Origin of the sequence: Hoeflea sp. BAL378 (genome assembly GCF_000759435.1) — a bacterium.
Classification (GTDB): domain Bacteria; phylum Pseudomonadota; class Alphaproteobacteria; order Rhizobiales; family Rhizobiaceae; genus Hoeflea.
In genome coordinates this window covers 1-112087 of record NZ_JRJG01000016.1, presented here as the reverse complement: position 1 = coordinate 112087, position 112087 = coordinate 1, and the positions used below count along the sequence as shown (strand labels likewise).

Genomic DNA, 112087 nt, shown 5'->3' with positions numbered 1-112087 from the left:
CCGGCCGGCAAGCACGCTTGCGGCGATGTCGTGCAGCACGCCATAGCGGCAATCGATGGCGTAGTTGAGCCGGAACAGGAGCGCCTCGGTGTTGTTGCGCGCCGCCTCCCATTCGATGGCGCGCTCGCGGCCGACGCAGCTGTTGGCGTACTCGCCGAGCGGCGTGAGGGGATAGTCCTCCGTGGCGCCGCCCGAGGTGATCGGCACGAACGGATAGACGCATCCCGTCGAGAACGCCACCAGCCGGCGGTCCACCAGGCTGCCGGCCACCTGGGCGGGCAGCAGCGTGTTGGTGGCCCAGGTGAGCGACGGCGTTCCCGAGGCGCCGAACTTGAACCCGGCGATGAACAGCACGTTCTTGATCGCCGGCAGTGCCGCAACCGCGTCCCTGTCGAGCAGATCCGCCTTGATGGTCTCGATTCCCTGCGCCTCGAAACGCTCGACCAGCGTTGGGTCCGAGAAACGGGCCACCGCCACCACGCGCTTGCCCGGGGCCGCCCGCTTTGCCATCCGGGTCAGCGTCGGGCCGATCTTGCCGGTCGCGCCGAGCACCATGATGTCGCCGTCCAGCCCGGCAAGATCGGCGATGACGTCGGCATCGGGCCGCGACAGTCTCTCCTCCAGGGCCTCGACATCGGCGAATCCGCCCTGCGCGCCCTGTGCCCCGTTGTCCTGATGCATCCCTCGACCTCGCCCATATCGGTATCAACCATATGGTTGATATTCAAGCCAGAGAACGGCCCTGTCAAGGGGAAGGAGCGACCAGGGAACGATTTCGAATGGCATTGAGGGCGAAGTCGACGATGTGCGCGCGCCGCTCGTCCATTGCCGCCTTGCTGTCGAGCGGGCGGCTGAAGGCGAAGCCGAGCGTGTGGATGTTGGCGAAGTAGAAGAACGACATGCCGGCGATCGACAGATAGACGTGCAGGGGGTCGAGGCCGCGCCGGAAGACGCCGTCCGCCACGCCGCGGTCGAGGGTCTGCTCGATCAGGTCGATGATCGGCTTGTTGACGGCCTGCACTGTCTTCGCGTCGCCCAGATGCCGGCCGTAGTGAATGTTCTCATCCACGAGGATGCGCACAAATCCGGGGGTTTCCCTGAGATAATCGAAGCTGAACTCGACAAGCTTCCGCATCGCTTCCTCCGCCGGCAACGAGCCGAGTTGCAGTGCCGCCTCCTGCTCGCGGATTTCGTGGTACACCTGCTCCAGCACCGCGGTGTACAGCCCGTCCTTGTTGCCGAAGTAATGGTAGACGAGCTGCTTGTTGATGCCTGCGCGCAGGGCGATGTCGTCCACGCGCGCGCCTTCCAGCCCGCCCGCCATGAAAGCCTCGCGGGCCGCAGCCAGCAGTTTCTGTCGCGTGGTTTCGTTCGTGTCTCGTCTCGGTCTGCGTGTTTTCTCGGCGTCGGGCATTTTTCAACCAATCAGTTGGTTACTGTTGACTTCGTTTCTAACCTACCGCATGCTCAGCGACAACCATGCGCGGGCAATCGGGCCGGCGCAATCGGGGATGGCCGGTGTTGCCTGGGGTCGAAAACAGCAGTCCAACAGAGTTGAGAGCGATGTTTCGAATGCGCTGGCGCATGGTGGAGCATAACGCGATCTGGCTGCTTCTCGGCTCCGGCGCCCTGGCGGCGGCAATGTTCGTGCCGGCGTTCCGCGATCCCGAGAACCTCGCCAATGTGATGCGGCAGGCCGCCGTCCTGGGCGTTCTGGCGATCGGCCAGACCTTCGTCATCACGGCCGGGATGATCGATCTCAGTATTGGCCAGATCGCAGGACTGGTGGTGGTGCTGAGTTCCGCGATGATAAATGGCGACACGGCGATGACGCTTCCGGTGGTGGTGCTGATGCTATGTGTCGGCGCAGGCATCGGCCTCGTCAATGGCATCCTGCTCAACACGCTGCGGCTGCATCCGCTGATCCTGACCCTGGGCATGATGTCGGTGATCCAGGGGGCGATTTTCACCTATACCGACCGGAGCATCGGCCGCACCTCCGAGCTTCTGACGACGCTTGCCAATGGAAGCTTCCTCGGGATACCCCTGTCGGCCATCGCGGTGGCCTTGCTGGTGGGCGCCGGTCACCTGGCGCTGACCCGGACGCGCTTCGGCTATCACCTGGTCGCGGCGGGCGGAAGCCCGGAAAGCGCGCGCCGGGCGGGCATCAGCCTTTCGCGCATCCGCCTGGCCGTCTTTGTGATTTCCGGGGTCACCGCCGCGCTGGCCGGGCTGTTGCTGGCAGGCCGGCTAGGCACCGGATACCCGCTGGCGGGCAACGGGCTGGAACTCGACGCGATCGTCGCCGTGGTGCTCGGCGGCACGGCGCTGTCGGGCGGACGGGGCAGCGTGATCCGATCGATCGGCGGGGTGCTGCTGCTTGCCTGCATTTCCAACCTGCTCAACCTGCTCGAAGTGTCGGCCTACCTGCAGATGTTCATCAAGGGCCTGATCGTGATCCTGGCCATTTTGATCAATCAACCGCGAAAGGGCGAGGCATGACCGGGTCTCGAATTGCGGGAGCGCTCTCGGAGCTTCGGCTCGACCGGCATGCGGTGTTCCTCGTGCTGATCGCCATCTATCTGGCAGCGCTCACGGTCTCCCCGGCTTTCGCCGATCCGGCCTATCTCTTCAACATTATCCGCCAAGTCACGCCCGTCGGCATCGCCGCCATCGGCGTCACTCTGGTCATGGTGCTGGGGGGCGTCGACCTCTCGATCGGCGCGGTCATCTCGCTGACCGCCGTCCTGTGCGCCTCGGTCATGGGCGGCGATGCCGCCAACCTGCCGCTGGCTGTCGGGGCGGCCTGTGCGGCCGGTCTGCTGGTGGGCCTCGCAAACGGCGTGCTGATCGCCTTCAGCCGGGTGTCTCCCTTCATCCTCACCCTGGGGATGGGGGTCGCGGTCATGGGCTTGACCCAACTCTACACCGGGGGCACCGCCAAGGGCATCGTATCGCCGGGCTTCCGCGAATTCTTCAACTTCCGCCTGGCCGGATCGGTGCCTGTTCTGACGCTGGCCCTGCTGGTCTTGGTCTGCGTGGGTCTGGCCATAGAAAAGACCACCGTCTTCGGGCGCCGGCTGTTCCTGATCGGCTCCAATCGGCGCACTGCGGTGCTCTCCGGTCTGCCGGTCCGCGCCGTCACCGTTGCGGCCTACATGCTGTCCGGCCTGTTCGGTGCGCTGGCGGGGATCGCCCTGCTGGCGCGATCGGGGGTCTCCGGCACCTCGGCCGGGCAGGGGCTGGAGTTCCAGGTGTTGGCCGCAGTGGTTCTGGGCGGCACGACCTTCGAGGGAGGCCGCGGCGGCATCGCCGGAACGCTGGCCGGCGTCTTTGTCCTCGTCATCGCCTTCAATCTCGTCAATATCGGCGGGCTGCCCTACCACATGCAACTCGTCTTCATGGGACTGATCATCATTCTCGCCTCGGCGCTCTACGGGCGTCTGAGCGAGCGCAATGGCTGAACATAACAAAGAAAGGGAATGAAATGACCATAACAAGACGCCTTGTCCTCGCACTTGCGGGCATCTCCGCTGCCGCACTCATGACCACCCCGGTCTTCGCTGACCAGGCTGCCGACGCCGCCAGGACTGCCAGCGCGGCCGAGATGGTCGACACCGCCTCATTCAAGAAGGAGGGCCCGCTGAAGGTCGGAGTCTCGGCCGGCTATCTGGCCAATTCCTGGGTCGTGTTCGCTCTACAGCACATGCGCTGGGAAGCTTCCCTCCATCCGGAGGTCCAAGACCTGATCGTCACCGACGCGTCATTCAATCCGGCCAAGCAGGTGTCCGACATCGAGGATCTGCTGCGCCAGGACATTGATCTCCTCATCTACTGGCCGGTCGATGATGCCTCCGTCGAGGATGTGCTCAAGCGCGCGGTGGAGGCCGGTGTTCCCACGGTGCAGGCGGGCGGCGGCTTCAGCGTCTCTGAGGGCACGGTCGCCAATGCCTATATCAGCCAGTACAAGCTGGGCGAGATGGTGGCGCGGCAACTGATGGAAGATATCGGCGGCAAGGGGAAGATCGTCGCCATGCTGCCCATCGCCGGCACCACGGCCGCCGTCGAACAGCTCGATGCGCTTGAAGCCGTGCTCGCGGAGTTTCCCGAGGTCGAACTGTTGAGCGTGGAGTATGGCGACTGGAACCGCGCCAAGGCCAAGCAGATCACCGAGAACCTGCTGCAGCGCTTCCCGTCCATCACCGGCGTCTATTCGCCGGCGGGGCAGATGTCTCTCGGCATGGCCGAGGCCTTTGACGAGGCCGGCCGGTCCGCCGAGGTCACCTTCTCGCCCGGCGACGAATACAATGGCTGGCTGAAATGGGTGGCCGCCAACGGGCAGGGCGGCGCGGTCACCTTTCCCACGCGCGCGGGACAGGTTGCCTTGCAGGTCGGTCTCGAGATCCTGAAGGGCAACCCGGTGCCGCGCGGCACTGCGGTCCCGTCGGAATATGTCGCGTCCGCCGATATCGGCAGCCTGGTGAGCCCCGATGCGCCGGACGACTGGTGGGCGAGCGACCTACCCGACGCGTTTCTGCCCCAGCAATAAGAAGGACGCCGCCATGCCCCTGATCGAGGTGTCGAACCTCTCCAAGCGGTATTCCGGCGTGGCGGCGCTCCGGGATGTGACGTTCTCCGCCGAGTCCGGCGAGATCCATGCGATTATCGGCGCCAATGGCGCCGGTAAGTCGACTCTCATGAACCTGCTCTCCGGCGTCACGCAGCCAAGTGGCGGCACCATCTCCCTGGACGGGAAGGCGGTGCGGTTTTCCAGTCCCCAGGCGGCGCAGGCGGCGGGCATCGCGACGGTCTATCAGGAGTTCAGCCTGGTGCCGCAATTGTCGGTCGCCCGCAACATCTTCCTCGGTCGGGAGCCGCGCTCCCGTTTCGGCCTGTTGGATCGCGCGCGGCTTGCGGCCGACACGCGCGACCTGCTCGAGAGATATTCGATCGCGCTCGATCCTGCCCAGGAGGTCGGCAGCCTGAGCGTGGCGGAGCAGCAGATGGTCGAGATTGCGCGGGCGCTGACCTATGCGTCGCGTGTCCTCATCCTGGACGAACCCACCGCTGTTCTTTCGCTGACCGAACAGGAAAATCTCTTCTCCATCATGCGACGGCTGCGCGACAGCGGCCTCCTCATCCTGTTCGTCTCGCACCGCCTTGAAGAGGTGAGACGCATCTCCGATCGCATGACCGTATTCCGCGACGGCCGCAACATGGACACCCGGCCCACGCCGGGCATGACGATCGCCGACGTCGTCCAGCTCATGATCGGGCGCACGCAGTCCGTGCCACCGGCGCCGCACCTCGTCCCCCCTGACGCCGAGCGCTACACCATCGACTACGCCACCGGCCAGGGCGTGCAGCGCATCGACATCCGGCGGGGAGAAATCCTCGGGATCGCCGGCCTCGTCGGGGCCGGACGGACCACGTTCGCCCGGGCGCTGGCCGGCAACCCCGTTCCCGGCGCCAGCGTAGTCGCACAGGTCAACGGCGCGGCCCTGGCCCTTGGCACGCCGCAGGAGGCCATCCGTTCGGGCATCGTCTATCTCACCGAGGACAGAAAGCGCGATGGCATCTTCGCCGGCCTCGACCTGGTCGCGAACACCACTGCATCGGCCTTGTCGGACCTCGCCTGGCGCGGAATCCGTAATCGCCGTACCGAACGAGTTCGTTCGCGCGCCATGCTCGAACGTCTGCAACTCGTGGCCGCCAGCCTGGATCTGCCGATCGGCAAGCTCTCCGGCGGCAACCAGCAGAAGGTGGTGCTGGCGCGTGCCTTGCTAACCCGGCCGCAATTACTGATCTGCGACGAGCCCACGCGCGGCGTCGATGTGGGCGCAAAGGCGGAGATTTACGATCTCTTGTGCGGCATAGCGGCGGAGGGCGCCGCGATCCTAGTGATTTCCTCAGAAACCGAGGAACTGCTGGCGCTCAGCCATCGAATCCTGACCATGCACAACCGGCGCTTCGTGGCCGAAATGCCGGTCGACCAGGCCAATGAAAACGACATCCTCTTGGCAGCATCCGGCGGCACGCCGGCAAAGGAGTTCTCATGACTGCATCCCCATCCCGGACCCCGCGCGTGGCCGTCGCCCAGTTCCATTGCGTCCCCGACAATGTGGCGCGCAATCTCACGCGTATTGAGGGGCTGATCAGCGCCTCGGCCGCCGACGGAGCCGATCTCGTCATCCTGCACGAAACCGCGACGACCGGCTACTTCATCGCCGACAAGCTCGACCGTCTGGCCGAGACCGAAGATGGTCCCTCCGCCACGGCCATTGCCGGCTTTGCGAGGGCGAACGCGATCCATGTCGCCATCGGCATGGCCCTTGGCGAGGGGGATAAGGTCTACGATGCCCAGTTGCTGTTGGGGTCGGACGGAACTCGGCTCGCCACCTACAAGAAGGTGCATCTGTTTTCCGCCGAACGCGACTGGTATGCTTGTGGAGAGGAACCGATGGTCATCGACACCAGCATCGGCCGCATCGGCATGAGCATCTGCTATGACCTGATGTTCCCCGAATATATTCGCAAGCTGGCGGACATGGGCGCGGACCTGGTGATCAACAGCACCAACTGGATCTCCGATCATTTCCAGCGCGAGACCTGGGGCTGGACCGGATCCGCGGTTGAATCGCTCGCCCGCACCAGGGCGCTGGAAAACGGCGTGTGGCTTGCGATGGCAAACGCCATCGGCCCCGAACAGGGGTTCGAGTCGCTCGGCCATTCCTGCGTGGTTGCCCCGTCGGGCAAGCTGCTTGCGTCGGCGGGCATGGCGCAAGGCATCGCGGCGGCGACACTGGACTACGACAGCACCGATCTCACCCGCTGGCGCGCCATCGCAACCTACCGGTCGGACCGGCGGCCTGAAGTCTACTGAGGCCGGCGGCTACCTGGAATGCGATTTTTAGCTGGCAATTGCGCCTTGCTAAATACATTGAAAACGACGACCTGGTGGTCGAGGTCGATGCCATAAAGTATCAATGCATGCCTACTACGGGTCGAGATTGTGGGGGGTCAAAGTCCAATAACGGTCATGATACTCATTCCTTACGCCGCCAGTAGGCGCATACAATACTTTGTTTTCATACGTCTGCAAAACTCGGAATTTCTCTTTCAATTTCTCATCATAATTATAGATACTCTGGCTGACACTTTCACGCCCTTCGTTCTTGTGTGTTACCGTCTCGACCGACTTTCCGTCGACGAAACCCAGGGTCGTCCAATCATCCATGTGTGTGGTGAATGCCCTGCGGTGGTCATGAGTACCCTTGAAAGTGGTCGGCAATGGCCCACCCTTTTTGCGCGCTTCAATGATGGCATTTTTGATGGCTGAATAGCTGAGATGACCGTGCGAGCGGTCAGTGGATTTTCCCTTGTCTGGACGAAGCGGCGGGAAAAGGTGGACGTTCTCGTCGACGATCAGTTCTTCATCCGTCAGCATCTCATGGACGGTGTAGCTGGCAACGTCAGGCAGGGGCAGCAGACGATAGGCCCCCTGCTTGTCAGGGCCGAGCGCCCAAACATAGCGCCACGGTCGCCCTGGCGTCCTCACGAACTCACTCTTGTGTGCGCTTACGACTGTCTCGATGCGCTGACCGGTCAGAAGCTGCAAGCGGATCGCATTCACGATGCTGGGATGGCATTCGTAATTTGCCGTGAGCCACTTGAATGCGAAATTGTGCAGCTCCAACGGGCTGGCAAGGATGGGCGTGAAGGTGGCTTTAGCTCGGGTATCTGCAGCGTCCTTCTTCGGTCGCTTGGGTACAGGCACCATCAGGGAAACGTTCATCACCAACTGCGAATTTTTAAAGACTTCTGGAGAAGTCGCCCACTTAAAGCAACTCCGGATTGTGGCATGGGTCAGCCTCATCTGATTCCAGTGTGAGCCTTTTCCTTTGGCTTTCCCGCGGTCTTGGATCGACAAAAGCACGGCGGAGATATCGCTTGGGGTGATGGACTTGATCGGCATGCCGCACAGGTTTTTGAAATCTCCAGCGATGACGCCTTCCTCGTACGCCCCGATTGCCTTGCGGTATCCGTCATAGGTCGCTTTGCTGAGTGTATCCTTGGCGTACTCGAGATACCGATCCCGCATCGTCTCCCACGTCCACTCGCCAGCCGCGACGCCTGCACGCTCGACGGACTTCTGGATGTCTACTCCGCCCGACTCGATGAATGCCTTCACGAGGATTTTGGGATCGCGATCCTCGGCCACTTCAATCTTCAAGCGCTTCACAAGAGTACGGAGCTTTGCCAGTTCATCCACTTCGATTGTGCCGAGGCGGCAGAGGCTCAGCTTACCATCCCGCTTTGCCCATAACCATTGGCATGCGCCATCGCGCACACGGAGCATAAGCCCAGGCGTGTCCTGGTCGCGGTACTCAGCGGTCTCGCGCCGTTTGGCTGCGGCTCGAGCCAGATTGAGTGTGTGACCGTCTACGGTTAGCTTGACCATCCAGTGTTCCCTTGACATCGATCAGGGTCACAATAGGGTCACATGACAGAATAGCAATCCACGATCAAACGAATCCCAGAATGAGCCACCCTTTAACGCACAGACCCATAAAAATTATTTAATTCAACGTCTTGACCATACAATGCCGTACTAAAGTTAGTTATCTGATAACCGAGAAATACCCCAGCAAGGGCAGGGCCGCTGACTCTTAATCAGCGGGTCCACGGTTCGAGCCCGTGCGCGCCCACCATCTTTTTTCAAAGGCTTGTGACCTGATCGCTCCGCGCGTTCGCCCCTGCGGCGGCGGCGCTTGGGCGTCGCAGGCCGGCGCGGCCGGGACGGTTACGGCGATTTCGCCGGCGTGAAGCCCAGATGGATGTCGGCGGAAAACACGGTGCCTGCGTCGAACGTGTAGGCATAGGTTCCTTCGAGCTGCATCACCATGCCCCTGATGATCCGCGCGCCCATCCCGGTGGGTGCGGTCGCGGCGTCGAAGCCGGGGCCGTTGTCGGCGATGACGAGGCGGGCGGTGTCGTCGGTCAGGCGCTTGAGGCTGATCGACAGCGTCGCGTCCTTCCGGCCGAACGCCGCGTGCTTGAGGGCGTTGGTCACCACCTCGTTGATCAGCAGCGCCAGCGGCGTCGCCCGTTCGTGGCTGACGGTGACCGGATCGATGTCGAGGGTCCGCGCCGCCTTGGAGCCATAGGCCCTGAACAGCGATTCGGTGATCGAGGTGATGAAGGCGGGCGCATCGAGCGCCGCATAGGCGTCGTGGTTGTACATGTGCTCGTGCACGGTGGCCATGGCGTTGAAGCGAAGCTGGATGTCGGTCTTCACGTCTTCGGGCAGGTTCTGCATGCGCACCAGCGACTGCATCGACTGCATGTTGTTCTTGACCCGGTGGTGGATCTCGCGAAACAGCATCGTGTTGGTTGACAGCGCCGATTTCAGTTCCTCGTGGCGGCGGCCATCGCGCTGCAGCAGCCTGATGATCCAGACCGCGCTCAGCGCCAGGGCGAGAATCGTCGGAATGATGATCGCCAGGAAGGTGCGGACGCCACGCCAGAACCGGCCCATTGTTTCGGCGGTACCCACCGACGCCAGGGCGATGAGGTCCGTGCCCGGCACGGTCCGGTAGCCGACCACCCGTTGCACGCCGTCGGCGGGCGAGGTGTTGGTGTAGACGCCGGAGTCGGCCTGCGGCAGAAGCTCGGTGAACAGCTTGTAGTTGCTCAGATCCAGCGGCCCCTCCGCCGGAGGGTGGCGGGCGACCAGCATCCCGTCGGAGCGCAGGATGCTGATGGCCGATCCCGATCCGAGGTCGAGCGAGGCGAACAGTTCATCCAGAAGGTCGACGCCGAACGAAATCACCGCCACGCCGAGGAACTCGCCATTGCGCTCGAGCCGCCGGCTGAAGGTGAAGATCTGGCTGCCGTCCAAACGGCTGATCAGCAGCGAGGAGGTGTAGAAGTGCTGGCCCGAGGCCGGGACCGAGAAGTAGTCCCGGTCGCGGATGTCGATGTCCTTGAACGCGGCATCGGTGGTGTAGAGCGTCTCCCCGTCGGCGCGGATGATGTAGGCCTTGGCGCTGGCGGGCAGTCCCTCGAGCGCGTCGCGAACGCTCAACAGCGTCGAAGCGTCATTGGGCAGGGCGTTGCGCCCGAGCGCCGAATCCATCCGCCGCAGCGCCTGGGCCGCAACCTCGACGATCCATCCCGTGTTGATCTGCACCGCCTTGGCGGCCGCGATCGCGGAGGCCTCGGTCCGCTTGCCGGCCTCGTTGATGCCCTGATAGATCAGCGAGCCGACGATGGCCGAATACACGAGCAGCGTCACGATGATGAATGCAATCGCCGCTTTCGATGAACTGGCAATGGCTTTGCTGACCATTGGGCATCCTTGTCTAAGCCAGGAACTGATCCATAGCGGGAATGGTTCTGATATGCCAGAGTGGTTCGGCCCCGCCGGCATGACTGTCCCGGTTTTAAGTCACCGCGCGTTTCGGACCGGTTAACCCGGGGCCGGGAAAGGGCGAATCGCCGGCCGGGATGGCGGCCGCGGGATTAACCACACCCCTCCATCGCTCATTGACCCGGGCCGTCTCTGACGCCAAACATGGGCCAGGGGAATCATCTTCGGGACAGGCCATGAGCGCGGATTTCAACGATCGTGACGAAACGCCGGACCGCCGCGCGCTGGTCTGGCTCTACCCGGTTCTGGCCGGCTTTGTCGCGATCCTGGCGGTGTTGCAGATGCTGCCGCTGGTCCTGCCGATCGGGCCGATGTACTGGGACGTGCTGATCTATTACGACGCCATCGGCCGCATCGCGGAGGGCCAGTGGCCGGCGATCGATTTCTTCGTGCCCGTAGGGCCGCTCGAATATTTCCTGGCGGCTTTCTCCAACTGGCTGTTTCCCGATGCGCAGCCGGTGCTGATGACCCAGTGGATCTGGCTGCCGGTGACGGTGCCGGTGATGGCGCTGATCCTGTGGGACACGGCGCGCCGCGGCCCGCGGGTGGCGCTGTGGCTGCTGGTGCCGTTCCTTCTCTACACGGCGCTGCCGTTCAACGTGATCGATTTCTATCCCTATCCGGGAACCGACGCCTTCGGCATCTACAACCGCCACGGCGCTATCCTGATCTACCTGGTGGCCGCGACCGTGCTGTTCGTGCGCGGCCCGGTGATCCAGACCCTCTGCCTGAGCCTGCTCCTGCTGGCGCTGGCCTTCTGCAAGATCACCGCCTTCATCGCCGCGGGCCCGATCCTGCTGTTCGGGCTGATGCTGGGCCGCATCTCGCTTGGCGCCGCGCTCGCGACAGCGCTGATCTGCATCGGCGTCACCGGATTGGTCGAACTGTCGACGGGGCTGGTCATGGCCTATGTGCAGGACATAATCCTGCTCGCCTCGCAGAACACCGGCGCCATCCTGCCGCGCTTCCTGACGGCGGCGTCGCAGCATTTCAACGTGCTCGGCGCCGGCGGGATCCTCGCCATCGTGCTGCTGATGGCGGCGCTGTCCGGACACGAGGCCGCGGAAGGGCGGGCGTCCGGCAACCGGCTCGCCCGGGCGATCGACGCGCCATGGTTCTGGGTCGGCCTGCTGCTCGTCTGCGGGCTGTTCTTCGAGACGCAGAATACCGGCGGCCAGGCGTTCCTTCTGGTCTGGCCGGCGCTCTTGATGATCCTGATGCGGCCGCTTGGCCTCTATGGCCGCTTCGGGCCGCTGATCCTGGTGCTGATCGGCTTCACCGCGCTGCCCAATGTCTCCACCATGATGCACAAGGCAGCGCGCATGGCGGCGGTGGCGCCGGGCTATGTCGAGCTCGATGCGCCGGACCTCGGGCCGATCGGCCGGGTTTCGGCCAAGGACGTGTTCGTCGAGCAGGCGGAGCGGATGCGCGGCATCTACATCTCGCACCGGCCGACCTTCGAGGCGATCGCCGAGACCGAGGCCCTGCCGTCCTTCATCATGTTCTCCGAGCCCGACTACCAGTATCTGCTGCTCAAGGAAATGCAGGACGCCACCGTGGCGATCAGGGCGCTGGAGGCCAGGACCGGACGGACCTTCGAGCGGGTGTTCAACCTCGATTTCGCCAATCCGTTTCCCTACATCCTCGGCATCAAGGGCGCCGAGCGCGTCGCCATCGGCGCCGACCCGAGCCGCGCCTTGCCCGAGCTCGACGCCGAGACGCGGCAGGCCGTCGCCCGGACCGATCTGGTGCTGGCGCCCGTCTGTCCGTTCCATCATGCGCGCAAGCAGTTGTTCGAGCACTATAAATCGGCGCTCGGCGGCCATGAGAAGATCACGCTCACGCCCTGTTTCGACGCCTATGTGCTGCCGCCCGCGCCCTGAGGCGGAATGTCCGCGGCAATCCGGTGGACGCGGGCATTTGCCATCTTGACGGTCGCAGCGCAGCACAGGACAGTGGCGGCCTGAAGCCAATCCAAACGTCCGGAGTATGTGATGGTCATCGATCCGCCCTATCTGATTTTCCTTGGCGATGTGCCCGACTCGCTGGCCGCAAAGACCGGCCTGGGGATCGTCGACTGGCGGCCGGAATGGTGCATCGGCCAGCTCCGTCTCGAAGGCTGCCAGGCGGATGCGGGCATTCCCGATCTCAGCATCGACGAGGCGGCTGCCAAGGGTGTCAAGACCATGGTGGTGGGCGCCGCCAATGCCGGCGGGGTGCTGCCGGCGCACTGGATTGCCTCGATCGTGGCGGCGCTCGACGCCGGGCTTTCGGTCGCCACCGGGCTGCATGTCCGCCTCGCGTCGATCCCCGAGATCCGCGACGCCGCCGCACGGAGCGGGGCGAAGCTGCATGACGTCCGCTTCTCCGACCAGCGCTTCGACACCGGCAAGGGCACCAAACGCCCGGGCCTGCGTTGCCTGACGGTCGGCACCGACTGTTCGGTGGGCAAGAAATACACGGCACTCGCGCTCGAGCGCGAGATGCGGGCGCGGGGCTGGGACGCCGATTTCCGCGCCACCGGCCAGACCGGCGTGTTCATCTCCGGCCGGGGCGCCGCGATCGACGCGGTGGCGGCGGATTTCATTTCCGGCGCCGTCGAATGGATCGCGCCGGCGGCCGAGCCCGGCCACTGGGACCTGGTCGAGGGCCAGGGCTCGCTGTTCCACCCGAGCTTCGCCGGCGTCTCGCTCGGCCTGCTGCACGGCGCCCAGGCCGATGCCTTCGTCGTCTGCCACGAGCCGACGCGGACGACGATGCGCGGAGTCAAGCATCCGCTGCCGAGCATCCGCGAGGTCATCGACATGACCATTGCCTGCGGACGGCTCACCAATCCCGCCATCACCTGCACCGGCGTCTCGGTCAACACCCAGAAGCTCGGCGAAGCCGAAGCCAAGGCCCTGCTAGAAGGGCTGGAAGCGGAGTACGGCGTGCCCGCCACCGACCCGATCCGCTTCGGCGTCTCCGCGCTGGTCGACCGGCTGGAGACAATCCGCCCGAAGGCGTGACTATTCCTAAAGTAGGACTTGCAACGGGGAGAAAGACGCATAAAGTAAACGAGCGTTCATTTAATTGATGGACCGAAACGGAGACCGGCTGCTGAGAGGACAGGAGCCGGGACATCCGGGAAAAGTGCCGGAAGAACCGGCGCGATACGGCCGGGGAACGGCCAACTGCGTGGAGGGAGACCACGCGTCCGGACATTGAGGGATGTGCGGACAGGGAGGAGAGTGGAGGGAATGGAAGCCACAGGCGTCACCGCCGGCGGCAAGCCGGTTACGTTTCCGCAATATCTGCTTTTGAACGCCAAGCGCTTCGCGACGCGGCCGGCGATGCGGTTCAAGGACTACGGCATCTGGCAGAGCTGGAGCTGGTCCGAGCAGCGCGACGAGATCCGCGACCTGGCGCTCGGGCTCAAGGCCATGGGCCTGTCGGAGGGCGACCGGATCGCCATCGTCGGCTCCAACCGGCCGCGGCTCTACTGGGCCTTCTGCGCGGCGCAGTCGCTCAAGGCCATCCCGGTTCCGGTCTATGCCGACTCGGTGGCCGAGGAGATGGCGCATGTGCTCAACAATGCCGGCGTCCGCTTCGCCATCGTCCAGGACCAGGAACAGGTCGACAAGCTGCAGTCGATGGCGGCCGAAATCCCGCAACTGACCGACATCATCTTCGACGAGCCCCGGGGCCTGCGCGACTACGAGCGCACCCATCTTCACGATTTCGCCGCCGTCCAGGAGATCGGCCGCGAGGCGGCGCGGAGCAACCCGTCGGCCGTCGCCGACTGGGAAGCGACAATCCGCGCCTCCGACGGCAGCGAGATCTCGACCATCCTCTACACCTCGGGCACCACCGGCCGCTCCAAGGGCGTGATGCTGACGGCGCGGGCCTCGACCAAGGCCGCCGAGGACACCGCCCGCTTCGACAACATGAGCGAGTTCGACGAGGTGCTCGCCTATCTGCCGCTGGCTTGGGTTGGTGACCATTATCTCAATTACGCGCAGGGCTATGTGGTGGGCCTGTGCATGAGCTGCCCGGAAAGCCCGGAGACGGTGGCGCAGAACCTGCGCGAGATCGGGCCGAGCTTCTATTTCGCCCCGCCCAGGGTGTTCGAGGGCCTGCTCACCAGCGTGATGATCCGCATGGAGGATGCAAGCCGCTGGAAGAAATGGCTGTTCCACCATTATCTCGGCGTGGCCAAGGCCCATGGCGAGAAGATCCTCGAGGGACGGCCGGTGCCGCTGTCGGGCCGGATCTCCTACTGGATCGGCGACAAGCTGATCTACGGACCGCTGCGCAACGTGCTCGGCTTCACCCGCATCCGCACCGCCTATACCGCGGGCGAGGCGATCGGGCCGGACCTGTTCTCGTTCTTCCGCTCGCTCGGCATCAACCTCAAGCAGCTCTACGGCCAGACCGAGGCGTTCCTCTATGTCACCTGCCAGAAGGACGGCGACGTGCGCCCCGACACGGTGGGCAAGGCCGCGCCCGATGTCGACATCCGCATCACCGAGAGCGGCGAGGTGCAGTTCCGCTCGCCCGGCATGTTCGCGGGCTATTACGGCGACGCGGAGAAGACCCGCGAGACCATGACCGAGGACGGCTGGGTGATGACCGGCGACGCCGGCATCTTCGACGCCCAGGGCCATCTCAAGATCATCGACCGGGCCAAGGATGTCGGCCGGCTCACCTCGGGCGCGCTCTACGCGCCCAAATATATCGAGAACAAGCTCAAGTTCTTCCCCAACATCAAGGAGGCGGTGGCCTTCGGCGACGGGCGCGATTTTGTGGGCGTGTTCCTGAACATCGACCTCACCGCGGTCGGCAACTGGGCCGAGCGCAACAACATCTCCTATGCCTCCTACCAGGAGCTCGCGGGCCTGCCGCAGGTCTACGACATGATGGCTGGCCATATCGACCAGGTGAACCGGGATCTCGCCGCCGAGCCGATGATGGCCGGCGCGCAGATCCGGCGTTTCCTGGTGCTGCACAAGGAACTCGACGCCGACGACGGCGAGCTGACCCGCACCCAGAAGGTGCGCCGCGGCTTCATCGCCGAGCGCTTCGGGCCGCTGATCGACGCGCTCTACAACGGCGCCGCCGAGCAGTTCATCGAGACCGACATGACCTTCGAGGACGGCCGCAAGGGCGTGATCCGCGCCACCGTCAAGCTCAGGGACGCGAAGGTCTATCCCGCCGCCGCACCGGTGCAGGAGGCCGCCGAATGAACGTCCGCGTCAAGCATGTCGAACTGCACGCCGGCGAGGACGGGCTCAATCCCGGCGACGTCATGCTCAAGCTCGAGAACGTCTCGCTGGCGTTTGGCGGGGTGAAGGCGATCACCGACATTTCCTTCGACATTCTGAAGGGGGAAATCCGCGCCATCATCGGCCCGAACGGCGCCGGCAAGACCTCGATGCTCAACGTCATCAACGGCTTCTATCATCCCCAGCAGGGGGTAATCACCTTCCGCGGCCAGGCCCGCTCGCGCATGCAGCCCTACGAGGCGGCGGCGTCGGGCATCGCCCGCACCTTCCAGAACGTGGCGCTGTTCAAGGGCATGTCGACGCTCGACAACATCATGTCGGGGCGGACGCTGAAGATGCACCGGAACTTCTTCTGGCAGGTGCTCAACATCGGCCCGGCGCGCAACGAGGAGATCGAGCACCGGCTCAAGGTCGAGGAGATCATCGATTTCCTGGAGATCCAGCACATCCGCAAGACGCCGGTGGGCAAGCTGCCCTACGGGCTGCAGAAGCGCGTCGAACTCGGCAGGGCGCTGGCGATGGAGCCGGACCTGCTTCTCCTCGACGAGCCGATGGCCGGGATGAACCTCGAGGAGAAGGAGGACATGAGCCGCTTCATCCTCGACGTGAACAGCCAGATGGGCACGACGATTGCGCTGATCGAGCACGACATGGGCGTGGTGATGGATATTTCCGACCGGGTGGTGGTGCTCGACTACGGGCGCAAGATCGGCGACGGCACGCCCGATGAGGTGAAGAACAACCAGGACGTCATCGACGCCTATCTGGGAGTGTCGCACTGATGGACGTTCTCTATTCCGTACTGGTCGATCCCTTTGTGCAGATGGCCGAGATGCCGGACTTCTTGCTGCAGGTGCTGTGGGAAGGCTTTGTCGCCGGCGTGCTCTATGCGCTGATCGCCCTCGGCTTCGTGCTGATCTACAAGGCTTCGGGCGTGTTCAACTTCGCGCAAGGCATCATGGTGGTGTTCGCGGGGCTCACGCTGGTGGGCCTGCACGAAAAGGGGGTGCCGGCCTATCTGGCGCTGATCCTGACCATCGGCGTGATGGGGCTGCTGGCGCTCGCCGTCGAGCGCTTCGTGATGCGGCCGCTGGTCAACCAGCCCGACATCATCCTTCTGATGTCCACCATCGGGCTCACCTATTTCCTGGTCGGCTTCGGCGAGTTCGTCTTCGGCGGCGAGCCCAAGCAGATGATCACCGAGGAACTGGGGCTGCCGACCGGGTCGTCGGCCTTCGAGATCGGCGACGGCGGGCTGCTGATTCTCCAGCACATCGACATCGCCGCCGCCGTGATCGCGCTCATCATGGTGGGCGTGCTGGCGGTGTTCTTCAACAAGACCCGCATCGGCCGGGCGCTCAGGGCGGTGGCGGACGACCACCAGGCGGCGCTGTCGGTGGGGATCTCGCTCAACCAGATCTGGGCCATCGTCTGGTTCGCCGCCGGAATCGTGGCGCTGACGACGGGGATCATGTGGGGCGCGCGCTCGGACGTGTCGTTTGCGCTCGAGATCATCGCCTTCAAGGCGCTGCCCGTTCTCATCCTCGGCGGCTTCACCTCGATCCCCGGCGCCATCGTCGGCGGCCTGATCATCGGCGTGGGCGAAAAGATCGGTGAAATTTACTGGGGTCCGCTGGTCGGCGGCGGAATTGAAAGCTGGCTCGCCTACATGATTGCCCTTATCTTCCTCCTGTTCAGGCCGCAGGGCCTGTTCGGAGAACGCATTATCGAAAGGGTATAGTGATGCACAAGAGCCGACTTTCCGCCATCGTCATCGACGTCCATGCAGGCCATATCGAGCAGGCCGCCGGCTTCTGGTCGCAGCTCCTGGGCGAGCCCTCGCAGGTGGACGGAGATGGCCAGCGGGCCACGATCCTCGCCGCTGACAAGGGTGTTACACTGGTCATCGAGGCGGTCGCCGACGAGGCCCGGATCCATTTCGACATCGAGACCAACGACCTAGCCGCCGAAATCCACCGCATCGAGGCGCTGGGCGGCCGCAAGATCACTGTGGTCGACCATTCGGTGATCATGGAAGCGCCGACCGGCCACCGGTTCCGCCTGACCGGCCCGAGTTCGCATCAACTGCCGTCGGGCGGCAAAGTCTGGGGTGAGGATTAATGCTCTATCGCGAATCGGGACAGTACAAGACCAGCTACATCGCCGACCAGGCGATCTTCCCGATCCGCGAGGACCGCATCGGGATGGCCATCATCGGGGCGATCGCCCTTGCCATTCCGTTTTTCGCGAGCGACTTCTTTCTCAACGCCATCATGACGCCGTTCCTGATCCTGGCGCTGGCGGCGATCGGGCTCAACATCCTGACCGGCTATGCCGGGCAGTTGTCGCTGGGCTCAGGCGCCTTCATGGGCGTGGGCGCCTATAGCTGCTACAAGCTCACCTCGATCTTCCCGGATGTGAACATCATCATCCTGGTGATGATCTCCGGGCTGTTCTCTGCCGGCATCGGCGTGATCTTCGGGCTGCCGTCGCTCAGGATCAAGGGCCTCTACCTGGCGGTGACGACGCTTGCGGCGCAGTTCTTCCTCGAATGGTGCTTCATCCGCATTCCCTGGCTCTACAACTACAATGCCTCGGGCGCGATCGAGGTGCCCGAGCGGCGCGGCTTCGGCGACATCATCCTGACCGGCCCGTCGGCCCCGGCGATGACCCAGTATTTCGTGGTCCTCGGCATCGTCGTGGTGGTCACGCTCGCGGTCAAGAACATCGTGCGCGGGCGCATCGGCCGGCAGTGGATGATGATCCGCGACATGGACATCGCCGCCGAGCTGATGGGCGTCAGGCCGCTCACCGCCAAGCTCTCGGCCTTCGCGGTGTCGTCCTATCTGTGCGGCGTCGCCGGCGCCATGTTCATCTTCTTCTATCTGGGCGCGGCCGAACCCTCTGCGTTCTCGATCACGCTGTCGTTCCAGATCCTGTTCATGGTCATTCTCGGCGGGCTCGGCAGCCTGGTCGGCTCGTTCTTCGGCGCGGCCTTCATCTGGGGCCTGCCGATCGTGCTGCGCGCCGGTTTTCCGGCGCTGGGGATCGGCATCGGCGCCGAGACCGTGTTTCACATCGCCACCATGATCGTGGGGGCGCTGATCATCGTCTTTCTCATTGTCGAGCCGCACGGGCTCGCGCGCCTGTGGTCGCTCGGCAAGGAGAAACTGCGCGTCTGGCCGTTTCCTTACGGCTGAAGGGATGGTGCCTGGCGGGCCGCTTGAGGAGGCGGCGCGCAAGGGATCTATAAGCGGCATCGTCCGGGCACGGGACCCGTCCGGACCACACTGTCGGGAGGAACCGGGTCCCCGGACTGGCGCGGATTTCGCGCCCAATGGGAGGAATACCATGCGACTGAAACGTCTGATTGCCGGGACCATACTGGCCGGCACCCTGGCGGGCGCAGCGCTGCCGGCTTTTGCCGAGGAGCTCTTCGTGCCGCTGTTCAGCTACCGCACCGGCCCCTATGCCGGGTCGGGCATCCCGATCGCCAACGGCATGCATGACTATCTGACCATGCTCAACGAGCGTGACGGCGGCATCAACGGCGTCAAGCTCCGGATCGAGGAATGCGAAACCGGCTACGACACCCAGAAGGGCGTGGAGTGCTACGAGCAGGTCAAGGGCGACGGCGCGCTGGTCATCAGCCCCTATTCGACCGGCATCACGCTGCAGGTGATCCCCAAGGCGTCGGTCGACAAGATCCCGGTTCTGTCGATGGCCTACGGACTTTCGGCTGCGGCGGTGGGCGACACCTTCCCGTGGGTGTTCAATCCGCCGGACACCTATTGGGACGGCGCCTCGGCGATCATCACCGACATCGCCAGCCGCGAGGGCGGCAAGGAGAACCTGAAGGGCAAGAAGATCGGCTACATCTTCCTCGACGCCGGCTACGGCCGTGAGGCGATCCCGCTGCTCGAGCAGATGTCGAGCGACATGGGCTTCGAACTGCTGCAGTACCCGGTTCCCGGCAAGGAAATGCAGAACCAGTCGTCGCAGTGGCTCAACATCCGCCGCGACAAGCCCGACTACATGATCATGTGGGGCTGGGGCGCGATGAACCCGACCGCCGTCAAGGAAGCCACCAAGATCCGCTATCCCATGGACAAGTTCTATGGCGTGTGGTGGTCGGGCGGCAATGACGACGCGGCCGCCGGCGGCGAAGACGCCAAGGGCTACCGCACGCTCAACTTCCACGGCGTCGGCGCCGACTATCCGGTCATCGCCGACATCAAGAAGCATGTCGTGGATGCCGGCAAGAGCCAGGTCGACCCGGCCAAGTTCGCCGACAACCTCTACAACCGCGGCGTCTACAACTCGATGCTGATCGCCGAAGGCATCCGCAGGGCGCAGGAGCTCTCGGGCAAGACGGTGATCGACGCCACCGACATGCGCAACGGGCTCGAAAACCTCGACATCACCGAGGAACGGCTCAAGGAAATGGGCATGGAGGGCTTCGCCCTGCCGATGAAGCTGTCGTGCTCGGACCATTCCGGCCACCACAAGGTCTATGTGGTGGAATGGGACGGCAAGGACTGGAAGAAGGCCGGCGACTGGTTCTCCCCGGACGTCGAGATGGTGAGGCCGCTCCTGGAGAAGGCCGCCGCGGAATATGTGGCGAGCAACGCCCCGTGGCCCGAGCGGACCGAAGCCTGCATGAGCAACTGACGGCGTGACCAACGCCGCCGCGCGGGGGACCTGCCCCGCGCGGCGGACTGCCGCCCCGGGAGCCCGGGGCCAATTCCGACCGGAGAGGGTCCAGACCATGTCCGCTACGGCATCCACCGATGCGCCGACGCCGCCCACCATCCTGGCGGTCAACAATATCGAGGTGATCTACGATCACGTCATCCTGGTGCTCAAGGGCGTGTCGCTGACGGTGCCGGAGGGCGGCATCGTCGCGCTGCTCGGCGCCAATGGCGCGGGCAAGTCCACCACCCTGAAGGCGATCTCCAACCTGTTGCGCTCCGAGCGCGGCGAGGTCACCAAGGGATCGATCGAATTCGAAGGCGCCCGCATCGAGGCGCAGACCGCCAACGAGCTGGTCAGGCGCGGCTGCATCCAGGTGATGGAGGGCCGGCACTGCTTCGGCCATCTCACCGTCGAGGAGAACCTGCTCACCGGCGCCTTCACCCGCCGCGACGGCAATGCGGCGATCAAGCGCGACATCGAGATGGTCTACGACTATTTCCCGCGGCTGAGGGAGCGGCGCACGAGCCAGGCCGGCTACACCTCGGGCGGCGAACAGCAGATGACGGCGATCGGCCGGGCGCTGATGAGCCGGCCGAAGATGATCCTGCTCGACGAGCCGTCGATGGGGCTCGCACCGCAATTGCAGGAGGAGATCTTCGAGATCATCAAGAAGCTCAACGAGCAGGAGGGCGTCTCCTTCCTGCTGGCCGAGCAGAACACCAACATCGCGCTGAGATATGCCACCTATGGCTATATCCTCGAATCGGGCCGCATCGTCATGGACGGGGTGGCGAAGGATCTGCGCGAGAACGAGGACGTCAAGGAATTCTATCTCGGCGTGGGCGGCGAGGGGCGGCGCTCGTTCAAGAACGTCAAGCACTACAAGCGCCGCAAGCGCTGGCTGGCCTGATTCCCGGCGAGAGGCGAGCCCCGGCGCGGTGGCCTGCGAGGGTCTTGCCTGACAGGGCGGAAGGCTGTAGAAATAAACGAACGTTCATTTAATTCAATTGTGTGAGCCATGGCGCGACGGACGGGATCATCAGGGGCGGAAACGGCGGAAAAGCTGCGCAATGCCGCCCTCGAACTGTTCGCGCGCTCGGGCTACGCGGCGGTGTCGATGCGGGCGATCGCCGCGGAGACCGGCGTCCAGGCGGGCGCGATCTACAATCATTTCCCCACCAAGCAGCATCTGTTGCACGAGCTTCTGGTGGTGCACATGGAAACCCTGCTCAAGGCCTGGGCGGAGGCCGAGCAGCCGGGCCTGTCCGCGCCCGCAGCACTCGAGCATTTCGTCCGCTTCCACATCCGCTATCACCTCGACCGGTCGCGCGAGGTGTTCATCTCCTACATGGAGCTCAGAAGCCTCGAGGACGAGAATTTCAGCGTCATCGAGCGCCTGCGCCGCAGCTACGAGAAAGTGCCCTACGCCATCCTCGACCGCGGCGCCGCCGACGGCTCGTTCGAGATCCTCGACCCCCAGGTCACCACCATGGCGATCATCGCCATGCTCACCGGCATGACCACCTGGTACCGCGAGAACGGGCGGCTGTCGCTCGACGAGATCGAGGCGGTCTATGTCCGCCTGGTCAAGCGCCTGGTGGGGCAGAAGAAGGAAGACTGAGATGTTCACGACAGGCATGAATTTCGGCCACGGCGAAGAGATCGATGCGCTCAGGGACATGGTCGCCCGCTTCGCCCGCGACCGCATCGCCCCGGTGGCCGCAGAGACCGACCGGGAGAACCAGTTCCCGATGCATCTGTGGCAGGAGATGGGCGCGCTCGGCCTGCTCGGCATGACGGCCGACCCGGACTTCGGCGGCACCGGCATGAGCTATCTTGCGCATGTGGTGGCGATGGAGGAGATCAGCCGCGCCTCGGCCTCGGTCGGCCTGTCCTACGGCGCGCATTCCAATCTCTGCGTCAACCAGATCAACCGCTGGGGCTCCGAGGCGCAGAAGCGGCGTTACCTGCCCAAACTCTGTTCGGGCGAAAATGTCGGCGCGCTGGCGATGAGCGAGCCGGGCGCGGGCTCAGACGTGGTCTCGATGAAGCTCAGGGCCGAGAAGCGCAACGACCGCTACGTGCTCAACGGCAACAAGATGTGGATCACCAACGGGCCAGACGCCGACACGCTGGTGGTCTATGCCAAGACCGATCCGGAGGCCAAGTCGCGCGGCATCACCGCCTTCCTGATCGAGAAGGGCATGGCCGGGTTCTCGACCGCGCAGAAGCTCGACAAGATCGGCATGCGTGGCTCCAACACCTGCGAACTGGTGTTCGAGAACTGCGAGGTGCCCTTCGACAACGTGCTGGGCGAGGAAGGCCAGGGCGCGAAAATCCTGATGTCGGGCCTCGACTACGAGCGGGTGGTGCTCGCCGGCGGGCCGCTCGGCATCATGGCCGCGGCGATGGATGTGGTGGTGCCCTATTGCCACGAGCGCAGGCAGTTCGGCGAGCCGATCGGCAATTTCCAGCTCATGCAGGGCAAGCTCGCCGACATGTACACGACGATGAACGCCTGCCGCGCCTATGTCTATGCCGTGGCGCAGGCCTGCGACCGCGGCGAGACCACCCGCAAGGACGCGGCCGGCTGCATCCTCTATGCGGCCGAAAAGGCGACGCAGGTGGCGCTCGAGGCGATCCAGGCGCTGGGCGGCAACGGCTATATCAACGACTATCCCACCGGCAGGCTCTTGCGCGACGCCAAGCTCTACGAGATCGGCGCAGGAACCAGCGAGATCCGGCGGATGTTGATCGGACGGGAGATGATGGCGGAGACGACATAACGTTATGGCGGCTTGAAATTATGTAAAATCCGCTTATTTTATGTTTTTCGTTGAGAAACGTAAAGGAGACTGCCATGTTGCATGAGAGCATTCGTCCCGGTTCGGAAAAGGCGCGCATCTGGCAGATCTGCGATGAACTCTTCGCCGAGCGGGGCGTGATCCCGACCGGGCGCGAGGTGGCCGACATCTATGTGTCCGAAGGTGGCAACGAAGGGACAGGCTTCACCCAGTATTCCCATTGGAAAAAAGCCCTTGCCGAAGAGCAGGCGACAGGCGCGGGCAAGACGGTGGACCCGATCGAACCGGGCTCGGTCGATTTCAGGGCATTGAACGTCACGGCCGACGGCGCATTGCTGCTGCCCGCAGATATCCGCCGCGCCATGGCGCTGGACAAGGATGGTCGCGTGACGGTGCAGGTCAGGGACGGCGAACTGGTTGTCATCTCGCCCATGGCTGCGGTGCGCCGCTTGCAGAAGAAAGCGCAGGAACTGGGGCCGGGCAGTCGCCTGGCTTCGGACGAACTGATCGCCGAGCGTCGGGCGGAAGCTTTGCGGGAATGAGCGGGACCTTGCTTGATGCATCGGCGGTTCTGGCCCTGGCTTTCAACGAGCCTGGGGCTGAAGTGGTCGTGGCCGCGTTGGGAGAGGCTGCCGTCAGCGCCGTCAATCTGTCAGAGGCTGGTGCCAAGATGATCGACAGGGGATTTGATCCTGACCAGGCCGTTGGATGGCTGATGACGCTGGGCCTGAAAATCGTGGCGTTCGACGCGGCGCATGGGGAGCGGGCGGCGCGCCTTCGCTCGGACAGCAGGCTGAAGAAACTCTCCTTCGCCGACCGCGCCTGCATCGCCACCGCCGCGCTCGAGAACGCGAGAACACTGACCACGGATCGCCACTGGGCCGATCTCGACCTGCCCTGCAAAGTGGAGCTTATTCGCTGATGTCCGTTATCCACTCCAAGATCCAGACCGGCTCGCAAGCCTTCCGCGACAACGCGGCCCGCATGGCCGCGCAGATCGCGCAGGTCGCCGAGGCTGCCGAACTGCACGGGCAGGGCGGCCCGGAAGCCTCGCGGGAGCGCCATGTCGGGCGCGGCAAGCTGTTGCCGCGCGACCGGGTGGCGCATCTCATCGACGGCGATTCGCCGTTTCTGGAGATCGGCCGCTTCGCCGCGCACGGGCTTTACAGCGGCGACATCGCCTCGGCGGGCCTGATCGCCGGGATCGGCCGCGTCAACGGCCGCGACGTGATGGTGGTGTGCAACGACGCCACGGTGAAGGGCGGGACCTATTATCCGCTGACGGTGAAGAAGCACCTGCGCGCCCAGGAAATCGCGCTCGAGAACAACCTGCCGTGCGTCTATCTGGTCGATTCCGGCGGCGCCAACCTGCCCAATCAGGACGAGGTGTTTCCGGATCGCGATCATTTCGGCCGGATCTTCTTCAACCAGGCAACCATGAGCGCGCGCGGCATCGCCCAGATCGCCGTGGTGATGGGGTCGTGCACGGCGGGCGGCGCCTATGTGCCGGCGATGAGCGACGAGACCATCATCGTGCGCGAGCAGGGCACGATCTTTCTCGCCGGCCCGCCGCTGGTCAAGGCCGCCACCGGCGAGGTGGTGAGCGCCGAGGATCTCGGCGGCGGCGACGTGCACACGCGGCTGTCGGGCGTGGCCGATCATCTGGCCGACAATGACGCCCATGCGCTGGAACTGGCGCGCCAGGCGGTGGCCAATCTCAACAACCGGGGCAGGGCCGGGCTCTGCCAGATGGATTGCCTGACGCCCGAGGACCCGCTCTACGACCCGGCCGAGATCGCCGGCATCATCCCCGCCGACACCCGCCAGCCCTACGACATCCGCGAGGTGATCGCCCGCATCGTCGACGGCTCGCGCTTCGACGAGTTCAAGGCGCGCTACGGCGCAACAATCGTCTGCGGCTTCGCCCATGTGATGGGCATGCCGGTGGGCATCGTCGCCAACAATGGCGTGCTGTTTTCCGAAAGCGCGGTCAAGGCCGCCCATTTCATCGAGCTCTGCTCGCAGCGCAAGATCCCGCTCGTCTTCCTGCAGAACATCACCGGCTTCATGGTCGGGCAGAAATACGAGGCCGGCGGCATCGCCAAGGACGGCGCCAAGATGGTGACCGCGGTCGCCACCACCGCCGTGCCGAAGATCACCATGATCGTCGGCGGTTCGTTTGGCGCGGGCAATTACGGCATGTGCGGCCGGGCCTATTCGCCCCGGTTCCTGTGGACCTGGCCCAACAGCCGGATCTCGGTGATGGGCGGCGAACAGGCAGCCGGCGTGCTCGCCACCGTCAAGCGCGACGCCATCGAGCGCAAGGGTGGCACGTGGTCGGCGGCCGACGAGGCCGAGTTCAAGCGCCCGACCATCGAGATGTTCGAGACGCAGTCGCACCCGCTCTACGCATCGGCGCGGCTCTGGGACGACGGCATCATCAACCCGCTGAAATCCCGCGAGATCCTGGCGCTGAGCCTGTCGGCGGCATTGAATGCGCCGGTGGGCGAGACGAAGTTCGGCGTGTTCAGGATGTGACCAATCTCCTCTTCTAAGGGGAGATTGCGCGCTGAAGGCGTCGGTGGACGAAGCGACATTCGGAACAGACAGGATGTTGAACGAACATGACCATCACCAAACCCCTCATCGTCGCCTTGGGGGAGATTGCCTGCTGGTCATTCGCAAGACGCAGAAGATAGGCATAGCTGGAAGGTGTCATCCCTGTGTGCTACATTGTAGCCCAAAGGAGATTTGTGATGGCTGAGAATTCTGTGGTCCGAGCGCGGATCAATGAAAAAATCAAGGAGGAGGCTTCCGTGGTACTGGAAGCGATGGGGCTGACGGTGTCGGAAGCGTTCCGGATGCTTTTGGTGCGGGTGGCGCGCGACAAGGCGCTGCCGTTCGAGCCGCTGGTGCCCAACGCCGCGACGATTGCGGCGATCGAGGCGGCGCGGCGCGGCGAATTCGACAAGGAGTTCGACAGCGTCGCCGCGTTGATGGACGACCTCGGTGCGGCGGATTAAGGCGCTTTCGCAATTCAAGAAGGATTTTCGCCGCGAGCGCTCCGGCCGTCATGGACCGAAACTTGAAATTGAATTGAAGCAGGTGCTTGAGCTTCTTGTGCGGGACGAACAGTTGCCGCGGCATCGGTTCGATCACCCGCTGAAAGGCAAGTGGAGCGATTGCCGCGACTGCCATATCCGGCCTGATCTGGTGCTGATCTACCGGAAACCGGATGACGAGACATTGGAATTGCTGCGGCTTGGGTCGCACAGCGAACTGGGCTGGTAAGGGACGTTAGCATGATCACCAAAATCCTCATCGCCAACCGGGGCGAGATTGCAGCCCGCGTCATCCGCACCGCGCGCAAGATGGGCATCGCCACGGTGGCGGTCTATTCGGAGGCTGACGCCAAGGCGCTGCATGTCGAGATGGCCGACGAGGCGGTGCTGATCGGGCCGGCGCCGGTTTCCGAAAGCTATCTCAAGGGGGAGGCGATCCTCGACGCGGCGCGTCGCACCGGCGCCGATGCGATCCATCCGGGCTACGGCTTCCTGTCGGAAAACCCGGATTTCGTCGAGAAGGTCGAGAAGGCGGGGCTGATCTTCATCGGGCCCTCGGCCAAGGCGATCCGGGCGATGGGGCTCAAGGATGCGGCGAAGGCCTTGATGGAAAAGGCCAAGGTGCCGGTGGTGCCGGGCTATCACGGCGAGGCGCAGGACCTGGTGGTGCTCGCCGGCAAGGCCAACGAGATCGGCTTTCCGGTGCTGATCAAGGCGCGCGCCGGGGGCGGCGGCAAGGGCATGCGCAAGGTCGAGGCCCAGGCCGATTTCGCCGCGGCGCTGTCCTCGGCGCGGCGCGAGGCCAAGGCCTCGTTCGGCGACGACCGGGTGCTGGTGGAAAAATACGTGACCACGCCGCGCCACATCGAGATCCAGGTGTTCGGCGACAGCCACGGCAATGTGGTGCATCTGTTCGAGCGCGACTGCTCGGCCCAGCGCCGCCACCAGAAGGTGATCGAGGAAGCGCCGGCGCCCGACATGCCGGACGAGATGCGTGCCGCCATGGGCGCGGCCGCGGTGCAGGCGGCGAAGGCGATCCATTATGCGGGCGCGGGCACGGTGGAGTTCATCGTCGACGCCAGCGAGGGGCTCAGGCCCGACCGGTTCTGGTTCATGGAGATGAACACGCGGCTGCAGGTCGAGCATCCGGTCACGGAACTCGTCACCGGTCTCGACCTGGTCGAGTGGCAGATCCGGGTGGCGGCGGGCGAGGCCCTGCCGATGCGCCAGGAGGATCTTGCGATTAATGGCCACGCGGTGGAGGCGCGGATCTATGCCGAGGACGCCGGCAAGGGCTTTCTGCCCGCGGTCGGCCGGCTGGTGCATCTGAGATTTCCCGATGGCGACATCCGCGTCGACGCCGGGGTGCGCGAGGGCGACGAGATCACGCCCTTCTACGATCCGATGATCGCCAAGGTGATCGCCCACGGCAAGACCCGCGCCGAGGCGCTGGGCAAGCTCGCGGGCGCGCTCGGCCGCACCGAGATCGCCGGCACGGTGACCAACACGGCGTTCCTGGCCAAGCTCTGCCGCGACGCCGATTTCGCGGCAGGAAGGCTCGACACCGGGCTGATCGACCGCAACCTCGCGAGCCTGACCACGGTCGCGCCCGCGCCCGATTCCATCGTCGCGCTGGCGGCGCTTGCCGCGTCGGGCATGGTGGCCGCCGGGGCTGCTGACGGCGATGTCGCCCGCGCCATCGGCCCCTTCGAGATCTGGGGCACGCCGCGGCGCAGGGTCGTGCTCGAGATCGACGGGGAGCACCGGAGTTTCCGGATCGAGCGCTGCGGCGCGGACCGGTGGCGCGTATCCGGCCCGGGGCTGGAGTCGGGCCTGGACCTGGAAGCGGTGCGGGCTTCGGGCGCCGACTGGTCGTTCCGGGCCGACGGCATAACAAGGCGCTGCCGCCTGGCGCAGTCGGAGCCGAGCGTGGCGGTGTTTCACGAAGGTCTCACCCACCTGTTTGGAAAGCCGCGCGGCAAGCGGACCGACGACAAGGCGGCGGGCGGCGACCAGGTCGTCTCCGCCATGCCGGGCGTGGTCAAGCAGGTGCTGGCGGCCCAGGGCCAGAGCGTCAAATCGGGCGATGCCCTGGTGATCATGGAAGCCATGAAGATGGAAATGACGCTCGCGGCGCCGCGTGACGGTGTGGTGGCCGAGGTGATGGTCGTGGTCGGCGCGCAGGTCAGCGACGGGGTGAGCCTGGTCACGCTCCAGCCCGAGGCGGAAGCCGCCTGAACGACCAGCCCTTCTGGACAAAACGACACCGCGTCTGGCAAATGGCTGCCCGATGCTTGAAGCCCGGCCTAGCGCGCTCCACATTCGCGCGGGGCCCGCAAAACCGACAACAGGATTTTTCATGACCGAAACGCCCGACACCGTGCTTGATTTCTGGTTCAAAGAGCTCACGCCGAAGCAGTGGTTCGTCAAGGACGCGGAGCTCGACAGCACCATCACCCAGCGCTTCGCCGGCCTGCATCTGGCGCTGTCGCGCCATATTCCTCCGGAATGGCGGGCCTCGGCCGAGGCGCGGCTGGCGCTGGTGATCGTGCTCGACCAGTTTCCGCGCAACATGTATCGCGGCTCGCCCCTGGCCTTTGCCACCGACACGCTTGCGCTCAACGCCGCCAAGGCGGCGATCGCGGTCGGCGCCGATGCGGGCGTCAGCGAGCACCGGCGGATCTTCTTCTACCTGCCGTTCGAACACGCCGAGAACCTCGCCGACCAGAACCGCGCCGTGGCGCTGTGCGAGGCGCTGGGCAATGCAGAATATCTCGACTATGCCCGCCAGCATCAGGTTATCATCGAGCGCTTCGGCCGGTTTCCGCACCGCAACCCGATCCTCGGGCGGAGCTCGACGGCGGAGGAGGAGGCCTATCTGGCCGAACCCGGCGCCGGCTTCTAGCCCGCGCGGAGGCTCGCCCCGACAAAGCCGCTGCCGGGCGTCGGTCCGGGGCCCGGGCCTGCTCAAAAAGATTCCGGTTTGGTCCTATATGCGCTACTGCAGGAGTGCCCCGGAGCGGAATCGATTCAGGGTGGAAAATATGCGTCGGAGTCGCGGCGCCGCGGCGCTCCTCCTCGCGGGATGCGGGGCGCGGCCGCGACGGACCGCGGCGGGTGACGGGATAGGTGTTGGATGCGCTTGCAACGGTTGATGGCTGTCGTCCTGGCTGGCCTGGTGATCACGGGATCCGTGGTCCTTGCCCATGCCCAGACGGCGGACGAAACGCCGCTCGCCGAGACCGGGCAAACAACGGCCCCGGCCGCCGCCCTCGACCAGGCCGCGCCCGTGGATATCGCCGCCTCGCCCACGATCGCAGCGGCGGAAGCCAAGCTGGCGGACGCGGAAGCCAATATCACGCGCCTGACCAAACGGGTCGCCGAGAACGCCGAAGACGACAGCGCCCTGGTCGACCTCAAGCTCGAACTTGAGACGCTGGCCCGCGGCATGCTCGACATCGGCGTCTCGCTCAGGCCGCGGCTCACCGAAATCAAGGCGCGCATCGACCAGCTCGGCCCGCCGCCGGCCGCGGACGATCCTCCGGAGCCCGAAGCCGTGGCGGCCGAACGGGCCCGGCTCGCCGCCGAACGGGCGCTGATCAACACGCTCACCGGGCGGGCGGAAAGTGTCACCGTCAGGGCCTCCGACCTCGGCGACAGGATCACCGAGGCGCGCCGCCAGCTCTTCGCCACCACCCTGTTCAAGCGCACCGAGATCGGCCCGTCGATGCTTTCGGAAGCGCTGATCGCCATCGACAGCGAGACCGGCGATTTCGTCCGCACCTACGGATCCTGGGTGAAGTTCGTCTGGGCGTTCAAATGGGAGGCGCTGCTGGGGTGGATCTTCTTTTCGTTGCTCGCCTCGCTGGTGCTGGTGTCGGGCGCCTACAGGCTGTTCGGCGGGCTGATCGCGCGGGATCCCGAAGCCGAGGATCCGCCCTATACCAGCCGGCTGTCGGTGGCGTTCTGGTCGACCATCATCCCGTCGATCGCCATGACGGCGCTGGTCGGCACCGTCTATGTGTTGGGCGGCAGTTTCTCCGTGCTGCGCGCCGACGTGGCCCCGGTGTTCTCCAGCCTGCTCGTGGTCGTCGTCGCCGTGTTCTTCGTGAGCAAGCTCGCCCGCGGCATTCTGGCGCCGAGCATGCCCGCCTGGCGGCTGGTCGACATCTCCAATTCCGGCGCGCGCGTGCTCTATCTGCTGGTGGTCGCGCTGGTGATCGTCAACGGCCTCGACTATGTGACCGGCCGGATCAGCCAGTCGCTCGGCTCCCCCGTGGTGATCACGGTGTTCAACGGGATCGTCTCCGTGTGCCTGATGGCCTTCATCCTCATCGGGATGGCGATGGTCAGGCCGATGCTGCCCCAGTCGAGGGATCCCGCCGAACCCGGCGAGGCCTGGCCGCGGGTGATCCTGATGACGCTGCTGATCGGCGGCTTCGGGCTGCTGGCGACCGTGGCCTTGGGCTATGTCGGGCTGGCGCGCTTCGCCGCGACGCAGATCGTGGTCACCGGCGCGATCCTGACGACCATGTATATCGGCTACCTGTCGGGCAAGGCCATTTCCGAGCCCGGGAAGTTCGGCAACACCGTCATCGGCCGTTGGATCGAGGCCCGGTTCGAACTCGGCCAGGTCGGGCTCGACCAGACCGGCCTTGCCGCGGGGCTGATGATCAATCTCATGGTGCTGCTGCTCGGCGTGCCGCTGATCCTGCTGCAATGGGGCTTCCAGGTCCAGGACATCGAGCTGTGGCTCTACCGGGTCCTGACCGAGATCCGCATCGGCGGCATCACCATCTCGCTGGTCGGCATCTTCTTCGGCATCCTGCTGTTCATCGCCGGCCTGCTGGCGACACGCTGGTTCCAGCGCTGGCTCGACGGCAGCGTGATGTCGCGCGGGCAGATGGATGCGGGCGTGCGCAATTCGATCCGCACCGGCACCGGCTATCTGGGCGTGGCGATAGCGGGGCTGGTGGGCATCTCGGCGGCCGGCATCGACCTGTCGAGCCTGGCGCTGGTCGCCGGCGCGCTGTCGCTCGGCATCGGCTTCGGGCTGCAGAACATCGTCAGCAATTTCGTCTCCGGCCTGATCCTGCTCGCCGAACGGCCGTTCAAGGTCGGCGACTGGGTGGTGACCGGCTCGACCGAGGGCTTCGTCAAGAAGATCTCGGTGCGCGCCACCGAGATCGAGACCTTCTCGCGCCAGACGATCATCGTGCCCAATTCCGAGCTGATCAACGCGCCGGTGGGCAACTGGACCCACCGCAACAGCCTGGGCCGCGTCGACGTGCCGATCGGCGTGAGCTACAGCGCCGACCCGCGCCGGGTGATCGAGGTCCTCACCGAGGTCGCCACCGGCTGCGAGCTGGTGCTCAACAATCCCGCGCCCGTGGTCTATTTCGCGGGATTTGGGGATTCGTCGCTCAATTTCGAGGTCAAGGCGCATCTCGCCGACGTGCTCAGCGGTCTTTCGGCGCGGACCGAACTGCGGCTGCGCATCTTCGAGCGGCTCAAGGCCGAGGGCATCGAGATCCCGTTCCCGCAGCAGGATCTCAACATCAAGTTCGGCGAGGATGGCGGGCCGCTGGCGGAACTGGCGGAGAGACTGACGGCGCATCAGGCGGGGTCCGGCAAGGCAGAGCCGGCGGAGGCCGGGGCAGGGGCTCCGGAAGCCAAGGCCGCGCCGGCCAAGCCGGCCAGGAAGCGGCGGCCGCGCAAGACCGCCCGGGATTCGATCCACGACGAGGCCGGCCTCGATGGCGAGGACGGGGGTGACCGGTGAGGCAAAACCGTTCAGACTGTGTTCAGTTTCGCGGTGCTAGAAAAGCATCCATACCGGGCCAAAACGGCTCGACAGCGTTTTAACAGGGAGCGGCGGAACCGCCGAAGACCGATGAAAACAACTCTTTATGGACTGGCCTTGAGCGTGATGATGGTCGGCGGCGCGGCTGCCGCAAGCGTCACCAACATGGACGCCCAGTCGCAGGTGCTCAGCGTCACCGAGAACGGCGACACGATCGAAGTGGTGGTCGAGGCCGGCGCGACGGTCAGCTTCTGCCCGGCCGGCTGTTTCGTCACCATGCCCTCGGGCGACCGCGAAACCTTCGACGGCAGCGAGACCATCGAGATCGTCAATGGCGGCGCGGTGATCAAGTAACGCATCCGGCCCTGCAAGGCCCACATTGATGCCAACCAGATGAAAACGCGATCCCGACGGGTCGCGTTTTTTATTGTCGGGCCGCCGGCCTCAGCCCGCTTGCGGAAGGGGCAGCCTCAGGCCGCGTTTGAGCGTTTTCAGCGCCACGCTGGTGGTGAATTTGCGGATGTTGCGGTTGTGCTCCATCATCCGTTCCATGAGCGCATCGAAATCCTCGACCGAGCCCGCGACCACGACGAGCATGAGATCGCCGCGGCCGGTCACCTGCCAGGCCTGCTGCACGGAAGGCGTCGCGGCAATCCAGGCCTGCAGCGCCGGCATCAGTTCGGGGCGGTCGCGTTCGAGTTCGAGCTCCACCAGCAGGGTGATCGGGTTGCCGAGCTTCCTCGGATCGAGAACGGCGATGTCGCCGAGGATGATGCGCTGGTCGCGAAGCCGCTGCAGCCGGCGGTGGGTGGCCGATGTCGACAGGCCTGCCGCCTCCGAAAGCGCCTCGATGGTGATCCGCGCGTTGGTCTGCAGCAGATCAAGCAATTTGCGGTCGGCCGCATCGGGCCGATAGGTATCGTGCATGAGAGGCCTCCGGACGCGCGCAAAATCCCGTGGAGCTGATGGAAACGGGAAAATATCCCGGTTGTGCCGGCTAGCCTAGGCGAAATCTTCAGGAGGCCACAGTGACCGCACACAGTTCACCGCAGATCCCCGCCGATCCCCATCCGGCGCACCGGCTCAAGCTCGGCAATATCCGCCGGGCGATCGAGGTGATCGATCCGGTATTCCTCTCTTCGCCGCAATATGGTTGCGAGGCGGTGAGCGAGGCGATCGGCTGCGCCCTCACCCTCAAGCTCGAGACCGCCAATCCGATCCGCAGCTTCAAGGGGCGCGGCGCGAGTTTCCTGATCGCCGAGCGGCTGAGGCGCGGCGAGATCGGCGGACGCGCGCTGGTCGGCGCGAGCGCGGGCAATTGGGGCCAGGCGCTGGCCTATGCCTGCCGCAGCCGCGGCTTGCCGCTGATCCTCTATGCCGCGACCCGGGCCAATCCGCTCAAGGTGGAGCGGATGCGCGCGCTTGGCGCGGAGGTGCGGCTGGCGGGCGATGATTTCGACGCGGCCAAACAGGCAGCCGAGGCCTTCGCGGCGGAGACCGGCGCGATGATGCTGGCAGACGGCCTCGATCCCGAGGCGTCGGAAGGCGCCGGCACGATCGCGCTCGAACTGATGGCGGGGCCGACGCCGCCCGACTGCATCGTCGTGCCGCTCGGCAATGGCGCGATGCTGACCGGCATCGCCCGCTGGGCCAAGGCGGTCAAACCCGCGGTCGAGATCATCGGCGTGCAGGCCACGGGCGCCGATGCGATGGAGAAATCCTGGCGCACGGGGACGCTGGTGTTCCCGCCCACGGTCGCGACCATCGCCGACGGCATCGGCGTCCGGGTGCCGATCGCCGAAGCCGTCGAGGACATGAAAGGCCTGGTCGACGACGTCCATCTGGTCGAGGACGCGGCCCTGATCGAGGCGATGAGGCTGTTTCACGGCAGGGCGGGGCTGGTGGCCGAGCCCTCGGGGGCTGCGGGCCTGGCGGCGATCCTGTCGCGGCCCGAGCTGTTCCGGGGCCGGCGGGTGGCCACCATTCTGTGCGGCGGAAACCTGACGGCGGAGCAGATGCGGACCTGGCTCGGATGACCGGGCCGCACTGCCTGCCGCACCCCCGGCGGATCGCGCTGCGCGGGTGCCGTGGTCCGCTGGTCGTGCAGCATCGAGAGAATGTCGTAGACAGGCATTGGTTTTGGTGCGGCAGATTCTAAATTCCGCCCACAGCGCAATCAGGGTGGAAGACAATGGCAGAGTTTCCGAAGCAGGCGAAGGTCGTCATCATCGGCGTGGGCGGCATCGTCGGCGCCTCGATCGCGCATCATCTGATCGAGCGCGGCTGGGACGACATCGTCGGCATCGACAAGTCCGGCGTGCCCACCGACATCGGCTCGACCGCGCATGCCTCGGACTTCTGCTACACCACAAGCCACGACTATCTGTCGGTCTGGACCACGCAGTACTCGATCGATTTCTTCGAGAAGATGGGCCATTACGCCCGCATCGGCGGGCTGGAGATCGTGCGGGCCGGCGACGACACCTGGATGGAGGAGGTCAAGCGCAAGATTTCCTCCGGCAAGGCCTTCGGCACCCGCGCCAAGCTGATCGGACCCGAGGAAGTGAAGCGGAAGTTCCCGCTGGTCGAGAAGGAGATGGTCGCCGGCGCCCTGTGGGACCCGGATGCCGGTCTGGTGATCCCGCGCTCGCAGACGGTGGCGGGCAAGCTCATCGATGCCGGCGAGAAGTCGGGCAAGCTCACGGTCTTCGCCAACACCGAAGCAAAATCGCTGATCGTCGAAGGCGGCCGCGTCAAGGGCGTCGTCACCCATCGCGGCACGATCATGGCCGACCATGTCGTGGTCTCGGCGGGCCTCTGGGGCCGGCTGATCGCGGAAATGGTCGGCGAGGACCTGCCGGTGATGCCGGTCGACCATCCGCTCACCTTCTTCGGCCCCTACACCGAGTTCGAAGGCACCGGCAAGGAAATCGGCTGGCCGCTGATGCGCGACCAGGGCAACTCCGCCTATATGCGCGACACGGGCGATCCGAAGACCGCCGAGGGCGGCCAGATCGAATGGGGCTACTACGAGACCGACGAGCCGCGGCTCTGCCATCCGCGCGAGATCCTCGAAAAGCACCAGGCGCGGCTGTCGCCCTCGCAGCGCGATCTCGACATGGAGCAGATCATCGCGCCGCTCGAACGCGCCATGGAGCTGACGCCCATCCTCGGCGAACTCGGCTACAACGAGAGCCATTCCTTCAACGGGCTGCTGCAGGTCTCGGCCGCCGGCGGACCGTCCTGCGGCGAAAGCCAGAAGGTGCGCGGCCTGTGGTACTGCGTCGCCATCTGGGTCAAGGACGGCCCCGGCTACGGCAAGCTGATCGCCGACTGGATGACCGACGGGCGCACGGAGATCGACCACAATTCGATCGACTATTCCCGCTTCTATCCGCACCAGCTCACAGAGGCCTTCATCGAGGGTCGCTGCCGCGAGGCGGCGCAGAAGATCTATTTCCCCGCCATCCATCCGCGCGAGCCCTATGCCACCGGCCGCGGCGTCAAGCGCTCGCCGTTCCACGAACGCGAGCTCGAGCTCGGCGGCCATTTCATGGAGCTGGGCGGCTGGGAGCGGGCGCATGGCTACGCCGCCAATGCGCATCTTCTCGAAAAATACGGCGACCGCGTGCCGGTGCGCCGCAACGAATGGGACAACCGCCATTTCTGGCGCGTTTCCAATGCCGAGCACCTGGCGATGAGCGAGGATTGCGGCATCGTCAATCTCAGCCATTTCCACATGGTCGACATCGAAGGCCCCGACCATGTGGCGCTGATGGAATGGCTCTGCGCCGCCAAGATCGGCGGCGACGGCAATATCGGCAAGGGCATCTACACCCATTTCCTCGACGACGAGGGCATGGTGCGGGCCGATTTCACCGTGTTCCGCATGGAAGACCGCTGCCGGCTCGTCAACGGCGCCGACGCCGGCCCGCGCGACTTCCACTACATGAAGCGCGTGGCGGAAGACCGCGGTCTCGACGTCACCATCACCGACGTCTCGGAGAGATTCGTCACCATCGGCATCTGGGGCCCGAACGCACGCGAGACATTGAAGAAGGTCGTCGCCGACCCCGCCGGCCTCGACCACGACAATTTCGCCTTCGCCGCGATCAAGCCGATCGAGATCGGCAGCATCAAGGTCACCGCCTTCCGCATCTCCTATGTCGGCGAGCAGGGCTGGGAGCTGCACATGCGATACGAGGACGGGCTCGCCGTCTGGGACGCGCTGCGCTCGACCGGCGTCATGGCCTTCGGCGTCGAGACCTACGCCAATTCGCGCCGCATGGAGAAGAGCCTCAGGCTGCAGAACGCCGATCTCTTGACCCAGTACAACCTGATCGAGGCCGATCTCGCCCGCCCCAAGGTCAAGGAGGCCGATTTCCGCGGCAAGGACAAGCATCTCGAGTACAAGGCGAGGGAGCACCAGCCGGCGATGCTGTGCACGCTGGTGATGACCGACAATGTCGACGCCAATGGCGTGGCGCGCTATCCCGTCGGCACGCTGCCGGTGCTGGATCCATCCACCGGCGAAACGCTGGTCGACGCCCTCGGCCGCCGCTCCTACACCACCTCGGTCGCCTATGGCCCGACCCTCGGCAAGAACATCATGCTGGCATACCTGCCGTGGGACCAGTGCCAGATGGGGCGCAAGCTCAATGTCGAGTATTTCAGCGAGGTCTACCCGGTGGAAGTGGCGGCGGTGGGCTACAAGCCGCTGTATGACCCGGAGAATTTGAAGCCGCGGAGCTGAGGCGGGGATAAATGGCTCCTTCGTCATGCTCGGGCTTGTCCCGAGCATCTGCAACCGGTTGATTTATCTAGCGTTGTAGATCCTCGGCACAGGGCCGAGGATGACGTGGAGCAAGAGTAAGCGGCTTGTCATCAAACTGGACCCATCGGTCGTGAGGCCGGCGGGTCCTTTGCGTTCAGGCGTCTTGAGGCTCCTCTCTTGATCCCACCATTAAATGTAGCTACATTTAATCATGAAGATTGTTTGGGATGAGCCCAAGCGCCAGGCAAACCTCGAAAAGCACGGATTCGACTTCGCGGATGTCAGCGAACTCGATTGGGACCATGCCATTGTTTTGGACGGCCGGCCGGATGCGGATGGTCGGCGACGGCTGAAGGCGATCGGATATTTCCGGGACGGTACGGCAGCCGTTGTTTTCGCTACGCTCGGATCCGAAGCGATATCGATCGTCAGCTTTCGCCCGGCGAGCGACAAGGAACGAAGGAGGCTTCCATGGCCACCAAAGGCAAGACCCTGAAGACCTTCGAGGCTGGACGCGGTTATGACCGCGAGGACTGGGACGCCGTCGAGTCGCCGGAACTGAGCGACGAAGAGCTGGCGCGGATGCGTCCCGCGCGGGAAGTTCTGCCGCCCGATTTCTTCAAGGCGATGGAGAACCATCGCCGCTCGCGTGGGCGTCCCGCCGTGGCGCATCCGAAAAAGCAGATCACCCTCAGGCTCGATGAGGATGTCATCGCCAAGTTTCGCGAGAGCGGCAGCGGCTGGCAAGGGCGCTTGAACGCGGCACTACGCAAGGCCGTCGGCCTGTGAAGGCGATCTGTCAGCGGTCATGGGGCTGACGCCTTCGCGCTGCCGATGGGGCCGAACAGGCGGATCATAGGCTCACCGAACCCGGCACCAGCCATTCCGGTCCGCATGTCATCCGTCCGTCGGGCAAAGACGCCCGCCCATCTCCTCCCGTGCCGCGCGAAAAACCGGCTTCGGCCGACCCTGCCGCCGTGGTAGACTTGCCACATGGCAGGATGGGTCACGGCGCTTCTCTCAGTTGCGTGTCTGCTTGCGGCCCTTCCGGGCCCGCGGGCGCAGGAGCCTGTCGATGTCTCCCTGGTGCTCGCCATCGACGTGTCGCGCTCGATGTCGCAGCGCGAGCTCGCCATCCAGCGCGAGGGCTATGCGGCGGCGCTCAACCATCCCGACGTGGTCCGCGCCATCGCGCAGGGCGCCTATGGCCGCATCGCCATCACCATGTTCGAATGGGCGGGCAGCGGCTCGATCCGCGAGGTGTTCGACTGGACGCTGGTGGAGACCGCCGCCGACGCCGACCGGCTCTCGGAGATCGTGCTGCAATCGCGACCGATCGGGCAGCAGCGCACCTCGATCTCGGGCGCCATCCGGCATGCCATCGAGCTGCTCGAGATGGCGCCGTTCGAGGGATTCCGCAAGGTCATCGACGTGTCGGGCGACGGCCCCAACAATCATGGCGGACCGGTGCTCGACGCGCGCGCGGAGGCGGTGGCGAGCCGCATCGTCATCAACGGCCTGCCGCTGATGACCAGCGACGGGCCGGGCGGCGGCTTCAACATCTCCGATCTCGACGCCTATTACGCGGACTGCGTGATCGGCGGGCCGGGCAGTTTCCTGGTGCCGGTCAGGAGCTGGGACCAGTTCCCCGAGGCGATCCGGCGCAAGCTGATCCTCGAGATAGGCAGCCTGCCGCCCGAAACCAAGGCCGGCATCGTCCCGGCGCAGGGCTTGCCGGGACAGGCGCTGCGGCCGTCGGGCGAGCCCTATGACTGCCTCGTGGGCGAAAAGATCTGGGAGCAGCGGCGCTGGATGTTCGACGATCCCTGACGCAGGACCCGCCGCGACGGGTGACGGGTCGCGGAAATTCCTGCCGGTGACCGGCCCGTTGGAACGGCCGGTTCCCTGGCCGTCGGCGGCGGGGAAGCGATGGAATCAGGGGGGCAACCGTTAACCGAAATTCAATCGCCGCATGGTTAGCCTTGCTCGTTCAAAGGGGTAGGGCGTATGTTCATCGGGCTATCAGGAATGCAGTACTCCGGCGGGTCCCTGGGAGCCCACCGGATCATCGTGGCGGAAGACTCCAATGTGTTCACCTCCATGATCGGGCAGACGCTCAAGGAAAACTTCGACATCGACATCGAAGTCTGCCGCTCTTTCGAGGAGCTGCAACTGGCTTACGAGTACAATGAACGGCCGATCACGCTGGCGATCTCCAACATCAACCTGCCCGGCGCCGAGAACGGCGAGGCGCTGAAATACCTGGCCGAACTGTCCATTCCCATCATCGTCTTCACCGGCACCTTCCACGAATCCACGCGCGAGGGCATCCTGGCCCACGACATCGTCGACTACGTCATCAAGGACAATATCCTGGCGATCGACCTGCTGGCGGAATCGGTCTGCCGCTTCCTCACAAACCACCGCCACCACGTGCTCATCGTTGATGACAGCGCCACCGCGCGCGCGCTTCTGCGCAGCCGGCTGGAGCGGTTCAACTTCAAGGTCAGCGCCGCCGAAAACGGCCGCCAGGCGCTGGAGATCCTGAAGGTGACACCGGAAATCGGCCTGGTGATCACTGACTACAACATGCCCGACATCGACGGCTTCGAGCTGACGCGGCGCCTGCGCGCGGTGCGCGGCAGCCATGAGCTCAGGATCATCGGCGTGTCGTCCTCGGACAACCGGCTGCTGTCGGCCCGCTTCCTCAAGGCCGGCGGCAACGACTTCATGCTGCGCCCCTATGTGGACGAGGAATTCTACTGCCGCGTCAACCAGAATCTCGACACGCTGGACCAGATCAAGTCGGCGCGGAAGTCGATCGGGAGCCGCTTCGCGGCGAAGGTCGCCTGACCTTATCAGGGCAATTGTCTCAGACGCGCGGACCGTCCGGCGCGCAATTGGAGTAAGTGCTTTGCCAAGAACCAACAAAGAGCCTGGCATGCGCAGCAGTTTGGCCTCCGCGCCCGAACGGCTTCGGGTGTTGCTGGTGGAGGATTCGCGGATGTTCACCTCCGCGCTGAAATACCGGTTTGAAACGGATCTCGGCGTCGACGTGGTGACCTGCAGCTCGCTCGCCGAGATGCGGGAGGCCGCCGTCGGTCCCGACCACGGCTTCTTCGTCGCCGTCACCGACCTCAACCTGCCCGACTCGCCCCATTGCGAGGCGCTCGACTACGCGCTCGAAATCGACCTGCCGGCCATCGTCTTCACCGGCAAGTTCGACTTCAACACCCGCAAGAGCATCCTCAACAAGAACGTGCTCGATTACGTCATCAAGGACAATGACCGGGCGTTCGACGAAATCGTCATCGCCGTCGGCCGCATCATCTCCAACCGGGAATTCCGCATCCTGGTGGTCGACGACACCAAGACCCAGCGCAGCATCCTGTCGTCGATGCTCAAGGCGCAGAAATTCGAGATCGTCGAAGCCACCTCCGGGGAGGAGGCGCTCGAGGCGATGAAGGCAAATCCGGACATCAAGCTGGTGCTGACGGACTATCACATGGGCGACATGGACGGCTATCAGCTCACCCGCAAGCTGCGCCGGCATTATCCCGACGACGTGCTGCGCATCATCGGCATTTCCAATTCCAACGACCCGGCGCTGTCGGCGAGCTTTCTCAAGGCCGGGGCCAGCGATTTTCTCTACCGCCCCTTCGTCCAGGAAGAGTTCCAGTGCCGCATCGCGCAGAACATCGGCATCCTGCTCAAGATGGAAGCGCTGAAGAAGGCCGCCTCGATGCTGCCGCTGGTCGCGGCCTCGGCCTGACGGACTGATCTTAACCGCACAAGCCCGCTGCCGCGGGACGCGCGACCATCGCGCGCCCCGCGCATCCCACAGGATGCGCGGCTATAGGCGGTCATGCCCTGCTCAGGCGGCGTTCTGGTACTGCTTGCGCTCGGCGCGCTCCTGCTGCGGCGAGCGGTTGTAGAGTTCGCGGTAGCATTTGGAAAAATGCGAGGCCGAGACGAAGCCGCAGGCGACTGCCACCTCGACCACCGGCATCGGCGACTGGATCAGCAGGTGCCGCGCCCGGTCGAGCCGGATCTCCAGATAATAGCGCGCCGGCGAGCGGCCCATCTCCTGGCGGAACAGGCGCTCGATCTGGCGCCGCGACAGGCCGGCGTCGTCGGCGATCTCGATCAGCGACAGCGGCTCGGACAGGTTGGCCTCCATCAGCTCGATTATCGACAGGACCTTGGCGTTCTGCACGCCCAGCCGTGCCCGCAGCGGCAAGCGCTGCCGGTCATGGGCGTTGCGGACGCGGTCGGTAAGCGCCATTTCGCAGATGCGGTTGACGAGCGTGTCGTCATGGTCCTCGCCGATCAGGCTCAGCATCATGTCGAGCGCCGCGGTGCCGCCGGCGCAGGTGTGGATGTCGCCGTCGATCTCGTAGAGGTCGGCGAAGACATTGGCCTTGGGGAAGGCTTCGGAAAAGCCGGGCAGGTTTTCCCAGTGGATGGCGCAGCGTTTGCCCGACAGCAGCCCGGCCTTGGCCAGGATATGGGCGCCGGTGCACAACCCGCCGATGGCGACGCCGCGATTGTGCTCCTCGCGCAGCCAGGCCAGCACCGACTTGTTGTCGAAGCGCTCGACATTGACGCCCGAGCAGACGAACACCATGGTCGGCCGGTTCTCGCCCGCCAGGCTGCGGCGCTCGTCGGCGAGCGAGGCGTTGACGGCGACCACGACCTGGTTGGAGGCGGGCACGGGTTCGCCGTCGAGCGACGCCAGGCGCCATTTGTAGCACTCGTAGCCCAGCATGCGATTGGCCAGGCGCAACGGTTCGATCGCCATGGAAAAGGCGATCATGGAAAACTCCGGCACCATGAAAAAGACGATGGACCGCATATGTTTGGTGTGTGGGGGCATGCCCAATTCCCTGTGCGCGCCCGCAAAGGGCCATGTCGCGATCAGGCCATAAAATTCATGGTTTGTCACGGGCGGCACGGCGAAAAATTTCGCCGTGCGACGGGGATCCGGGCGGCGTCACTGCATCCGGCGCACGGGGGATGCGGCGCACGGGGGATGCGGCGCTGGCCGCGCTGGCCGACGAGCCGTCGCGCGGGCTCGGCCAGCCGAGGTCCTTGCGCAGGTCGAGCGGCAGGTCGAGCATGGCCCGCTCCATCGCCGCACGTCTGTGGCTGGCGTGCCAGCGGCGGTAGTGGCGGATGATCTGGGGAATGCCGAACATCGTCGTGTCTCCTGTGTCGGGTTGACCAGCCAGGCTGGATTGACTTGAGCATCGCTCCGGTGCATCATTCAATCAATCGAAATGAATTGACATCAACGATCAATGGAATTGAACGCCATGAACGCCCCCCTCAACCACCCGCTGATGATGCTGGACCCCGATGTGCTGCGCAGCTTCGTCGCCATTGCCGAAACCGGCAGCTTCACCGCGGCGGCGGCGCGGATCTTCCGCACGCCGTCGGCGGTCTCCATGCAGATCAAGCGGCTGGAGGAGCAGCTCGGCGTCTCGGTGTTCAACCGCGACGCCAGGAACGTGTCGCTCACCCATGACGGCGAGGTGCTGCTGGGCTATGCGCGGCGGCTGATCGCGCTCAACCGCGAGACGGTGTCGCGGTTCGTGACCTCCGACGTCTCGGGGGTGGTGCGGATCGGCTCGCCGTCGGACTACGGCGAGGCGGTGCTGCCGTCGGTGCTCAAGCTGTTTGCCAAGTCGCATCCCTCCGTGGTGGTGGATGTGGTGATCGACCAGTCGAGCAATCTGCTCAAGCGGTTCGGCTCGGGCCATATCGACATCGCGCTCATCAGTTGCATGCGCGACCAGACGCCGGAGCCCGGCGAGGTGCTCATGACCGACGACATCGTCTGGGCCGGCGCGAAGGGAGGGCAGGCCTATCTGATGGACCCGCTGCCGGTGTCGATGTGGGACGAGGGCTGCGTCTGGCGCGAAAGCGCGATCTCGGCGCTCGAGACGGTCGGCCGGTCCTACCGCGTTGCCTTCATGACGTCGCATTCGGCGGGGCAGCGCTCGGCGATCCTCGCCGATCTCGCGATCGCGCCGATGGGACGGAGCTTCCTCGGGCCGGATATCCAGATCCTGGACGAGGATTGCGGCCTTCCGGCCCCCGGCAAATACCATCTTCTGCTCAAGGTGGCGGCCGATCCGTCGCCGCAGGTGCTGGCGCTCAGCGATCATTTCCGCGCCGGCTTCGAGCATTTCAACGAGACCGGATCGTTCGAGGCGCAGTGAGCGGCGCGCGGCGGCGATGAACCGCCTGTGAACGGAGGATTCAGGACGAATTCAGGCAGGGGCGGCTAGTCTTCACGGCATCGGCGCCCGTGGAGCGGCGCCTTCAGGGGAGAGAAGATCATGACATCATCCATCCGCATGCTCTCGGCCGTCGCGGCGGCCCTCGTCGCCATCGCCACGGTTCCGGCTTCGTCGTCGGCGTTTACCGCCGGCACCGTCACAGCGATCGCGCCCGATGACGGGCTCAACGTCCGCAAATGGCCCGGCGCCACTTCGCAGGTCATCGCGGTCTATGAACTCAACGAGCCGATCAGCCTGACCGGGCGCTGCAAGAACATCGTCACCAATGTCTCGTTCCGGATCGACGGCGGCGGCAGCGCGGCAGGCATCTATGCCGAGATGAAGAAGGCCAATGTCTGGTGCCAGGTGATGACCAACGACGCCGAACTCGGCTGGGCGCGCGGCAAGTATATCTGGCCGGAATGAGCCGCGCGCCGGCTCAGCCCTGCGGCGTTGGCGCGCGCGCCGTTGCGGCGCGGCGCCGCGCCATCGCCAGATGCACGGCGATCGCCGAGGCGTAGCAGACGATGAGCAGCACCGGCAGGCCGGCGGCCGAGCCGGCGGCGGTGACGGCCAGCAGCGCCGGCGTGCCCAGCGCATTGCCGAGATTGCCGGTCTGGGCGATGCCGCCATTGGCGAGCGCCCGGTCGGGCAACGCGGCATTGAGTTCGGGCACCGCGGCGAAGGTCGCGCCCTGCACCAGCCCGAGAGCCGCGAACAGCGCGATGAACAGCCAGGGCTGGGGACCGGTGATCCAGAACGCCAGCACCAGAAGGATGGCGATGGCGAAGCCCGCGACGATGACGCTGACCGCCGAGACATATCTGAGCAGCAGATTGCCGATGGTCATGGACGAGGCGATGCTCGCAAGCGGCATGGCGGCGGTGGCGAAGGCGCGGATCCCCGGATCGAGCGTCGAGGGCAGGATGGCGAGCATCGAGACGAAGGTCAGGGTGTAGAACAGCCAGCCGAGCGCGGGCGCCGCGATGAAGGCCGAGGAATAGGCCGCGAGGTGCCGCCGGGCGATGTCGCCGGGCGTCGGCCAGGGCGGCGCATCGCGCCGGTCGATGACCGGCAGCGCCAGCGTGAGCAGGCCCGCGATCGCCGCCATGTAGACGGCATGGATCGCCGGCAGGCCGGGCAGGCCGAATGTGGCGAGGACCCAGGGGGCCGCCAGGGCGATTGCCGCGAAGGCCACGCCGAAATAGCTGCCCCAGAGCGTGAGCGCCATGCCCTGGTAGCGCCGCCCGGAGAGTTCGGCGATCAGCGTCGGCGCGGAGACGACGATGGCCAGATGCGACAGGCCTTCGACGAGCCGGCTCGCCAGCATCCAGCCGAAGCCGGGCAGGGTCGCCTGCCAGGCGGAAATGACCGCGCCCAGCACAAGGCCCGACAGCAGCAGCCGGCGCACGCCGATCTGGATGGCGATGATGCCGGCGATCAGGCCGAGCAGCATGCCGACGACCGAGATCAGCGACACGAGATAGCCCGAGGCGGCGCCGGTCTGGCCGTAATGCGCCTGCAGCTCGGGGAAGATCACCACGATCTTGGCAAATTGCGCCGCGGCGCCCAGCCCGGCGGCCCAGAGGAGGAGAACCAGAAACAGCGGGGCGCGGAGGAAATGGGGCATGGCAAATGGGTAGACGCAGCTTCGATTCGGGTAAAGGGCGGACGGGCTCAGGGGGCGAGGCCGAGGCGACGATGGCAGAGGGCGGGGGCGGCAGGCTCCACCGGGTCGGACTCCGCTACGGATCCGGACACGTCATGCGGTTCGGACCCCGCCACCGTTCAGGAGCCTGACTGACGGCGCTCATTCCGCCGCGCCGTCCTCCTCGGGCTTGTCCCGAGGATCTCCTGGCCCATCGGTTTCAAGACTGGTCCAATTATGTCTGGGCCGACTGCTGGAGACCCTCGCCACAGGGGCGAGGGTGACGAGCCGTGGGGTCCGAGGGGCGGCCGCCGCACCACGCGTTTGTGACGGCCGCCAATCGCGAGGGCGCCGGCTACCGGCCGATGACCCCGTCCTAGTCCCGGTTTCTCCGTCCGCCGCGGCGGCGGCCGGCGCCGGGCTCGATGCCGGCGGCGGCGTCGGTGTCCATCGAGCGTTCCGGCAGCTTGACCACCTGGCTCAGGTGCGGGAAGGCGTCGACCTTGTTGGGGAAGGCCATGGCGTTGACGAAATGCTGCTGGAACTTCGGCTCGAGCGCCGTCTCGATCTTCTCGATGCGGGTCACGGTGGCCTCGATCTCGCGGCGGTGGTCGCGGTTGAGGAGCGCCATGCGCGCGCCGGTGCCGGCCGCGTTGCCCACGGCCTTGACCTTGTCGAGGTCGCAATCGGGCACAAGCCCCAGCACGAGCGCGTATTTGGGATCGATGAAGGAGCCGAAGGCGCCGGCAAGGCCGATGCGGTCGACATGGTCGATGCCCTGCTTGTCCATCAGCAGCTTGACGCCGGCGTAGAGCGCCGCCTTGGCGAGCTGGATGGCGCGAACATCGGTCTGGGTCACCATCAGCTTCTGCTCGCCGTCGCGCAGGAGGTAGGAGAAGGTGCGGCCATTGCCGACGATGCGCGGGCTCCGGGCGGCGAGATCGCCATTGATGACGCCGTCCTCGGTGATGATGCCGGCCAGATACATTTCGGCGATGATCTCGATGATGCCCGAGCCGCAGACGCCGGTGACGCCCACGGTCTTGGCCGCCTCCTCGAAGCCCGGCTCGTCCGACCAGGGCTCGATGCCGATCACCCGATAGCGCGGCTCGAAGGTCTCGGCGTCGATGCGGATGCGCTCGATGGCGCCGGGGGCGGCGCGCTGGCCGCAGGAAATCTCGGCGCCCTCGAAGGCAGGCCCCGTGGGCGAGGAGGCGGCCACCGTGCGGATGGAATTGCCGAGCACGATCTCGGCATTGGTGCCGACATCGACCAGAAGCATCATCTCGTCCTGGCGGTGCGGGCCTTCGGTCAGCGTCGCCGCCGCCGCATCCGCGCCGACATGGCCGGCGATGCAGGGCAGCATGTAGACCCGGGCGCCGGGGTTGAGCGGGATGTCGATGTCGGAGGACTTGATGTTGACCGCGCCGGAGACCGCGAGCGCGAAGGGCGCGCCGCCGAGTTCGGTCGGGTCGATGCCCAGGAACAGATGGTGCATGATCGGGTTGCCGACGAAGACGGCGTCGAGAATGTCGGCGCGGCTGATCTCGCCTTCCTTGCAGACCTTGTCGATCAGGCCGTTGATCGCCTCGCGCACGGCGGTGGTCATGCCCTCGCGGCCCTCGGGGTTCATCATCACGTAGGAGACGCGGCTCATCAGATCCTCGCCGAAGCGGATCTGCGGGTTCGACGTGCCCGAGGAGGCGAGCGTCCGGCCCGACAGGAGCGACGAGAGGTGCATGGCGATGGTGGTCGAGCCGATGTCGCAGGCGATCCCGTAGGCCTCGTTCTTGAGGCCGGGATAGAGCGCCACCAGCGTCGCCTGGCCGCCATGGACCGGCTCGTGCACGGCGGCGGTCACGGTCCAGTTGCCCTTGCGCAGGATTTGTTGCACGCGGCCCAGCAGATAGGTGTCGATCGCGAGGTTCTTGAAGCCCCAGTCGGCCTCGATCGATTGCAGCAGCCGGTCGAGATCGCCCAGCGGCTTGTGCATGTCGGGCTCCTCGACCTCGACATAGCACATGTGGATCGCCGGGTTACGGGTGATGACGCGGCCGTCGGAATCCTTGCGCACCACCTGCGCGTTGACCACCGCGTCCTGCGGGATGTCGATCACCAGGTCGCCGAGGATCTTGGCCGAGCAGGAGAGCCTGCGGCCGGGCTTGAGGTCGCGCTTCTCGGCGTAGCGGACCTCGTTGCCGCCGAAGGGCGAGATGTGGTCGTTGGACGAGGTGATGCCGTGCTTGGCGAAGACGCCTTCCTGCACGTCGACCTGGCAGCGCCCGCAGATGCCGCGGCCGCCGCAGACGCTTTCCACATGCACGCCGAGCTGCCGCGCGGCGTCGAGCACGGGGGTGTCGGTGGGAAAGCGGCCGCGCTTGCCCGAGGGCATGAACAGGACGAGATGATCGGTCATGGCAGAGGCCTTTCACCTCCCCCTTGAGGGGAGGTCGGAGAAGCGAGCGTAGCGAAGCTGATCCGGGTGGGGGTGACGGAGGGTGCCGTACTGGATGAGTAATGATTGTTGGTTCGGCGGTCGCCTCTACCCCCACCCCCACCCCCACCCCTCAAGGGGGAGGGGGGTAGTGGGGCTTCGCCCCGGGCAAAATCATGCGCCACTTCCGAAGCGAACAGCACAATGCGGTCAGTCATGGCACCGGACCTGCCCGATGGCAGGACGAAAGGGGCGGTCATGAAGGGCTCACGCGGCTCCCGACCGTCCGGCGCGGCCGCCGCGGCGACGGCTGTCGCCGCCCGAGGGGGCCTGGGACTGCGGCGCGGGGGCGGAGCCCGCCACATGCGGCTGGTAGTCCTTGTAGGTCTTGATCCAGTTGGTGCAGTTGGGGTCGGTGCCATTGAGGACATTGGCGGCGCGCACGGCTTCCATTTCCTGCGGACGGCAGGGGTTCATGATCGCCGAGGTCATGCCGGCGCCGATCACCATGGGGATGAAGCCGGCATTGATGCCGTGGCGGTGCGGCAGGCCGAAGGAGACGTTGGACAGGCCGCAGGTGGTGTTGACCTTGAGTTCGTTGCGCAGCCGGTAGAGCAGCGCGAAAACCTGACGGCCGGCGTCGCCGAGCGCGCCGATCGGCATCACCAGCGGGTCGACGACGATGTCGTGCGGCTTGATGCCGTAATCCATGGCGCGCTCGACGATCTTCTTGGCGACGGCGAAGCGGACGTCGGGATCCATCGAAATGCCGGTCTCGTCGTTGGAGATCGCCACCACCGGCACGTCGTATTTCTTGCAGAGCGGCAGGATGGCCTCGAGCTTTTCTTCCTCGCCGGTCACGGAATTGACCAGCGGCCGGCCCTTGGCGACCTTCAGCGCCGCCTCGATGGCCGCGGTCACCGAGCTGTCGATCGACAGCGGGATGTCGACCAGGCCCTGCACGATCTCCATGGTCTGCACCAGCAGGCCCGGCTCGGTCTCGTTCGGGTTGACCGAAGTCACGCCGGCATTGACGTCAAGCATCGTGGCGCCGGCGGCGACCTGCTCGAGCGCGTCCTTGATGACGGTCTCGAAGTTTCCGGCGATCATCTCGGCGGCGAGCTTCTTGCGCCCGGTCGGGTTGATGCGTTCGCCGATCACGCAGAAGGGCTGATCGAAGCCGATGATGACTTCGCGGGTGGCGGAGGCGACGATAGTGCGGGTCATGTTCGATCCTTGCAGTGAAGACATAAAGAGTTGTTTATATCGTTATAGATTTTCGGCGGGCGATGCAAGCCTTGGCGGCTAGCCGGCGGCCTCGGAGTCACCCACGGCGCCGGCCATTTCATGGGGCAATTGCCGGGGCTGCTCGAGGATTTCCTCCATCCGCGCCGCCACCAGCTCGTCGGCCGGGTTGGGTTCCTTGCGCCAGGGCCGGCGGCCCTTGAGCACGCCCGATTCGTGGACGATCTCGGCAACGAATTCCTCCTGACGATAGGCCATGACGTGGATGCCGGCGACGCCCTCGATCTCCTTGACCTCGTTGATGATGTCGATGCAGATCTGCTTGCCTTCCTTCTTCTGGTCCTCGGCGCCTTCCAGGCGCTTGATGATCGCATCGGGAATGTGCACGCCGGGCACGTTGGAGCGCATCCACTTGGCGGTGCGCGCCGAGGCCAGCGGGCCGACGCCGCAGAGGATGAAGCACTCCTTGTGCAGCCCCATGTCGCGCACCTGGCTCATGTATTTCTGGAACATCGGCACGTCGTAGCAGTACTGGCTCTGGACGAACTGGGCGCCGGCGGCGATCTTCTTGGCGAGCCGGAAGGGCCGGAAATCATAGGGCGGGGCGAAGGGGTTGATCGCCGCGCCGAGGAAGACCGTGGGCGGGCTGGTGAGCTTGCGGCCCGACAGGAACTTGGAATTGTCGCGCATGATGCGGATGGTTTCCAAGAGCGACATGCAGTCGAGATCGAACACCGGCTTGGCGCCGGGCTGGTCGCCCGCCTGCACGCCGTCGCCGGTCAGGCACAGGATGTTCTGCACGCCCATGGCGGAGGCGCCAAGCACGTCGCCCTGGATGGCGATGCGGTTCTTGTCGCGGCAGGAAATCTGCATGATTGGCGCATAGCCCATGCGCGTGAGCAGCGCGCAGATGCCGACCGAGGACATGTGGGCGTTGGCGCCGGAGGCGTCGACGGCGTTGATGCCGTCGACCCAGCCGTCGAAGATCGCCGCGCGCTCGTAGACGTCGTGCGGATTGGCGCTGTCGGGCGGGTTGAGCTCGGCGGTGACGGCGAATTCGCCGCGGCGCAGGATGCGCTCCAGCCGTCCGTGCGACGAATGCCCGGGCAACGGCTCGAGCGGCGCGCTGGGATCGTGCGGATTGGCGTCGGCCTGGCTCATTGCGGGGCTCCGGGTGTGGCGGTTGCTTCTTCGCGCCTGGCGGCGGCGGCGGCGGTAACCCTCAGCCAGGACGAGGTCTCGCGCAGTGACTGGTCGACGGGCTTCTGCACGTTGAGGATCATGTCGCGGCCGTTCATCTGCTGGGCGCCGGACCAGGCCTGGACCCAGACGCAGGGCATGTCGGGCTCGACCTCGCAATGGCCGTTGGCGCGGACGCCGCCGCAGGGGCCGTTGCGCAACTGTTTGGGGCAGTTCATCGGGCAGGACATGCCGGTCGACGACAGCACGCACTGGCCGCACATGCGGCAGTCGAACAGGAAGCCCTTGACGTGCTTCTCCATGAACTTGACCGGCCCCTCGGCGCGCTGGTAGCCGATCGCCTTCCACATCGGATGCAGAAGCAGGAACAGGTCGGCGAAGTGGGCGTAGAACCACTCGAGCAGGCGCGAGTGCCGCACCGACCACAGCCGGATGGCGAAACTGCGCGCGTTGCGGCCGGTGGCGGAGACGCCGGACGGCTTGTAGGCCGTCTTTGCCGCGGCCTTCTTGTTGAGGCTCGCCTGCGTCGCTTTGGTCGGTTCGTCAGCCATGGCTCTCCCTGCCTCCGCCCTTGACGAGAGCCACCAGGCGCTCCCTGTCATAGGCTGCTTCCAGCTCGGCCGCGGCCGCATCGGCCTCGGCTTCAAGATCGTCGGAAACCTCCACCGGATCGGCCCGCCGCCATTCGGCGAGATAGTCGTCGGTCTCGGCAGCACCTGTCCGCATGGCGCACATGTCGATGGCTTCGGTGAACCGGAGCGACAGCTCGCGCTTGGCGGTTGTCCGTCCCTTCTTGATGATCACCTGGGCTGGAATGTCGCGCCAGTAGACGATGATGCGGTTGGCCATTTCGGTCTCCTTGAAGGTTCACAATGCGCATGGGGAATTTTCGCCGCTTCGCTCACGACGACGCGCGGCGCGTCAAAAACGACCTGCGGGGTGACGGAGGTAATCGGGATGACCGGCGCGGTCAAATATGGCGCTTGGAAAAGCCTACCAGACGCCCTTGCCGAGACCTGTGGCGAGATAGGTCCAGACCGGCGGATGGAAGCGCTGCACGGAGGGCAGGTCGCTCGGAACCGGGGCGAAGTCGCCCTTGAGCGCGTCCTCCACGGCGCGCACCACCATCTCGCGGGAGCCCGCGGCCATGATCAGCGCGTCCGTCAACAGGGTCGCGCGCGGGTCGCGCGGGAGGAAGACCTGATGCAGCGTCGCGCCGGTGTCGACGCCGGGATCGACCAGGTGCACGGTGGCGCCGTAGTTCTGATGATCACCGGTGGCGCGCGCCCACCAGCCGCCGGCCAGGCCGCGGTATTTCGGGTTGATGCCAGAATGATAGTTGAGCACGGGGCAGGAAATGGCGGCGAGCGTCGCCCTGGACAGCATCCGGCATCCGGCCAGGAACACCACATCGGGCTTGCGCGCGGCAATCAGCTCCAGGCAGTCGGCGCCATTGGCGGAGGAGACGCGCGTGAGCGGCACGCCGGGCGCGAGCTCGGTTTGCAGCCGGAAATCCTTGACGATGGCGTCCATCCGGGCGCTGACGAAGCGCTTTCCGAACCGCGAGACGAGCATGGTGAAGAACTGGCCGACGGTTTGGACCCAGCCAACCTTGCGGGCCCGGCGCTTCAGGAACACGCCCTTCGGCTCGGGATATTCCAACGCCACCTCGACGCCCGGAAATCGCGACGCCAGGGCATTGGCTATGACCCAGGCATAGGCGCCGCCAGCGGTGATAACGAGGATGGCCGGTTGTTTGGTCATGCGTTTTCCGTCGGATGCAAAGCGCGACCCTAGCACGACCGGGGTTAAGATCCGACTACGGCGGGCGTCCTCAGAACAGGCGGACCAGCACCGCGCCGGTGAAGGCCACCACGAGACCCGCCACGGTGACCGAGACAAGGCCGGTGATCACGCCCAGCGCCAGGCAATTGCCGTCGCGCTCGGTATGGGCGACGCCGAGAACGGCAACCGCGAAGGCGGGAAGCCAGTTGCCGAAGGGAATCGGCAGCACGCAGGTGACGGCCAGCAGCAGCGCGAAAATCCCGAACAGCCGTTCGCGCACCGGTCCGTCGAGCGGCCAGTTGCGCGGGCGCACCCAGGTCTCGGCGCTGCGCAGCCAGGGCGAAACGCGCGTGACCATGCGCTGGAACGTGGCGCGGTCGACGGTGTAATTGGAAAGCGCCCGCGGCAGCCAGACCTTGTTGTAGCCGATCACCATCTGCCAGGCGACGAACACCATCGGCAGGCCCAGCACCATGGTGGCGCCAGGCGGCAGCGGAATGAGATTGGGCAGGGCGAAGACCAGGAGGAAGGCGCCGAACGAGCGGTCGTTGAGCGCGTTGGCGATCTCGCCCATGGAAACGCGCGCGCCGGCGTCGCGCGCCAGCCGCTCGAGAAGCTCGGAGAGCTTTTCGGGATGCTTCTTCTCGGTTGCATCGATGGAGGAGACGGGCGACACGGCGGACTGCAGACTCACTGGAGATACCCTGAATTGCGATAGTCCTGATGTAAGCATGGATTGCTTAAAAAATGTGGCAATGCCGGAAGAATTGTTGCCACAGATCGACCGTGCCGAAAATTCGCCGGCGCAGCTCAGAGTCCCGCCAGCGCCACGGTGAGGTCGCCGTAGCCGGTGACCCGGCGTTCGTAGCGCAGGCCCAGACGGTCGGCCGCCGCGCGGGCCTTCGCCTCGAGCTCCGGATCATCGGTCTGGACCAGGTACAGCGCCCGCTCGTAATGGCCGAAATAGGTGTCGCGCAGCTCCGGAAAGCGGTCGAGGCCGAGCGGCCGGATCAGGAAGGCGTCGAAATGCCGGGCGAGGAAATCGGTGATGAAGAAGGTCGTCATCATCTCGTCGCCGGCCGCTTCGAAGGCGGCGTTGCCCATGTAGAAGGAGAAGCAGTGCGGCCCGGCGATCCGCTCGACCCCGTGGGCGGCGCAGACCTTGTCGAGATCGCCGCCGGTGCCGCAATCGGCGTAGCCGATGAAGATGTGCTCGAAGCCCTCCGCCCGCGCCTTGCGAATCGCCCGGTCCACCGCCGGGGCGATGCGGTCGGGATGATGGTGGTAATTGGCGTCGATGCATTTGAGATCGATGTGATCATGGCCGAGCTGGGCGTTGACCGCCAGGACCTCGCGGGCAATCATGCCGCAGGCGATAATTCGCACGGAGCGTGGAACTTTTGCCGGAGTTGATCGTTCTTCCGTCGTGGACATCATCAGGACCGATTTTTGACCGGTGCTCTCCAATCTAGGATTTCAAGCCATGAACCTTTTCAAGATCTCCGCCGTAGTGCTCGTCGCCCTGACGCTGGCGTCATGCGCCAATACCATTCGCGGCGTCGGCCGCGATGTCAACCAGTCCGTTGACGCGGTTCAGGATTCGGTCGAGTAGGCCGATCTGGTCCCAGGCGCCGGAGCCGGCGCCTGGTTCAACGCGACCGTTTCAACCGTTTACGCCCCGGCGGCGAGGCGGTTGTGGCGGCGCTTGATGAGATCCTTGGCGGTCTCGACGGCCACGGCGGCGTCGCGGCAATAGGCGTCCGCGCCCACGGCCTTGCCGAATTCCTCGTTGAGCGGCGCACCGCCGACCAGCACGATGAAATCGTCGCGGATGCCCTTTTCCTTCATCGTGTCGATCACGACCTTCATGTAGGGCATGGTGGTGGTCAGGAGCGCCGACATGCCGAGAATGTCGGGCTGTTCGCGCTCGATCGCCTCGATGTATTTTTCCACCGGATTGTTGATGCCGAGGTCGATGACGTCGAAGCCCGCGCCTTCCATCATCATTCCCACCAGGTTCTTGCCGATGTCGTGAATGTCGCCCTTGACGGTGCCGATCACCATCTTGCCGAGCTTGGGCGCGCCGGTCTCGATCAGCAGAGGGCGCAGGATGAACATCCCGGCCTTCATCGCATTGGCGCTCATCAGCACTTCGGGGACGAAGAGAATGCCGTCGCGGAAATCCTCGCCGACAATGCGCATGCCCTCGACGAGGGCCTCGGTGAGCAGGTCGTAGGGCGTCCAGCCGCGGCTGAGAAGGATATTGGTGCCTTCCTCGATCTCTTCCTTGAGACCATCATACAGATCGTCATGCATCTGCTGGACAAGTTCATCGTCGGAGAGTTCGGAAAGAATGATTTCATCGTCAGACATCGGTATCTCCCTTGAATGCGCTGGTCCGGCGGCAAGCCGAAGCTGTCCACGTGCATAGCGATATAGGCGATTGTGTGCAAAAAGTTCCTTGAATGCGACGCGCATAACGGAAAAAGCGACGGCGTGTCTTTTATGCAATATTCCTTGAGCGCCAAGGCTTGGCGCTCAGAGGAATGTGCGGGAGGCGGTTTTGGCTAGCATGTCGGAATCGGCGCGATGGTGCGCCATTTCAGAAAATGCAGGCTTTTGATGGCTCATCCAGATACGCTTTCCACCCCTGAACTGGCTCAAGAGGCGACGCCGGAGGCCGCATCCGGGCGGCGCGGCAAGGGCGCCGCGGGGCGTCGCGCGGCGCGATCCGGCGGCGGACCCGGCCTATCGATGCCGTTCATCATGCGCAAGCTCGGCGTCTACGAGGTGCTGGACGAGGAAGGCCTGAGCCTGATCGAGCGCAACGCCGACACGGTGCTCGAGGAAATCGGCATCGAGTTCCGCGACGACGCGGAGGCGATCGCGCTGTGGCGCGAAGCCGGCGCCGACATCTCGGGCGAGCGGGTCCGGTTCCCCAAGGGTCTGTGCCGCGAACTGCTGAAGACGGCGCCCGAGATCTTCACCCAGTATGCGCGCAATCCGGCGCGCTCGGTGCAGATCGGCGGCAAGGCCACCGTGTTCGCCCCGGTCTACGGCCCGCCCTTCGTGCGCGATCTCGACGGCGAGCGGCGCTATGCGACGATCGAGGATTTCCGCAATTTCGTGAAGCTGACCTATATGGCGCCGGCGCTGCACCATTCCGGCGGCACCGTGTGCGAGCCGGTCGACGTGCCCGTCAACAAGCGGCATTTCGACATGGTCTACAGCCACATGAAATATTCCGACAAGCCGTTCATGGGCTCGGTGACCGCGCCCGAGCGCGCCGAAGACACGATCGAGATGTGCAAGATCCTGTTCGGCGCAGACTTCGTCGACAAGAATTGCGTCACCCTCAACCTGATCAACGCCAATTCGCCGATGGTGTTCGACGAGACCATGCTCGGCGCGCTCAAGGTCTATGCCCGCAACAACCAGGCCTGCGTGGTCTCGCCGTTCATTCTCGCCGGCGCCATGAGCCCGGTCACGGTGGCGGGCACGCTCACGCAGATTCTCGCCGAAGTGTTGGCGGGCGCGGCCTTCACCCAGCTCATCCGTCCCGGCGCGCCGGTGCTGTTCGGCACGTTTGCCGCGTCGATCTCGATGCAGTCGGGCGCGCCGACCTTCGGCACGCCGGAGCCGGCGCTGGTCTCCTATGGTGCGGCGCAGCTCGCGCGGCGGCTGAAGATCCCGTTCCGCACCGGCGGCTCGCTCTGCGGCTCCAAGGTCCCCGATGCGCAGGCCGCGCACGAGAGCGCCTCGACGCTCAACATGACGCTCTTGGCGGGCACCAATTTCGCGCTGCATTCGGCCGGCTGGCTCGAGGGCGGGCTGGTCAGCTCCTACGAGAAGTTCATGATCGACATCGACCAGCTCGGCATGCAGCAGCGCTTCGCCGAGGGCATCGACCTGTCGGAAACCGGCCAGGCGCTCGACGCCATCGCCGAGGTGGGACCCGGCAACCACTATCTCGGCTGCGCCCACACCCAGGCCAATTTCCAGCAGGCCTTCTACCGCTCGTCGCTGGCCGACAACAATTCCTACGAGCAGTGGCTGGCCGAAGGCGAGAAGCGCATCGAGGAGAGGGCGCGGGCGCTGTGCCGGTCGTGGCTCGACAGCTATGTCGGACCGGAGCTCGATCCCGCGATCGACGAGGCGCTGCTTGCCTATATCGCCAAGCGCAAGGCGGAGATGCCCGACGCCTTCACGTGAACACAGCCCGATAAAGCCAGGGAGACAGGCGGTCAGGAGAAAGTCGCAGGCCTCATCCACAAGGAGGTCTGGAGATCCGCGTTCCGCGACGGCGGGACGGGAAGGTGACGCCCGTGGCCGGGCCGGGCGATCTGCGTGTGCTTGAGGCGGCGCTGGCCGTCCACGGGCTCTGCCTGCGCGGATCCGTGGTTCCGGCCGAGGAGGCCGCGCCGCGACTGTCGGCGGGCGGGGCGGCTGCGGCGATCGTTCTCGTCGGCCATGGCGGCGGCGGTTTCTGGCCGGTGTTCGAGGCCTGGCGCGGCGCCCATCCCGGCCTCTCCCATCCGCTCGACGCCTGGTCGAAGGCGCTGATCGCGCCGCTGGCCGCAGCCGCGGGCGGCGAGGCGGTGTTCCCCTCCGACAGGCCCTGGCATCCGTTCCAGCAATGGGCGATGGCGGCCGAAAGCCTGAAGCCTTCGCCGCTCGGCCTGCTCATCCATCCGGTCTATGGTCTCTGGCACGGCTATCGCGGCGCGATCCTGTTTTCGCCCGCGGCCGCGGCGCGGCTCGGGCTGACGCCCGACGCTGCCGGCGCTGCGCCCGTCACCTCCCATCCCTGCGATAGCTGCCCCGACCGGCCCTGCCTCTCGGCCTGCCCGGTCGGGGCCTACAGCCCGGACGGCTTCGACGTGGCGGGCTGCCGCGCGTATCTCGCAACCGAGGCCGGCCGGCAGGGCTGCATGAGCGGCGGATGCCGGGCGCGCGACGCCTGCCCGGTCGGGCGGGACCACCGCTACAGCGATCCGCAGATCCGCTTCCACATGGCGGCGTTCAGATAATATTTTCTCCCGCACCCAAGGAATGCAAGTATTCCGTCGTCAAAGTATCCGATGATGGAGACACGTGACTGCATGGAACCGAAGACCCGGAGCGACGAAGAGCCGGCGGATGATACATTGGCGGAACGGGCGTCTGTTGGCGACCGCGACGCTTTCGCCATGCTTGTCGGGCGCCATTATGCCTTCATTCATCGCGTCGCCTGGAAATGGTGCCGCGACAGGTCCGCGGCCGAGGATATTGCGCAGAATGTCTGCGTCCGGCTCGGATTCGCTATCCGCAACTGGCGCAAAGAGAGCGCGTTCAGGACCTGGCTCTACCGCATCACGATCAATGCCGCCCATGATCATGCCAGGTTCATCGACCGCGAGATGCGCAAGGCGAAGGCACTTGCGGTCCACGCCGCGGCTCTCGGGGACGACATCGCTTGCTACAAGCCGAGCCACAGCGATTACGTGTGGGACGCGGTTTGCACGCTGCCGGACAAGCAACGCGATGCGGTGATGCTGGTTTACGGCGAGGAATTGAGCCACGCCGAAGCTGCCGTTGTGATGGGCTGCGCTGAATCCACGGTTTCCTACCATGTGCATACCGCGCGAAAGCGGCTCGAAACGCTGTTGCGCGGGTCTGGAGACGAGCAATGATCGACAAGGATCTCAAGAGACTGGCGCGCAGCGCGCCGCCGCCGCTGGAGGATGCCAAACGCCAGGCGCTCGACGCCGCCCTTCTGGCTTTCGACAAGGCCGGGCCGGAAAAAAAGCGTGCTGCCCAAGAAGCTGCCCAAGGATCGGCCGCCGGAGGACGTCTTAGCCGTATCGTAACCTCGATACGGAGCGGACTGATGAACCAGCGCTATATGGCGGGCACCGCCCTTGCCACCTTGATGATCCTGCCTGCGGCAGCCTACATGACCTGGCAGATTGCCCAAGACCACCACGGTTTCGAGCCGGAACTCCTGGCGCCCCTGGAAATGGGCCGACCTGTCGATCCGGAGGTGACGCTGCTGAAACCATCGCCGCCTGCTCCCTTGCAGGAAGAGATGGCCGTGGCTGAAGCGACGCCGCCGATGGCGGCCGCGCCGCAGCCGGCGCAACGGGCGTTGAACCCGATGGGCGCGGCGCCGCAAGACATGCAGCGCAAGAGCTTCACGCCTCAACCCGACGGCGAGTATGGGCAGGCCAATGCACAGCTCGAGCAGGACGCCATACTGCGGTCTCCCGATTACCCGGTTCCGCAGATGGAGACCGGCCGCGACAGGGTGGAGGCGGTCGAGAGCCACAGCGTCAAGTCCGTGGCCGAACACCCGGTCTCGACCTTCTCGGCGGATGTCGACACGGCATCCTACGCGTTTGTGCGCCGGGCGCTAAAGCAGGGGGTGATGCCCGAGCCGGAGACGGTGCGGGTGGAGGAGATGGTCAATTACTTCCCCTATGCCTATCCCGGACCGGAAAGTGCGGCCACGCCGTTCCGCGCCACGGTGACGGTGACGCCAACGCCGTGGAACGCGCACACGAAGCTTCTGCACATCGGGGTGAAGGGCTACGACATCGCGCCGGCTGAGCGGCCGCGCGCCAATCTGGTGTTTCTCCTCGATGTGTCGGGGTCAATGCAGGAGCCCGACAAGCTGCCGCTGCTCAAGACGGCCTTCCGGCTGCTGGTCAACACGCTCGATCCGGCCGACACGGTGTCGATCGTCACCTATGCGGGCGAGGCGGGCACGGTGCTCGAGCCGACGCCGGTTTCAGAGCGACGCAGGATCCTCGACGCCATGGACGCCTTGCGTCCCGGGGGATCGACCGCAGGAGCGGCCGGTCTTGCGGAAGCCTACAGGCTCGCCGAGAAAGGCTTTGTCGAAGGCGGGGTCAACCGGGTGATGCTCGCCACCGATGGCGACTTCAATGTCGGCCAGAGCGACGACCGGTCGCTCACCGCGATGATCGAGAAGAAACGGGAGACCGGCGTGTTCCTGTCGATCTTCGGCTTCGGGCAGGGCAACTACAACGACCAGCTGATGCAGGCGCTCGCGCAGAACGGCAACGGCGTCGCGGCCTATATCGACACGCTCGCGGAGGCCGAGAAGACGCTGGTGCAGGAAGCCTCGGCGTCGCTGTTCCCGATTGCGTCGGACGTGAAGTTCCAGCTCGAGTTCAATCCGGCCATGGTGGCCGAGTATCGCCAGATCGGCTTCGAGACCCGGGCTCTCAATCGCGAGGACTTCAACAATGACCGGGTGGATGCGGGCGAGATCGGTTCCGGCCACACCGTCACCGCGATTTACGAGATCACTCCCGTAGGCAGCCCGGCGGTGCTCAACAGCGACCTGCGCTATGGCGACCCCGCACCGGCCTCGAATGCCGCCCGTGGCGATGAACTGGCCTTTCTCAAGATCAGGGCCAAGCTGCCGGGCGAGGCGCAAAGCAGGCTGACCGAAATACCCGTCGGCCAGACCGCGGAAGTGGGCAGTTTTGCCGACGCGCCCGAGGATGTCCGGTTTTCGGTCGGTGTCGCAGCCTTTGGGCAGAAGCTTCGCGATGCCGACCAACTCGGCGATTTCGGCTTTGACGCGATTGAAAGGATTGCGCTGGAGGCCCGCGGCGATGACCCCTTCGGCTACCGGGCGGAATTCCTCCAACTGGTGCGGCTGGCCGAGGGCCTTGACCGGTAAGGGCTGAAGAACTGCCGGCGATCCCGCAAGAGCGGTCCGGCGTGGCTCATGGTGTATCGCCGGACGCTTCCTTGCCGTGGCTTTGCCCGCACAAGACTTTTCTGGTGGCCAACGTAACGCCAGAAGGCCTTGGCGCAGGGCCGGACCATCTAAAATAAGCATTTAAAAACAACGAGGAGATCGAAAGTTTCCGAATCCGGACGCGATGGCTCTTGCAAAAGATATATCTTTACGTAGATATTGCGTCATCAAGTGCTATCGACCTAAAGAAAGGATATCCAGCATGTTTGGAATGCACAGACACAGATGCCACGGCGACCATCATCATTTCGCGGGTCCCGAAGGGGGTGGAGGACGCGGCCATGGAGGTGGACGGGGCGGGCCGTTCGGGCGCCATCGCGGCGGGCCGTTCGGCGGCGGCGGCAAGCGCATGTTCGACGCCGGCGCGCTGCGGCTCGTGGTCCTCGGCCTGATCGCCGAGCAGCCGCGCCACGGCTACGACATCATCAAGGCGCTCGAGGCCCGGTTCCAGGGCGCCTACAGCCCGAGCCCCGGCGCGATCTACCCGATGCTGCAGATGCTGGAGGAGGCGGATCTCGTCTCGTCCCAGATGCAGGGCGCCAAGAAGCTGTTCTCGATCACGCCGGAAGGCCAGGCCTATCTCGAGGACAACCGGGTCGATCTCGACCGGATCAACGCGCAGATCGACGAGGCGTCCGAGGAAATCCAGGGCGTGTCGCTGGGCGCGGAGTTCCGCCTGCTCAGGCGGTCGCTGTTCCGCCAGGTGCGCAGCGGCGGCTTTTCTGCCGGCCAGGCGCAGCAGGCGCTCGAGATCCTGAAGAAGGCGCGGCAGGACATCGAGGATCTGCAGGGCGGAGCGGGGCAGGCCGGCCCGGACCGGGACTGACCGGACCAGGGCTGTCAGCCCACAGGCAACCAAAAAGGCCGGCGCATGCGCCGGCCTTTGTCGTTTCGAATGACGGTTTGCTCAGCCCCGGCGGCCGCGGCGTTCGCGGGTGGGGGCGGGGTTGTCGGTGGCGACCGTGTTACGCATCGGGCCGATGCGCTCGACAATGCTGGCCACTGTCGGGCGCTGGGCCTTGATGTGGCTGTCGACGGCCTTCCGCATGGCGGCGAGATGGTCGCAGGACGTGCCGCAGCAGCCGCCGATGATGCGGGCGCCGGCGTCGATGGCGAGGCGGGCGTAGTCGGCCATCAGCGGCGGCGTGCCGGAATAATGGATCTCGGTGCCGCGGAATTCGGGGATGCCGCAATTGCCCTTGACCACGACGATGGCGTCGGGATCGGCGTCGGTCATGTCGAGCAGCGAGGACAGGATGTCGGACGCGCCGACCCCGCAATTGGCGCCGACGGCCACCGGGCCGTCGCCGATGTCCCGGGCCAGCGAATGGATGTCGCGCGGGTGCACGCCCATCATGGTCTTGCCGGCGGTGTCGAAGGAGCCGGTGTAGACGTAAGGAAGGCCGGCGTCGGTGGCGGCCTGGGCGGCGGCGCGGATCTCGTCGGTGGCCGACATGGTCTCGATCCAGACCACGTCGATGCCGCCTTCCTTGAGGCCGGCGATCTGCTCGGCGAAGGATTCCACGGCCGATTCATAAGTCATCGCGCCCAGCGGCACCAGCAGGTCGCCGGTGGGGCCGACGGAGCCGGCGACGATCACCTTGCGCGGCGCCTTGTCGGCCACCGCGCGGGCGATCTCGGCGGCCTTCCTGTTGAGCGCGTGCACCCGGTCGTCGGCGTGGTGCAGCTTGAGCCGGTTGCGGGTGCCGCCGAAGCTGTTGGTGAGGATGATGTCCGATCCGGCGTCGACGAAATCCTGATGCAGCTTGGTGATCTTCTCGGGCGCCGTCTCCAGCCACATCTCTGGCGCCTCGCCGGATTCGAGCCCCATGGCGAACAGATTGGTGCCCGTCGCGCCGTCGGCGAGAAGAATGCCCTTTTCGGCCAAGAGGTCGGCGAGCGGATTGGGTGCGGACATGGAGGTCTCCTGTGTAATTGAGCAACGTATAAAGATGTCTTTATGTCATTGCAACAGGGATCGGCTCCGGACAGCAAAAAACCCCGCCGGCTGCGCGCGCGCCGGCGGGGTCTTGTGTCTTTGGATCCGGGCCAAAGCCGGGATCAGGCCCTGTCTCAGGCGGCGGCCGTCTCGTGGTCGACCGGCGTCACCATGGCGGAGATCACCTCGTTGATTGCCAGCTTGCCCAGCACGGCGCCCGACGCATCGGTCACATGCGCCTCGGGCACATTGCTGTCGGTCATCTTCTTGGCGGCGATCTCGAGCACCGTGCCCGTCAGGATCGGCATGCCCTTGGGCTCGCCCGACAGCGGAGCCATGACCATGTCGACCGAGATCACCCGGCCGCGATTGACCTCGCGCACGAAGCTCGAGATGTACTCGTCGGCGGGACGCAGCACGATTTCCTGCTTGGTGCCCTGCTGCACCACTTCGCCATCGCGCAGGATGGCGATGCGGTCGCCCAGGCGCAGCGCCTCGTCGAGATCGTGGGTGATGAAGACCACGGTCTTGCGGATTTCCTTCTGCAGATCGAGCAGCACCGTCTGCATGTCCATGCGGATCAGCGGGTCGAGCGCCGAGAAGGCCTCGTCCATCAGAAGGATCGGCGCGTCGTTGGTCAGCGCCCGGGCGAGACCCACGCGCTGCTGCATGCCGCCCGAGAGCTGGTTGGGATAATTGTCCTCGAAGCCGTCGAGGCCGACGCGGGAAATCCAGCGCCGCGCCTGCTTTTCCTGCTCCTCGCGGGGCAGGCCCTGGATCTCCAGGCCGTAGACCGTGTTTTCCAGCACCGTGCGGTGCGGAAGAAGCGCGAACTTCTGGAACACCATCGCCGTCTTGTGGCGGCGGAACTCGCGCAACTGCGCCTCGTTCATCTTGACCACATCCTCGTCGCCGACGATGACCTCGCCCGCGGTCGGATCGATCAGCCGGTTGATGTGGCGGATCAGGGTGGACTTGCCCGAGCCCGACAGGCCCATGACCACCTGGATGCCGCCGCCGGGCATGTCGATGTTGATGTCCTTGAGGCCGAGCACATGACTGTGCTTCTCGTTGAGCTCGGCCTTGGTCATGCCGGCCTTGACGGCGTCGATATAGGCGTCGGGATTGCTGCCGAAGATCTTGTAGAGATTCCGGATGCTGATGCCGATGCCAGCCATGTGCTCAGCCATGAACCACCTCCAGGTGCTTTTGCAGCCGCTTGCCATAGGCCTGGCTGGTGCGGTCAAAGATGATGGCGATGCCGACGATGGCGAGGCCGTTGAAGACGCCCAATGTGAAATACTGGTTGGCGATGGCCTTGAGCACCGGAAGGCCGAGGCCCTGCACGCCGATCATCGAGGCCACCACGACCATGGCGAGCGCCATCATGATGGTCTGGTTGACGCCGGCCATGATGGTGGGCAGCGCGAGCGGCATCTGCACGTTCTTGAGCCGCTGCCAGTTGGACGAGCCGAAGGCGTCCGCCGCCTCGAGCACATCCTTGTCGACGAGCCTGATGCCCAGATTGGTAAGGCGGATGATCGGCGGAATGGCGTAGACCATCACCGCGATCAGCCCGGGGACGCGGCCGATGCCCAGCAGCATGACCACGGGAATGAGGTAGACGAAGCTCGGCATGGTCTGCATCACGTCGAGGACGGGATTGAGCATCGCCTGGATCCGGTTCGACCGCCCCATGAGAATGCCGATGGGGATGCCGAGGATGATGGCCATGATCGTCGCCACGACCGTCATGGCGACGGTCTTCATCGTGTCTTCCCACATGTCGAAATAGCCGATCAGCAGCAGGGTGATGACGACTCCGGCGGTGATCTTCCAGCTCCGGCTGGCGAGCCAGGCGATGATGGCGAAACCGAGGATCACCAGCGGCCAGGGCGAGGTGGTGAGCAGCTGTTCGACGCGGAACATGAACCACTGCACCGGATAGAGGGCGGTTTCGAACACGTCGCCATAAGCGCGGGTGAAATTGCGGAAGCCGAGGTCGATCGCCTTTTTCAGGGCGGTCAGTCGCTCGGTGTCCATTGCGGGAAATTCTGTGAACCAGTCCATATTCACGCTCCAAATACGGAAAATAGTGAAGGCCGATCGTCGGGCGACCAGCCGTTCATCGCTGCCTCTGGCCAGATGAATGCACCTGCCGGCGCGTGCCCCCGGTCGTGGCTGCAGGACGCTGCAGAATTTCGAGCTGCTGCATGAGTTCCCCTGAATCGATTCCCATCGAAGGAATCACGCAGCCGTTCCCCTGCCGCGGCGCCCTGAATAAAAGTGTGGCGGGCCAGGCCCGCCACACACTCAGCGATGATTACATCACTGCTTTCTTGACTTTTTCAGCCGCTTCCGGCGACACCCACTGCGTCCAGATGTCCTCGTTTTCCTTGAGGAAGTGACGGGCGCCGGCTTCGCCGGTGGCCTGGTTGTCGGCCATCCAGGCCAGGAGGCCGTTCACGGTCGAGTTGGGCCAGCTCCGCTTGGCGAGGTACTCATAGGCCGGGCCGGCGCGGTTCTTGAACTCGTCGGTCACGACCGTGTAGACTTCCGACTTGGACCAGGCGTTCTTCTTGGGGTCCGGGCAGTCGGTGATCGAGGTGCAGCGGTCCCATTCTTCCTTGTCGTGCGGCACGCCATGGTCGAGCTTGACCATTTCGTACTTGCCGAGGATCGCGGTCGGGGCCCAGTAGTAGCCGAGCCACGGTTCCTGGCCTTCGTAGGCCTTGGCGATCGAGCCGTCGAGGCCGGCGGCGGAGCCGGTTTCCACCGTCACGAAACCCTTCTCTTCGGCGCCATAGGCCTTGAAGAGATTGGTGGTGATGATGCGGCAGCCCCAGCCTTCGGGGCAGTTGTAGACGGCGCCCTTGCCGGCATTTTCCATGCCGGGGGCAGGGAACAGTTCGGGATGCGCCAGCGCATCGTCGATCGACTTGATCTCGGGATGGGCTTCCGCGAAGTATTTCGGAATCCACCAGCCTTCGACGCCGCCATCGCTGAGCGATTCGGACGCGTAGTGCAGCTTGCCTTCGGCGACAGCCGCGTCGAGCAGGGTGCGCAGCGAGTTGATCCAGGCTTCCGGAGCGACGTCCGGTTCCTGCTTTTCGACCATGGAGGTGAGCGTCGGCGTGGTGTCGCCGGCGACCAGTTCGGCTTCGCATCCATATCCTTCGGACAGGATGATCTGATCGATGTTTGCGAGGACTTCCGCGGAAGCCCAGTTCATGTTGGCGATGGTGACGCGGCCGCAGTCCTGGTCTTGGGCGGATGCGACACCGGCAAAGCCCATAAGGCCAACGGCGAGGACAGTGGAAGCGAGAAGCTTCTTCATATTTAAGACCTCCCAGTCTTAGTAAGCAGTTGTTTGTTCCGTTGTTCGGCAAACCCGGTCACTGCGTATACCGAGGCCGATGGAATTGAAGGCACTTCGCCTTGCGGTCATTGAAAACCAATTTGCGCCCCAAACAGGACGCAAAGACGACATCAATTAGCGCAGGAGCGTCTTGAGGAACTCTGTCACAAGCCGGCCTGCTCTTGAAGTGCCACCTGCTAGGGTAAGGACTTGACGGCAGAAATCAACAGCGCCTTCGGGAATTTGTAAAAGCCGCACTCCGCGCCTGGGCGGCACATCGTTAATGCGCGCGGCCGAAATAAATCGCCCGATTCATGAATGCTTAGGGTTTCACTAACTCTCCGGTAACGATGTCCGGGTTACACATTCCTCACGGCGGGGGACAACCGCCGACCATCCCGGATCAGGTATTGCGTACCGGGATGTCGCGAACCTCGCGCGTATCTGTGGGGTCGCCAGGCGTATTTTTGGCAGGCCGTTCGAACCGCAAGGTCCGGACGGCCTTCGCATTTGCGGCCTGCGCATCCGGGCGCAAAAAGACCGGACGTTGTCACGCCCGGCCCGATCACGATCTTCTCGGATTTCGGATAGCGCGCCCGGCGCGCCTCAGCAGCCTGCGGACAGCGTGCGGATGACGCTGTTGACGATGCCGGTGCGGGGCTTCTGGTTGGGCTTCTGGGCGGGGAGGACGCCGTTCCAGGCGATCTGGACGCGGTTGGCGGAGTTGAATACGTACAGCATGGCGAAGTCTTTCTGGTGCGGGGCGATCGCCTCGGTCGGGCGGTCGGCAACTGTCCCTGCTCTAGGCCCATCACTTGCGCCGGGATGCATCAAATCCGCCGGGCGATGTCGCAATCCAGATGTCGCAAAAAGAAATCTCACCGGGCGCGCCGCCATGGTTAACACGCGGTGAACGCCCGGAGCGGCGACACCCCTTTTGATCAGCGCGCGGCGGTGCTATCGAACGCTCCATGACACGCGCAGTGATGTTTCAGGGAACCGGGTCGGACGTGGGCAAGACCGTGCTGGTCGCGGGCTTCTGCCGGCTTGCGGCCAATCGCGGCCTCAGCGTGCGCCCGTTCAAGCCGCAGAACATGTCCAACAACGCCGCCGTCGCCGATGACGGCGGCGAGATCGGCCGGGCGCAATGGCTGCAGGCGCTGGCCTGCCGGGTGCCTGCCAGCGTGCACATGAACCCGGTGCTGCTCAAGCCGCAATCGGAGACCGGCTCGCAGGTGGTGGTGCAGGGCAGGGTGGTGGGCCACGCCCGCGGCCGCGACTACCAGAAGCTCAAGCCCGAACTCATGGCGGCGGTGATGGACAGTTTCGCCCGCGTGGGCGCCGGCGCCGACCTGGTGCTGGTCGAAGGCGCGGGCTCTCCGGCGGAGATCAACCTTCGCGCCGGCGACATCGCCAATATGGGATTTGCGACACGCGCACGGGTGCCGGTGGTGCTGGTCGGCGACATCGACCGCGGCGGCGTGATCGCCTCGGTGGTGGGCACCCACACGATCCTGCCCGCGGACGACCGGGCGATGATCGCGGGCTATCTCATCAACAAGTTCCGCGGCGATGTGAGCCTGTTCGACGACGGCATTTCCGCCATCGCCGGCTTCACAGGCTGGCCCTGCCTCGGCGTGGTTCCCTGGCTGAAGGCCGCCGCACGGCTGCCGGCCGAGGATTCGGTGGCGCTCGAGCGGCTCGTGCGCGGCGAGGCGCGGGCGCTCAAGGTCGCGGTGCCGGTGCTGTCGCGGATCGCCAATTTCGATGATTTCGATCCGCTCAAGACCGAGCCCGAGGTGGAGCTGGTGTTCGTGCGTCCCGGCGAACCCTTGCCCGCCGACGCGGGCCTGGTGATCCTGCCGGGATCGAAATCCACCATCGCCGATCTCGCCTTCTTCCGCAGCCAGGGCTGGGACCGGGACCTCGAGGCGCACCGCCGCCGCGGCGGGATGATCATCGGCATCTGCGGCGGGCTGCAGATGCTGGGGCGCAGCGTGCGCGACCCGTTAGGAATCGAGGGCGGCGACACCGAGGCGGAAGGCCTGGGGTTCCTCGACATCGACACCGAGATGGCGCCGGAAAAGACCGTGCGCAACATCAAGGCCCGCTCGGCGGTGCATGATGTGGCGCTGTCGGGCTACGAGATCCATTTGGGCGTGAGCCGCGGCCCGGATGCGCTGAGGCCGATGACGCTGATCGACGGACGTCCCGACGGCGCGGTCTCGGCCGACGGCCTCGTGTCGGGCACCTATCTGCACGGGCTGTTCGACTCCGACGCCTACCGCGCCCGGCTGCTGGCGGGGTTCGGGCTGAACGGCGGGGCGACCGATTTCCGCGGCGACGTGGACGCCGCGCTCGACGAGATCGCATCGGAGCTCGACCGGCTGGTGGGCTTCGAGCGGATCATGGCGATGGCGGCGCCCGTCTGAGGCGGGAACACCGGTCGCGGATGGAGCGGGTGATGGCGCTGTCGCGATTGACAGCGGGCCGCTGCATCCGTATCACTTGAGCTTCGAATGGTTCCAGAAAACCAGTCCGGTTTTCAGGATCAAAAGGGAATGCGGAGGGATGGACCCAATCAGGGCATCTTTATCGCAGCCGACCCCGCGACTGTAGAGCGGCGAGGCAAATGTCACCGGCCCCGGAGGCCGGGCGTGCGGCAAGACAATGGTGTCGACCTGCACTGCTCCAGTCCGGACCGGACAAGCCACTGACGTGGCGGCATGATCAACAGGCGCGGACGCCTCTATATCTACGAATCGTCCCGTTTTCATGACCGCAGGACACGTTGGGAAGGCCGGCATTTGCCGATGTCGACGGCAACGTCGACACGACCCGCGAGCCAGGAGACCTGCCATTCGCACCGGTTGAGAGCCGGACCTTTGGGAGAGGTTTTCTCCCGAAGCCATTCACGGAGGTTGTCATGGCTGCCAAGATTCAAACGCTTTCCCTCACCGACCGCATCGGCGCGCGCACTGTCGCCGGCCTGATGGCGCTGGTCATCGGCTCCATCCTGGTGTTCGGGGTTGGCCTCGCCAATTCCCAGGCGCTGCACGACGCGGCGCACGACACACGGCATTCCTACGGCTTTCCCTGCCACTAAGGGATTGATGCCATGATTGTCAGGTTGCTCCTGGCGGCTCTCGCCGCCGGGCTCATTGCCGGTATGGCGATGACGCCCGCCCAATATGTCAAGATCGTTCCGCTGATCCTGCAGGCGGAAACCTATGAAGGCGGTGGCCATGATCATGGCGCGGCCGAGGCCGTGTCCTCGACCACCGCCGCCGGATCCGAAACACCCGAGGTCACCGCTACGGCGGGGCAGGATCATGACGCAAATGATCACACCCATGACGAGGGCGACGAGTCCATGCTCGGCCTCGGTCGGCTGGGCGATACCGTGCTCGCCAATCTCGTTGCCGGCGCGGGCTTCGCGCTGATGCTGGCGGCGGTGGCGCTGATCGCGGGCATCGAGTTTCCGGCCGGACGCGACGGGCTGATGCGCGGCCTGCTCTTGGGCGCCGGGGCCTGGTTCTGCGTCCAGCTTGCGCCGTCCTTCGGCCTGCCGCCGGCGGTGCCGGGATTTCCCCATGCCGATCTGGCTGACCGGCAGGGCTGGTGGATGGTCACGGTCGGCGCCTCGGCCCTCGGCCTGTGGCTCGTGGCGCTCAGGCCGGAATGGGTCGCCAGGGCGCTGGGCCTGGTGCTGATCGCCGCACCGCATGTCTGGGGCGCGCCGGTGCCCGACGACATCTCCAGCGACGTCCCCGCCTATCTCGCCTCGGCCTATGCCGCCGCCTCGCTGGCGACGACGCTGTTCTTCTGGCTGCTGCTCGGCGGGCTGCTGGGCCATTTCCTCTCCCGCGTGCCGGCGGAGCAGCGGGCGTGAGCGCACTCAGGCAGGTGACGCTGGTGCTCGGCGGCGCGCGCTCGGGCAAATCGGCCTTCGCCGAAAGCCTGGTCGAGACCGCCGCGCCAAACAGGCTCTATGTCGCCACCGGCCAGGCCTGGGACGAGGAGATGCGCGACCGCATAGCCGCGCACCAGTCCCGGCGCGGGCAGGGCTGGGAGACGATCGAGGCGCCGCTCGATCTCGCCCGGACGCTCGCCGACCAGGCAAAGCCGGACCGGCCGATCCTGGTCGATTGCCTGACGCTGTGGGTCACCAATCTGATGCTGGGCGAACACGACATTTCCCAGGCGTTCGACGGGCTTGCCGCCACGATTCCCGGTCTCAAGGGGCCGGTTGTGTTCGTTTCCAACGAGGTGGGCCTCGGCATCGTGCCCGACAACGCCATGGCGCGGGCCTTCCGCGACCATGCCGGCCGCCTCCACCAATCCATCGCAAGCCTGGCCGACGAGGTTCATTTCGTCACCGCCGGCCTGCCGCTCAAGATGAAGGGTTAACCCGATGAATGGCTCCAAGATCCCCGCAACCGTGATCACCGGCTTTCTGGGCGCCGGCAAGACCACGCTGATCCGCCACATGCTCGCCAATGCCAAGGGCAAGCGGATCGCGCTGATCATCAACGAGTTCGGCGATCTGGGCGTCGACGGCGACGTGCTCAAGGGCTGCGGCGACGAGGTCTGCTCGGAAGACGATATCGTCGAGCTCACCAATGGCTGCATCTGCTGCACCGTGGCCGACGATTTCATCCCGACCATGGAAAAGCTCTTGGCGCGCGCCAACCGCCCCGACCACATCGTCATCGAGACCTCGGGCCTGGCGCTGCCGCAGCCGCTGGTCGCCGCCTTCAACTGGCCGGGCATCAAGACCCAGGTGACCGTCGACGGCGTCGTCACCGTGGTCGACAGCGCCGCGGTCGCCGCAGGCCGCTTTGCCGACGACCACGACAAGCTCGACGCCCAGCGCCTGGCCGACGAGGGGCTCGACCACGACAGCCCGCTCGAGGAGCTGTTCGAGGACCAGTTGATGGCCGCCGACCTGATCGTGCTCAACAAGACCGACCTGATCAGCGCCGCAGATCTGAACGGGGTCCGCGATGGCATCCTCGCGCATCTTTCCCGGAAGCCGGTGTTCATCGAGGCGCGCCAGGGCGAGGTGGCGCCGGAGGTGCTGCTGGGCCTCGGCATCGGCACCGAGGACGACATCGCCAACCGCAAGTCGCACCACGAGATCCACCATGCCGACGGCCACGAGCACGATCACGACGAGTTCGAGAGCTTCGTCGTCACACTCGGCCCTGTCACCGACGCGGCCGCCTTCACCGAAGGCCTCAAGAGCCTGATCATCAGCCACGACATCCTGCGTCTCAAGGGCTTTGCCGACATGGCGGGCAAGCCGATGCGGATGGTGGTGCAGGCGGTGGGCGCGCGCATCGACACGCATTTCGACCGGCCCTGGGGCGCGGGCGAGGCGCGCGGCACGCGGCTGGTGGTGATCGGCCTGCGCGACATCGACGAGACGGCGATCCGCGCGAGCCTTGCCGGATTGACAGGCTGACGGCATGCATCTTCTCGTCGCCCAGAAGGGAAGCCTGAGCGATGGCGACGAGGCCGTCGATCTCGGCCAGAGCCCGGGCGACGTTCTCTTTCTCAGCGCCGCCGACACCGAGCTTGCGAGCATCGCCGCGGCGCGCCAGACGGCGGGGCGGATGTCCTGGCGGCTTGCGAGCCTCTCCGACCTCAAGCACCCGATGTCGGTCGACACCGTCGTGGCGAAAATGGCGCCCAGGGCGAAGCTGGTCATCGTCCGGGCGCTGGGCGGGGCGAGCTATTTTTCCTATGTGCTCGAAAGCCTGCACGCCGCCGCCGTCACCCACGGGTTTCAAATCGCCGCGCTGCCGGGCGACGACAGGCCCGATCCGGGGCTCGATCCGCTGTCGACGCTCGACCAGCCCTCGCGGGAGAGCCTCTGGGCCTATCTGATCGAGGGCGGGGCGGAGAACGCGCGCGGCTTCATCGAGTGCGCGGAGGCGCTGATTGGAGGCGGCGACCTGCCGGGGCCGGCGGCGCCGCTGCTCAAGGCCGGGCTCTGGGATCCCGGGACCGGCAATCCGTCGCTCAATGACCTGCGCAAGGGCTGGATTCCGGGCGCACCGGTGGCGGCGATCTGCTTCTACCGGGCGCTGGTGCAGAGCGGCCAGACCGCGCCGGTGGCGGCCCTGTGCGATGCCTTGATGGAGCAGGGCGTCAATGCGCTGCCGGTCTTCGTGTCGAGCCTCAAGGATCCGGTCTCTGTCGGCACCATCGAGGCGATCTTCGCTGACGCGGCCCCAGACGTGGTGATCAACGCCACTGGCTTCGCCGTGTCCTCGCCCGGAGGCCGGAGCAAGGGCACGGTGCTCGAATCCACCGGCGCGCCGGTGCTGCAGGCGGTGTTCGCCGGCGGCGGCCGCGAGGCCTGGGCGGCGTCGCACCAGGGCCTCGGCTCGCGCGATCTCGCCATGCATGTGGCGTTGCCCGAAGTGGATGGACGGGTGCTCACGCGCGCCGTCTCGTTCAAATCGGCGGCGCGGTTCGACGAGACGGTTCAGGCCAACATCGTCACCCACGCGCCCGAGCCCGACCGGGTGGCCTTCGTGGCCGAGCTTGCCGCCCGCTGGGCGCGGCTCCGGCGCACGGAGCCCAAGGACCGGCGGGTGGCGATCATTCTCGCCAACTACCCCAACCGCGACGGCCGCATCGCCAATGGCGTCGGGCTCGATACGCCCGCCGGCACGGTGGAGGTGCTCAAGGCCATGCAGGCCGCCGGATACGAGACCGGCGCGCTTCCCGCCGACGGCGACGCGCTGGTGACCGAGCTGAAGGCGGGGCCGACCAATGCGCTCAAGCCCGACCGCAGCGGCGGCGTGCCGCTGCCGCTCGCGGAGTACCGGCACTTTTTCGAAAGCCTCGATCCGTCCATCCGGGACGCCGTGACCGCGCGCTGGGGCGCGCCGGAGGAGGACCCGTTCCATCGCGACGGCGCGTTCCATCTGGCGCTGCTGCGATACGGCAATGTGGTGGCCGGCATCCAGCCGGCGCGCGGCTACAACATCGATCCGAAGGCGAGCTACCACGCGCCGGATCTTGTGCCGCCGCACGGCTATTTTGCCTTCTACGCCTGGCTACGCGGCGAATTTGACGCCCACGCCATCGTCCACATGGGCAAGCACGGCAATCTCGAATGGCTTCCGGGCAAGGCGCTGGCGCTGTCGCGGGCGTGCTATCCCGAGGCCGTGCTCGGGCCGCTGCCGCATGTCTATCCCTTCATCGTCAATGATCCGGGCGAGGGCACCCAGGCCAAGCGCCGCGCTTCCGCGGTGATCATCGACCACCTGACGCCGCCGCTCACGCGCGCGGAGAGCTACGGCCCCCTCAAGCATCTGGAAGCCTTGGTCGACGAATATTACGAGGCCTCGGGCCACGATCCGCGACGGCTCAAGCTGCTCAAGGGCCAGATCCTCGATCTGGTGCGCGACATCGGGCTCGACCAGGACGCGGGCATCGCCGAAGGCGACGACGACGACCTGGCGCTCGAAAAGCTCGACGCCTGGCTCTGCGACCTCAAGGAAATGCAGATCCGAGACGGGCTGCACATCTTCGGCCTGTCGCCCGAGGGCGGGCTGCTCACCGATCTGGTGGTGACGCTGGCGCGCATCAGGCGCGGCGAGGGGCCGGGCGGGGACAGCCTGCACCGGGCCATTGCGCGGGATGCGGGAGTTTCGGGAACAAACCCCTCCCCAATCTTGGTTAGAGAAAGCCCCTCCCCAACCCCTCCCCACAAGGGGGAGGGGCTCGACGCCGCGGGTGTTGCGCCTTCCGAAACAACCATCAACAGCAGGAAGTCCGGATTTTCTTCTGAGCCGGCTCGGCCGGGTAGCCCCTCCCCCTTGTGGGGAGGGGTTGGGGAGGGGTCTTTTCCGACAGCTTCCTTCGACCCCCTCGACTGCGCCATGGCAGACCCCTGGACCGGCCCCAAACCGGCAGAACTGCAAGCCGTCTCCGCCGACCCCTGGCGCAGCAATGGCGACACGGTGGAACGCATCGAGCTGCTGGCGATCGAACTCGTCTCCGGCCGCACCCAAGTGCCCGATGCCTGGGCCGACACCCGCGCGGTGATGGACGAGATCGAGACCCGCCTGAAGCCCTCCGTCCAGGCCTGCGGCGCCGCCGAACTTGCGGGCCTGCTCACCGCGCTCGACGGCCGCTTCGTGGCGCCGGGACCCTCGGGCGCGCCGACCAGGGGGCGGCCGGACGTGCTGCCGACGGGGCGGAACTTCTATTCGGTCGACAGCCGCGCGGTGCCGACGCCGGCGGCGTGGGAGCTGGGGCAGAGGTCGGCGGAACTGCTGGTCACCCGCCACATCCAGGATCACGGCGAATGGCCGACCTCGATGGCGCTCACCGCCTGGGGCACCTCCAACATGCGCACCGGCGGCGACGACATCGCCCAGGCCCTGGCGCTGATCGGCGCGAAACCGGTCTGGGATCCGGCCTCGCGACGGGTCACCGGCTACGAGATCATCCCGATGGCCAAGATGAAGCGGCCGCGGGTCGACGTGACGCTCAGGATCTCCGGCTTCTTCCGCGACGCCTTCCCCGACCAGATCGCGCTGTTCGACCGCGCCGCGCGCGCCGTGGCGGCGCTGGAGGAGGACGAGGGCGACAACCCGCTCGCCGCCCGGGCGCGCAGCGAGACGGCCAAGCTGATCGCCGCCGGGTCGTCTCCGGAAGAGGCGGCGCGGCAGGCCTCGTTCCGCGTGTTCGGCTCCAAGCCCGGCGCCTATGGCGCGGGCCTGCAGGCGCTGATGGACGAGGGCGGCTGGACCGATCGCGGCGAGCTGGCCGAAGCCTTCGTCGTCTGGGGCGGCTATGCCTATGGCGCCGGCGAGGAGGGGCAGGCGGCGCACGAACTGTTCGAGCAGCGATTGTCCACCGTGGAGGCCGTGGTGCAGAACCAGGACAACCGCGAGCATGATCTTCTCGATTCCGACGACTACTACCAGTTCGAGGGCGGCATGACGGCGGCGGTGGAAGCCGCGCGCGGCACAAGGCCGGCGGTCTACCACAATGATCATTCCCGGCCCGAGCGGCCGGTGATCCGCTCGCTGGAAGAAGAGATCGCCCGCGTCGTGCGCGGCCGCGCGGTCAATCCGAAATGGATCGACGGCGTCAAGCGCCACGGCTACAAGGGCGCCTTCGAGATGGCGGCGACGGTGGATTATTTGTTCGCCTTCGCGGCCACGACGGGCGCGGTGCGGGATGCTCATTTCGAGGCGGTCTACCAGGCCTATCTCCAGGACGAGGACACGCTCGCCTTCCTGCGCGAGAAGAATCCCGATGCGCTCAAGGAGATGGCGCAGAAATTCGAGGAGGCGATTTCGCGCGAGCTGTGGACGCCGAAATCGAATTCGGCCAAGTTCGCCCTGTCCCAACTGGCGCAAGGAGATGGCCGACATGGGTGAGCTCACCGGAAAATGCCTGTGCGGCGGCGTGCGCCTGAGGGTCAAGGGCGCCATCATCGGCGCCAATCACTGTCACTGCGAAAGCTGCCGCCGGGCGACCTCGTCGCCGGTGACGAGCTTCTTCACCGTGGCCTCGCAGGACGGTTTCCTGGAAGGGGAGCCGCTGCGGTTCTTTGCGTCGTCTCCCGGCGTGAAACGCGGCTTTTGCTCCCATTGCGGCGCGCCGTTGAGCTATCAATCCGACCAACGGCCGGGCGAGACCGATTTCTATGTCATGCTGCTCGAAGAACCGGCCGCAATCACGATGCGGCAACACGATCACTGGAACGAACGCGTCGGCTGGCTGAACGTGGTCGACGACCTGCCGAAAGACGAGGGCTGAGCATGACCATCACCATCACCACGGTCGAAAGCAATGACGGCGCCTTCTCCCATGCGGTGGAGGAGCTGATCGACGCCACCGCCGCGGAGCTCGGCTATCCGTTCGATCCGGTCCGCTTCGAACTCAAGGCGGCGAGCGCCGATCTTGATCTTGCCGGCGGGCTGGTGGGCTATTCCATCCAGGGCTGGCTGTACATCAAGCTGCTCGGCGTGGCCGAGACCGAGCGGGGCAACGGCATCGGCCGCGCGCTTCTGGCCAAGGCGGAAGAGTATGCACGGGAGACCGGCCTGGTCGGCGTCTATCTCGACACGTTCGAATTCCAGGCGCCGCGGTTTTACAAGGAATTGGGCTATACTGAATGCGGCAGGCTGCCCGCCACCGCCGGCGCGCCGCAGCGGATCTGGTTCGCCAAGCCTTTCGCGCCCGCGCAGGGCGCGTGAGCCGATGGCGGGCGGGGCGGCGCTTGAGGCGCCGGAACTGAAGAGAAACAGGATGGACAGGCAATGAGCGAACGCGGAAAAATCACCGACGGCATGAGCGAGGAGGATCTCAACGCGCGGCACGCCGACAAGATGGCCAAGAAGAAGGCCGCGCGCGAGAAGATCATGGCCACCAAGACCGGCGAGAAGGGCCTGGTGATCGTCCACACCGGCAAGGGCAAGGGCAAGTCGTCGGCGGCCTTCGGCATGATCTTCCGCCACATCGCCCACGGCAAGCGCTGCGCGGTAGTGCAGTTCATCAAGGGCGCGATGTCCACCGGCGAACGCGACCTGATCCTCAGGCATTTCTCCGACCTCTGCCAGTTCCACACCATGGGCGAGGGCTTCACCTGGGAGACGCAGGACAAGGCCCGCGACATCGAGATGGCCCAGGCCGCCTGGAAAAAGGCCAAGGAGATGATCCGCGACGAGCGCAACTCCATGGTGCTGCTCGACGAGATCAACATCGCCCTGCGCTACGACTATCTCGACGTCAATGACGTCATCGCCTTCCTGAAGGAAGAAAAGCCGCCGATGACCCATGTCGTGCTCACCGGCCGCAACGCCAAGGAAGAGCTCATCGAGTTCGCCGACCTGGTGACCGAGATGGAAATGATCAAGCATCCGTTCCGCTCGGGCGTGAAGGCGCAGATCGGCGTGGAATACTAGACACATCCTCAGGGGAGCCGGGCAGCCATGACCCTATCAGCAAGCTGGCAGTTCTGGGCGCTGGTGGCGGCGGTGTTCGCGGCGCTGACCGCGATCTTCGCCAAGATCGGCGTCAGCGACATCGACAGCGATCTCGCCACCTTCATCCGCACCTGCGTGATCATGCTGGTGCTCGGCGCGATCCTGACGGCGATGGGCAAGTGGCGCCAGCCGCAATCGATCCCGCTCAAGACCTGGATCTTCCTCGGCCTGTCGGGCCTTGCCACCGGCGCGTCCTGGCTCGCCTATTTCCGCGCCCTGAAACTCGGCGACGCCGCCCGGGTGGCGCCGCTCGACAAATTGTCGATCGTCCTGGTGGCGATCTTCGGCGTGCTGTTTTTGGGCGAGCACCTCTCGGGCCTGAACTGGCTCGGCGTGGCGCTGATCGGCGCCGGCGCGATATTGCTTGCAGTGTTCTAGCGCCAAAGTTCCCTGCGGCCGGGCGAAAGCACCAGACCGCAGGGACGTTCAAAGCTGTGTGGAATCCGGCCGTTTCACCGTGAAGCAGCGGGCCTCACGGCAAGGGGCGGCGGTCCCGCGGGGCTCAGGAGGCCTCGTCGCATTCAACGATGACGCAGACATCGTCGCTGGAGGTTCGTTCCGCGCATTCATTGAGCGCACGTTCGGCGGCGTCACTCTCGTTGTCGAAATTGTAGCTGTAGCCGTAACTGTCGTCTTCTTCGGCAAGCGCTATGCACCCCCAGGCCAAAGCCGGGCCCGCTGAGGCTGCGGCGACAGCTCCGGCAAAGAGGACAGTCAGCAGATTCCTTTGAACTTTTTTCATGAACGATCCTCTGTGGAAGGGTGAATTAGGGCAAGCTAATCTTTTTCCCAAGGAAAACAATCGGATTCTTGGCTGCCCGATCAGATGCCCAGCCAGACCCGCACGGGGTTGGCCGGATCGGCGATCAGCTTCGCCGCCAGAGCCACGCAGGTGATCACCAGGAGCGGCTTGATGATCCTGGCCCCGATCTTCATCGCCAGCCGCGAGCCGGCCTGGGCGCCCAGGAACTGGGCCACCCCCATCATCAGCCCGATCTTCCAGGAGATCACGCCGACAACGGTGAAGACCGCGAAGGCGCCGAGATTCGAGGCGAAGTTCAGGAGCTTGGTGTGGGCGGTGGCCTTGAGCAGGCCATAGCCCGCCAGTCCCACGAAGGCCAGCATGAAGAACGAGCCCGCGCCGGGGCCGAAGACGCCGTCATAAAGGCCGATCAGCGGCACGACGATCAGCCCGAACAGGAAGGGCGAGAGCCGCCGCGCCCGGTCGATGTCGCCCATGTTGGGCTTCAGCGCGAAATAGAGCGCGATGGCGACCAGCAGGAACGGCAGCACCGCGCGGAAGACATCGCCGGGAACGATCGTGGCCAGAAGCGCGCCGAGCGCCGCGCCCGCGGCCGACAGCACGGCGGAGGGCAATTGCGCCCGGAGGTCGACATGGCCCTTGCGGGCATAGGCGACCGTGGCCGAGCCCGAGCCGAACAGGCCCTGCAGCTTGTTGGTGCCGAGCGCCTCGACCGGGGCGAATCCGGCCAGCAGCAGCGCCGGCACGGTGATCAGCCCGCCGCCGCCGGCGATCGCATCGACAAAGCCCGCGAGGAAGGCCGCGGCACAGAGCAGCAAGGTCAGCGTCAGGGACAGGTCTTCCATCAAACAGCCTGGACGGAGGGAAGGGCGGGGCAGGGTGCGTCCTATGGCATGCGACGGCGCTCTGGACAATCGTCGGTCGGCGTTTACATTCCTTTTGACCGGGACTCTTCCCGATCAGGAGATGGGATGCGCGGAATTCTTGCATCGATTGCGCGGCTGTTCGAGCGAAACCCGCATTTTTCGGGTCCGCTCGCCGAGCTGTCGGAGGATCCGGTCGCGCTCGCCGAGATCCTGGTGCTGTTCCGCATGGTGCTGGCCGACGGCATCGTCCAGCCGTCGCAGCTCCGGGCCTTCGAGCGCCTCTGCGCCGAGCATTTCGGCGTCGGCCCGGAGGACATGCCCGAGCTCCACGCTTTGCTCGACTCGCCCAAGGCGCGGGCCTGCGAGGCCGAGGCCTTCACGCTCATCAGGCAGCTTGACACGGAGGCGCGAACCACCCTTCTTGGCGGCATGGTGCGGATCGCCAACGCCAACGCCAACGGCAACGGCACGCGCGACGCGCTCGACGACCGGCTGATCCGCAGGACCGCGAGCCTGCTCGGGCTCGGCCCGCAGGCCGGCATTGACGAAAAGGAACAGGGCATGACCGATACGCCGCACGATCCGCCGCAGGAGCCGCACCGGGAGACCTCGCTGGGCGAACGGGTCCGGGGCTTCCTCGACCGCTATTCGTCGCTGAACAGGGTCGCGCATGACCCGATCCTGACCGCCGAACTGCTGCTCCTGGTGCGGATGTCCTTTGCCGACAAGACCGTGGAAGCCGCCGAGGCCGACGCCTTCGCCGCGATCTGCACGCGGCTGCTCGGGCTCAATGGCGACGAGCTCACCGATATTCTCAAATATCTCCACGAATTCGGCTATGAGACCACCGACGCGCAGGCCGCCGACATGCTTGCCGATCTTAATGACGCGCGCAAGCGCGAGATCCTCGATCACCTGGCGCTGGTGGCCAAGGCCGACGGCGAGGTGACCGACCGCGAACGGCGGCTGCTCGAGGCCACGGCGCGGCGACTGGGCTTCGCCTGAGCGGCCCGGGCGGCCCGATTTCCCTCTTGGCGCAGATCGGCGCGGCATTGGCGCAATCGGCATTTGACGTTAAAAAGCCGAAAGCCTAAGACAGGCCCATGTGCGACGGCGCCTGATGACAGGCTGAGAGAAATTCCGGTGCGGCCGACTTACTTCAAGGGCCAAATCCGGAGCTGTCCGGTTCGGTAAGACGGGAGGCGTCCGAGAAGGGCGCGGACCGGTTGTCCGGCGTATCGTGCTGTTCTTGTCACGTTGTCCGGAGGTTCCCCGATGCGCACCCTAGTCCTGTCTCTCCTTGTCCTGGTTCCGGGCGCGCCGGCCGCGCTCGCCCATGGCGGCCATATCGGCGATATGGCGGGCCATTCGCATTGGCTGGGCTGGGCGGCGACGGCGGCGGCCGCAGCGCTCGCGGCCTGGGCGATCAAGCGCAAGACCAGGGACAGCGACGCCGAGGAGCCCGAGGCCGACGCAGCCGACGCCGAGACCCGTCCCGAAACCGCGGAGGCCTGAGCCATGAGCATGTCCGGAATTCCCGCCAACACCGGCATCATGGTCTGCGGCCATGGCAGCCGCAACCAGAACGCCGCCCGCGAATTCGCCACCGTGGCCGAGGGGCTGAAGGCCCGCTATCCCGACATTCCGGTCGAATACGGCTATCTCGAATTCTGCAATCCGGTGATCTCCGAAGGGCTCGACCGGCTGCGCGCCAGGGGCGTCACAAGGGTGCTGGCGGTGCCGGGCATGCTGTTTGCCGCGGGCCACGCCAAGAACGACATTCCCTCGGTGCTCAACACCTACCAGGCGCAGAACCCCGGCACGGTGATCAATTACGGCCGCGAACTCGGCATCGACCTGAAGATGATCCGCGCCGCCGGCGCCCGCATCCAGGAATGCATCGACGCGGCCAATGCCGCCGAGGGCGAGGTGGCGCTTCACGACACGCTCTTGATGGTGGTGGGCCGCGGCTCGTCCGATCCCGACGCCAATTCCAACGTGTCGAAAGTGATGCGGATGCTGTGGGAGGGCTTCGGCTTCGGCTGGGCCGAGACCTGCTATTCGGGCGTCACCTTCCCGCTGGTCGGCCCCGGGCTCAAACACGCCGCCAGGCTCGGCTACAAGCGCATCATCGTGTTTCCCTATTTCCTGTTCACCGGCGTGCTGGTCAAGCGGATCTATTCCGAGACCGATCTGGTGGCGGCCGATCATCCGGAGATCCAGTTCGTCAAGGCGTCCTATCTCAGCGACCACCCGCTGGTCATCGACACGTTCGAGGACCGGGTGCAGGAGATCGTCGACGGCCAGGCGCTGATGAATTGCCAGATGTGCAAGTACCGCGAGCAGGTGCTGGGTTTCGAGGCCGAGGTCGGCCTGCCGCAGGAAAGCCACCACCACCATGTCGAGGGCATCGGCGGCGGGCTCGAGAACTGCCCCTGCCAGGGCGATTGCGACGCCTCCTGCCGCGACGAGGAGTTCTGCAAGGCGCACGGCCTGCCCTGGACCCCGGTGCACAGCCATACGAGCCCCGCGCCGCTCGCGCCGGTGCACGATCATTCCCATGGCCATGATCACCCCCATGACCATTCCCATGACGGGCACGGCCACTCTCACGATCACGATCACGGACATAACCACGGGCACGATCATGACCATGGTCACGATCATCCTCACAGCGCCCATGGCCACGCGCATGGCCACGATCATGATCACCCGCACGATCACGACCACGGGCATGACCATGCCCATCACCACCATCCCTATCCCCATGCCGACCACCCGCACGGACCGCGGTCGATGGACAAGAAGAAGGGCTGAGCGGTGACCGCCGTCCGCCTCCGCGATCCGGCCGAGATCTACCGGCGCTCCTTCGCCATCATCCGCGCCGAGGCGGATCTTGCGCGCTTCGATGCGGCGTCGGAGGAGGTGGCGGTCAGGATGATCCATGCCTGCGGCATGGTGGACCTGGCGGCCGACATCGTCGTCTCGCCCGGCTTCGCCGAGGCCGCGCGGGCGGCGCTGATGGCCGGCGCGCCGGTGCTCTGCGACGCGGAGATGGTGCGCAACGGGATCATCACGCGGTTGATGCCGAGCGGCAACGAGGTGATCTGCCTGCTCAACGACGCCCGCGTCCGCTCCATCGCCGCGCGCGATGCGACGACGCGGTCGGCGGCCCAGGTCGATCTCTGGGCCGACCGCATGAAGGGCGCGGTGATCGCCATCGGCAATGCGCCGACCGCGCTCTACCGGCTGCTCGAGCTGATCGACGCCGGCGCGCCCAGGCCCGCCGCCATCATCGGCGTGCCGGTCGGCTTCGTCGGCGCGGCGGAGAGCAAGGACGCGCTGATCGCCGATCCGCGCGGGCTCGAATTCCTCGCGGTGAAGGGACGGCGCGGCGGCAGCGCGCTCGCAAGTGCTGCGGTCAATGCGCTTGCCGGGGGGCTCGAAGGCCATGGCTAGCGCGTTCGCCGGGCCGGCCTGGCTCACCATCCTCGGCATCGGCGACAACGGCCTCGACAGCCTGACGCCGCCGGCGCGGACCCTGTTCGAGGCGGCCGAGACCATCATCGCGCCCGAGCGGGTGCTCAAGCGCATCGACTGCGGCGGGCGCGAGACCATCCCCTGGACCTTCGGCATCCGGGAGACCCTCGCCTTGGTGATGGCCCGGCGCGGAACGCCGGTGACGATCCTCGCCACCGGCGACCCGATGTTCTACGGCGTCGGCGCGACGCTGATGCGCGATCTCGACAGGAGTGAGATCCGGGTGATCCCGTCGCCCTCGGCGTTCTCGCTCGCCGCCGCCCGGCTCGGCTGGGCGCTGCAGGATGCGGCGATGATCTCGCTGCACGGCCGCTCGGTGCACGGGCTCGCCGCGCATGTGCAGCCGGGTGCCAGGATCCTGGCGCTGACCTCATCCGGCCGCACCGTGGTGGAGGCGGCGCAGATCCTGAGCGCGCGGGGCTACGGCCGCTCGGAGCTGCAGGTGCTCGAGCATCTGGGCGGGCCGGAGGAACGCGTCAAGTCGATGCGGGCCGACCGCATCGCCGCCGAAACGCCCGTCTTCGCCGATTTCAACACGCTGGCGATCGCCTGCGTGGCCGAGCCCGGCGCGGTGCTGCTGCCCGCGCTTCCGGGACTGCCGGACGAGGCTTTCGAGCATGACGGCCAACTGACCAAGCGCGAGGTGCGGGCGGTGACGCTGGCGCGGCTCGGCCCGGTGCCGGGCGGGCTGCTGTGGGATGTCGGCGCCGGCTGCGGCTCGATCGGCATCGAATGGATGCGCGCGGCGCGCGGCGCCCGCGCCATCGCCATCGAATCGAGCGAGGCCCGCCGGACCATGGCGGCGCACAACGCCATGGTGCTCGGCGCCCCCGGCCTCGACATCGTCGCCGGCGCGGCGCCCGCGGCGCTTGCCACGCTCGCCATGCCCGACGCCGTCTTCATCGGCGGCGGCATTTCCCATGACGGCCTGTTCGAAGCCGCCTGGGAGGCGCTCAGGCCCTCGGGCCGGCTGGTCGCCAACGCCGTGACGGTGGAGGGCGAGGCGCGGCTGTTCGCGCTGCAGGCGGTCCACGGCGGCGAACTGATCCGCCTGCAGGTGAGCCGCGCCGAACCCGTCGGCCGCTATCTCGGCTGGAAGCCGCTGATGCCGGTGACGATCTGGTCGGTGACGAAGGAGCAGGGATGACCGTTTTCGTCATTTGCTTCGATGCTCTGTGCACGCGGCCTACCCCCACCCCAACCCCTCCCCTCAAGGGGGAGGGGCTCAGACCCCGCACCCGCTTTGCCCAGCATGAAGCTCTCGTCTCACAGAGCTCTGATCATGGAAATCGGGGTGTTCCCGGCTCAAGCCCCTCCCCCTTGAGGGGAGGGGTTGGGGTGGGGGTAAGCCGCAACAAAGAACCCGGAAAATTTCGCAAAGGGCGTTTCGCATGACCGGCAAACTCTATGGCCTCGGGCTCGGCCCTGGCGACCCCGAGCTGATCACCCTGAAGGCCCACCGCATCCTGCAGCAGGTCCCGGTGATCGCCTGGCCGGCGCCGGACCATGGGCCGAGCTTCGCCCGCGCCATCGCCGCGCCGCATCTTCCGGGCGGGCAGATGGAGGTTCCCATCGTGGTGCCGATGCGCACCGAACGGTTCCCGGCGAAGGACGTCTACGACAGGGCGGCGGAGGAGATCGCGGCGCATCTCGACGACGGCCGCGACGTGGCGGTGCTCTGCGAGGGCGACCCGTTTTTCTACGGCTCGTTCATGTATGTGTTCGAGCGGCTGGCGGCTTCCTATGAGACCGAAGTGGTGCCCGGCGTGTCCTCGATGATGGCGGCGGCGAGCGCCGCGGGCCGTCCGCTGGCGGCGCGCAACGATGTGCTGACGGTGGTGCCGGGTCCGCTCGATGATGCGGAGCTCACAAACAGAATCAACGCGGCGGATGCCTTGGCGATCATCAAGATAGGCAGGCATTTCAAGCGCTTGCGGGCGCTGATTGAAAAAATGAATCTGCTACCTCATGCAATTTATGCGGAACGGGTCTCGCTCAACGCCGAGAGGCTGATGCCGCTGGCGCAAGTGCCGGAAGACACGGCGCCTTATTTTTCGATGATCCTGATCTACAAGGGCGGCGAGGACTGGATCCATGCGCTGCCCGGGAGCAAACCATGACCAAGACGCCTGCGATCATTATCCTGTCCGCGGCGGCCCTGCCGCTGGCCCGGCGCATTGCCGAAAGCCTGGACGGCGAGGTTCACGGACTTGACCGACGTATATCCGAAAGGGTTGACGAAACCTTTACGGACACAGGGTCACATCTGGCCACCCTGTTCTCGGAGGGCCGGCCGATCGTCGGCCTGATGGCGGCGGGCGCGATGATCCGGCTGCTCGCGCCGCAGCTCACCGACAAGACGACCGAGCCGCCGGTGCTGGCTGTCAGCGAGGACGGCTCGGCGGTGGTGCCGCTTCTGGGCGGCCATCATGGCGCCAACGATCTGGCGCGCACGGTCGCCGAGATCACGGGCGGCTTTGCGGCGATCACCACGGCAGGCGATATCAGGTTTGGCGTGGCGCTCGACGCGCCGCCGGAGGGCTATGGGCTCGCCAATCCCGAAGCGGCCAAGCAGGTGATGGCGGATCTTGTGGCCGGCGGCAGCACGCGGCTCGAGGGCCATGCGCCATGGCTGGCCCACAGCCGGCTGCCGCTGTCGCAGGACGGCGGGATCGTTCTGGCCGTCTCTGACGAGGCGATGTCGCCGCCCGGGAACGGCCTGCTCTATCACCCCAGGACCCTGGTGCTGGGCATCGGCTGCGAGCGTGGCGCCGAGGGCAGCGAGGCGCTCGCCCTGGCGCTCGACAGCCTGGCGCAGGCCGGCCTGTCGCCGCAGTCGGTCGGCCTGGTGGCCTCCATCGACGTCAAGGCCGACGAGGCGGCGGTGCATCACGTGGCCAGGCATTTCGGCTGCCCGGCGCGCTTCTTTGATGCCGCGACGCTGGAGGCCGAGACGCCGCGATTGAAAAACCCCTCGGACATCGTCTTCGCCGAGGTCGGCTGCCACGGCGTGGCCGAGGGCGCGGCGCTGGCGGCGGCGGGCGCATCGGGCGAGCTGGTCGCCGAAAAACGCAAGAGCCGCCGCGCCACCTGCGCCATCGGCCGGGCGCCCGCGCCTTTCACCGCGGACACTCTGCCGGGCAGGGCGCGCGGAAAACTGATGGTGGTCGGCATCGGGCCGGGGGCCGACGGCTGGCGCTCGCCGGAAGTGTCGCAGATGGTGGCGGCGTCGACCGATCTGGTCGGCTATTCGCTGTATCTCGATCTGCTCGGGCCGCTGGCCGCGGGCAAGGCGCGGCATGATTTCGACCTCGGCAAGGAGGAGGCGCGGGTGCGCCACGCGATGGAACTTGCCGGCGAGGGCAAGTCCGTCGCGTTGGTCTGCTCGGGCGACGCGGGCATCTATGCCATGGCGACGCTGGTGTTCGAGCTGCTCGACAAGGCCGACGCCGAGGGCCTGACTGACGCTGCACGGCGGATCGAGATCGCGGTCTCGCCGGGGATCTCCGCGCTGCAGGCCGCAGCCGCGCGCGCGGGCGCGCCGCTGGGGCACGATTTCTGCACCATCTCGCTCTCGGATCTGTTGACGCCATGGGACGACATCCAGCGCCGGGTCCGGGCCGCGGGCGAGGGCGATTTCGTCATCGCCTTCTACAATCCGGTGTCGAAGAAGCGGCGCACGCAACTGGCCTGGGCGCGCGACTCGCTGCTCACCCACCGCCCGGCCTCGACGCCGGTGATCCTCGCCACCAATCTCGGCCGCGAGGGCGAATTGATCCGCATCGTGCCGCTCGGCTCCCTCAATGTCGACGATGTCGACATGCTGACCGTGGTCGTGGTCGGCTCGTCCAATTCGTCGACCGTGACCACCGGTGATGGCCGGACCTGGGTCTACACGCCGCGCGGCTACGCCCGCAAGGAAGGCAGCGCCATGACACATATTCCCACTGGAGACGCGGCATGACCGTCTATTTCATCGGCGCCGGCCCCGGCGCGCCCGACCTTATCACCGTGCGCGGCCTGAAGCTGATCGAGCGCTGCCCGGTCTGCCTCTATGCCGGCTCGCTGGTGCCCGAGGAGATCGTCAAGGCGGCGCCCGAAGGCGCGCTGGTCAGGGACACGGCGCCCATGCATCTCGACGAGATCATCGGCGAGATGGAGAAGGCCCATGCCAACGGCCAGGACGTGGTGCGGGTGCATTCCGGCGATCCGGCGATCTTCGGCGCGGTGGCCGAGCAGATGCGGCGATTGGACAAGCTTGGGATCGGCTACGAGGTGGTGCCGGGCGTTCCGGCCTTCGCGGGCGCCGCGGCCCGGCTCGCCACCGAGCTCACGCTGCCCGAGATTGCCCAGACGGTGATCATCACCCGCACCGGCATGAAGGCCTCGTCGATGCCGGAATTCGAGCAGCTCGAGATCCTCGGCCAGTCGCGCGCGACGCTCGCCATCCATTTGTCGATCCGCAATCTCGACTATGTCCGCCGGGCGCTGGAGCCGTTCTACGGCGCCGATTGCCCGGTGGTGATCGCCTACCGCGCCACCTGGCCGGACGAGCTCTACATCCGCACCACGCTCGAAGGCATGAAGGAAGAGGTCCGCGCCCACAAGATCACCCGTACCGCGCTCATTCTCGTGGGCAAGGTGTTCGGCGAAAACAATTTCCGCGACAGCGACCTCTACAATGCGGACTATGCGCATGTGCTGAGGAACGTCGGGAAGAAGAAGGCGAAGGCCAAGGCCGTCTGACCTTTACGTTTCGGGCGCTTCCGGCAGTTCGGCCTGGCGCTTCTTGGGCAGGCTGGCGCGGACCAGGCGGTAGGACTGGAGGATGCGGCCGCGCAATTCGTCGGGGTCCATGGTCCAGTCGAGCAGCACCCAGGAGGCGTGGAAATAGGGCGCCCTGGTGCCCGCGCCCATCTCGATGAGCAAGGCCGCGGTTTCGACGCTGTCGGTCTTGACTGCCACGCCCGGCATGATCGCGCCGATGGAGGCGAACATCTTGCCGCCCACCTTCCAGGCATCGTGGCCGCCGCCCCAGGGATCGGACACCTCGGCGCCCGGCAGGGTCGCGCAGATGGCATTGACGATCTCGCGGCTCATCGGCCTCTCCCTTTCCTTCGTCTTCGTCAGGACTCCATCTGCCCCGCTCACCGCGGCGGGATGAATTCCTGGCTGTGGTCCGCAAATACCGGCATGGCTTCGAGGCGGGCGCAGTGGGCGCGGATCGCGGGATACTGCTCGTCGCCGACCACATCGGGCAGCGCCTCGGTGAGATGCCGGAAGGCGCAGGCGACCGCGATGTCGGCGTGGCCGATCGTGTCACCGAACCAGAACTTTCCCGGTGCGTCGCTGCGCGACGTCTCGAGCGCCGCCAGCGCGCTGTGGATCTGCGACGACAACCGCGCCATCAGCGAGGTCGAGGGTTCCTCGTGCATGTGGATCTCGTAGAACAGCGCCACCGCCTTGTCGGCGACGCCCGTGGCGAGCGACGCCACCTTCAGGGCGCGATGGCGGTCGGGCTCGACAGCGGGGAACAGCGCCCGGCCCTCCGGCGCGCGGCGGTCGAGATAGTCGAGGATCGCGTGGCTGTCGATCAGCACCTCGCCGTCATCGAGGATGAGCGTGGGGACCCTGACCAGCGGGTTGATCGCGCGCAGCTTCTCGGCGTCGGAAAAAACCGACCAGGGCCGGTGCTCGAACGGCATGCCGTAGAGGGAAAGCGCGATGGCGATCCTGCGGGTGAAGGAGGAATCATACTGGCCGATCAGAATCATGTCTGTTTCTCTTATTTAGCGGCGCAGGAGCGAATGACCCTCTCCGGACAGGCGTGCGCTGGCCGGATGCTGTCACGGAGCACAGGCCTAGACAAGATGGCAGACGGATCCTGTCAGCAGCGTCGCCCCTCTCCGCGCGCCACCAGGATCACCGGAAGCCCGAGCTGCCGCGCCGCCTCGATCTTGGCGTAGGCCGCCGCGCCGCCGGAATTGCGGCAGACGATGTGGGTGATGGAATTGGCGATCAGCAGCATCGCCTCCACCGCCGCGCTGTCGCCGGGCCGGCCCAGCACCAGCGCGTAGTCGGGCAGGTCGAGCGGTGTCGGCGGCGGGTCGATCATCCTCACCACGAAATGCACGTCGGCGCGGGCGGCGAACAGGCCGATATGCTGTGAGCCGAGCGCCAGCAGCACGCGGGCGCCGGGCGGGATGGCGTCGCGCGCCGCTTCCAGCGTCTCCACCTCGATCCAGTGGTCGCCCGGCTGCTTGACCCAAGGCATGCGGGTACGAATGTCGAGGGGCACGCCTGTGAGGCGGGCGGCTTCCACCGCGTTTGCGCTGATCCGGCGGGCGAAGGGATGGGTGGCGTCGATCACCCGGGTGACTCCATGGGTCCGGATATAGTCCGCCAGCCCCTCCGCCCCGCCGAAGCCGCCGCTGCGGACCTCGCCTTTAAGCGGCGCGGGCTCGCGGGTGCGGCCGGCGAGCGAGGTGATGATCCGCGCTCCGGGATGCGCCGCGACCAGTTCCTTCGCCAGCTCCGCCGCCTCGCGCGTGCCGCCGAGAATGAGGATGGTTTGCGGGCCGTTAACGGGCATGGGCGACGAGCTTTCCGCTCCGGTCGGTGACCATGACGTCGACCGCGACCGGTGCGCCGCGCAGCGTCTCGATCGCCACGGCGCGGGCCCGGGCGGCGATCAGCGCCGGCAGGTCGATCCCCTCGAACCGAGTCATTTCAAGCACTTCGAGCGCGGTGTTGGCCGCGAGAATCCGGTCCTTCAAGTGGTTTCCACCCAGCTCCTCCGCCTGCGCGGCCAGCCACTCCATGTCCACCTGGCTGCGGCCGGAATGCAAATCGAGCGCGCCCTGCGCCAGCTTGGTGAGCTTGGCGAAGCCGCCGGCGATGGTCAGGCGCTGCACGGGATGAACGCGCAGATATTTGAGCAGGCCGCCGGCGAAATCGCCCATGTCGAGGCAGGCGACATCCGGCAGGCCGTAAAACTCCTGCGCGGTCTTCTCCGAGGTCGAGCCGGTGGCGCCCAGCACATGGCCGAGCCCTTCGGCGCGGGCGACGTCGATGCCGCGGTGGATCGAATGGATCCAGGCCGAGCAGGAGAAGGGATGGACGATGCCGGTGGTTCCGAGTACCGACAGCCCGCCGAGGATGCCAAGCCGCGGGTTCCAGGTCTGGAGCGCCAGCTCGGCGCCGTTCTCGATGGCGATCTCTATCTCGATGTCGGCGGCCACGCCCTGCGCCGCGCAGAGTTCGGCGACCACCTCGCTCATCATCCGCCGGGGTATCGGGTTGATCGCGGGTTCGCCCACCGGAACCGGCAGGCCGGCGAGCGTCACCGTGCCCACGCCCGCGCCGGCCTTGAAGACGATGCCCGCGCCCGCGGGCAGAAGCCGCACGTGCGCCATCACCAGCGCACCGTGGGTCACGTCCGGGTCGTCGCCCGCATCCTTGATGATGCCCGCCATGGCGTGATCGGCGTGAAGCGATTCGCGGGCGAGCGCGAAGGCCGGCCGTTCGCCCTTGGGCAGGGTGATTTCGACCGGATCGGGAAATTCGCCCTCAAGCAGCGCGGTCAGCGCCGCCTTGGTGGCAGCCGTGGCGCACGCCCCCGTGGTCCAGCCGCGGCGCAGCGCCGTGGCGGGTTTTTCCACCCGGATTTCGTTTTCGCCAGCATCCATGTCGCAGTTCTTGGTCGTGTCTTGCCTGTTGCCGTTATAGAGTGTGATTGATACGGGTGTAACCCATGGTGTTTTGCAGGATTCCTCCGCGAAGATGAACGGACAAGCATGAGTGACTGGCAACAGAATCTGCCGCAGATGAAGCCCGGCGAAGTCTGGCTCGTGGGCGCCGGGCCGGGCGATCCCGGCCTGCTCACGTTGCACGCCGCCAATGCGCTGGCCCAGGCCGATGTGATCGTCCACGACGCGCTGGTCAACGCCGATTGCCTCAAGCTCGCGCGCACCGGCGCCGCGCTCGAATATGCGGGCAAGCGCGGCGGCAAGCCGTCGGCCAAGCAGCGCGACATTTCGCTGAGGCTGGTGGAACTGGCTCGCGCCGGACACCGCGTGCTCAGGCTCAAGGGCGGCGATCCCTTCGTGTTCGGCCGCGGCGGCGAGGAGGCGCTGACGCTGGTCGAGCACCACGTCCCGTTCCGCGTCGTGCCCGGCATCACCGCCGGCATCGGCGGCCTCGCCTATGCCGGCATTCCGGTCACGCACCGCGACACCAACCACACCGTCACCTTCCTGACCGGCCATGATTCCTCGGGCGTGGTGCCCGACCTGATCGACTGGGACGGCGTCGCCCGCGGCAGCCAGGTGATCGTCATGTACATGGCGATGAAGCACATCGCCACCATCGCCTCCCGGCTGATCGAGGCGGGCAGGGCGGCCGACGAACCGGTGGCCTTCGTCACCGATGCCTCCACCGACACGCAGGCCGTGCTCGAGACCACGCTTGCCCGGGCCGCCGGCGATGTCGCGGCGTCGGGTCTGCAGCCGCCGGCGATCGTCGTCGTCGGGCAGGTGGTCCGGCTACGCTCGGCGCTCGACTGGCTGGGCGCGGCCCAGGGCCGGGTGCTCACGCCGGATCCGCTCGGCCATCGCGCGGTCGCGCAGAAAGACAGTGCATGAGCGGATTGATGATTGCCGCGCCGCAATCGGGGTCGGGCAAGACCACGGTGACACTCGGGCTTCTCAACGCGCTGAAACGGCGCGGGGTGGCGCTCGCGCCGGGCAAGGCCGGCCCGGATTACATCGATCCGGCGTTTCACGCCGCGGCCAGCGGCGAGACCTGCCTCAACTACGATTCCTGGGCGATGCGCAGCGACCTGCTGCTCGCCAACGCCTCGCTGCAGTCGCAGGGCGGGCGGATGCTGGTGATCGAGGCGATGATGGGGCTGTTCGACGGCGCCGCCGACGGCTCGGGCTCCGCCGGCGACCTCGCGGGCCTGCTAGGCCTGCCGGTAATTCTGGTGATCGACTGCTCGAGCATGTCGCATTCGGTGGCGGCGCTGGCGCGCGGATTTGCCAATTTTCATCCCGACGTGCTGATCCCCGGCGTCATCCTCAACCGGGTGGCGAGCCCCCGGCACGAGGGCATGCTGCGCCAGGCGCTGGAACAGGCGCGCGTCGACGTGATCGGCGCGCTGCCGAGCGACGACAGGCTGGCGCTGCCGCAGCGGCATCTGGGACTGGTGCAGGCGGGCGAGAACGCGGACCTCGCGCGGCTGATCAGCGACGCCGCCGACCTGATGGAAAAGCGCATCGATCTCGACCTTCTCCTCAAGCTGTCCAGGCGCGCGGCCTCGCCGCCGGCTCCGGCCAATATCCGCCGCCTGTCGCCGCCCGGGCAGAAGATCGCGGTCGCGCGCGACATCGCCTTCACCTTTGCCTATGAGCACATGCTGCTCGGCTGGCAGCGGCGCGGCGCGGACATCTCGTTCTTCTCGCCGCTTGCCGACGAGGCGCCGACGGCGGGCTGCGACGCCGTCATCCTGCCTGGCGGCTATCCCGAGCTGCATGCCGGCCGCATCGCCGCGTCAGCCAACTTCCGGTCCGGCATGGGCGCGGTCATCCGCCGCGGAGTCCCGGTCTATGGCGAGTGCGGCGGCTACATGGTGCTGGGCGACGGCCTGATCGATGCCGAGGGCGTGCGCCACGAAATGCTGGGCGCTCTGCCGCTGGTGACGAGCTTCGCCGAACCCAAGCGGCACCTGGGCTACCGGCGGCTGAGCCCGGCGCAGGAATTCTTCTGGCCGATGGAGCTTTCGGCGCATGAGTTCCACTACGCCACCACCGTTTCGGAAGGCGAGGCGGACCGGCTGTTTCAGGCGCGCGACGCGCTCGGCGCCGATCTCGGCGCGGTCGGGCTCAGGCGCGGAAGCGTCGCGGGGTCTTTCATGCATGTCATCGACCGGATAGACTAGATCATGACCCTTGCCAGCGATCCCATTGCCCATGGCGGCGCGCTCCAGCAGGCCATGGCGCGCCATGGCGGCACGGCGTCCGAATGGCTCGACCTGTCGACCGGGATCAGTCCCTTCAGCCTGCCGCTTCCGGAACTGCCGCTCGATGTCTGGCGGCGGCTGCCGGAACAGGCCGAGGTGGCGCGGGTGTGCGAGTTGGCGCGGCGGCATTATGGCGGCGCGGTGCTGCCGGTGGCCGTGCCGGGCACGCAGGCCGCCATCCAGTTGCTGCCATGGCTCACGCCGAACGCCGAGACCGTCGCCGTGGTCGCGCCGACCTATGGCGAATATGCGCGCTCCTATCGCCGCATGGGGATGATCGCCGAGCCGATCAGGACGCTCGAAGCCGCGGCCAGCATCCAGGCGGCGGCGGTGATTCTCGCAAATCCCAACAATCCCGACGGGCGCGAGACCATGCGCGACGACATCTTCGGCTTCGCCCGGGCGCACCGGCACCGGCTGGTGATCGTCGACGAGGCCTTCGCCGACATGCGGCAGGACCTGACCATGGCAGGTGCTGCGGGCGCGGAGCCGAACCTGATCGTGATGCGCTCCTTCGGCAAGTTCTTCGGCCTGGGCGGGCTGCGGCTGGGCTTCGTCTTCGCCGAGCCGCGGCTGGCGGCGGTCCTGCAAGAACGGATGGGCCCGTGGGCGGTGTCCGGCCCGGCGCTGGCGATCGCCGCGCACGCCTTCTCGCGCATCGACCTGGTGGGCGAATTGCGCACGAAGATCGACAGCGCCAACCAGATGACGCGGTCGGCGCTCAACAAGGCGGCCGTGCCGATCGCGGGCGAGACCGCGCTGTTCTTCCTGTGCGAGGTGGGCGACGGCGCCGCGGTGGCGGAGCGGCTCGCCAGCCACAGGATCCTGGTCCGTGCCTTCGATCACAGCCCGTCGCGGATCCGCATCGGGCTGGTGCCGGACGAGTTGTCCGCCGTCAGGCTGCGCGAATCGCTGCGGCTCGCGGGTGCGCGACCCTCGTGAGCCATCTGCCGGTTCTGTTTTTCGCCCTGGTGCTCGACCGCCTCGTCGGCGATCCCGACTGGCTGTGGCGGCGCTTCAGCCATCCCGTGGTGCTTTTCGGCCTGGCGATCGGCTTCGCCGACCGGCGCTTCAACCATGCCGGCGACAGCCCCGCCGCCCGCCGCCGCAACGGGCGCCTGGCGATCGCCGGCCTGCTCGTGCTGGCGGCACTCGGCGGCTGGGCGTTGGCGGGCCTGTTCGACCGGCTTGGCCTGTTGGGCGTGATCCTCGAGATCGTGGTGGTGAGCGTGTTTCTGGCGCAGAAGAGCCTGGCCGACCATGTCGCGGCGGTGGCCCGGGCGCTGTCCCGGGATGGGCTGGCCGGCGGCCGCAAGGCGGTGTCGATGATCGTCGGGCGTGACCCCGAGGCGCTCGACGAGGCCGGCGTCTCCAGGGCCGCGATCGAGAGCCTGGCCGAGAATTTCTCCGACGGCATCGTCGCGCCGGCGCTGTGGTTCGCGGTGTTCGGGCTGCCGGGGCTGATGGCCTACAAGATGCTCAACACCGCCGATTCGATGATCGGCCATCTCAACGACCGCTACCGGGATTTCGGGCGGGCGGCGGCGCGGCTCGACGATGTCGCCAACTGGCCGGCCTCGCGGCTGTCGGCGCTGCTGATCGCCGCCGGCGCCGGCATCGTTCAAGGAACCGCGGCGATGAAACGCGCCGTCCTCTCCGCGCTCACCGACCAGGGGCTGCACCGCTCGCCCAATGCCGGATGGCCGGAGGCGGCGATGGCGGGCGGGCTCGGTCTCGCGCTCGGCGGCCCGCGCCGCTATGGCGGGGAGAGGGTGATGGAGGCCAGTCTCAACGCCTCGGGGCGTTCCCGGGCCGGCGCCCGGGACATCGTTTCCGGGCTGGCGATCTTCCGGCGCGCCTGCGACTGTCTCGCGGTGGCGCTTCTCGTCGGCGTTGTTGTCTCAATTTAATCCAGTCAAATCAAGGCGCTAGAGTGAAAGTTAGAATGCGATCAAGCATTTTAACTTTAACTGATAAAAGCATCTGTTTAGATTGTCCCCGGGTGAGTATAAAAATAGTTCAGGGTAACTGGGGAAACACACATGCGTAATCTGTTCTTGGCCGGGGCTCTCGCCCTCGCGCTTGTTCCGTTCTCGTCGGCCTCGGCCTTCGCCTCCAAGTTGGTCGCCAAGGTCGATATTTCAACGCAGACCATGGTTGTCAGTCAGAACGGCCAGGTGAAGTACAAGTGGCCGGTCTCGACCGGGCGCAAGGGGTATTCGACACCCACCGGCACCTATTCGGCCAAATGGCTGTCGCGGCATCACCGCTCGCGCAAGTACAACAATGCGCCGATGCCCTATGCGGTGTTCTTCCGCGGCGGCTATGCGGTGCACGCCACCTATGACACCAAGCGGCTCGGGCGTGTGGCCTCGCATGGCTGCGTGCGCCTGGCGCCCGAACATGCGGCGAAGTTCTTCTCGCTGGTCCAGCAGACCGGCAACAGCAACACCCGCATCGTCATCTCGCACTGAGCGGGCTTAGCCGGGTCCGCTCAACCGGATCCGGCGCGGCGGCGCTCTCCCGGCCCGGTCCTCGCCGGGCCACTCTCATTTGAGCTGGTACTTGATCTCCCAGCGGTCGTGAAACCACTGCCACTGGCCGGGATATTCGCGCACCCATTGCTCCACCTTGTCGTTGAGGAGCTGCGCCGTGGCCGCGACATCGACGCGGCCGTCGGGTCCGCGCGGGATCTCGATCGCCGGCTCGACCTCCAGCCGGTGGCGGCCGCCGGGCAGGCGGATGGCGCGGGCCGGATAGACTTCGCAGTCATACTGCCTGACCAGCTTGGCAAGCAGCGGATTGGTGTGGGTCTCAATCCCGAAGAAGGTGGTCCTGGCGCCCTTGTGGAACTTCTGGTCGACCAGCATGCCGACGCCGCCGCCGCCTTCCAGCCGCCGGGCGAGGGTGAAGGCGGCGCCGGCGCGCGATGGCACCAGATGCCCCATCGTGGTACGCCGGGCCGCGAGCACGCGCCTGGCGATGTAGGGATTGTTGGGCGGGCGGAACAGCGCCATCACGTCGAGCCCGTAGGCGGCGGCGGCGATCGGCAGCAGCTCGAAATTGCCGGTATGGGCGGTGAAGACGATGAAGGGCTTGTTGTCGTCGCGCAGCTTGACGAAGATGTCGGCCCCGCCGACCTCGATGCGCCCGGGCTCGGTCGCATCGGGATCGAAATCGAACAACTGGTCCAGGAACACGTATTCGGCGGCGAGCCGGGACATGTTGCCCCACATGTCGACGGCGATCTGCTGCCGCTCGGCCTCCGTCTTCTCCGGATAGGCCCTGGCGAGATTGTAGAGCGCCAGCTTGTGGCGCGACGTCAGCGGGCCGATCCGGCGGGCCAGCCGGTCGACCAGCGCAATCGCCCTGTTGGCGGGCAGCAGCGAGATCAGGCGCAACAGCGCGAAGATCACCGAGGCGATCGCCCAGTCCCGGGCGCGCCGGAGGCCGATGACGAGGCGCGTCAGCGCCATGCGGAGAGGGCTTGCCATGGTCCGGGCCGCTACCCTCAATCCATCTTCAGGATGATCTTGCCGAAGACGTCGCGGCCTTCCATGCGGGCGAGCGCCACGGAAATGTCGTCGAAACCCACTTCCGTGTCGATCACCGGATGGACCAGCCCCGCCGCCATCTTCTGCATGGCATTTGCCATGTTCTCCATGCGGCAGCCGAAGGAGCCCAAGAGCTTGAGCTGCTGCTGGAACAGCATCATCAGGTTCATCTGCGTCGACACGCCCGAGGTCGAGCCGCAGGTGACCAGACGGCCGCCGCGCCTGAGCGAGAGCATCGAACCTGCCCAGGTGTCGGCTCCCACATGCTCGAACACCACGTCGACGCCGCGCTTTTTCGTAAGCTTGCGCACCACGCCCTCGAAACGGTCCTCGCGGTAGTTGATGACGTGGTCGGCGCCCAGCGCCCTGGCCGGCTCGATCTTGGCGTCGGAGCCCACAGTGGTGATGACGGTGCAGCCGATTTTCTTGGCGAGCTGGATGGCGGCGCTGCCGATGCCCGATCCGCCGGCGTGGATGAGGATGGTCTCGCCGGGCTCGAGCTTCGCGTTGTCGAACAGCATGTGCTCGACCGTGCCGAAGGTCACGGGGGCCACGGCCGCGCCGATGGCGGTGACGCCGGGAGGGGCGGGGACCAGCAGCCGTGCCGGCAGGTTGACCCGCTCCTGGGCGAAGCCGTCGAGATGGAAGCCGTGGACGCCGCCCACGTGCTCGCACAGATTGTCGCGGCCTTCGCGGCAGGGGCGGCACAGGCCGCAGGTGCGGGCGCCATAGATCGAGACAAGCTGTCCGGGGAGGAGGCCCGAGACGCCGTGGCCGATCGTGTCGATCACGCCCGAGGCTTCGGCGCCGATGACCAGCGGCATCTTGCGCTTGGCGAATGCCATGCCGCGCCAGCCCCAGACATCGATATGGTTGAGCGCCACCGCCTTGATCGACACCGTGACCTCGCCGATGCCGGGCGGCGGCGGCGGGGGCACGTCGACCGTTTCAAGCCTGCGATCCTCGATAAGCTGCAATGCCCGCATGGATAAAGTCCTTCGCCGCGTGGCGCCATTGGCCGCCGCCCTTGTCTTGCCAGGCGGAGCCCCGGACGCCGGGACCCCGGGGCCGGGCGTCGCGGCTGCTCGCTCGCGCCTGGGATGGATGTCATGGGCGATCCCGCGGGATCGCCCAGGTGCGACATGCCTTAAGCGGGTTCAGCCGACATGACAAGACATGCGTTCTGCCCGCCGAACCCGAAGGAGTTGGAGAGAACGCTGGTCACGGTGGCGTTGCGCTTGACGTTGGGCACCACGTCGAGCGGGATCGTCGGGTCGGGATTGTCGTAATTGATGGTGGGCGGCAGCACGCCGGTGGCGATGGTCATCAGCGAGAATACCGCCTCCACCGCGCCGGCGGCCGTCAGCGTGTGGCCGATCATCGACTTGTTGGACGACACCGGCACCTCGGCCATGCGCTCGCCGAACACGGTCGACAGGGCGAGATACTCCATCTTGTCGTTTTCCGGCGTCGAGGTGCCGTGGGCGTTGACATAGCCGATATCGTCGGCCGACAGGCCCGCGTCCTCGAGGGCCGCACGAATGGTGGCGATCGCCGGCGCGCCGCCGGGCGAGGAGCGGGTGCGGTGGAAGTCGTCGGCCTTCTCGCCACAGCCGCTGAGGATGCCCAGCACCCGCGCGCCGCGGGCGAGTGCTGCTTCGAGCGATTCGAGCACCAGCGTGGCCGCGCCCTCGGCGATGACGAAGCCGTCGCGGTCCTTGGTGAAGGGGCGCGAGGCCTTTTCCGGCCGGTCGTTGCTGGTCGACAGCGCCGACAGCAGCGAGAAGCGGATCAGCGCTTCGGCGCTCACCGAGCCGTCGGTGGCGACGCTGAGCGCGCGGTCGGTGCGGCCCTGGCGGATCGCCTCGACGCCGAGCTGGATCGCCGTGGCGCCCGAGGCGCAGGCGGTCGACAGCGTCACCGGCAGGCCGCGGGTGCCGAAGCGGTCGGCCAGGCGCTCGGAGATGGCGCCGAACAGGATCGCCTCGTGGAAGGCGGGGTCGGCGTGCTCGCGCAGCACGGCCAGGAACTGCTCATAGGCGTTGCCGTCCATGTCGTCCGGCTTGACGCGGTCGCCCAGTTCGAAGCGCGCGTTCCATTCCGGTTCGATCGGCGGGGCGGCAAGGAACAGCGGACCGCCGAAGTCGCCCGACAGTCCGGCCTGCGCCAAGGCCTCGATGGTGGTCTCGCGGGCAAAGGCGTAGGAGCGCTCGACCGCGTTGGCGGCGGGAATGTCGATGAAATCGACGGTGCCGCAGATGCGCGTGGACAGGCCGTCGGAGGGAAACCGCGTGATCGGGTGGATGCCGGACCGGCCGGCCGTCAGCGCGGCCCAGTTGTCCTCGATCCCCTGGCCCAGCGAGGAGACCACGCCCATGCCGGTGACGGCGACCAGCGGGCGGCCGAGATGGTCGGTGTAGGCGGCTTTGCTCATGATTGGCTCCGTCTCATGGCATCCTCGTCAGGCGGGCGATGCCTTCGCCGCGGGCATGGCCGATGGTGGTGACGATCGCGGAAGCGGCCGCGGCGGGCGCGACGGCGTCCTCGCCTTCGACGAAGGGGCTCATCGGCGCGTCGGCGTCGAGCGCCAGGCAGGCGAGCGCCAGCGCGGTGGGGAACTGGGCTTCGACGGAATGGCCGAACAGGGCGGAAAGGGTTCGCTGCGGCGCCTCCGGGAAGCGCGCGCTCAGGAACGCGCGTTCGCGGGCGCTGAGATCGGGAAAGCCGGTCGCGCCGGAGAAGACGATGGTCTCGGCGCCGGCCTCGGGCGCGCCGGCGTCGTCGGCCAGGCGTCCGAGCCGCTGTTCCAGCCGGCCCTGGTCGCGCGGGCCACGATCGGCGACAACCGCGTCGAGCCGGGCATAGACATGGGCGCCGCGGGCGGTGGCGTGGTCGAGCGATTCGAGCACCAGGAACGCGCCCGACGTGCCCAGATTGACGCCATTGGCCGATCCGTCGCTGTTCCAGAACGGCTGGCCGGAGCTCTTGCCCAGGCCCTGCAGCGCCTCGATCAGCACCAGGATGTCGAGCCGCTCGGCGATGAAGGCGCCGCCGACGAGGCAATGGGTGGACTGGCCGGCGGCGATGCGCGCATGCGCCGTCTCGACGGCCGAAATGCCCGCGCCTTCCTCGCCCATCAGCGTGCGCGACGATCCGGTGACCTTGTGGACGATGGAGATGTTGCCGGCGAGCAGGTTGGACAGTTGCGCCAGGAACAGGGTGGGGCGCAGTTCGGTGGTCAGCTTCTCGTTGAGAAGCTGTTCGCGGTCGTTGCGCTTGCGGCTTTCCTCGATGATCAGCGTGTCGACCGCGATGTCGCGCTCGCCGCCGCCGGCGGCGACGATCATGTCCATCGAGGCGCAGGCGTCGAGATCCTGCTTGAGCCCGGCGTCGTCGAGCGCCAGTCCCGCGGCGTAGACGCCGAGCCTCTGCCAGTTCTCCATCTGCCGCTGGTCGCCGCGGCGCGGAATCTGCGCCGACCAGTCGATCTCGGGCAGCGGGTGAACGGTGTAGGGCGCGAAGCTCTCGCTGTCGGTGCGCGGCGCGGGGGTTGCGCCGGTCATCAGCGCGTCGGAATGGGCCTGGCGGCCGACCCCGAGGGAGGTCACCAGTCCCACGCCCGTCACCACCACCTGATGGCGTCTGTCTGTCATAGAAGGTCTCCTGTGGCTTTCGCCATGGCGGTCAAAAGGCCCACTTCGTCCGCCCGCTTGCGCACGATCGCGGCCAGCGGCACCTGGTCGAAGGGAAGCGTCCTGAGCTTGAGCTGGCAGTCGGCCACCTTCTTGCCGCCGCTCGTGATCCTGGCCTTGGTCACCGCGTAGCCGGAGCCTTCATGCTCGAGCGTGGCGGTGATCTCAAGGGCCGATCCGGGGGTGACGAAATCGCGCATCTTGGCGCCGTCCACCGTCATCAGGAACGGCATCGCCGCAAAATCGGTCCTGGCCAGCACCAGGAAGCCGCTGGCCTGGGCCATGGTCTCGATCAGCAGGACCCCGGGAACCAGCGGCATCCCGGGAAAATGGCCCTCGAACACGGGGCTCGCGTCGGGGACCGTGGAGCTTGCGACCAGAGTGCCCTGCTCGAGGTCAAGCGCCTCGATCCGGTCAATCATCTGGAAGTATTCAAGCTGCATGGAAAAGCCCCGCCGCGCCGGGCCTCAGCCCTTTGCAGCTCTCAGCTCGTCGATCTTGGCGCAGAGGTTTCCAAGAACGAAGTACTCCTCGGTGGAAGCCTTGCCGTCGTTGACTTCCTGGGTCCACTGCTCGAGCGGGATCTTGATGCCGAATTCCTTGTCGACCGCGAACACAATATCGAGGAAATCGAGGCTGTCGATGCCCAGATCGTCAATGGTGTGGCTCTCGGGTGTGATGGAATCGCGGTCGATCTCGCTTGTCTCGGCGATGATGTCGGCGACCTTGTCGAATGTTGCGGTCACGCTCATGTCCTCATTGGATAGGTGTTTGGGCGAACCTATAGAAAAATCCGGCGCAAAAGCCAATGGCTTGTTTGCCCGCCGCAGGTCGGCCGCCCCAGGTCGACTCATCCAATAAAGCCGGCGCGATCAGACCGCAAGGGAGTGACGGGCGGCGCCGGTGCCAAAATATCCGTCGAACGCCGAGGCCACGGAGCGCACGAAGGGCTTGCCTTTCGCGGTGATCTGGAAAAGGCCGCCGGTGAACTCGATCATGCCTTCGCTGTCGCAGCCCGCCAGGTATTCGGCCTCGTCGAGGATGCTTTCCGCCTCGCCGCCGAATTCGTGACGGATTGTGGCGAAGGAAAAGGCGAAATCGCACATCAGCAACTCGATGATGCGGGCGCGGATGCGGTCTTCGGTCGACAGTTCGAAGCCGCGGACCACGGGCAGCTTGCCGAGGTTGACCTGGCGCTGGTATTCGCCGGTGGAGGGCTGGTTCTGGACATAGCCCTGCGGCATCTGGCCGATCGAGGAGGCTCCCATGCCGATCAGCGCGTCGGCGGTGTCGCTGGTGTAGCCCTGGAAGTTGCGGCGCATGTTGCCCGACGCCGCGGCGACCGCCAGGCTGTCGCCGGGCAGGGCGAAATGGTCGATGCCGATGGCCGTGTAGCCGGCATGGGTCAGGGTCGAGGCGGCGCGGTTCATCTGGGCGAAGCGCTCGGTGACGTCGGGCAGCACCGACTCGTCGATCATTTTCTGGTGGGTCTTCATCCACGGCACATGGGCGTAGCCGAACAGGGCGATCCGGTCCGGGTTCAGGGTCAGCACCTGCTCGATCGTGCGGTCCACGGACTTGCGGGTCTGGTGCGGCAGGCCGTAGAGCACGTCGCAATTGACCGAGCGGACGCCGCGGGCGCGGACCTGTTCGACCACTTCGCGGGTCTGTTCGAAGGTCTGCAGGCGGTTGATGGCCTTCTGCACCGTCTCATCGAAGTCCTGCACGCCGATGGAGGCGCGGGTCATGCCGATGGCCGCAAGCGCGTCATATTTTTCCGGCGTGAGGTCGTTGGGGTCCATCTCGACGCTGATCTCGGCATCGGCGTCGAAATGGAACCGGGCGCGCAACGCCTTGTCGAGCGCGATCATGTCTTCGGCGTGCAGCATCGTCGGCGAGCCTCCGCCCAGATGCAGCGCGGTGACCCGGCAGGCCGGGTCGATCAGGCTGGCGATCGTCGCCATCTCGTTTTCAAGCGCGGCGATGTAGGTCTTCAGCGGCTCGTATTTCAGCGTCTGCTTGGTGTTGCAGCCGCAGAACCAGCACAGCCGGTCGCAATAGGGAATATGGATATAGAGCGAGAGCGTCTGGTCCGGCTTCAACTGGCGCAGCCAGCGGGCATACACCTCGCCGTCGATGCCGGCATGGAAATGCGGCGCCGTCGGATAGCTGGTGTAGCGCGGCGCCGGGCCGGCGTGCTTGCGCAGAAACTCTTTTTGCATGTACCAAACTCCCATGTCCGTCGTGGTACATTGCCGCTTCGCCAAGCTTGCGCCTTGACTTTGATCAAACCCCGCTGTTCTTTGTCGCCGAACATCCACGCGCACCGGCGGAGCGGCCGTGCGCTGTGGCGCGCGGACAGGCTTGCCGCTGCGGGATCGAGGACGTGATGGACGCGCACCGCAAAGATATCCACAATTCCGACATTCCAGCCCTCTGCCGCGCCTGCGAAGCACGCCATCGCGGCGTCTGCGGCGCGCTGTCGGCCGCCCAACTGGTCAGCCTGAACAAGCAATCGACCCGCAAGCATGTCGAATCAGGGTCGGAACTGATCGGCGAAAGCCAGGTCGCCAACAGCTACGCCAACATCATCTCGGGCGTGGTGAAGATGACCAAGATGATGGCCGACGGAAGGCAGCAGATCGTCGGGCTGCAATTCGCGCCGGACTTCCTCGGCCGCCCGTTCCGCGCCGACAGCGGCATTACCGCCGACGCCGCCACGGACGTCAACATCTGCAGCTTTCCCAAGACCGTGATCGACCGGATGATCAAGGATACGCCGGAGCTCGAGCACAAGCTGCTCGAGCAGACGCTGAAAGAGCTCGACGAGGCGCGCGACTGGATGCTCACGCTCGGGCGCAAGACGGCCTCGGAGAAGGTGGCGAGCTTCCTCTACCTGATCGCCACCCACATCAATCCCGAATCGGATGCGGACGTGGCGAATTTCGAACTGCCGCTGACCCGGTCCGACATCGCCGATTTCCTCGGCCTGACCATCGAGACCGTGAGCCGGCAGATGACCAAGCTGCGCAAGGACGGCGTCATCCTGATCCGCAACAACCGGCATCTGGAAGTTCCCGATCTGGCCAAGCTCGCCGAGCGGGCGTCGCAGTAGGCGCCGCCGACGGGTCCTCTCGGTACGCTCCCGGCCGCGGCGGCGCTATCCCACGTCCTGATGGTCATGGTCACATTCCCGTGAACGGGCGGATGCCCGCAACCCGGCACGGCGCCAATCGTTGAAGCGGCAGGGTCGATCGGATACAAGCCTTGGGCATCCGGTGGCGGCGCGGAGCTGGTATTGCCGGGCTTTTTCATGTTGATTGAGCCCGAAAGTCCACAGGCTGCGGCTCAGGACAAGAAAATCTGCTTGCGGAGAATGTGCGGTCGTTATTAATGGAGCAACTCCCGAAAGGGACCGAACATGAGGTTGGAGTTTAGATGCTGTCTGGACTGATCCAACAGTTTGAACGCCTGGCGAATGACCTTCTTGCTGCCGCCCAGCAGGAGGATGAAGCTGAAATTGAAAGAATTGACGCAAGGATACAGGCCCTGATCGAGCGCCTGGCGCGGTTGCGCGCGCGCAGCCGCAGCGACATCTCCGCGCAGATCGGTTTTTTCCGGCGGCTGGCCCTGCGCAACTGCGAGGACGGCAGCAGCGTCGGCCGCTATACGCAGACGATGATGTCGCTGTTCGACCGCTACATGGACATGAATGCGGGGATCAGGCCGCCCGCCGCCGGACTGCTGCACCAGCCGGTGGCCGACGGCTACGATCCCTCCGTGCAGGAACTGGCGCTCGACTGCCTGCAGGAGCGGGTGGCGATCATCGGGCTCGACTACCGCTACATCTACTGCAACAAGCGCAACGCCGATTTTCACCACAAGCGGCCCTCGGACTTCATCGGCCGGCCGCTGTTCGAGATGATCGACATGGAGCGGTTCCAGACCCGGGCAAAGCCGCGGCTCGACCAGTGCTTCGCCGGCGCCTATATCTCCTACAATTACGAGGTTCCCGATGCCTGCGGCCGGATGTTCGAGGTCAATTGCCGGATGACGCCCTTGCCCGGCCATGACGGCAGCATCATCGGCGCGGTGCTGGTTCTGTCCATGCAGTCGATGTTCGCCCGCGCCGGCTGAGCCGGCGACGCGCAGGCCGCCGGATCGCCGGCGCCGGCTTCGGGCGTATGCCTTTTCCTCCACGCAGGTCTTCCCCGTCCAGCTCATTCCCCCGGGGCTCTGTTCGTCGCGGACAGCACTGCCTCCCGGACAGCCGGGCCCGCGCGGCGGCGCGGGTGCGCGGGGGGTGCGCCGCCATGACACGGCGGGACCCGATTTTCATCTATTGACGTTTACGTGAACGTCAATATTGTCGAAAATGGAAAGCTGATCCTGTCTAATTCCGGCTCGACTTCGCTGCCGTCATTTGCCATGACAGGATGAAACGGCCGCAAGGCCAGTCGGTGCGCGCCCCGGCCGGGTAGGAGAGATCCGGGCTTTCGGGGAGCGCATCAAGGTCCGGCGGAGGAGCGGGCTGGCGCGCCAGCCCAGTTTCGGCGCCGGTCTGATCAAGAGATGGGGATGTCCGATGACTGATGTAGCTGAGCTTGCCGAACGCGAAAGCATGGAATTCGATGTCGTGATCGTCGGCGCCGGGCCGGCGGGGCTTTCGGCGGCCATACGGCTCAAACAGATCAACCCGGATCTGACCGTCGTGGTGCTGGAGAAGGGCGGCGAAGTCGGCGCGCATATTCTCTCGGGCGCCGTGGTCGATCCGATCGGCATCGACAAGCTCATTCCCGACTGGCGCAACGATCCCGACCATCCGTTCAAGACGCCGGTCACCGCCGACCAGTTCCTGGTGCTGGGGCCCGCAGGCTCCGTGCGGCTGCCCAATTTCCTGATGCCGCCGCTGATGGGCAACCACGGCAATTACATCGTCTCGCTGTCCAACGTGGCCAAATGGCTCGCCGCCCGCGCCGAGGCACTGGGCGTGGAAATCTATCCCGGCTTCGCCGCCACCGAGATCCTCACCAATGACGAAGGCGCGGTGATCGGCGTCGCCACCGGCGACATGGGCATCGAGCGCAACGGCGAGCCCGGTCCCAATTTTGCCCGCGGCATGGCGCTGCTCGGCAAATACGTTCTCATCGGCGAGGGCGTACGCGGCTCGCTCGCCAAGCAGCTCATTTCCCGCTTCAAGCTCGACCAGGACCGCGAGCCGCAGAAATTCGGCATCGGCCTCAAGGAGCTGTGGCAGGTCAAGCCCGAGCATCACCGCCCGGGCCTGGTGCAGCACTCCTTCGGCTGGCCGCTCGGCACCAAGACCGGCGGCGGCTCGTTCCTCTATCACCTCGAGGACAACCAGGTGGCCGTCGGCTTCGTCGTCCACCTCAACTACAAGAACCCCTATGTCTCGCCGTTCGAGGAGTTTCAGCGCTTCAAGACCCATGCGGCGATCGCGCCGGTGTTCGAGGGCGGCAAGCGGATCGGCTACGGCGCGCGCGCCATTTCCGAAGGCGGCTGGCAGTCGGTCCCCAACCTCGCCTTCCCGGGCGGCGCGCTGATCGGCTGCTCCGCCGGCTTCGTCAACGTCGCCCGCATCAAGGGCTCGCACAACGCGATGCTGTCGGGAATCATGGCGGCCGAGCATGTGGCGGACGCCATCGCCGAGGGCAGGGTGCAGGACACGCTCGCAAGCTACGAGGCTGCCTGGCGCAGCTCCGAGATCGGCGTGGACCTGAAGAAAGTCCGCAACGTCAAGCCGCTGTGGTCGAAGCTCGGCACCATCGGCGGCGTGGCGCTGGGCGGGCTCGACATGTGGTTCAACTCGCTGTTCGGGATCTCGCCCTTCGGCACCCTGAAGCACGGCAAGACTGACGCCGCCTCGCTCGAGCCCGCTTCGCAGCACAAGAAGATCGACTATCCCAGGCCCGACGGCGTGCTCACCTTCGACCGCCTGTCCTCGGTGTTTTTGTCCAACACCAACCACGAGGAAGACCAGCCGGTGCACCTCAAGGTCAAGGACATGGCGCTGCAGAAGGCTTCCGAGCACGACGTCTATGCCGGCCCGTCGCAACGCTACTGCCCGGCCGGCGTCTACGAATGGGTGGAAACCGACGGCGTCCCCACCTTCGTCATCAACGCGCAGAACTGCGTGCACTGCAAGACCTGCGACATCAAGGACCCCAACCAGAACATCACCTGGGTCCCGCCCCAGGGCGGCGAGGGGCCGGTGTATACGAATATGTGAGGTGGGGGCAGGGCGCGCGGATGCGCCGTGCCTGACGTCGGACCTGTTGGAGCGGGCTTGAGAGAGCGCAAGGGGCGATGGCGCGCTGGTCTTCTTCGCGCCCTCTCGGGATCTTCGGCGTTCATGGCCGATTGTCACTCGCGGACCTGAGCGGCTGCTTGCGCGCACGCTCTGACTGCGGCGCTGTTTCCTGAACGCGGCAGGGGTGAGCCACATCCGATCTTGATGGGCACAACCGAGCAACTTAGACCCCTTTTGCCAGATCCGTGAGTTATGCGGCACTCTTCCATTTCAGCGGGGTGACGTAAACAATGCTATCGCCGACACTGACCATCACATCGCCGTCCTGGATATTGACCTGAAGCTTCATCACGCGGCTTGCCAGTCTTGCCATCTGCCCCGTGTCTTTCTCGGAAAAACTCGTCACCTGGAGATTGTCGAAGCGGGCGGTGCTGCTTTTCATCTTGTCCCACCACATCTCGGCCGTCCTGCCGCCGTAGGGATAGACGATCACCTTTTTGGCCTTGCCGCAGGATTGGCGCATGACCTTTTCGCTGGGACACCCGAGGGCCACCCACATATCAAGCTCGCCGGTCAGGCTCTTCTGCCAGATGTCCGGCTCGTCATCGGTTGAAAGCCCCTTGGTCATTTCCAGATGCTCATGGGCATTGAGCGCAAAGGCCAGAATGCGCACCATCAGCCGTTCATCCGTCTCGGAAGGGTGCTTGGCAACGGTCAGTTTATGGGTTTCGTAATAGTGACGATCCATGTCGGAGACTGAAAGTTCGACCTTATAGATGGTGGCATTTTGCGCCATGAGATGTCCTAAAAATTCAAAGATCAGGATGCTTACTGCGTCCGGTGCCATTGTGAAAGCAGATAAAAAGGCCGCTGATAAGGGGGCGAACAGGTGTCAGCAAGGTGTGCGGCCGGACTTCGCAGGATGGGTGGTCCTTGCCAGGCCGACGCCTTGGCGTAACGCGCAAACCCGTCATCGGCTGAAAGCAGTGGGTGTATTTGGGATTTCAGAGGCGTTAGAATGCCGCGCCACGCGCGCTGAGTGCGGGGTGCGTGATATGGTCTTTTTTCAATAGGACAAAGGCGAACATGGAACCTCTGGCGCTCAGCAAGGCCTTCACGCTGCTCGAATCGGGTCCGGTCGTTCTGGTCACGACCCATGACGGCCGCAAGCCGAATATCATGACGATCACCTGGACCATGGTGCGGGGGTTTTCGGCGGAGTTCGCGATGACGACCGGGCCGTGGAACCACTCCTATCGCGCGCTTCGGGACTCCAGGGAATGCGTGCTTGCCATCCCTACGGTTGACCTGATCGACACAGCCGTCGGCATCGGCACCTGTTCCGGAGCGGATACCGACAAGTTCGAGAAATTTCGCCTCACCCCGCTGCCCGCCCAATTTGTCGAGGCCCCGCTGATTGGTGAATGTCTCGCCAATATCGAATGCAGGGTCGTCGACATCATCGAGCGATACAACATTGTGCTGCTCGAAGGCGTGGCAGCTTATGTCGATAGCACTCGAACGGAGAAGAGAATGCTCCATGCGGTTGGCGATGGCTCCTTCATCGTCGATGGAGCCAGGATCGACCGACGGGAGATGATGCGTTCAAAACTGCCGAGCGGTGTCTAGGCACCGCATGCCGCCCCGCACGATGGCAGCGCCGCGCTGTCGAAGTCGGCCCGTTGCCGACCTTCATGTCGTCTGCAGCGAAAGGCAGCAGGGAGCCCGCTCTGCGCGACGCTGCAGGGCAAGCGAAGGTCGGCTATGTCATTCGTCTGGCCAGCACACCCATCAGCAGCAGCGCAATCACAAGGAAGGTTGCCCCCACCATCCACGCGATGGGCGTTGTGTAGGCTTCGGCAACAGCGCCAACCAGGACCAGGCCAAGTGCAGCTCCCAATTGCTGTACGAGTGAGCGCAGTGAGAGCATTGTAGACCGCTGTCGATCTTCAATACAGGAATGCAGAATGCTGCTGGCAGGCGTTTCACTCGCGCCCAGGATCACCGAATAGAGGATGAAGACTGCAGCAAAGCCAATGATATTTTCCTGGAACGCCAACGCGATCTGAGCGGCTGCAAGACAGGCAAAAATCACTGACAGCGTGATGGCGTGACGGCGCCTGAAAATCCGGCTCATGGGTGAAGACAGGGACGCTCCAAAGGCGATCGAGAAGAAGTAGGTCGCCGTCAGTGCGCCCACCACGGAATTCGCGTAGCCATCGTCCAGCATCGGCTTTGCGTGGGTTGGCCAGATCACTTCGACCGGGTTTGTGGCCATCAGGAACAGGGCAAGCGCCACGAGAAGGATCGAGAGTGTGGGATGTCTCAAGGCAAGCAGACCCGCATCCTTGATCACATGTGGAACGCCTGCGAACCCCCGAACGAGCGCCTTGGGGTTCAGCGGACGCCGCTTTTCCGAGATGGCAAACACGGTGTAGGCGAACACCGCCAGCATCAAGACAAAACTTGCCGCGTAGGAGACGTCGTAGATGCTGAACCCCAGTCGAAGCGCGACTGAGCGGAAGGCATCGGGCAACAGACCTCCAAGAATGGCACCCGAAGCCAATCCCATTGCATTGGCAAACTGGGCTTTTGCCAGGGCAGGTTGCACATCGACGTTCGGAGCCATGGCTCTGAAATTCTCGACAAACCACGCATCCAGAGTGCCCGACCGCAGCGCCCGTCCAAAGCCGATGAAGGCAAACGACAGGGCCAGAATGGAGAAGTCATGTGACGACAGGAAGAGAGCCAGGGAGATCAGGCTCGCGACGACCGCAGACAGGAAGACGGGCTTGCGTCCAATGGTGTCCGCCAGCCCGCCAAAGGGCAATTCCATGGCCATGGTCGTGAGCGAGTAGACGCCAAAAAGAACCGAAATTTGGAACAGGTCCATGCCCCGGTCGTTCAGGGCCAATGCAACAACGGCCACTGTCAGACCCATCGCGAAGCGATCCAGAAACTGGTGTACCTGAAATACCCGAATGTGCCGCTGAGCGGGCCGCGTGAGCAATCGAAATGAGAAGTCGAGGTCGGTTGCCATGTCCGCAGCATCGTCTGCACCGGCACCGGATACAAGCGTTTCGCTGATCCGCAGCGGCGAACTCACACTCTGTCCGCACAGCCGACCTTGGCGGGCAACGCAGCGAAAGCCCGCTTCCCGCGCGTCAGCCGGTCACGGTAAATCCGGCCGCTCGGCCCGCACCGCGGACCAGCACCTTATCTGGCATGGCCTTGAGCAAAGGCGGATGCTCCCGCCTTTCCCGTCTCCTATTGAAACGCCGTCTCGAAGAAACTCCTGAGTTTCCGCGAATGCAGCCTCTCGGGCGGCATGGCGGCGAGTTTCTGCATCGCCATCAGGCCGATCTTGAGGTGCTGGTTGACCTGTTTCTTGTAGAAGGCCGAGGCCATGCCGGGGAGCTTCAATTCGCCGTGCAGCGGCTTGTCGGAGACGCAGAGCAGGGTGCCGTAGGGCACGCGGAAGCGGAAGCCGTTGGCGGCGATGGTGGCCGATTCCATGTCGAGGGCGATCGCGCGCGACTGCGACAGGCGCTGCACCGGGCCGCGCTGGTCGCGCAGCTCCCAGTTGCGGTTGTCGATGGTGGCGACGGTGCCGGTGCGCATGATGCGCTTCAAGTCATAGCCCTCGAGCCCGGTGACTTCGGCCACCGCCTCCTGGATCGCCACCTGCACCTCGGCCAGCGCCGGGATCGGCACCCAGGCCGGCAGGTCGTCGTCGAGCACATGGTCCTCGCGCACATAGGCATGGGCCAGCACGTAGTCGCCCAGCGCCTGGCTGTTCCTCAGGCCCGCGCAGTGGCCCAGCATCAGCCAGGCGTGCGGGCGGAGGACGGCGATGTGGTCGGTGATGGTCTTGGCGTTGGAGGGGCCGACGCCGATATTGACCATGGTGATGCCGCCATGGTCCTTGCGCTTGAGGTGATAGGCGGGCATCTGCGGCAACCGCGGTGGGGCGACGCCCTCGGTGGGGCTGCCGTGGCCGGCCGGCGTGATCAGGTTGCCGGGCTCGATGAAGCACTCGTAGTCGCTGCCGCCTTCGCTCATCAGCGAGCGGGCGTGCTCGCAGAACTCGTCGATGTAGAACTGGTAGTTGGTGAACAGCACGAAGTTCTGGAAATGGTCCGGCGCGGTGGCGGTGTAGTGCGACAGGCGCGCCAGGGAATAGTCGATGCGCTGCGCCTTGAAGGGCGCGAGCGGCAGCAGCTCGCCGGGGCCGGGCTCGTAGAGCCCGTTGACGATCTCGTCGTCGGTGGTGGCGAGATCGGGCGTGTCGAACAGGTCGCGCAGCGGCATGTCGAGCTTCTCGGCGACGCCGGCCTCGACATAGGCGCCCTCGCCAAAGGCGAAATGCAGCGGGATCGGCGTGTCGGATTCGGAAATCGTCAGCGGCGTGCCGTGGTTGCGCAGCAGCAGTTCGAACTGGGTGATCAGGTAGGTGCGAAACAGCGCGGGCCGCGTGATGGTGGCGGCGTAGCGCCCGGGCGAGACCACATGGCCGAAGGACAGCCGCGAATCGATCATGCCGAAGGAGGTGGTCTCGAGGCTCACCTGCGGATAATAGGCGCGGTAGCGGCCCGCCGGCCGGTCCGTGGCAAGGCCCTGGAAGGCCTCGCACAGAAAACGCGTGTTGCGGTCGTAGATGGCTTCGAGCGCCGCCACCGCGCTCGCCGCATCGGTGAATTCACGCGGTTCGACCGGATCGGGAGAAATGAAGCCGTTGGCTGTGTGGGAAGAGATTCGCTGGTCCATGAACCACTATAGACGACAAACCTTGACAAGGAAAAGACGCGAGCCCCCGAAAGGACTTTCAAGGGGAAGCGGGCAAGCGGAGCCGCGCCGGGGGAAGCCGCGGCTCAGTGGCCGCGCTGCAGGCTGACCAGAAGGACGAAGCCCGCGCCGGTCATGCCGGGACCCTTGTCGCCGGCATTGGCATAGGCGAAGGCGCCGACCGGGCCGACCATGAAGGCGGTGAAGGCGGCGATCCGCAGGACGGTGGCGAGCGAGTGGCGGTTCTTGTGGCTCATGACATCAATCCTTCGATTTTGGTGTCAGCGCTGGACGCTGCAGGCAAGGGCGGGATGAAACACGCAGGCGTCGGCCGCGCCGGCGCGCCAGCCGCGGTGGCCGCCCTTGGCGACGGCGGCGGCCATCAGCAGGGCGAAGATCACGAAGATCAGGCAGATGATGGTGAAGCGGCGGGCGAGGGTGCTCATGCGTCTGGTTCCCTGGTTGTGAGGGGAACATTGCCATGGGCCGGCTGAACGGGTGCTGAGAGGGCCGTTCATCCGCCGTTCAAGAAGATGAAGGGGAGGCGCGCGGGGAGACCTCTGCGCCGGCCGGTGCGGCGGATGGCCCGGCGTCCGGTTTCCGCGGCGCCGCGGGTCCCGGGGACCCTCCGGACACAAAAAACCCGCGCCGGAAGGCCGGCGCGGGCTTGGTCATGCGAAAGGCGCTGAAGCCTACATCTTGGCCCAGTTTTCCGAGCGGCACAGGATGCCCATGACGCAGCCCTTCATCTTCAGGGTGCTGCCGGAGACGGAAGCCGAGCCCGAATAGGTCTTGTCCTTGGCCGGATCGGTGATGGTGCCCGAATATTTTCCGTTGCTGCCGGTCATCTTGCCGATGCGCTTGCCGGCATGCTTGCCGGTCTTGAGCTGGACGCAGTAGTCGCCGCCGCAGGCCGAGATCGCCGCGGTCTCGCCGCTCTTGGTCTTCCAGTTGCCTTCGATCGGGTCTGCGAGCGCGGGCGCGCTCATGGCGGCAATCAGCGCGCCGGTTGCAATCAGTTTGCGGATCATGGTGTTCCTCCCAAGGATGAGCGCTTCCTCAAGCGCATTTCTTACTTAACTTACGTCTACGTAAAGGTAAACCGGATTTTCTCAGCGCAACCGGCGTTTTTGTGACGGTCCGGAGGCAGGCGGAGGACGGCCGGCGTGCCCCTTGCGGCGCCCATGATAGCGGATCGGCGGACACCGCGATCTATCCTTGGTTAGCCGTTCGTAACTTTTTTGAGGTTCGCGAAAACCGCGATTTCCGCAGCATCGTCGGGTTTGCAACGGGTCCGATGTTTAACGGAATCGCAAATTTACCAAGCGTTGGGACTTTGTTCGCTCCCAGTTAAGCATGCAATTTAACTCGCTTTTTAATCGAAAGCGGGACACTCGGGTCAACAACAGAGCGACGGGACGAACCGGACGCAGCAGGCATGAAACGGCTTCTCAAGAGCTGACAGGGACACACCGAACCAATCGAACCACAGGGACTGGGACAATGGCACGCTACGAAATTCACGATCACGATCAGGCCACCCTCGGCGGCGAAGCCAAGGCCGACGTATTTTGCGAAATGGGACTGATGTATGCGACCGGACGCGAATGCGAGGTCGATTACGTCGCCGCCCACAAATGGCTCAACATCGCCGCCATCAAGGGCTCGGACCGCGCCGCCACGCTGCGCGCCGAACTCGCCGAAAGCATGACCAAGGCCGATCTCGCCGCTGCCCTGCGCGCCGCCCGCGAATGGATGACCATGCATTGAGGCCGACCGCTTCGGTCCGGCCTGCGGCGACCGGCGGTTCAGTCCGGCGCCTCCCGCAGATCTGCCTCGAGGGGAACGGGGCGGGGTTCAGCTCCGGACGACACGGAGAGGCCCCTCACAAGGCCGCGATCAGCCGGACACCGGCGGTCGCGGCCTTTTGCGTTCATCCGCTTGCGTTTCCGGTCCCGACCGCAGGTTCTTGACCCCGGCGTCCGGCTCAGTCGAGCTCCGCCATGACCTCGACCAGCGCCTGCTCGAAGATGTCGATCTCGGCCTCCGGCCCGGTGGAGATGCGGATGCAGCGGTTGAGGGGGGCCGCGCCCGGCATGCGGATGAACACGCCGCGGCTGACCAGCCCGTCGAGGATCGCCTTGGCGCGTACGCCGTCGCCGCCGCAGTCGATGGTAACGAAATTGGTGGCCGAGGCGATCGGCTTCAGGCCCAGGCCGCGGGCGATGTCGGTGATCTGGTCGCGCGAGGCCACCACCTGGGCCACCACATGGCCGAGCCAGGACTGGTCATCGAGCGCCGCCAGCGCCGCCGCCTGGCCCAGCCGGTTGACGCCGAAATGGTTGCGCACCCGGTCGAACATCGCCACCGTCTCGCGCGCGCCGAAGACATAGCCGATGCGCTGTCCGGCCAGCCCGTAGGCCTTGGAAAAGGTGCGGAACCTCAACACATTGGGCCTGTCGGCCAGGGCCGGCACCGCGGGCAGCGCCGAGGCCGGCGCGGTCTCGCCATAGGCCTCGTCGAGCACCAGCAGGGTGGTCTCGGGCAGCGCCTCGGCGAAGGCGGTGACGGCCGCGGCGGAATGCCAGGTGCCCATCGGGTTGTCGGGATTGGCGAGATAGACCAGCGCCGCGTCCTCGCGCCGGACCGCGTCCAACAGTCCGGCCAGATCCTCGTGGTCGTCGCGGTAGGGCACGGTCACCAGCCTGCCGCCGAAGCCCGCGACATGGAAATTGAAGGTCGGGTAGGCGCCGAGCGAGGTCACCACCGGCGTGTCCTTCTCGACGATCAGCCGCACGATCAGCCCCAAGAGCCCGTCGATGCCTTCGCCGACCACGATCCGGTCGGCCGTGAGCCCGAGATGGATCCCCAGCCGCTGCCGCAGGTCGTGGATTTCCGGATCGGCGTAGCGCCAGCACCATTCGGCCTCGCGCTCGATCGCCGCGATCACCGACGGCGCCGGCCCGAACCCGCTCTCATTGGCCCCCAGCCGCGCAATGAACCGCGCGCCCCGCGCCCGCTCCTGGGTTTCCGGCCCGACAAACGGCACGGTCGGCGGCAGCGATCGGGCGAG

Annotated in this window: 110 protein-coding genes and 1 riboswitch (1 of these 111 cut by a window edge); of the genes, 68 read left to right on the top strand and 42 right to left on the bottom strand. The window is 65.8% G+C overall.

The genetic code is table 11. From position 1 onward, the window contains the following. Together LL06_RS05580 and LL06_RS05575 are read right to left on the bottom strand one after the other, a co-directional pair. Positions 1-681 carry the 5' portion of an NAD(P)-dependent oxidoreductase gene (locus tag LL06_RS05580; protein ID WP_052161239.1) on the bottom strand. Its footprint begins 363 nt before the window's first position, so 681 of the gene's 1044 nt are visible here — the first part of the coding sequence; its start codon is at positions 679-681; its stop codon lies off the left edge, out of view. Between the two features lie 64 nt (positions 682-745). Continuing rightward, a complete protein-coding gene (locus LL06_RS05575; RefSeq protein ID WP_035523348.1) occupies positions 746-1414 on the bottom strand; it encodes a TetR family transcriptional regulator in 669 nt (222 codons plus the stop codon). Positions 1415-1584: 170 nt separating this feature from the next. Here LL06_RS05575 and LL06_RS05570 point away from each other — a divergent pair, with 170 nt between their 5' ends. From LL06_RS05570 to LL06_RS05550, 5 genes are read left to right on the top strand one after another with little or no spacing between them, the layout of a single operon-like run. After that, positions 1585-2502 carry an ABC transporter permease gene (locus tag LL06_RS05570; protein WP_161784935.1) on the top strand — a complete coding sequence of 306 codons (918 nt, stop codon included), beginning with the start codon at positions 1585-1587 and terminating at the stop codon, positions 2500-2502. Further along, positions 2499-3464, top strand: coding sequence for an ABC transporter permease (locus LL06_RS05565; RefSeq protein ID WP_081963675.1), 966 nt, complete (start codon positions 2499-2501; stop codon positions 3462-3464). Before LL06_RS05570 ends, LL06_RS05565 begins: the two co-directional genes overlap by 4 nt. Before the next feature lie 23 nt (positions 3465-3487). After that, positions 3488-4549, top strand: a complete 1062-nt coding sequence (locus tag LL06_RS05560) for a substrate-binding domain-containing protein (protein ID WP_081963674.1) — start codon at positions 3488-3490, stop codon at positions 4547-4549. A gap of 13 nt (positions 4550-4562) precedes the next feature. Beyond that, the gene (locus LL06_RS05555) at positions 4563-6059 is read left to right on the top strand and encodes a sugar ABC transporter ATP-binding protein (RefSeq protein ID WP_035523342.1); all 1497 of its coding nucleotides are present in this window, start codon (positions 4563-4565) and stop codon (positions 6057-6059) included. Next, positions 6056-6883 carry a carbon-nitrogen hydrolase family protein gene (locus tag LL06_RS05550; protein WP_081963672.1) on the top strand — a complete coding sequence of 276 codons (828 nt, stop codon included), beginning with the start codon at positions 6056-6058 and terminating at the stop codon, positions 6881-6883. Before LL06_RS05555 ends, LL06_RS05550 begins: the two co-directional genes overlap by 4 nt. A 114-nt stretch (positions 6884-6997) precedes the next feature. Here the strand turns inward: LL06_RS05550 and LL06_RS05545 are convergent, their stop codons facing one another. Next, positions 6998-8461, bottom strand: a complete 1464-nt coding sequence (locus tag LL06_RS05545) for a hypothetical protein (RefSeq protein WP_035523339.1) — start codon at positions 8459-8461, stop codon at positions 6998-7000. Between the two features lie 342 nt (positions 8462-8803). Next, positions 8804-10351, bottom strand: a complete 1548-nt coding sequence (locus tag LL06_RS05540) for a cache domain-containing protein (RefSeq protein ID WP_035523335.1) — start codon at positions 10349-10351, stop codon at positions 8804-8806. A 257-nt stretch (positions 10352-10608) separates the two neighbouring features. On the opposite strand from LL06_RS05540, the gene LL06_RS05535 reads away from it, so the two are divergent. The 20 genes from LL06_RS05535 to LL06_RS05440 all read left to right on the top strand — a co-directional run bounded on the left by LL06_RS05535 (position 10609) and on the right by LL06_RS05440 (position 32414). Next, positions 10609-12315 carry a hypothetical protein gene (locus LL06_RS05535; RefSeq protein WP_052161235.1) on the top strand — a complete coding sequence of 569 codons (1707 nt, stop codon included), beginning with the start codon at positions 10609-10611 and terminating at the stop codon, positions 12313-12315. Between the two features lie 111 nt (positions 12316-12426). Beyond that, the gene (dgcN, locus tag LL06_RS05530) at positions 12427-13440 is read left to right on the top strand and encodes an N-acetyltransferase DgcN (RefSeq protein WP_035523332.1); all 1014 of its coding nucleotides are present in this window, start codon (positions 12427-12429) and stop codon (positions 13438-13440) included. A 231-nt stretch (positions 13441-13671) separates the two neighbouring features. Next, positions 13672-15657 (top strand): AMP-binding protein, encoded by a 1986-nt coding sequence (locus tag LL06_RS05525; RefSeq protein WP_035523330.1) that lies wholly within the window; start codon positions 13672-13674, stop codon positions 15655-15657. Next, on the top strand, positions 15654-16478 hold the full coding sequence (locus LL06_RS05520) for an ABC transporter ATP-binding protein (RefSeq protein WP_035523327.1): 825 nt from the start codon (positions 15654-15656) through the stop codon (positions 16476-16478). The genes LL06_RS05525 and LL06_RS05520 overlap by 4 nt, the downstream gene beginning before the upstream one ends. Then, positions 16478-17437, top strand: coding sequence for a branched-chain amino acid ABC transporter permease (locus LL06_RS05515; RefSeq protein ID WP_035523324.1), 960 nt, complete (start codon positions 16478-16480; stop codon positions 17435-17437). Before LL06_RS05520 ends, LL06_RS05515 begins: the two co-directional genes overlap by 1 nt. 2 nt (positions 17438-17439) lie before the next feature. After that, entirely contained in the window at positions 17440-17817 is a 378-nt protein-coding gene (locus LL06_RS05510) for a VOC family protein (RefSeq protein ID WP_052161234.1), read from the top strand. Further along, the gene (locus tag LL06_RS05505; protein WP_035523321.1) at positions 17817-18896 is read left to right on the top strand and encodes a branched-chain amino acid ABC transporter permease; all 1080 of its coding nucleotides are present in this window, start codon (positions 17817-17819) and stop codon (positions 18894-18896) included. Before LL06_RS05510 ends, LL06_RS05505 begins: the two co-directional genes overlap by 1 nt. A gap of 151 nt (positions 18897-19047) precedes the next feature. Then, the gene (locus tag LL06_RS05500; protein WP_035523318.1) at positions 19048-20367 is read left to right on the top strand and encodes an ABC transporter substrate-binding protein; all 1320 of its coding nucleotides are present in this window, start codon (positions 19048-19050) and stop codon (positions 20365-20367) included. Positions 20368-20464: 97 nt separating this feature from the next. Continuing rightward, positions 20465-21301 carry an ABC transporter ATP-binding protein gene (locus LL06_RS05495; RefSeq protein WP_035523315.1) on the top strand — a complete coding sequence of 279 codons (837 nt, stop codon included), beginning with the start codon at positions 20465-20467 and terminating at the stop codon, positions 21299-21301. A 108-nt stretch (positions 21302-21409) separates the two neighbouring features. Then, positions 21410-22012, top strand: coding sequence for a TetR/AcrR family transcriptional regulator (locus LL06_RS05490; protein WP_035523312.1), 603 nt, complete (start codon positions 21410-21412; stop codon positions 22010-22012). Between the two features lies 1 nt (position 22013). Next, a complete protein-coding gene (locus LL06_RS05485) occupies positions 22014-23177 on the top strand; it encodes an isovaleryl-CoA dehydrogenase (protein ID WP_035523308.1) in 1164 nt (387 codons plus the stop codon). Positions 23178-23251: 74 nt separating this feature from the next. Then, entirely contained in the window at positions 23252-23737 is a 486-nt protein-coding gene (locus LL06_RS26305; RefSeq protein WP_052161233.1) for a hypothetical protein, read from the top strand. Continuing rightward, positions 23734-24117: a type II toxin-antitoxin system VapC family toxin gene (locus LL06_RS05475; RefSeq protein WP_035523306.1), complete on the top strand. Its 384-nt coding sequence runs from the start codon at positions 23734-23736 to the stop codon at positions 24115-24117. Before LL06_RS26305 ends, LL06_RS05475 begins: the two co-directional genes overlap by 4 nt. After that, a complete protein-coding gene (locus LL06_RS05470) occupies positions 24117-25733 on the top strand; it encodes a carboxyl transferase domain-containing protein (RefSeq protein ID WP_035523303.1) in 1617 nt (538 codons plus the stop codon). The genes LL06_RS05475 and LL06_RS05470 overlap by 1 nt, the downstream gene beginning before the upstream one ends. 218 nt (positions 25734-25951) lie before the next feature. Next, a complete protein-coding gene (locus LL06_RS05465; protein WP_035523300.1) occupies positions 25952-26218 on the top strand; it encodes a type II toxin-antitoxin system RelB/DinJ family antitoxin in 267 nt (88 codons plus the stop codon). Then, positions 26205-26486: a type II toxin-antitoxin system YafQ family toxin gene (locus LL06_RS05460; protein ID WP_035523299.1), complete on the top strand. Its 282-nt coding sequence runs from the start codon at positions 26205-26207 to the stop codon at positions 26484-26486. Before LL06_RS05465 ends, LL06_RS05460 begins: the two co-directional genes overlap by 14 nt. 11 nt (positions 26487-26497) lie before the next feature. Then, positions 26498-28495 carry an acetyl/propionyl/methylcrotonyl-CoA carboxylase subunit alpha gene (locus LL06_RS05455; RefSeq protein ID WP_035523296.1) on the top strand — a complete coding sequence of 666 codons (1998 nt, stop codon included), beginning with the start codon at positions 26498-26500 and terminating at the stop codon, positions 28493-28495. 121 nt (positions 28496-28616) lie between these two features. Next, positions 28617-29162 (top strand): DUF924 family protein, encoded by a 546-nt coding sequence (locus tag LL06_RS05450; protein ID WP_035523294.1) that lies wholly within the window; start codon positions 28617-28619, stop codon positions 29160-29162. Between the two features lie 249 nt (positions 29163-29411). Beyond that, positions 29412-32039, top strand: a complete 2628-nt coding sequence (locus tag LL06_RS05445; protein ID WP_244447055.1) for a mechanosensitive ion channel domain-containing protein — start codon at positions 29412-29414, stop codon at positions 32037-32039. A 111-nt stretch (positions 32040-32150) separates the two neighbouring features. Then, positions 32151-32414 carry a hypothetical protein gene (locus tag LL06_RS05440; RefSeq protein WP_035523289.1) on the top strand — a complete coding sequence of 88 codons (264 nt, stop codon included), beginning with the start codon at positions 32151-32153 and terminating at the stop codon, positions 32412-32414. Between the two features lie 90 nt (positions 32415-32504). Here LL06_RS05440 and LL06_RS05435 read toward each other — a convergent pair whose 3' ends face one another. Beyond that, positions 32505-32987, bottom strand: a complete 483-nt coding sequence (locus tag LL06_RS05435) for an Lrp/AsnC family transcriptional regulator (protein ID WP_035523287.1) — start codon at positions 32985-32987, stop codon at positions 32505-32507. 101 nt (positions 32988-33088) lie between these two features. Here LL06_RS05435 and LL06_RS05430 point away from each other — a divergent pair, with 101 nt between their 5' ends. The 7 genes from LL06_RS05430 to LL06_RS05400 all read left to right on the top strand — a co-directional run bounded on the left by LL06_RS05430 (position 33089) and on the right by LL06_RS05400 (position 40606). After that, positions 33089-34096 (top strand): threonine/serine dehydratase, encoded by a 1008-nt coding sequence (locus LL06_RS05430; RefSeq protein WP_244447054.1) that lies wholly within the window; start codon positions 33089-33091, stop codon positions 34094-34096. A gap of 155 nt (positions 34097-34251) precedes the next feature. Next, a complete protein-coding gene (locus tag LL06_RS05425; protein WP_035523285.1) occupies positions 34252-36813 on the top strand; it encodes an FAD-dependent oxidoreductase in 2562 nt (853 codons plus the stop codon). A gap of 232 nt (positions 36814-37045) precedes the next feature. Next, positions 37046-37330, top strand: a complete 285-nt coding sequence (locus tag LL06_RS26800) for a BrnT family toxin (protein WP_081963670.1) — start codon at positions 37046-37048, stop codon at positions 37328-37330. Then, positions 37306-37623, top strand: a complete 318-nt coding sequence (locus tag LL06_RS05420; protein WP_035523282.1) for a BrnA antitoxin family protein — start codon at positions 37306-37308, stop codon at positions 37621-37623. The genes LL06_RS26800 and LL06_RS05420 overlap by 25 nt, the downstream gene beginning before the upstream one ends. A gap of 204 nt (positions 37624-37827) precedes the next feature. Continuing rightward, positions 37828-38664 (top strand): DUF1194 domain-containing protein, encoded by an 837-nt coding sequence (locus LL06_RS05410; protein ID WP_035523276.1) that lies wholly within the window; start codon positions 37828-37830, stop codon positions 38662-38664. A 198-nt stretch (positions 38665-38862) separates the two neighbouring features. Next, a complete protein-coding gene (locus LL06_RS05405; protein WP_035523274.1) occupies positions 38863-39687 on the top strand; it encodes a response regulator in 825 nt (274 codons plus the stop codon). A gap of 88 nt (positions 39688-39775) precedes the next feature. Continuing rightward, a complete protein-coding gene (locus tag LL06_RS05400; protein ID WP_052161232.1) occupies positions 39776-40606 on the top strand; it encodes a response regulator in 831 nt (276 codons plus the stop codon). 102 nt (positions 40607-40708) lie between these two features. Here LL06_RS05400 and LL06_RS05395 read toward each other — a convergent pair whose 3' ends face one another. After that, positions 40709-41710 (bottom strand): GlxA family transcriptional regulator, encoded by a 1002-nt coding sequence (locus LL06_RS05395; RefSeq protein WP_035523272.1) that lies wholly within the window; start codon positions 41708-41710, stop codon positions 40709-40711. Between the two features lie 55 nt (positions 41711-41765). Beyond that, positions 41766-42032 (bottom strand): hypothetical protein, encoded by a 267-nt coding sequence (locus tag LL06_RS05390; protein ID WP_035523269.1) that lies wholly within the window; start codon positions 42030-42032, stop codon positions 41766-41768. Positions 42033-42149: 117 nt separating this feature from the next. Between LL06_RS05390 and LL06_RS05385 the strand changes: the two genes are divergently transcribed. Together LL06_RS05385 and LL06_RS05380 are read left to right on the top strand one after the other, a co-directional pair. Then, on the top strand, positions 42150-43058 hold the full coding sequence (locus LL06_RS05385) for a LysR family transcriptional regulator (RefSeq protein WP_035523394.1): 909 nt from the start codon (positions 42150-42152) through the stop codon (positions 43056-43058). Positions 43059-43178: 120 nt separating this feature from the next. Then, the gene (locus LL06_RS05380; protein WP_152599502.1) at positions 43179-43544 is read left to right on the top strand and encodes an SH3 domain-containing protein; all 366 of its coding nucleotides are present in this window, start codon (positions 43179-43181) and stop codon (positions 43542-43544) included. A 13-nt stretch (positions 43545-43557) separates the two neighbouring features. Here the strand turns inward: LL06_RS05380 and LL06_RS05375 are convergent, their stop codons facing one another. The 9 genes from LL06_RS05375 to LL06_RS05335 all read right to left on the bottom strand — a co-directional run bounded on the left by LL06_RS05375 (position 43558) and on the right by LL06_RS05335 (position 52867). Then, complete coding sequence (locus LL06_RS05375; protein WP_035523264.1) at positions 43558-44748, bottom strand: MFS transporter; 1191 nt, start codon at positions 44746-44748, stop codon at positions 43558-43560. Between the two features lie 394 nt (positions 44749-45142). Continuing rightward, on the bottom strand, positions 45143-47182 hold the full coding sequence (locus LL06_RS05370; RefSeq protein WP_035523261.1) for an ASKHA domain-containing protein: 2040 nt from the start codon (positions 47180-47182) through the stop codon (positions 45143-45145). Positions 47183-47467: 285 nt separating this feature from the next. Then, positions 47468-48427: a methyltetrahydrofolate cobalamin methyltransferase gene (locus LL06_RS05365; RefSeq protein WP_035523258.1), complete on the bottom strand. Its 960-nt coding sequence runs from the start codon at positions 48425-48427 to the stop codon at positions 47468-47470. Positions 48428-48505: 78 nt separating this feature from the next. Beyond that, on the bottom strand, positions 48506-49606 hold the full coding sequence (locus LL06_RS05360; protein ID WP_035523257.1) for a methylenetetrahydrofolate reductase: 1101 nt from the start codon (positions 49604-49606) through the stop codon (positions 48506-48508). Next, complete coding sequence (locus LL06_RS05355) at positions 49603-50196, bottom strand: methylenetetrahydrofolate reductase C-terminal domain-containing protein (RefSeq protein WP_035523254.1); 594 nt, start codon at positions 50194-50196, stop codon at positions 49603-49605. Before LL06_RS05355 ends, LL06_RS05360 begins: the two co-directional genes overlap by 4 nt. Further along, positions 50189-50494, bottom strand: a complete 306-nt coding sequence (locus LL06_RS05350) for a virulence factor (RefSeq protein WP_035523252.1) — start codon at positions 50492-50494, stop codon at positions 50189-50191. The genes LL06_RS05355 and LL06_RS05350 overlap by 8 nt, the downstream gene beginning before the upstream one ends. Before the next feature lie 144 nt (positions 50495-50638). Further along, the gene (locus tag LL06_RS05345) at positions 50639-51409 is read right to left on the bottom strand and encodes a formyl transferase (RefSeq protein ID WP_035523250.1); all 771 of its coding nucleotides are present in this window, start codon (positions 51407-51409) and stop codon (positions 50639-50641) included. 70 nt (positions 51410-51479) lie between these two features. After that, entirely contained in the window at positions 51480-52124 is a 645-nt protein-coding gene (locus LL06_RS05340; RefSeq protein WP_035523247.1) for an exopolysaccharide biosynthesis protein, read from the bottom strand. A gap of 116 nt (positions 52125-52240) precedes the next feature. Further along, positions 52241-52867 carry a DUF1638 domain-containing protein gene (locus LL06_RS05335; protein ID WP_035523391.1) on the bottom strand — a complete coding sequence of 209 codons (627 nt, stop codon included), beginning with the start codon at positions 52865-52867 and terminating at the stop codon, positions 52241-52243. 46 nt (positions 52868-52913) lie between these two features. Between LL06_RS05335 and LL06_RS26795 the strand changes: the two genes are divergently transcribed. Next, positions 52914-53042 (top strand): entericidin A/B family lipoprotein, encoded by a 129-nt coding sequence (locus LL06_RS26795; RefSeq protein WP_081963667.1) that lies wholly within the window; start codon positions 52914-52916, stop codon positions 53040-53042. A 59-nt stretch (positions 53043-53101) separates the two neighbouring features. Here LL06_RS26795 and LL06_RS05330 read toward each other — a convergent pair whose 3' ends face one another. Then, entirely contained in the window at positions 53102-53803 is a 702-nt protein-coding gene (locus LL06_RS05330; RefSeq protein WP_035523244.1) for a B12-binding domain-containing protein, read from the bottom strand. Positions 53804-54052: 249 nt separating this feature from the next. Here LL06_RS05330 and LL06_RS05325 point away from each other — a divergent pair, with 249 nt between their 5' ends. From LL06_RS05325 to LL06_RS05305, 5 genes are all read left to right on the top strand, one after another. Beyond that, on the top strand, positions 54053-55642 hold the full coding sequence (locus LL06_RS05325; protein WP_152599501.1) for a trimethylamine methyltransferase family protein: 1590 nt from the start codon (positions 54053-54055) through the stop codon (positions 55640-55642). A 104-nt stretch (positions 55643-55746) separates the two neighbouring features. Then, positions 55747-56460 (top strand): 4Fe-4S dicluster domain-containing protein, encoded by a 714-nt coding sequence (locus LL06_RS05320; protein ID WP_173426108.1) that lies wholly within the window; start codon positions 55747-55749, stop codon positions 56458-56460. A gap of 72 nt (positions 56461-56532) precedes the next feature. Next, positions 56533-57102 carry an RNA polymerase sigma factor gene (locus tag LL06_RS05315; RefSeq protein ID WP_035523239.1) on the top strand — a complete coding sequence of 190 codons (570 nt, stop codon included), beginning with the start codon at positions 56533-56535 and terminating at the stop codon, positions 57100-57102. Beyond that, a complete protein-coding gene (locus LL06_RS05310; protein ID WP_035523237.1) occupies positions 57099-59123 on the top strand; it encodes a VWA domain-containing protein in 2025 nt (674 codons plus the stop codon). The genes LL06_RS05315 and LL06_RS05310 overlap by 4 nt, the downstream gene beginning before the upstream one ends. Positions 59124-59406: 283 nt before the next feature. Beyond that, positions 59407-60030, top strand: coding sequence for a PadR family transcriptional regulator (locus LL06_RS05305; RefSeq protein ID WP_052161231.1), 624 nt, complete (start codon positions 59407-59409; stop codon positions 60028-60030). Between the two features lie 81 nt (positions 60031-60111). On the opposite strand, the gene bmt is transcribed toward LL06_RS05305, so the two are convergent. The 5 genes from bmt to LL06_RS28395 form a co-directional block, all read right to left on the bottom strand. Beyond that, positions 60112-61122, bottom strand: coding sequence for a betaine--homocysteine S-methyltransferase (gene bmt / locus LL06_RS05300; RefSeq protein ID WP_035523235.1), 1011 nt, complete (start codon positions 61120-61122; stop codon positions 60112-60114). A gap of 155 nt (positions 61123-61277) precedes the next feature. After that, positions 61278-62321, bottom strand: coding sequence for a glycine betaine/L-proline ABC transporter ATP-binding protein (locus LL06_RS05295; protein ID WP_035523381.1), 1044 nt, complete (start codon positions 62319-62321; stop codon positions 61278-61280). Positions 62322-62325: 4 nt separating this feature from the next. Continuing rightward, positions 62326-63213, bottom strand: coding sequence for a proline/glycine betaine ABC transporter permease (locus tag LL06_RS05290; RefSeq protein WP_035523232.1), 888 nt, complete (start codon positions 63211-63213; stop codon positions 62326-62328). A 253-nt stretch (positions 63214-63466) separates the two neighbouring features. After that, positions 63467-64480 (bottom strand): ABC transporter substrate-binding protein, encoded by a 1014-nt coding sequence (locus tag LL06_RS05285; protein ID WP_035523230.1) that lies wholly within the window; start codon positions 64478-64480, stop codon positions 63467-63469. A gap of 627 nt (positions 64481-65107) precedes the next feature. Further along, positions 65108-65242, bottom strand: a complete 135-nt coding sequence (locus LL06_RS28395; RefSeq protein ID WP_280114104.1) for a hypothetical protein — start codon at positions 65240-65242, stop codon at positions 65108-65110. A gap of 230 nt (positions 65243-65472) precedes the next feature. Between LL06_RS28395 and LL06_RS05280 the strand changes: the two genes are divergently transcribed. From LL06_RS05280 to LL06_RS05235, 10 genes are all read left to right on the top strand, one after another. Further along, on the top strand, positions 65473-66933 hold the full coding sequence (locus LL06_RS05280) for a cobyric acid synthase (RefSeq protein WP_035523228.1): 1461 nt from the start codon (positions 65473-65475) through the stop codon (positions 66931-66933). A 71-nt stretch (positions 66934-67004) separates the two neighbouring features. After that, positions 67005-67378: riboswitch (cobalamin riboswitch) on the top strand. A 49-nt stretch (positions 67379-67427) separates the two neighbouring features. Beyond that, positions 67428-67607, top strand: a complete 180-nt coding sequence (locus LL06_RS05275) for a CbtB-domain containing protein (RefSeq protein ID WP_035523225.1) — start codon at positions 67428-67430, stop codon at positions 67605-67607. A gap of 12 nt (positions 67608-67619) precedes the next feature. Continuing rightward, entirely contained in the window at positions 67620-68393 is a 774-nt protein-coding gene (locus tag LL06_RS05270) for a CbtA family protein (RefSeq protein WP_035523222.1), read from the top strand. Continuing rightward, positions 68390-68911, top strand: coding sequence for a bifunctional adenosylcobinamide kinase/adenosylcobinamide-phosphate guanylyltransferase (cobU, locus tag LL06_RS05265; RefSeq protein WP_035523219.1), 522 nt, complete (start codon positions 68390-68392; stop codon positions 68909-68911). Before LL06_RS05270 ends, cobU begins: the two co-directional genes overlap by 4 nt. Positions 68912-68915: 4 nt before the next feature. Continuing rightward, positions 68916-69968 carry a cobalamin biosynthesis protein CobW gene (gene cobW / locus LL06_RS05260; protein WP_035523216.1) on the top strand — a complete coding sequence of 351 codons (1053 nt, stop codon included), beginning with the start codon at positions 68916-68918 and terminating at the stop codon, positions 69966-69968. Positions 69969-69972: 4 nt separating this feature from the next. After that, a complete protein-coding gene (gene cobN, locus LL06_RS05255; RefSeq protein WP_035523213.1) occupies positions 69973-73914 on the top strand; it encodes a cobaltochelatase subunit CobN in 3942 nt (1313 codons plus the stop codon). After that, the gene (locus LL06_RS05250; protein WP_035523211.1) at positions 73907-74296 is read left to right on the top strand and encodes a GFA family protein; all 390 of its coding nucleotides are present in this window, start codon (positions 73907-73909) and stop codon (positions 74294-74296) included. Before cobN ends, LL06_RS05250 begins: the two co-directional genes overlap by 8 nt. A gap of 2 nt (positions 74297-74298) precedes the next feature. Next, positions 74299-74736 carry a GNAT family N-acetyltransferase gene (locus LL06_RS05245; protein ID WP_035523209.1) on the top strand — a complete coding sequence of 146 codons (438 nt, stop codon included), beginning with the start codon at positions 74299-74301 and terminating at the stop codon, positions 74734-74736. 63 nt (positions 74737-74799) lie between these two features. After that, a complete protein-coding gene (gene cobO, locus LL06_RS05240; RefSeq protein WP_035523206.1) occupies positions 74800-75444 on the top strand; it encodes a cob(I)yrinic acid a,c-diamide adenosyltransferase in 645 nt (214 codons plus the stop codon). Between the two features lie 27 nt (positions 75445-75471). Next, positions 75472-75903 carry an EamA family transporter gene (locus tag LL06_RS05235; protein WP_035523203.1) on the top strand — a complete coding sequence of 144 codons (432 nt, stop codon included), beginning with the start codon at positions 75472-75474 and terminating at the stop codon, positions 75901-75903. A 124-nt stretch (positions 75904-76027) separates the two neighbouring features. Here the strand turns inward: LL06_RS05235 and LL06_RS27220 are convergent, their stop codons facing one another. Further along, positions 76028-76267, bottom strand: a complete 240-nt coding sequence (locus LL06_RS27220; protein ID WP_152599499.1) for a DUF4189 domain-containing protein — start codon at positions 76265-76267, stop codon at positions 76028-76030. A gap of 80 nt (positions 76268-76347) precedes the next feature. After that, positions 76348-77133 carry a TSUP family transporter gene (locus tag LL06_RS05230; protein ID WP_035523200.1) on the bottom strand — a complete coding sequence of 262 codons (786 nt, stop codon included), beginning with the start codon at positions 77131-77133 and terminating at the stop codon, positions 76348-76350. A gap of 126 nt (positions 77134-77259) precedes the next feature. Here LL06_RS05230 and LL06_RS26300 point away from each other — a divergent pair, with 126 nt between their 5' ends. The 8 genes from LL06_RS26300 (at position 77260) to cobM (ending at position 85440) form a co-directional block, all read left to right on the top strand. After that, complete coding sequence (locus LL06_RS26300; RefSeq protein ID WP_052161230.1) at positions 77260-78159, top strand: TerB family tellurite resistance protein; 900 nt, start codon at positions 77260-77262, stop codon at positions 78157-78159. Between the two features lie 270 nt (positions 78160-78429). Continuing rightward, entirely contained in the window at positions 78430-78669 is a 240-nt protein-coding gene (locus LL06_RS05215) for a DUF6732 family protein (RefSeq protein ID WP_035523197.1), read from the top strand. 3 nt (positions 78670-78672) lie between these two features. Continuing rightward, positions 78673-79971, top strand: coding sequence for a sirohydrochlorin chelatase (locus tag LL06_RS05210; protein ID WP_081963663.1), 1299 nt, complete (start codon positions 78673-78675; stop codon positions 79969-79971). A gap of 3 nt (positions 79972-79974) precedes the next feature. Next, positions 79975-80613 (top strand): precorrin-8X methylmutase, encoded by a 639-nt coding sequence (locus LL06_RS05205; RefSeq protein ID WP_035523194.1) that lies wholly within the window; start codon positions 79975-79977, stop codon positions 80611-80613. After that, positions 80606-81841 carry a bifunctional cobalt-precorrin-7 (C(5))-methyltransferase/cobalt-precorrin-6B (C(15))-methyltransferase gene (locus LL06_RS05200; RefSeq protein ID WP_035523373.1) on the top strand — a complete coding sequence of 412 codons (1236 nt, stop codon included), beginning with the start codon at positions 80606-80608 and terminating at the stop codon, positions 81839-81841. Before LL06_RS05205 ends, LL06_RS05200 begins: the two co-directional genes overlap by 8 nt. Positions 81842-82085: 244 nt before the next feature. Further along, complete coding sequence (cobI, locus tag LL06_RS05195; protein WP_035523191.1) at positions 82086-82814, top strand: precorrin-2 C(20)-methyltransferase; 729 nt, start codon at positions 82086-82088, stop codon at positions 82812-82814. Then, on the top strand, positions 82811-84658 hold the full coding sequence (gene cobJ / locus LL06_RS05190) for a precorrin-3B C(17)-methyltransferase (protein WP_035523187.1): 1848 nt from the start codon (positions 82811-82813) through the stop codon (positions 84656-84658). Before cobI ends, cobJ begins: the two co-directional genes overlap by 4 nt. Next, positions 84655-85440, top strand: coding sequence for a precorrin-4 C(11)-methyltransferase (gene cobM, locus LL06_RS05185; protein ID WP_035523184.1), 786 nt, complete (start codon positions 84655-84657; stop codon positions 85438-85440). Before cobJ ends, cobM begins: the two co-directional genes overlap by 4 nt. Positions 85441-85443: 3 nt before the next feature. Here cobM and LL06_RS05180 read toward each other — a convergent pair whose 3' ends face one another. The 4 genes from LL06_RS05180 to LL06_RS05165 all read right to left on the bottom strand — a co-directional run bounded on the left by LL06_RS05180 (position 85444) and on the right by LL06_RS05165 (position 88382). Next, positions 85444-85794, bottom strand: a complete 351-nt coding sequence (locus LL06_RS05180) for an MmcQ/YjbR family DNA-binding protein (protein ID WP_035523181.1) — start codon at positions 85792-85794, stop codon at positions 85444-85446. 47 nt (positions 85795-85841) lie between these two features. Next, positions 85842-86468, bottom strand: a complete 627-nt coding sequence (locus LL06_RS05175; RefSeq protein ID WP_035523178.1) for a glutathione S-transferase family protein — start codon at positions 86466-86468, stop codon at positions 85842-85844. A gap of 113 nt (positions 86469-86581) precedes the next feature. Further along, positions 86582-87286, bottom strand: a complete 705-nt coding sequence (locus LL06_RS05170) for a cobalt-precorrin-6A reductase (RefSeq protein ID WP_035523175.1) — start codon at positions 87284-87286, stop codon at positions 86582-86584. Then, positions 87276-88382: a cobalt-precorrin-5B (C(1))-methyltransferase gene (locus LL06_RS05165; protein ID WP_052161229.1), complete on the bottom strand. Its 1107-nt coding sequence runs from the start codon at positions 88380-88382 to the stop codon at positions 87276-87278. The genes LL06_RS05170 and LL06_RS05165 overlap by 11 nt, the downstream gene beginning before the upstream one ends. Positions 88383-88490: 108 nt before the next feature. On the opposite strand from LL06_RS05165, the gene cobA reads away from it, so the two are divergent. The 5 genes from cobA to LL06_RS05140 all read left to right on the top strand — a co-directional run bounded on the left by cobA (position 88491) and on the right by LL06_RS05140 (position 93186). Further along, positions 88491-89336, top strand: coding sequence for a uroporphyrinogen-III C-methyltransferase (gene cobA, locus LL06_RS05160; RefSeq protein ID WP_035523174.1), 846 nt, complete (start codon positions 88491-88493; stop codon positions 89334-89336). Continuing rightward, entirely contained in the window at positions 89333-90631 is a 1299-nt protein-coding gene (locus LL06_RS05155) for a cobyrinate a,c-diamide synthase (RefSeq protein ID WP_035523170.1), read from the top strand. Before cobA ends, LL06_RS05155 begins: the two co-directional genes overlap by 4 nt. 3 nt (positions 90632-90634) lie before the next feature. Continuing rightward, a complete protein-coding gene (locus LL06_RS05150) occupies positions 90635-91654 on the top strand; it encodes a threonine-phosphate decarboxylase (protein WP_035523167.1) in 1020 nt (339 codons plus the stop codon). Further along, positions 91651-92622: an adenosylcobinamide-phosphate synthase CbiB gene (gene cbiB, locus LL06_RS05145; RefSeq protein ID WP_035523163.1), complete on the top strand. Its 972-nt coding sequence runs from the start codon at positions 91651-91653 to the stop codon at positions 92620-92622. Before LL06_RS05150 ends, cbiB begins: the two co-directional genes overlap by 4 nt. A 132-nt stretch (positions 92623-92754) precedes the next feature. After that, the gene (locus LL06_RS05140; RefSeq protein WP_035523160.1) at positions 92755-93186 is read left to right on the top strand and encodes a L,D-transpeptidase; all 432 of its coding nucleotides are present in this window, start codon (positions 92755-92757) and stop codon (positions 93184-93186) included. A gap of 75 nt (positions 93187-93261) precedes the next feature. Here the strand turns inward: LL06_RS05140 and LL06_RS05135 are convergent, their stop codons facing one another. From LL06_RS05135 to hemN, 7 genes are all read right to left on the bottom strand, one after another. After that, complete coding sequence (locus tag LL06_RS05135) at positions 93262-94206, bottom strand: lipid A biosynthesis lauroyl acyltransferase (RefSeq protein ID WP_244447053.1); 945 nt, start codon at positions 94204-94206, stop codon at positions 93262-93264. Between the two features lie 17 nt (positions 94207-94223). Then, positions 94224-95252, bottom strand: a complete 1029-nt coding sequence (locus LL06_RS05130; protein WP_035523155.1) for a zinc-binding dehydrogenase — start codon at positions 95250-95252, stop codon at positions 94224-94226. Positions 95253-95413: 161 nt separating this feature from the next. Next, positions 95414-96700: a beta-ketoacyl-ACP synthase gene (locus LL06_RS05125; RefSeq protein ID WP_035523152.1), complete on the bottom strand. Its 1287-nt coding sequence runs from the start codon at positions 96698-96700 to the stop codon at positions 95414-95416. Between the two features lie 13 nt (positions 96701-96713). Next, positions 96714-97919, bottom strand: coding sequence for a beta-ketoacyl-ACP synthase (locus LL06_RS05120; RefSeq protein ID WP_035523149.1), 1206 nt, complete (start codon positions 97917-97919; stop codon positions 96714-96716). Then, positions 97916-98401, bottom strand: a complete 486-nt coding sequence (locus LL06_RS05115) for a 3-hydroxyacyl-ACP dehydratase FabZ family protein (RefSeq protein WP_035523146.1) — start codon at positions 98399-98401, stop codon at positions 97916-97918. Before LL06_RS05115 ends, LL06_RS05120 begins: the two co-directional genes overlap by 4 nt. 24 nt (positions 98402-98425) lie before the next feature. Then, a complete protein-coding gene (locus LL06_RS05110) occupies positions 98426-98710 on the bottom strand; it encodes an acyl carrier protein (protein ID WP_152599498.1) in 285 nt (94 codons plus the stop codon). Between the two features lie 120 nt (positions 98711-98830). Beyond that, positions 98831-100180 carry an oxygen-independent coproporphyrinogen III oxidase gene (gene hemN / locus LL06_RS05105; protein ID WP_035523143.1) on the bottom strand — a complete coding sequence of 450 codons (1350 nt, stop codon included), beginning with the start codon at positions 100178-100180 and terminating at the stop codon, positions 98831-98833. A gap of 167 nt (positions 100181-100347) precedes the next feature. On the opposite strand from hemN, the gene LL06_RS05100 reads away from it, so the two are divergent. The 3 genes from LL06_RS05100 (at position 100348) to LL06_RS05090 (ending at position 104208) form a co-directional block, all read left to right on the top strand. After that, complete coding sequence (locus tag LL06_RS05100) at positions 100348-101073, top strand: Crp/Fnr family transcriptional regulator (RefSeq protein ID WP_035523140.1); 726 nt, start codon at positions 100348-100350, stop codon at positions 101071-101073. A gap of 323 nt (positions 101074-101396) precedes the next feature. After that, positions 101397-102095 (top strand): PAS domain-containing protein, encoded by a 699-nt coding sequence (locus LL06_RS26295; RefSeq protein ID WP_052161228.1) that lies wholly within the window; start codon positions 101397-101399, stop codon positions 102093-102095. A gap of 448 nt (positions 102096-102543) precedes the next feature. Continuing rightward, positions 102544-104208: an electron transfer flavoprotein-ubiquinone oxidoreductase gene (locus LL06_RS05090; protein ID WP_035523137.1), complete on the top strand. Its 1665-nt coding sequence runs from the start codon at positions 102544-102546 to the stop codon at positions 104206-104208. A gap of 271 nt (positions 104209-104479) precedes the next feature. Here the strand turns inward: LL06_RS05090 and LL06_RS05085 are convergent, their stop codons facing one another. Then, positions 104480-105025, bottom strand: a complete 546-nt coding sequence (locus LL06_RS05085; RefSeq protein WP_035523134.1) for a YaeQ family protein — start codon at positions 105023-105025, stop codon at positions 104480-104482. A gap of 290 nt (positions 105026-105315) precedes the next feature. On the opposite strand from LL06_RS05085, the gene LL06_RS05080 reads away from it, so the two are divergent. Next, entirely contained in the window at positions 105316-105858 is a 543-nt protein-coding gene (locus LL06_RS05080; protein ID WP_035523132.1) for a flavin reductase family protein, read from the top strand. 133 nt (positions 105859-105991) lie between these two features. On the opposite strand, the gene LL06_RS05075 is transcribed toward LL06_RS05080, so the two are convergent. From LL06_RS05075 to LL06_RS05065, 5 genes are all read right to left on the bottom strand, one after another. Continuing rightward, entirely contained in the window at positions 105992-107335 is a 1344-nt protein-coding gene (locus LL06_RS05075) for an MFS transporter (RefSeq protein ID WP_201772313.1), read from the bottom strand. A gap of 161 nt (positions 107336-107496) precedes the next feature. Then, the gene (locus LL06_RS05070; RefSeq protein WP_035523129.1) at positions 107497-108996 is read right to left on the bottom strand and encodes an AMP nucleosidase; all 1500 of its coding nucleotides are present in this window, start codon (positions 108994-108996) and stop codon (positions 107497-107499) included. A 104-nt stretch (positions 108997-109100) separates the two neighbouring features. Then, positions 109101-109271 (bottom strand): hypothetical protein, encoded by a 171-nt coding sequence (locus LL06_RS27905; RefSeq protein ID WP_162473524.1) that lies wholly within the window; start codon positions 109269-109271, stop codon positions 109101-109103. A 24-nt stretch (positions 109272-109295) separates the two neighbouring features. Next, the gene (locus LL06_RS27950; protein WP_162835372.1) at positions 109296-109460 is read right to left on the bottom strand and encodes a hypothetical protein; all 165 of its coding nucleotides are present in this window, start codon (positions 109458-109460) and stop codon (positions 109296-109298) included. Between the two features lie 246 nt (positions 109461-109706). Continuing rightward, on the bottom strand, positions 109707-110045 hold the full coding sequence (locus tag LL06_RS05065) for a DUF2147 domain-containing protein (protein ID WP_035523126.1): 339 nt from the start codon (positions 110043-110045) through the stop codon (positions 109707-109709). 472 nt (positions 110046-110517) lie between these two features. Here LL06_RS05065 and LL06_RS05060 point away from each other — a divergent pair, with 472 nt between their 5' ends. Next, entirely contained in the window at positions 110518-110784 is a 267-nt protein-coding gene (locus LL06_RS05060) for a sel1 repeat family protein (RefSeq protein ID WP_035523123.1), read from the top strand. A 217-nt stretch (positions 110785-111001) separates the two neighbouring features. Here the strand turns inward: LL06_RS05060 and LL06_RS05055 are convergent. Beyond that, a partial coding sequence (locus LL06_RS05055; protein ID WP_035523121.1) for a pyridoxal phosphate-dependent aminotransferase occupies positions 111002-112087 on the bottom strand: 1086 nt, incomplete at its 5' end.

Coding starts and splice junctions, on each gene's coding strand:
- LL06_RS05200 (WP_035523373.1), top strand. CDS start 80,606: ATGGCTAGCGCGTTCGCCGGGCCGGCCTGGCTCACCATCCTCGGCATC.
- LL06_RS05315 (WP_035523239.1), top strand. CDS start 56,533: ATGGAACCGAAGACCCGGAGCGACGAAGAGCCGGCGGATGATACATTG.
- cobA (WP_035523174.1), top strand. CDS start 88,491: ATGAGTGACTGGCAACAGAATCTGCCGCAGATGAAGCCCGGCGAAGTC.
- LL06_RS05405 (WP_035523274.1), top strand. CDS start 38,863: ATGCAGTACTCCGGCGGGTCCCTGGGAGCCCACCGGATCATCGTGGCG.
- LL06_RS05215 (WP_035523197.1), top strand. CDS start 78,430: ATGCGCACCCTAGTCCTGTCTCTCCTTGTCCTGGTTCCGGGCGCGCCG.
- LL06_RS27905 (WP_162473524.1), bottom strand. CDS start 109,271: ATGAGCCACAAGAACCGCCACTCGCTCGCCACCGTCCTGCGGATCGCC.
- LL06_RS05520 (WP_035523327.1), top strand. CDS start 15,654: ATGAACGTCCGCGTCAAGCATGTCGAACTGCACGCCGGCGAGGACGGG.
- LL06_RS05550 (WP_081963672.1), top strand. CDS start 6,056: ATGACTGCATCCCCATCCCGGACCCCGCGCGTGGCCGTCGCCCAGTTC.
- LL06_RS05150 (WP_035523167.1), top strand. CDS start 90,635: ATGACCCTTGCCAGCGATCCCATTGCCCATGGCGGCGCGCTCCAGCAG.
- LL06_RS05365 (WP_035523258.1), bottom strand. CDS start 48,427: ATGACCCGCACTATCGTCGCCTCCGCCACCCGCGAAGTCATCATCGGC.
- LL06_RS05570 (WP_161784935.1), top strand. CDS start 1,585: ATGGTGGAGCATAACGCGATCTGGCTGCTTCTCGGCTCCGGCGCCCTG.
- LL06_RS05545 (WP_035523339.1), bottom strand. CDS start 8,461: ATGGTCAAGCTAACCGTAGACGGTCACACACTCAATCTGGCTCGAGCC.
- LL06_RS05450 (WP_035523294.1), top strand. CDS start 28,617: ATGACCGAAACGCCCGACACCGTGCTTGATTTCTGGTTCAAAGAGCTC.
- LL06_RS05510 (WP_052161234.1), top strand. CDS start 17,440: ATGCACAAGAGCCGACTTTCCGCCATCGTCATCGACGTCCATGCAGGC.
- LL06_RS05270 (WP_035523222.1), top strand. CDS start 67,620: ATGATTGTCAGGTTGCTCCTGGCGGCTCTCGCCGCCGGGCTCATTGCC.
- LL06_RS05310 (WP_035523237.1), top strand. CDS start 57,099: ATGATCGACAAGGATCTCAAGAGACTGGCGCGCAGCGCGCCGCCGCCG.
- LL06_RS05100 (WP_035523140.1), top strand. CDS start 100,348: ATGGACGCGCACCGCAAAGATATCCACAATTCCGACATTCCAGCCCTC.
- LL06_RS05515 (WP_035523324.1), top strand. CDS start 16,478: ATGGACGTTCTCTATTCCGTACTGGTCGATCCCTTTGTGCAGATGGCC.
- cobI (WP_035523191.1), top strand. CDS start 82,086: ATGACCGGCAAACTCTATGGCCTCGGGCTCGGCCCTGGCGACCCCGAG.
- LL06_RS26305 (WP_052161233.1), top strand. CDS start 23,252: ATGTTGCATGAGAGCATTCGTCCCGGTTCGGAAAAGGCGCGCATCTGG.
- LL06_RS05355 (WP_035523254.1), bottom strand. CDS start 50,196: ATGGCTGACGAACCGACCAAAGCGACGCAGGCGAGCCTCAACAAGAAG.
- LL06_RS26295 (WP_052161228.1), top strand. CDS start 101,397: ATGCTGTCTGGACTGATCCAACAGTTTGAACGCCTGGCGAATGACCTT.
- dgcN (WP_035523332.1), top strand. CDS start 12,427: ATGGTCATCGATCCGCCCTATCTGATTTTCCTTGGCGATGTGCCCGAC.
- LL06_RS05250 (WP_035523211.1), top strand. CDS start 73,907: ATGGGTGAGCTCACCGGAAAATGCCTGTGCGGCGGCGTGCGCCTGAGG.
- LL06_RS05070 (WP_035523129.1), bottom strand. CDS start 108,996: ATGGACCAGCGAATCTCTTCCCACACAGCCAACGGCTTCATTTCTCCC.
- LL06_RS05410 (WP_035523276.1), top strand. CDS start 37,828: ATGGCAGGATGGGTCACGGCGCTTCTCTCAGTTGCGTGTCTGCTTGCG.
- LL06_RS05470 (WP_035523303.1), top strand. CDS start 24,117: ATGTCCGTTATCCACTCCAAGATCCAGACCGGCTCGCAAGCCTTCCGC.
- LL06_RS05560 (WP_081963674.1), top strand. CDS start 3,488: ATGACCATAACAAGACGCCTTGTCCTCGCACTTGCGGGCATCTCCGCT.
- LL06_RS05565 (WP_081963675.1), top strand. CDS start 2,499: ATGACCGGGTCTCGAATTGCGGGAGCGCTCTCGGAGCTTCGGCTCGAC.
- LL06_RS05360 (WP_035523257.1), bottom strand. CDS start 49,606: ATGAGCCAGGCCGACGCCAATCCGCACGATCCCAGCGCGCCGCTCGAG.
- LL06_RS05475 (WP_035523306.1), top strand. CDS start 23,734: ATGAGCGGGACCTTGCTTGATGCATCGGCGGTTCTGGCCCTGGCTTTC.
- LL06_RS05305 (WP_052161231.1), top strand. CDS start 59,407: ATGTTTGGAATGCACAGACACAGATGCCACGGCGACCATCATCATTTC.
- LL06_RS05060 (WP_035523123.1), top strand. CDS start 110,518: ATGGCACGCTACGAAATTCACGATCACGATCAGGCCACCCTCGGCGGC.
- LL06_RS05370 (WP_035523261.1), bottom strand. CDS start 47,182: ATGACCGATCATCTCGTCCTGTTCATGCCCTCGGGCAAGCGCGGCCGC.
- LL06_RS05155 (WP_035523170.1), top strand. CDS start 89,333: ATGAGCGGATTGATGATTGCCGCGCCGCAATCGGGGTCGGGCAAGACC.
- cobO (WP_035523206.1), top strand. CDS start 74,800: ATGAGCGAACGCGGAAAAATCACCGACGGCATGAGCGAGGAGGATCTC.
- LL06_RS05555 (WP_035523342.1), top strand. CDS start 4,563: ATGCCCCTGATCGAGGTGTCGAACCTCTCCAAGCGGTATTCCGGCGTG.
- LL06_RS05375 (WP_035523264.1), bottom strand. CDS start 44,748: ATGCCCCATTTCCTCCGCGCCCCGCTGTTTCTGGTTCTCCTCCTCTGG.
- cobW (WP_035523216.1), top strand. CDS start 68,916: ATGAATGGCTCCAAGATCCCCGCAACCGTGATCACCGGCTTTCTGGGC.
- LL06_RS05080 (WP_035523132.1), top strand. CDS start 105,316: ATGGAACCTCTGGCGCTCAGCAAGGCCTTCACGCTGCTCGAATCGGGT.
- LL06_RS05380 (WP_152599502.1), top strand. CDS start 43,179: ATGACATCATCCATCCGCATGCTCTCGGCCGTCGCGGCGGCCCTCGTC.
- bmt (WP_035523235.1), bottom strand. CDS start 61,122: ATGTCCGCACCCAATCCGCTCGCCGACCTCTTGGCCGAAAAGGGCATT.
- LL06_RS05130 (WP_035523155.1), bottom strand. CDS start 95,252: ATGCGGGCATTGCAGCTTATCGAGGATCGCAGGCTTGAAACGGTCGAC.
- LL06_RS05330 (WP_035523244.1), bottom strand. CDS start 53,803: ATGTCTGACGATGAAATCATTCTTTCCGAACTCTCCGACGATGAACTT.
- LL06_RS27220 (WP_152599499.1), bottom strand. CDS start 76,267: ATGAAAAAAGTTCAAAGGAATCTGCTGACTGTCCTCTTTGCCGGAGCT.
- LL06_RS05175 (WP_035523178.1), bottom strand. CDS start 86,468: ATGATTCTGATCGGCCAGTATGATTCCTCCTTCACCCGCAGGATCGCC.
- LL06_RS05275 (WP_035523225.1), top strand. CDS start 67,428: ATGGCTGCCAAGATTCAAACGCTTTCCCTCACCGACCGCATCGGCGCG.
- LL06_RS05120 (WP_035523149.1), bottom strand. CDS start 97,919: ATGACAGACAGACGCCATCAGGTGGTGGTGACGGGCGTGGGACTGGTG.
- LL06_RS05350 (WP_035523252.1), bottom strand. CDS start 50,494: ATGGCCAACCGCATCATCGTCTACTGGCGCGACATTCCAGCCCAGGTG.
- LL06_RS05465 (WP_035523300.1), top strand. CDS start 25,952: ATGGCTGAGAATTCTGTGGTCCGAGCGCGGATCAATGAAAAAATCAAG.
- LL06_RS05230 (WP_035523200.1), bottom strand. CDS start 77,133: ATGGAAGACCTGTCCCTGACGCTGACCTTGCTGCTCTGTGCCGCGGCC.
- LL06_RS05485 (WP_035523308.1), top strand. CDS start 22,014: ATGTTCACGACAGGCATGAATTTCGGCCACGGCGAAGAGATCGATGCG.
- LL06_RS05245 (WP_035523209.1), top strand. CDS start 74,299: ATGACCATCACCATCACCACGGTCGAAAGCAATGACGGCGCCTTCTCC.
- LL06_RS05335 (WP_035523391.1), bottom strand. CDS start 52,867: ATGATGTCCACGACGGAAGAACGATCAACTCCGGCAAAAGTTCCACGC.
- LL06_RS05285 (WP_035523230.1), bottom strand. CDS start 64,480: ATGAAGAAGCTTCTCGCTTCCACTGTCCTCGCCGTTGGCCTTATGGGC.
- LL06_RS05345 (WP_035523250.1), bottom strand. CDS start 51,409: ATGACCAAACAACCGGCCATCCTCGTTATCACCGCTGGCGGCGCCTAT.
- LL06_RS05295 (WP_035523381.1), bottom strand. CDS start 62,321: ATGGCTGGCATCGGCATCAGCATCCGGAATCTCTACAAGATCTTCGGC.
- LL06_RS05385 (WP_035523394.1), top strand. CDS start 42,150: ATGAACGCCCCCCTCAACCACCCGCTGATGATGCTGGACCCCGATGTG.
- LL06_RS05455 (WP_035523296.1), top strand. CDS start 26,498: ATGATCACCAAAATCCTCATCGCCAACCGGGGCGAGATTGCAGCCCGC.
- LL06_RS05085 (WP_035523134.1), bottom strand. CDS start 105,025: ATGGCGCAAAATGCCACCATCTATAAGGTCGAACTTTCAGTCTCCGAC.
- LL06_RS05280 (WP_035523228.1), top strand. CDS start 65,473: ATGACACGCGCAGTGATGTTTCAGGGAACCGGGTCGGACGTGGGCAAG.
- LL06_RS05135 (WP_244447053.1), bottom strand. CDS start 94,206: ATGGCAAGCCCTCTCCGCATGGCGCTGACGCGCCTCGTCATCGGCCTC.
- LL06_RS26795 (WP_081963667.1), top strand. CDS start 52,914: ATGAACCTTTTCAAGATCTCCGCCGTAGTGCTCGTCGCCCTGACGCTG.
- LL06_RS05235 (WP_035523203.1), top strand. CDS start 75,472: ATGACCCTATCAGCAAGCTGGCAGTTCTGGGCGCTGGTGGCGGCGGTG.
- LL06_RS05445 (WP_244447055.1), top strand. CDS start 29,412: ATGGCTGTCGTCCTGGCTGGCCTGGTGATCACGGGATCCGTGGTCCTT.
- LL06_RS05165 (WP_052161229.1), bottom strand. CDS start 88,382: ATGGATGCTGGCGAAAACGAAATCCGGGTGGAAAAACCCGCCACGGCG.
- LL06_RS05395 (WP_035523272.1), bottom strand. CDS start 41,710: ATGCCCCCACACACCAAACATATGCGGTCCATCGTCTTTTTCATGGTG.
- LL06_RS05210 (WP_081963663.1), top strand. CDS start 78,673: ATGAGCATGTCCGGAATTCCCGCCAACACCGGCATCATGGTCTGCGGC.
- LL06_RS05115 (WP_035523146.1), bottom strand. CDS start 98,401: ATGCAGCTTGAATACTTCCAGATGATTGACCGGATCGAGGCGCTTGAC.
- LL06_RS05065 (WP_035523126.1), bottom strand. CDS start 110,045: ATGATCCGCAAACTGATTGCAACCGGCGCGCTGATTGCCGCCATGAGC.
- LL06_RS05420 (WP_035523282.1), top strand. CDS start 37,306: ATGGCCACCAAAGGCAAGACCCTGAAGACCTTCGAGGCTGGACGCGGT.
- LL06_RS26800 (WP_081963670.1), top strand. CDS start 37,046: ATGAAGATTGTTTGGGATGAGCCCAAGCGCCAGGCAAACCTCGAAAAG.
- LL06_RS05290 (WP_035523232.1), bottom strand. CDS start 63,213: ATGGACTGGTTCACAGAATTTCCCGCAATGGACACCGAGCGACTGACC.
- LL06_RS05110 (WP_152599498.1), bottom strand. CDS start 98,710: ATGAGCGTGACCGCAACATTCGACAAGGTCGCCGACATCATCGCCGAG.
- LL06_RS05540 (WP_035523335.1), bottom strand. CDS start 10,351: ATGGTCAGCAAAGCCATTGCCAGTTCATCGAAAGCGGCGATTGCATTC.
- LL06_RS05180 (WP_035523181.1), bottom strand. CDS start 85,794: ATGAGCCGCGAGATCGTCAATGCCATCTGCGCGACCCTGCCGGGCGCC.
- LL06_RS05500 (WP_035523318.1), top strand. CDS start 19,048: ATGCGACTGAAACGTCTGATTGCCGGGACCATACTGGCCGGCACCCTG.
- LL06_RS05390 (WP_035523269.1), bottom strand. CDS start 42,032: ATGTTCGGCATTCCCCAGATCATCCGCCACTACCGCCGCTGGCACGCC.
- LL06_RS05400 (WP_052161232.1), top strand. CDS start 39,776: ATGCGCAGCAGTTTGGCCTCCGCGCCCGAACGGCTTCGGGTGTTGCTG.
- LL06_RS05125 (WP_035523152.1), bottom strand. CDS start 96,700: ATGAGCAAAGCCGCCTACACCGACCATCTCGGCCGCCCGCTGGTCGCC.
- cobM (WP_035523184.1), top strand. CDS start 84,655: ATGACCGTCTATTTCATCGGCGCCGGCCCCGGCGCGCCCGACCTTATC.
- hemN (WP_035523143.1), bottom strand. CDS start 100,180: ATGCAAAAAGAGTTTCTGCGCAAGCACGCCGGCCCGGCGCCGCGCTAC.
- LL06_RS05325 (WP_152599501.1), top strand. CDS start 54,053: ATGGCTCATCCAGATACGCTTTCCACCCCTGAACTGGCTCAAGAGGCG.
- LL06_RS05505 (WP_035523321.1), top strand. CDS start 17,817: ATGCTCTATCGCGAATCGGGACAGTACAAGACCAGCTACATCGCCGAC.
- LL06_RS28395 (WP_280114104.1), bottom strand. CDS start 65,242: ATGCTGTACGTATTCAACTCCGCCAACCGCGTCCAGATCGCCTGGAAC.
- LL06_RS05435 (WP_035523287.1), bottom strand. CDS start 32,987: ATGCACGATACCTATCGGCCCGATGCGGCCGACCGCAAATTGCTTGAT.
- LL06_RS05425 (WP_035523285.1), top strand. CDS start 34,252: ATGGCAGAGTTTCCGAAGCAGGCGAAGGTCGTCATCATCGGCGTGGGC.
- LL06_RS05525 (WP_035523330.1), top strand. CDS start 13,672: ATGGAAGCCACAGGCGTCACCGCCGGCGGCAAGCCGGTTACGTTTCCG.
- cobN (WP_035523213.1), top strand. CDS start 69,973: ATGCATCTTCTCGTCGCCCAGAAGGGAAGCCTGAGCGATGGCGACGAG.
- LL06_RS05440 (WP_035523289.1), top strand. CDS start 32,151: ATGAAAACAACTCTTTATGGACTGGCCTTGAGCGTGATGATGGTCGGC.
- LL06_RS05575 (WP_035523348.1), bottom strand. CDS start 1,414: ATGCCCGACGCCGAGAAAACACGCAGACCGAGACGAGACACGAACGAA.
- LL06_RS05090 (WP_035523137.1), top strand. CDS start 102,544: ATGACTGATGTAGCTGAGCTTGCCGAACGCGAAAGCATGGAATTCGAT.
- LL06_RS26300 (WP_052161230.1), top strand. CDS start 77,260: ATGCGCGGAATTCTTGCATCGATTGCGCGGCTGTTCGAGCGAAACCCG.
- LL06_RS05490 (WP_035523312.1), top strand. CDS start 21,410: ATGGCGCGACGGACGGGATCATCAGGGGCGGAAACGGCGGAAAAGCTG.
- LL06_RS05535 (WP_052161235.1), top strand. CDS start 10,609: ATGAGCGCGGATTTCAACGATCGTGACGAAACGCCGGACCGCCGCGCG.
- LL06_RS05140 (WP_035523160.1), top strand. CDS start 92,755: ATGCGTAATCTGTTCTTGGCCGGGGCTCTCGCCCTCGCGCTTGTTCCG.
- LL06_RS05495 (WP_035523315.1), top strand. CDS start 20,465: ATGTCCGCTACGGCATCCACCGATGCGCCGACGCCGCCCACCATCCTG.
- LL06_RS05170 (WP_035523175.1), bottom strand. CDS start 87,286: ATGCCCGTTAACGGCCCGCAAACCATCCTCATTCTCGGCGGCACGCGC.
- cobJ (WP_035523187.1), top strand. CDS start 82,811: ATGACCAAGACGCCTGCGATCATTATCCTGTCCGCGGCGGCCCTGCCG.
- LL06_RS27950 (WP_162835372.1), bottom strand. CDS start 109,460: ATGAGCACCCTCGCCCGCCGCTTCACCATCATCTGCCTGATCTTCGTG.